Source organism: Paenibacillus sp. FSL R7-0163 (genome assembly GCF_037969975.1).
GTDB classification, from domain to species: domain Bacteria; phylum Bacillota; class Bacilli; order Paenibacillales; family Paenibacillaceae; genus Paenibacillus_AQ; species Paenibacillus_AQ odorifer.
In genome coordinates, this window is the sequence record NZ_CP150224.1 from 6,689,886 (window position 1) to 6,805,228 (window position 115,343).

Annotated in this window: 82 protein-coding genes, 3 rRNA genes and 1 riboswitch (1 of these 86 only partly in view); of the genes, 65 read left to right on the plus strand and 20 right to left on the minus strand. The window is 43.6% G+C overall.

From position 1 onward, the window contains the following. Nucleotides 1-171, minus strand: partial view of an alpha/beta hydrolase family protein gene (locus NST45_RS29350; protein ID WP_036678530.1) — the beginning only. The gene continues 618 nt to the left of window position 1, outside the view; the window shows 171 of its 789 coding nt (coding positions 1-171); it begins with the start codon at nt 169-171; its stop codon lies off the left edge, out of view. A 188-nt stretch (nt 172-359) separates the two neighbouring features. On the opposite strand from NST45_RS29350, the gene NST45_RS29355 reads away from it, so the two are divergent. From NST45_RS29355 to NST45_RS29365, 3 genes are read left to right on the plus strand one after another with little or no spacing between them, the layout of a single operon-like run. Beyond that, the gene (locus NST45_RS29355) at nt 360-908 is read left to right on the plus strand and encodes a type II secretion system protein (RefSeq protein WP_076273707.1); all 549 of its coding nucleotides are present in this window, start codon (nt 360-362) and stop codon (nt 906-908) included. Next, complete coding sequence (locus NST45_RS29360) at nt 892-1,434, plus strand: prepilin-type N-terminal cleavage/methylation domain-containing protein (protein ID WP_038573563.1); 543 nt, start codon at nt 892-894, stop codon at nt 1,432-1,434. Before NST45_RS29355 ends, NST45_RS29360 begins: the two co-directional genes overlap by 17 nt. 14 nt (nt 1,435-1,448) lie before the next feature. Then, nucleotides 1,449-3,248, plus strand: a complete 1,800-nt coding sequence (locus NST45_RS29365) for a hypothetical protein (protein WP_038573561.1) — start codon at nt 1,449-1,451, stop codon at nt 3,246-3,248. 87 nt (nt 3,249-3,335) lie between these two features. Here NST45_RS29365 and NST45_RS29370 read toward each other — a convergent pair whose 3' ends face one another. Then, on the minus strand, nt 3,336-7,937 hold the full coding sequence (locus tag NST45_RS29370; protein ID WP_339824432.1) for a DUF5057 domain-containing protein: 4,602 nt from the start codon (nt 7,935-7,937) through the stop codon (nt 3,336-3,338). Between the two features lie 364 nt (nt 7,938-8,301). On the opposite strand from NST45_RS29370, the gene NST45_RS29375 reads away from it, so the two are divergent. The 8 genes from NST45_RS29375 (at nt 8,302) to NST45_RS29410 (ending at nt 16,799) form a co-directional block, all read left to right on the plus strand. Beyond that, nucleotides 8,302-9,966, plus strand: a complete 1,665-nt coding sequence (locus NST45_RS29375) for an ATPase, T2SS/T4P/T4SS family (RefSeq protein ID WP_036678538.1) — start codon at nt 8,302-8,304, stop codon at nt 9,964-9,966. A gap of 43 nt (nt 9,967-10,009) precedes the next feature. After that, nucleotides 10,010-11,059 (plus strand): type IV pilus twitching motility protein PilT, encoded by a 1,050-nt coding sequence (locus NST45_RS29380; RefSeq protein ID WP_036678541.1) that lies wholly within the window; start codon nt 10,010-10,012, stop codon nt 11,057-11,059. Then, nucleotides 11,059-12,264 carry a type II secretion system F family protein gene (locus NST45_RS29385; protein ID WP_036678542.1) on the plus strand — a complete coding sequence of 402 codons (1,206 nt, stop codon included), beginning with the start codon at nt 11,059-11,061 and terminating at the stop codon, nt 12,262-12,264. The genes NST45_RS29380 and NST45_RS29385 overlap by 1 nt, the downstream gene beginning before the upstream one ends. A 189-nt stretch (nt 12,265-12,453) precedes the next feature. Beyond that, on the plus strand, nt 12,454-12,927 hold the full coding sequence (locus NST45_RS29390) for a type II secretion system protein (RefSeq protein ID WP_051491028.1): 474 nt from the start codon (nt 12,454-12,456) through the stop codon (nt 12,925-12,927). A gap of 117 nt (nt 12,928-13,044) precedes the next feature. Then, on the plus strand, nt 13,045-13,794 hold the full coding sequence (locus NST45_RS29395) for an A24 family peptidase (protein WP_036678545.1): 750 nt from the start codon (nt 13,045-13,047) through the stop codon (nt 13,792-13,794). Nucleotides 13,795-13,809: 15 nt separating this feature from the next. Then, nucleotides 13,810-15,411, plus strand: coding sequence for a pilus assembly protein PilM (pilM, locus tag NST45_RS29400; protein WP_036678547.1), 1,602 nt, complete (start codon nt 13,810-13,812; stop codon nt 15,409-15,411). Beyond that, nucleotides 15,395-16,000, plus strand: coding sequence for a type 4a pilus biogenesis protein PilO (pilO, locus tag NST45_RS29405; RefSeq protein ID WP_036678550.1), 606 nt, complete (start codon nt 15,395-15,397; stop codon nt 15,998-16,000). The genes pilM and pilO overlap by 17 nt, the downstream gene beginning before the upstream one ends. A gap of 196 nt (nt 16,001-16,196) precedes the next feature. Next, on the plus strand, nt 16,197-16,799 hold the full coding sequence (locus tag NST45_RS29410; protein ID WP_051491029.1) for a DL-endopeptidase inhibitor IseA family protein: 603 nt from the start codon (nt 16,197-16,199) through the stop codon (nt 16,797-16,799). A gap of 37 nt (nt 16,800-16,836) precedes the next feature. On the opposite strand, the gene NST45_RS29415 is transcribed toward NST45_RS29410, so the two are convergent. Together NST45_RS29415 and NST45_RS29420 are read right to left on the minus strand one after the other, a co-directional pair. Next, complete coding sequence (locus NST45_RS29415) at nt 16,837-17,244, minus strand: CBS domain-containing protein (protein ID WP_036678552.1); 408 nt, start codon at nt 17,242-17,244, stop codon at nt 16,837-16,839. A 153-nt stretch (nt 17,245-17,397) separates the two neighbouring features. Next, the gene (locus NST45_RS29420) at nt 17,398-18,825 is read right to left on the minus strand and encodes a VanW family protein (protein WP_036678554.1); all 1,428 of its coding nucleotides are present in this window, start codon (nt 18,823-18,825) and stop codon (nt 17,398-17,400) included. Between the two features lie 342 nt (nt 18,826-19,167). Here NST45_RS29420 and ftsE point away from each other — a divergent pair, with 342 nt between their 5' ends. From ftsE to NST45_RS29445, 5 genes are all read left to right on the plus strand, one after another. After that, nucleotides 19,168-19,854: a cell division ATP-binding protein FtsE gene (gene ftsE / locus NST45_RS29425; RefSeq protein ID WP_036678556.1), complete on the plus strand. Its 687-nt coding sequence runs from the start codon at nt 19,168-19,170 to the stop codon at nt 19,852-19,854. Continuing rightward, nucleotides 19,844-20,758 (plus strand): permease-like cell division protein FtsX, encoded by a 915-nt coding sequence (ftsX, locus tag NST45_RS29430; RefSeq protein ID WP_036678558.1) that lies wholly within the window; start codon nt 19,844-19,846, stop codon nt 20,756-20,758. The genes ftsE and ftsX overlap by 11 nt, the downstream gene beginning before the upstream one ends. 28 nt (nt 20,759-20,786) lie before the next feature. After that, nucleotides 20,787-22,085: a peptidoglycan DD-metalloendopeptidase family protein gene (locus NST45_RS29435; RefSeq protein WP_076140762.1), complete on the plus strand. Its 1,299-nt coding sequence runs from the start codon at nt 20,787-20,789 to the stop codon at nt 22,083-22,085. A 124-nt stretch (nt 22,086-22,209) separates the two neighbouring features. After that, the gene (locus tag NST45_RS29440; protein ID WP_076107072.1) at nt 22,210-23,676 is read left to right on the plus strand and encodes a S41 family peptidase; all 1,467 of its coding nucleotides are present in this window, start codon (nt 22,210-22,212) and stop codon (nt 23,674-23,676) included. A gap of 120 nt (nt 23,677-23,796) precedes the next feature. Next, the gene (locus NST45_RS29445; protein ID WP_339826266.1) at nt 23,797-25,101 is read left to right on the plus strand and encodes a PDZ domain-containing protein; all 1,305 of its coding nucleotides are present in this window, start codon (nt 23,797-23,799) and stop codon (nt 25,099-25,101) included. A gap of 456 nt (nt 25,102-25,557) precedes the next feature. On the opposite strand, the gene NST45_RS29450 is transcribed toward NST45_RS29445, so the two are convergent. After that, entirely contained in the window at nt 25,558-26,211 is a 654-nt protein-coding gene (locus tag NST45_RS29450; RefSeq protein ID WP_339824434.1) for a response regulator transcription factor, read from the minus strand. A gap of 17 nt (nt 26,212-26,228) precedes the next feature. Further along, nucleotides 26,229-27,386 carry a sensor histidine kinase gene (locus NST45_RS29455; RefSeq protein ID WP_339824436.1) on the minus strand — a complete coding sequence of 386 codons (1,158 nt, stop codon included), beginning with the start codon at nt 27,384-27,386 and terminating at the stop codon, nt 26,229-26,231. A gap of 164 nt (nt 27,387-27,550) precedes the next feature. Between NST45_RS29455 and NST45_RS29460 the strand changes: the two genes are divergently transcribed. From NST45_RS29460 to NST45_RS29485, 6 genes are all read left to right on the plus strand, one after another. Continuing rightward, a complete protein-coding gene (locus NST45_RS29460) occupies nt 27,551-28,486 on the plus strand; it encodes an ABC transporter ATP-binding protein (protein ID WP_339824438.1) in 936 nt (311 codons plus the stop codon). Nucleotides 28,487-28,503: 17 nt separating this feature from the next. Further along, the gene (locus NST45_RS29465) at nt 28,504-29,676 is read left to right on the plus strand and encodes an ABC transporter permease (RefSeq protein WP_051491030.1); all 1,173 of its coding nucleotides are present in this window, start codon (nt 28,504-28,506) and stop codon (nt 29,674-29,676) included. Beyond that, nucleotides 29,669-30,829: an ABC transporter permease gene (locus tag NST45_RS29470; RefSeq protein ID WP_339824440.1), complete on the plus strand. Its 1,161-nt coding sequence runs from the start codon at nt 29,669-29,671 to the stop codon at nt 30,827-30,829. The genes NST45_RS29465 and NST45_RS29470 overlap by 8 nt, the downstream gene beginning before the upstream one ends. Nucleotides 30,830-30,951: 122 nt before the next feature. Then, the gene (locus NST45_RS29475; protein WP_038573529.1) at nt 30,952-31,275 is read left to right on the plus strand and encodes an L-rhamnose mutarotase; all 324 of its coding nucleotides are present in this window, start codon (nt 30,952-30,954) and stop codon (nt 31,273-31,275) included. Nucleotides 31,276-31,497: 222 nt separating this feature from the next. After that, nucleotides 31,498-32,652, plus strand: coding sequence for a cation:proton antiporter (locus tag NST45_RS29480; RefSeq protein WP_036678577.1), 1,155 nt, complete (start codon nt 31,498-31,500; stop codon nt 32,650-32,652). A gap of 277 nt (nt 32,653-32,929) precedes the next feature. Further along, complete coding sequence (locus tag NST45_RS29485; protein ID WP_339824442.1) at nt 32,930-35,938, plus strand: efflux RND transporter permease subunit; 3,009 nt, start codon at nt 32,930-32,932, stop codon at nt 35,936-35,938. A 69-nt stretch (nt 35,939-36,007) separates the two neighbouring features. Here NST45_RS29485 and NST45_RS29490 read toward each other — a convergent pair whose 3' ends face one another. The 7 genes from NST45_RS29490 to NST45_RS29520 all read right to left on the minus strand — a co-directional run bounded on the left by NST45_RS29490 (nt 36,008) and on the right by NST45_RS29520 (nt 44,054). Then, nucleotides 36,008-37,195: a copper amine oxidase N-terminal domain-containing protein gene (locus tag NST45_RS29490; protein WP_038573525.1), complete on the minus strand. Its 1,188-nt coding sequence runs from the start codon at nt 37,193-37,195 to the stop codon at nt 36,008-36,010. Between the two features lie 43 nt (nt 37,196-37,238). Then, entirely contained in the window at nt 37,239-38,519 is a 1,281-nt protein-coding gene (locus tag NST45_RS29495) for a hypothetical protein (RefSeq protein WP_339824444.1), read from the minus strand. A gap of 16 nt (nt 38,520-38,535) precedes the next feature. Continuing rightward, nucleotides 38,536-40,194 carry an HlyD family efflux transporter periplasmic adaptor subunit gene (locus NST45_RS29500; protein WP_038573521.1) on the minus strand — a complete coding sequence of 553 codons (1,659 nt, stop codon included), beginning with the start codon at nt 40,192-40,194 and terminating at the stop codon, nt 38,536-38,538. Beyond that, nucleotides 40,191-42,428 (minus strand): peptidase domain-containing ABC transporter, encoded by a 2,238-nt coding sequence (locus NST45_RS29505; protein WP_244886399.1) that lies wholly within the window; start codon nt 42,426-42,428, stop codon nt 40,191-40,193. The genes NST45_RS29500 and NST45_RS29505 overlap by 4 nt, the downstream gene beginning before the upstream one ends. 199 nt (nt 42,429-42,627) lie before the next feature. Further along, nucleotides 42,628-42,876, minus strand: a complete 249-nt coding sequence (locus NST45_RS29510; RefSeq protein WP_036678593.1) for a hypothetical protein — start codon at nt 42,874-42,876, stop codon at nt 42,628-42,630. Nucleotides 42,877-42,888: 12 nt separating this feature from the next. Further along, nucleotides 42,889-43,143 (minus strand): hypothetical protein, encoded by a 255-nt coding sequence (locus tag NST45_RS29515; protein WP_036678596.1) that lies wholly within the window; start codon nt 43,141-43,143, stop codon nt 42,889-42,891. A 437-nt stretch (nt 43,144-43,580) separates the two neighbouring features. Then, nucleotides 43,581-44,054, minus strand: coding sequence for a hypothetical protein (locus NST45_RS29520; RefSeq protein ID WP_051491031.1), 474 nt, complete (start codon nt 44,052-44,054; stop codon nt 43,581-43,583). Between the two features lie 313 nt (nt 44,055-44,367). Here NST45_RS29520 and NST45_RS29525 point away from each other — a divergent pair, with 313 nt between their 5' ends. Further along, nucleotides 44,368-45,159 carry a helix-turn-helix transcriptional regulator gene (locus tag NST45_RS29525; RefSeq protein ID WP_094901222.1) on the plus strand — a complete coding sequence of 264 codons (792 nt, stop codon included), beginning with the start codon at nt 44,368-44,370 and terminating at the stop codon, nt 45,157-45,159. 118 nt (nt 45,160-45,277) lie between these two features. Here NST45_RS29525 and gcvPB read toward each other — a convergent pair whose 3' ends face one another. From gcvPB to gcvT, 3 genes are all read right to left on the minus strand, one after another. Further along, on the minus strand, nt 45,278-46,738 hold the full coding sequence (gene gcvPB / locus NST45_RS29530) for an aminomethyl-transferring glycine dehydrogenase subunit GcvPB (RefSeq protein ID WP_036678605.1): 1,461 nt from the start codon (nt 46,736-46,738) through the stop codon (nt 45,278-45,280). Then, on the minus strand, nt 46,735-48,087 hold the full coding sequence (gcvPA, locus tag NST45_RS29535) for an aminomethyl-transferring glycine dehydrogenase subunit GcvPA (protein WP_076099656.1): 1,353 nt from the start codon (nt 48,085-48,087) through the stop codon (nt 46,735-46,737). Before gcvPA ends, gcvPB begins: the two co-directional genes overlap by 4 nt. A 106-nt stretch (nt 48,088-48,193) precedes the next feature. Next, nucleotides 48,194-49,306: a glycine cleavage system aminomethyltransferase GcvT gene (gcvT, locus tag NST45_RS29540; RefSeq protein WP_076099655.1), complete on the minus strand. Its 1,113-nt coding sequence runs from the start codon at nt 49,304-49,306 to the stop codon at nt 48,194-48,196. Between the two features lie 186 nt (nt 49,307-49,492). Next, a riboswitch (glycine riboswitch) is annotated at nt 49,493-49,591 on the minus strand. A gap of 278 nt (nt 49,592-49,869) precedes the next feature. Between gcvT and gcvH the strand changes: the two genes are divergently transcribed. Further along, a complete protein-coding gene (gcvH, locus tag NST45_RS29545; RefSeq protein ID WP_036678614.1) occupies nt 49,870-50,262 on the plus strand; it encodes a glycine cleavage system protein GcvH in 393 nt (130 codons plus the stop codon). 428 nt (nt 50,263-50,690) lie between these two features. Here the strand turns inward: gcvH and NST45_RS29550 are convergent, their stop codons facing one another. Together NST45_RS29550 and NST45_RS29555 are read right to left on the minus strand one after the other, a co-directional pair. Beyond that, the gene (locus tag NST45_RS29550; RefSeq protein WP_036678617.1) at nt 50,691-51,521 is read right to left on the minus strand and encodes a flagellar motor protein MotB; all 831 of its coding nucleotides are present in this window, start codon (nt 51,519-51,521) and stop codon (nt 50,691-50,693) included. After that, entirely contained in the window at nt 51,518-52,300 is a 783-nt protein-coding gene (locus NST45_RS29555; RefSeq protein ID WP_339824446.1) for a flagellar motor protein, read from the minus strand. The genes NST45_RS29550 and NST45_RS29555 overlap by 4 nt, the downstream gene beginning before the upstream one ends. 179 nt (nt 52,301-52,479) lie before the next feature. Between NST45_RS29555 and uvrB the strand changes: the two genes are divergently transcribed. The 7 genes from uvrB to galU all read left to right on the plus strand — a co-directional run bounded on the left by uvrB (nt 52,480) and on the right by galU (nt 66,686). Beyond that, nucleotides 52,480-54,471, plus strand: coding sequence for an excinuclease ABC subunit UvrB (gene uvrB, locus NST45_RS29560; protein ID WP_036678623.1), 1,992 nt, complete (start codon nt 52,480-52,482; stop codon nt 54,469-54,471). A gap of 491 nt (nt 54,472-54,962) precedes the next feature. After that, nucleotides 54,963-57,836: an excinuclease ABC subunit UvrA gene (gene uvrA, locus NST45_RS29565; protein ID WP_076222333.1), complete on the plus strand. Its 2,874-nt coding sequence runs from the start codon at nt 54,963-54,965 to the stop codon at nt 57,834-57,836. A gap of 1,137 nt (nt 57,837-58,973) precedes the next feature. Further along, entirely contained in the window at nt 58,974-59,183 is a 210-nt protein-coding gene (locus tag NST45_RS29570; protein ID WP_036678627.1) for a DUF2759 family protein, read from the plus strand. A 215-nt stretch (nt 59,184-59,398) separates the two neighbouring features. Continuing rightward, nucleotides 59,399-60,409: a trypsin-like peptidase domain-containing protein gene (locus NST45_RS29575; protein ID WP_256716965.1), complete on the plus strand. Its 1,011-nt coding sequence runs from the start codon at nt 59,399-59,401 to the stop codon at nt 60,407-60,409. A 27-nt stretch (nt 60,410-60,436) separates the two neighbouring features. Continuing rightward, on the plus strand, nt 60,437-62,350 hold the full coding sequence (locus NST45_RS29580; RefSeq protein ID WP_076222331.1) for a stalk domain-containing protein: 1,914 nt from the start codon (nt 60,437-60,439) through the stop codon (nt 62,348-62,350). 603 nt (nt 62,351-62,953) lie between these two features. Beyond that, nucleotides 62,954-65,476, plus strand: a complete 2,523-nt coding sequence (locus tag NST45_RS29585) for a U32 family peptidase (RefSeq protein ID WP_076317151.1) — start codon at nt 62,954-62,956, stop codon at nt 65,474-65,476. A 322-nt stretch (nt 65,477-65,798) separates the two neighbouring features. Beyond that, nucleotides 65,799-66,686, plus strand: coding sequence for a UTP--glucose-1-phosphate uridylyltransferase GalU (gene galU, locus NST45_RS29590; RefSeq protein WP_036678633.1), 888 nt, complete (start codon nt 65,799-65,801; stop codon nt 66,684-66,686). Between the two features lie 74 nt (nt 66,687-66,760). Here the strand turns inward: galU and NST45_RS29595 are convergent, their stop codons facing one another. Beyond that, nucleotides 66,761-69,514 (minus strand): O-antigen ligase family protein, encoded by a 2,754-nt coding sequence (locus NST45_RS29595; RefSeq protein ID WP_339824451.1) that lies wholly within the window; start codon nt 69,512-69,514, stop codon nt 66,761-66,763. A 201-nt stretch (nt 69,515-69,715) separates the two neighbouring features. Here NST45_RS29595 and NST45_RS29600 point away from each other — a divergent pair, with 201 nt between their 5' ends. From NST45_RS29600 to NST45_RS29710, 23 genes are all read left to right on the plus strand, one after another. After that, complete coding sequence (locus tag NST45_RS29600) at nt 69,716-70,573, plus strand: ABC transporter permease (protein ID WP_081388010.1); 858 nt, start codon at nt 69,716-69,718, stop codon at nt 70,571-70,573. Then, nucleotides 70,563-71,855, plus strand: a complete 1,293-nt coding sequence (locus NST45_RS29605) for an ABC transporter ATP-binding protein (protein WP_076212529.1) — start codon at nt 70,563-70,565, stop codon at nt 71,853-71,855. Before NST45_RS29600 ends, NST45_RS29605 begins: the two co-directional genes overlap by 11 nt. Continuing rightward, entirely contained in the window at nt 71,845-74,124 is a 2,280-nt protein-coding gene (locus tag NST45_RS29610; protein ID WP_076212527.1) for a methyltransferase domain-containing protein, read from the plus strand. The genes NST45_RS29605 and NST45_RS29610 overlap by 11 nt, the downstream gene beginning before the upstream one ends. Nucleotides 74,125-74,127: 3 nt before the next feature. After that, a complete protein-coding gene (locus tag NST45_RS29615; RefSeq protein ID WP_076212525.1) occupies nt 74,128-76,173 on the plus strand; it encodes a glycosyltransferase family 4 protein in 2,046 nt (681 codons plus the stop codon). 17 nt (nt 76,174-76,190) lie between these two features. After that, a complete protein-coding gene (locus NST45_RS29620; RefSeq protein WP_076212523.1) occupies nt 76,191-77,741 on the plus strand; it encodes a glycosyltransferase family A protein in 1,551 nt (516 codons plus the stop codon). A 20-nt stretch (nt 77,742-77,761) separates the two neighbouring features. Further along, nucleotides 77,762-78,505 (plus strand): hypothetical protein, encoded by a 744-nt coding sequence (locus NST45_RS29625; RefSeq protein ID WP_339279487.1) that lies wholly within the window; start codon nt 77,762-77,764, stop codon nt 78,503-78,505. Nucleotides 78,506-78,524: 19 nt separating this feature from the next. Further along, nucleotides 78,525-79,436 (plus strand): NAD-dependent epimerase/dehydratase family protein, encoded by a 912-nt coding sequence (locus NST45_RS29630; protein ID WP_256721536.1) that lies wholly within the window; start codon nt 78,525-78,527, stop codon nt 79,434-79,436. Between the two features lie 83 nt (nt 79,437-79,519). Then, nucleotides 79,520-80,755, plus strand: coding sequence for an acyltransferase (locus NST45_RS29635; RefSeq protein WP_076215961.1), 1,236 nt, complete (start codon nt 79,520-79,522; stop codon nt 80,753-80,755). 44 nt (nt 80,756-80,799) lie between these two features. After that, on the plus strand, nt 80,800-81,543 hold the full coding sequence (locus NST45_RS29640) for a sugar phosphate nucleotidyltransferase (RefSeq protein WP_076215964.1): 744 nt from the start codon (nt 80,800-80,802) through the stop codon (nt 81,541-81,543). A 20-nt stretch (nt 81,544-81,563) separates the two neighbouring features. After that, nucleotides 81,564-82,112: a dTDP-4-dehydrorhamnose 3,5-epimerase gene (gene rfbC, locus NST45_RS29645; RefSeq protein ID WP_339824455.1), complete on the plus strand. Its 549-nt coding sequence runs from the start codon at nt 81,564-81,566 to the stop codon at nt 82,110-82,112. A gap of 54 nt (nt 82,113-82,166) precedes the next feature. After that, nucleotides 82,167-83,189 carry a dTDP-glucose 4,6-dehydratase gene (rfbB, locus tag NST45_RS29650; protein ID WP_076099637.1) on the plus strand — a complete coding sequence of 341 codons (1,023 nt, stop codon included), beginning with the start codon at nt 82,167-82,169 and terminating at the stop codon, nt 83,187-83,189. A 24-nt stretch (nt 83,190-83,213) separates the two neighbouring features. After that, the gene (gene rfbD, locus NST45_RS29655) at nt 83,214-84,077 is read left to right on the plus strand and encodes a dTDP-4-dehydrorhamnose reductase (protein WP_038573485.1); all 864 of its coding nucleotides are present in this window, start codon (nt 83,214-83,216) and stop codon (nt 84,075-84,077) included. 118 nt (nt 84,078-84,195) lie between these two features. Continuing rightward, complete coding sequence (locus NST45_RS29660) at nt 84,196-85,215, plus strand: glycosyltransferase family 2 protein (RefSeq protein ID WP_076215972.1); 1,020 nt, start codon at nt 84,196-84,198, stop codon at nt 85,213-85,215. A 108-nt stretch (nt 85,216-85,323) separates the two neighbouring features. Further along, entirely contained in the window at nt 85,324-86,277 is a 954-nt protein-coding gene (locus NST45_RS29665) for a glycosyltransferase family 2 protein (protein WP_076140807.1), read from the plus strand. Continuing rightward, nucleotides 86,274-87,680, plus strand: coding sequence for an undecaprenyl-phosphate glucose phosphotransferase (locus NST45_RS29670; RefSeq protein ID WP_076215976.1), 1,407 nt, complete (start codon nt 86,274-86,276; stop codon nt 87,678-87,680). Before NST45_RS29665 ends, NST45_RS29670 begins: the two co-directional genes overlap by 4 nt. A 108-nt stretch (nt 87,681-87,788) precedes the next feature. Continuing rightward, a complete protein-coding gene (locus NST45_RS29675) occupies nt 87,789-88,655 on the plus strand; it encodes a phosphatidylinositol-specific phospholipase C/glycerophosphodiester phosphodiesterase family protein (RefSeq protein WP_339824458.1) in 867 nt (288 codons plus the stop codon). A gap of 226 nt (nt 88,656-88,881) precedes the next feature. Beyond that, the gene (locus NST45_RS29680; protein ID WP_143763187.1) at nt 88,882-89,601 is read left to right on the plus strand and encodes a heptaprenylglyceryl phosphate synthase; all 720 of its coding nucleotides are present in this window, start codon (nt 88,882-88,884) and stop codon (nt 89,599-89,601) included. 61 nt (nt 89,602-89,662) lie between these two features. Next, a complete protein-coding gene (gene pcrA, locus NST45_RS29685) occupies nt 89,663-92,002 on the plus strand; it encodes a DNA helicase PcrA (RefSeq protein WP_076215990.1) in 2,340 nt (779 codons plus the stop codon). Nucleotides 92,003-92,079: 77 nt separating this feature from the next. Further along, on the plus strand, nt 92,080-94,092 hold the full coding sequence (gene ligA / locus NST45_RS29690) for an NAD-dependent DNA ligase LigA (RefSeq protein ID WP_076222321.1): 2,013 nt from the start codon (nt 92,080-92,082) through the stop codon (nt 94,090-94,092). A gap of 180 nt (nt 94,093-94,272) precedes the next feature. Beyond that, nucleotides 94,273-94,980 carry a response regulator transcription factor gene (locus tag NST45_RS29695; RefSeq protein WP_036678667.1) on the plus strand — a complete coding sequence of 236 codons (708 nt, stop codon included), beginning with the start codon at nt 94,273-94,275 and terminating at the stop codon, nt 94,978-94,980. 19 nt (nt 94,981-94,999) lie between these two features. Then, nucleotides 95,000-96,112, plus strand: a complete 1,113-nt coding sequence (locus NST45_RS29700) for a HAMP domain-containing sensor histidine kinase (RefSeq protein WP_076123748.1) — start codon at nt 95,000-95,002, stop codon at nt 96,110-96,112. A 62-nt stretch (nt 96,113-96,174) separates the two neighbouring features. Then, nucleotides 96,175-96,759 carry a hypothetical protein gene (locus NST45_RS29705; RefSeq protein ID WP_076123746.1) on the plus strand — a complete coding sequence of 195 codons (585 nt, stop codon included), beginning with the start codon at nt 96,175-96,177 and terminating at the stop codon, nt 96,757-96,759. Nucleotides 96,760-96,812: 53 nt separating this feature from the next. Continuing rightward, nucleotides 96,813-98,615 (plus strand): PBP1A family penicillin-binding protein, encoded by a 1,803-nt coding sequence (locus NST45_RS29710; protein ID WP_339824462.1) that lies wholly within the window; start codon nt 96,813-96,815, stop codon nt 98,613-98,615. A 4-nt stretch (nt 98,616-98,619) separates the two neighbouring features. Here NST45_RS29710 and NST45_RS29715 read toward each other — a convergent pair whose 3' ends face one another. Continuing rightward, nucleotides 98,620-99,876, minus strand: a complete 1,257-nt coding sequence (locus NST45_RS29715; protein WP_339824464.1) for an MFS transporter — start codon at nt 99,874-99,876, stop codon at nt 98,620-98,622. Between the two features lie 404 nt (nt 99,877-100,280). Here NST45_RS29715 and NST45_RS29720 point away from each other — a divergent pair. From NST45_RS29720 to pssA, 11 genes are all read left to right on the plus strand, one after another. Continuing rightward, a 16S ribosomal RNA gene (locus tag NST45_RS29720) occupies nt 100,281-101,838 on the plus strand. Nucleotides 101,839-102,100: 262 nt separating this feature from the next. Further along, nucleotides 102,101-105,026: ribosomal RNA gene (locus tag NST45_RS29725) — 23S ribosomal RNA — on the plus strand. 129 nt (nt 105,027-105,155) lie between these two features. Next, nucleotides 105,156-105,272: ribosomal RNA gene (rrf, locus tag NST45_RS29730) — 5S ribosomal RNA — on the plus strand. Together the 16S, 23S and 5S rRNA genes form the textbook arrangement of a ribosomal RNA operon. A 420-nt stretch (nt 105,273-105,692) precedes the next feature. Next, on the plus strand, nt 105,693-106,865 hold the full coding sequence (locus NST45_RS29735; RefSeq protein ID WP_076215388.1) for a GNAT family N-acetyltransferase: 1,173 nt from the start codon (nt 105,693-105,695) through the stop codon (nt 106,863-106,865). Nucleotides 106,866-107,159: 294 nt separating this feature from the next. Continuing rightward, nucleotides 107,160-107,621: a CtsR family transcriptional regulator gene (locus NST45_RS29740; protein ID WP_036680465.1), complete on the plus strand. Its 462-nt coding sequence runs from the start codon at nt 107,160-107,162 to the stop codon at nt 107,619-107,621. A gap of 30 nt (nt 107,622-107,651) precedes the next feature. After that, nucleotides 107,652-108,176, plus strand: a complete 525-nt coding sequence (locus NST45_RS29745) for a UvrB/UvrC motif-containing protein (protein WP_036680467.1) — start codon at nt 107,652-107,654, stop codon at nt 108,174-108,176. A 28-nt stretch (nt 108,177-108,204) separates the two neighbouring features. Beyond that, a complete protein-coding gene (locus NST45_RS29750) occupies nt 108,205-109,269 on the plus strand; it encodes a protein arginine kinase (RefSeq protein WP_339824466.1) in 1,065 nt (354 codons plus the stop codon). A gap of 35 nt (nt 109,270-109,304) precedes the next feature. Next, a complete protein-coding gene (gene clpC / locus NST45_RS29755; RefSeq protein WP_036680471.1) occupies nt 109,305-111,773 on the plus strand; it encodes an ATP-dependent protease ATP-binding subunit ClpC in 2,469 nt (822 codons plus the stop codon). A 186-nt stretch (nt 111,774-111,959) separates the two neighbouring features. Then, nucleotides 111,960-113,327, plus strand: coding sequence for a DNA repair protein RadA (gene radA / locus NST45_RS29760; protein ID WP_036680472.1), 1,368 nt, complete (start codon nt 111,960-111,962; stop codon nt 113,325-113,327). A 13-nt stretch (nt 113,328-113,340) separates the two neighbouring features. After that, entirely contained in the window at nt 113,341-114,417 is a 1,077-nt protein-coding gene (disA, locus tag NST45_RS29765) for a DNA integrity scanning diadenylate cyclase DisA (protein WP_036680475.1), read from the plus strand. A gap of 64 nt (nt 114,418-114,481) precedes the next feature. Then, nucleotides 114,482-115,219, plus strand: a complete 738-nt coding sequence (gene pssA / locus NST45_RS29770; protein WP_036680477.1) for a CDP-diacylglycerol--serine O-phosphatidyltransferase — start codon at nt 114,482-114,484, stop codon at nt 115,217-115,219. Nucleotides 115,220-115,343 lie beyond the last annotated feature (124 nt).

The window sequence follows — 115,343 nt, forward strand, 5'->3', positions numbered from 1 at the left end:
GATCGAATCATCGTCAGACAAGCCATGCAGTAAATACAAAGTAGGGTGAAGATCACCTCTTGTTACATTACTCATCCCGATTTGTGTAGTTGTTTTTTGCGGCAAAATTACAGTCATTGAGGTATTCAAACCTAGTACTTCAGAATAAAATTTGCACTCTATTAAAGCCATTTCATTCATCTCCTCTCTTTCCAAATCATAGCATAGACCAAAAGGGAGAGATATTGTAGAAATATCTGAATTATAAGGGTTTTGAGGATTGCTGTAGCTGGATATGAGAGAATATAATGGAAGTAGAAAATTTAGGAAAAACGTGCAAATACGAAAAGTATTTTCATAGGCGAGAGGCGGAAAGTAGGATGAAACCGGGCCTAAAGCAGGAAAAAGGATTTACATTAATCGAAGTGCTGGCAGCTATTGTAATTTTATCGATAGTTTCACTGGTGCTTACGTCTTACTTTACTAACGCCATGAGTTACTCTAAATCGAACCAGAACAAAACGATTATGGTCAATCTGGCGCGGAATGCACTGTTTTATGTGGAGAAGCAGGATTTTAAGGCGATGAAGGAATTTTTTACGCAAGGGGAAGATGCGATAGAGGCGGCGAAATGCCAAAAGGATACGGATGATTCTCTGAAATGTGAGGATTACAAGGGGCTTGTTCAGGATACAGAAATCTTAAACCAGGTTTTGAATCCTGCAATAAATGGTGTGAACTATCAGATAGATATTAAATATCAGCGTGATCTACATAACCAAAGCTTGGAATCTAGTGATCCGGAGAAACAGAAGATGGCAGTATATTTGTTGCCTGTGTTGGTCAAAGTCAGCAGAGCGGATTCTTCTGGCGGACCTCAAAGTGAACCTGTTGTGGAGGGATATATTACCGATGAGAAAATTCGTTAATCTTCTTCGCAGAGAAGGCGGCTTTACCTTAGTGGAGCTAATTGTGGCACTATCATTGTTTACAGTTGCAGCGGGAATTATTTCGGGGATAACAATGCTGGGCTTACGAAGCTATCATAAAATATCGATTGAAAACTCATTACGAGACGAAGGTGATTTGTTAATGTCCGCAATTATAACGGAGTTGTATACATTTGCTCCTGAGAAGGTCACTCCAACTATTCTCAAAAATGATGCAGGGACTATTATTGATAGCTACATTACGTTAGAACGTCAGGATGGAACTAAGTCTCAGATTCGTATTGTTAATGGTGCTCTTACAATAGCAAATCCTGATGTAGTCGATCCACCAGTAGATGCAAGAACTGAGACGATATCTAAATTAGAACAGGGTTCTGCTATAACTTTAGAGTGTCAGAATAGCATCCCTTGTGATAGCGGCTTGATATCTATAGATTTATCGCTAGTTCAGAGCTACGACGGAAGGGATTACCCATTGGAGTTGAAAAGTAAATTCGGATTCTAGGAGGAGCAGGAGGGATGAAGAATAATGAAAGAGGCTCAGCCCTAGTATTAGTTATGTTTGTTGCTCTTCTACTTACTATACTCGGAGTAGCTGTACTCGGGGCAACGATGGGTGGCGCACAACGAACGGAGACAAGGGAAAACGACGTGCAGAGCCTGCATCTGGCTCAAAAGGGGCTCGATGAAGCAGCGGCATACATACAGACGAAGTTGGACGGGCGTACGGATATTGATCCTGATCATATGGAAGATGAGATTAAAAGTATTGTTAATGAGGTGACCACCAAAGTTGTCGGCGTTAACAATGGCGTAAGTACGGGGTTATCTGGAGCTGGCGGTACGATCAAAAGCATCACCTATGAGAAGCAGGATAAGCAAAAATATTATGTCGATATTGAAGCACAAGCCACAGTTAATGGCGTCATCAGACAGCTGAGACAAAAGATAGTCATTGATACCTATCCTGATTTTCTTAAATATGCTTTTGGATCGGAAAAAGTATTAACATTAAACGGAGCACCTGGTCTCCATGGCAATATATATGCGGGTGAAGAACTAAACATCAGCGATACGGCTGTTTATACGTATAAGAAAGTGAAAGATCTTAAAGAAAAGACTCAATATCCTAAAGTAGAATTACTAAAAGACCCTGCCAGTCTAGCATCTACGGAACCTCTTCCTGAGGTGCATGTGCAATCACTTGAAAGTATTAAATATTCCGGAAATGGAATTATTAATGCAGCAGTAAATAAAAACAACGCCTCAATTATTCTTCCTAACATACTGGGAGTTAATAAAGAGCAGGTGTTTATCAAACCGCAAAAAAAGTTCGTGCAGATTAATGTGCTGGAATCGTTTCTTGATAAAGTGGAGGAAGCGACAGGGTTGACCGGGAAAAGGTCTGAACTTAAGCAAGCTATTAAGGATAATCAACTGGGTAATTATTTAAGCACAACAACATTAGATAGACTACCCGATGAGAATCCACCCTACACTGAGCCAGTACTTGAAGATAATCCGACAAAAGAAGAAAAGGATAAGTATGAACTAGAGTGCAGCCAATACGAAGAACAATTGAGAATATATCAGAACTCCTTGTTGGATAAAGATTTGAATAATTCTACGATTTATAACGGTAATCTGCTTATCGATGGAATTGATTACAAACAGTTAAAGTTTAGTGATGAAGCCAAAACAGGTAATCCTTCTAATAAGCCCAAATGGCTTATTGTTAATGGTGATCTGGAGGTAAATAACTATAGCCCAGATATAACTAAAATTTTGGAGATACAAGCTAATATTCTAGTTACAGGTAATGTTACTATTAAAGGTCAGGTGAAATTCAACTCTACTATGTTTGTTTTAGGAGAAACGAAAGTAGAGGATGCCGTGATCCAAGGTTTAAGTAGTAAGGAGTTAGTCCTCATATCTCAAGGAGATGTGCTCATTAACCGAATTGATACTTTTACTAATCCACCTAAGAAAAAAGTTGAGCAGGATTCATTTTATATGAAAGCTTTTTTTTACACGGATAGTGACGCTGATTTGTACGGAGTGGGGTCAATCTTTTGGTTAAATGGAGGCTTCTTTGCCAAAGGGAATCTTACAGTAAACGCAGTACTAGGAGGAGTAACTGAGCCCTTGGATCCGGCCCTCGGCTTTAATTTTGAAAATCAGGATGCGGATCGATATAATTTGGGTCACCGTTTTCAGATTCAATATAATCAGGATGTTTTTACTCATCAGCAGTCTAGCCTCCCGCGTGTGCAGCAGGTGAATGTAACTGTAGGCCCTCTGGAGCTTGTGAGTCATTGAGACTAGTTGAAAAAGGGGTATCTCTAAGCGAGTGCTTAGGGATACCCTATTTATCGTTGGAAGTTTGTTGTTTTTTAAACGTGAATTTTAGTAACGATCGTCATTCTGGGGTGCTACAACCTTAACTGTAATATCTGCTTCTACTGTTGCGCCTGTGCTTCCGGTATAAGTCACTGTAATGGTAGTTGATCCCTTTTTAACACCGGTAACAGTTCCTCTGGTATCAATATTGGTTCCATTATCGACACTGGCGATTGAAGAATTGTCGCTTACCCAACTCAAGTTATCTTTGATGTCTTTTATCGAGACGGAGGTTGGGAATGCCCATAAAATATTGGTTAATTGGAAAGTATGGCCCACTTCAATAGTAATAGACTGTTCTTTAAATCTTAATCCCGTTAACTCAACGATGTTAACCTCGTGTGTTGAAGTCATATCTTTGAATGAAACCTCAATCAGCAGTCCTTCTTTAGCGGTATCACCAGCCGTCAATTTAGCGGTTGAGCCATCACTAGAAGGCGTAAGAGTAGCAATATGATCATTCGTAATAGTGTCATCCGTAATATTTTTATCCGTTGATTTCACGAATCTCCATCTTAGCGTTGCTGGATCAGCATACGTAGGATTTCTACTTGCGCTTAGATCGATTTGCCCTCCTATCAATACCGTTGTTGGACCTGTAATCGACAATGAGGTTAGTGGGTTAGTAACTGTTATGGTTTTCTCTTGGGTAATTGGAACCGGGTTACTTGAATTTACAGTAAGACTTACTAGGTAAGTTCCTGACTGCGTCGCACTGAAAATCTTTTCGGTATCATCACCGGGATACTCTGGATTGGTATTAATTACAGCAGTGCTTGCCCCAGAGGTAATGTTTTTAACGGACCAGATATAGGTTATGTTGGTCTCAGGTTCTTTACTGTCTTGAACGTACGAGGCACTTAACGTAATGGATTCATAGATTTTCCCTGTTTCATATCCTTTAATTGATAGAGAACGAGAATTACGTTCTTCTACAGTTATGAATGCAGTACCAGTAACTTCGCTACCATCAAGAGCCTTAACAGTGACTTGTGCTGATCCTTTGGCCAAACCGATAATATCGCCACTGTTGGAGTCTATCTGCACAACTGAAGCATTACTAGTTGTCCAGAGGAATGCAGAATTACTTAAATCTGAAGGCGTAACTATTGGGATTAGTCGAATCTCATCTCCTACATAAATAGTTTTGTCATCCAATTGCAGGGCGTTAATCTTATATTCGGCTGTAAAAGTTAAAGTCTCAAACGAAATTGTAGTCCGCGCTAAATTAGTCGATGAAGGATCTGTTGGGATTGGAACAGGTAGCGGATAGATTTCCGCTGGTAGGCTACCGGCAAAAGGGAAATGGTATAAAGTGGCACTACTCATATTCATTGAAGCTCCAATGATTGTTCCATACACCTGTCCTCCATCAAAGTTTATAGTAGATCGTGGTGCCAGAATGGTTCCGTATACGTTGGCTTGGGAAATTAGCAAAGGCTTGGCGTTAGGGAAGTTGTATAGCACACGGCTACCGTCGCTCCCCAGTGGGAAATGTAAGAATGGTTCACTGTTACTGTCTTGTTGTACATTAACAATTACCGTTGATCCTTGCGGAACCTTAAGCTCGGAACTGTTAAGCGTATTTAACGCTGAACTAGAAATATTAACAATATTGATATCTGAGTTACCTGTGACCGTAAGTTTTCCGTATTCATGAGTCGCCGTGGCATTGGAAGGCAGCTTGGCAATAGCATCAGAGAGTCCAAGGAGATAACTCTCTTGCTTGTTGAAATCGAGAAGTTCTCCGTAATTGATGGTACCATTTTGGATAGAACCAGGACGTTGGTCTTTAACGGTGCCTTTAACCATTAGGTTTCCGTAAACTGTTCCTTCAGGAAGGGAAACATCTCCGCCCGTGACAATACCATATGGCACTTGGTCTTTAAATTGTTCATTTACTGTAATACCCGCGTTGTTGAAGTTGACTGTTCCCCCGGAAGCCAGTGGTCCCTTGATAGTTCCACCACGAAGTGAAGTGGTATGAAGGATAAGTGCATTGTATTTACCTAAGATTCCTAGCGGTGGCAATGTGGCATGAATATCGATATAACTAAGTTTGGAATCATTTAAAATATAGGTTTGGGTCTCGGTCGGTTTAACTGTGATTTGGAACGTTATAGGCTGTTCAGAGTCTGGTTTATAGATTTGGGCGCCGTTCACCGTTTTTAATGAATAGGTTATGTCATTTAGATTGCGTGTCAATCTAAATCCACTGGTTGCATTTCCAGTGACGATCGTACCGGCAGGTAATTCTCCTGAAATCTCCAGGTTAGGTGGGAGATTCTCGGTAAATACAATATCCGATATTAATTGTGTGTTAGAGGTCTGGTTGACCGTGCCGACTTTATCAAACGGTACAGATTTTGGGGTGATGGAATAACTAAGAGTGACCGGTTCTCCCTTTTCTATTTTGCCATTCACAACATTCTGAGAGAGAGATCGTGTTACACTCAAATTGGTGTTTGACGGCAGGACATTTACTCTGAGCGTTTTACTTGAGAGCGCACCATTTTGATCCCAAGCTTTAATTTCGATGTCGAGTAGACCTCCGTTTGGAAGCGGATTGTCAACTGTTCTATATATATTTTGACCGGATTTGATGTTCATCTTACTTATTTCAATCTTGGGAAAGTACGTGTTCCCTGATTTGAAACGGACTTCAGTTGTTAGATCACGATCGTTAAAGTCCAAATCAGTTACTGTATAGTCGACAAGGAGTGTTTCTTGATAAGACGGAATCGATGAATCATTAGCCGGCGTATGCACGGTAATCTCTGGAGCATGATTGGCCCCAATAAAAGCACGATACATAGTATTAACGAACAATTGTTGTTCCCAGTCCGGGAATTTCTTTAGATTGGCTGGAATATCACTTACTCCAAAAAAGTGACCTGTACCTGAGTAGGTAATATTTCCTTTGGAATATGTGTAATATTGATTCCAGCTATCCTCGGTATCACGTTGGTATTGATTATATTCTCCATTTGGTTTTATCCTCGTACCTGATGCTTCACTTTGAATGTTATACCAAGATACTACTTCAGGATCTTCCAAATTAAGTGTGAAGTACTGGTTATGTGTTGGTGCAATTTGTGGTGTGGAAATATCGATTTGCTGGTTGCTGTCGTCCCTCTTGCTTAGATAAAAAGGATATTGCATCAAAAGCCCGTCATTCACCGGCTTAACCTTGGTGGAAAGATTGATGGCATTATGGCCTAAGTTGGTCTCAGGATTCACCTGACCAGTAATCCCCATGAAATTATTGATCCAGTTCTTTTTATTTGCATCTAAATTAATGATGGTATCGTGAGTGAACAAGGCGCTTTGCTTGAAGGTACCAGTAAATTGTGTAATAGCGTTGATCGCATTAGTGTTTAAATTAGATTTTTTGTAGTATTCGTCTACAAATCCAAAGATGAGCATGTCATAAGTGCCATTTAGTCCGTAACTATGTGTTGCAGCATAGCTGTCATCAATATAGTTTTTGAATTCAGTCATCGTTTTGATTTTTATATCGAGCTTATAGTCAGATGTATCGAGAAAATTCGGATTCATATTACTAGTGTTCAGGAGGCTGCTTTCTGTTAGAGTGTCAGGCATAACCTGAAGAATATTTACTATGGTTTTCTCGCCACGGTAACGAATTACACCGCTGTCGAAGTCTTTTAATTGTGTACTGTGGTAATCATTAACTTCTAGCTTCCAGTAGAGTAACCCAGAGTATGTTTTTGGCAAAGTGTATTCAATAGTTCCGCTGGATGTACTAATCTCAGTTTCAGCAACGACCTGTTTTTCTCCCATTTTGATGGATTTATCAAGACCAACGTACAGTTTGACTGAGAGCGGAGCACTATTTTGTGTAGAGGGTGTGGTGACATTGAAATTAAAAGAAAGCTTCTCCCCAGGAACATAGATTTTGCTGTTAGTTGCATTAGGGTCATAGTTGGGAATTCTATTCGTAATTTGTAGATGAGGGCGTTTCTTCAAGTCGTTTATGTATTTGGAGTCTTGTTTTTTTAAATCGGCGAAAATATCCGCGAGTTCACTGTCATCTACAAACTTAACATTTGGGTTGGAGGTGGAAAGACGATAACTGTTAAAAGAGCTGTACAGTATACCTTGCTCAGTTTGAGGTTTTGCATCTTTGTCTTTAAAGGGCTGGCTATGAAAAAAAACATATAATCCCTTGTTGATAAATTCCTTTGTAATTTGATCAGCCTTCAGATGAGTAATGTCGTTCTTCATACTTTTGGTATTAAGGGCCTTAGCTCTATTTTCCTCAGAGGAGGGTTGTTGATTACTTACCTGTGCAGGATTGTAAGTTCCCTTCCCGATATATACTGCATCATATCTCCCGTCCAGATCATCCCGCAGCGCCACAAAGCGCTTCATACTCATCGTGTCAATGGTAAGGTTAGATATTCCCGTTTTTAGAGACGCAAGCTCACTAACCCCATTCTCCGTAACCTCCAGCATACGAATTTGGTATTCATTTGAACTGGCATCGACATTCATAAAGTGATTTTTGATCGGCAGAACAAGCAGAAGGAGAAGCAGGGTAGTTACTGTAAAAATAAAAACTTTTTTGTTGCTTTCAAGTTTCATTGTCATCTCTCCCTGATTGTTAACTATTGGCAGATATGGTCGTATTCCGTCTCGTATATGCTAGATTCCGACAGCCTTTTTCATTCCGTGTCGTTGTAAAATTATCCAATCTATGTTATATACATTCTAGGACATTCAGCATTGATAGACAACATAAATCTATTGAAATATACCTATTAAATTATAACTAAAGTCCTAGTTAGATTGAAAAATACTCAAAATTGACAAATTTATGGAAGGCGTATTTATGGTAATTATATCTTTCGTTTTTGAGCGAATTTTGCTGGGAGTTTGATTTCTATTTATATAAAAAATATCCATTATTTCAGCCGGCATAAATAACGGCATACGGAGATGAATAGACTTGGCTATCGCGAAAAAGAGACTGGGAGACTTGCTGGTAGAAAATAATATTATTTCGCAGGACCAGTTGCTTGAGGCTCTCGCGGAACAGCGTAAGAGCAAACGGAAGCTCGGCGATCTGCTAATCTCTCAAGGCTATATCACGGAGCAGCAACTGATTGAAGTGCTTGAATTTCAACTCGGCATCCCGCATGTCAGTTTATTTAAATACCAGATAGATCCCGCAATCACGCAGATAATCCCTGAAAGTATGGCTAAGCGATATCAGGTGCTTCCATTCTTAAAAGAGGGCGGCAAGCTGATGGTTGCGATGGCGGACCCGCTGGATTATTTTGCGATAGAAGATTTACGTATGAGTACTGGCTTCCGGATCGAACCCGCTATTTCTACGAGAGATGAGCTGCAGCGGGCGATTGCGCGTCACTATGGCATGCGCGATTCTATGAATCAGATGCTGGTAGAACTCCCGACACAGGAAGAAATAGAAGAGACAGAGATTACAGATGAGGACTCCCCAATCGTACGTTTAGTCAACCAGATGATTCAGCAGGCAGTTGCTCTGCGGGCGTCTGATATACATATGGATCCAGGTGAAAATAATTTAACCATCCGCTACCGCATTGACGGAACCTTACGGACAGAGCGGATTATTCCTAAGCAGATGCAGGGCTTTATCACCGCCCGTCTGAAAATAATGGCCCGCCTGAATATTGCAGAACGGCGTTTGCCGCAGGACGGGCGGATCAAAATGCAGTTCGATTACAAAATGGTAGATATTCGTGTGTCTTCATTACCAACGATGCACGGAGAGAAGATTGTGCTGCGGCTGCTAGATTTAAGCACAGGGGTCAAATCCATAGATGCTTTGGGATTCAGTGAGGGGAATGCAGAAGCTTTTAAGGAGATGATAGCTCGTCCTTATGGGATTTTGCTGATCACAGGACCTACCGGTAGCGGAAAAACAACAACTTTATATTCAGCGTTGAATCAACTTAATGTAGAAAGCGCAAATATTATCACAGTCGAAGATCCAGTGGAATACCAGCTTGAAGGAGTAAATCAGGTGCACGTAAACTCGGCTATTGGACTAACCTTTGCAGCTGGGCTGCGTTCGATTCTTCGACAAGATCCGAATATCGTAATGGTTGGTGAAATACGGGATGCGGAAACTGCAGAAATTGCTGTTCGCGCCTCATTAACGGGTCATCTAGTGTTGTCTACTTTACATACAAACGATGCGATTAGCTCCGTCTCCCGACTGCGGGATATGGGGGTAGAACCTTATTTGATCGCTTCTTCGCTGATTGGTGTGGTAGCACAGCGGCTGGTGCGCAAAATCTGCACTGACTGCAAAGAAACCTACAAACCATCTGAACAGGAAGCAATTATGCTACGTAGCTTAGGACTACCTACGGAAGAATTACAGCGTGGACGCGGCTGTGGTAGCTGTAACAATTCTGGCTATCGTGGACGAATAGCGATTCATGAAGTACTCAGTATTGATGATCACTTACGGCAGCTCATAACAAACACTGCCTCAGTAGAAGAACTGCGTGCAGCAGGTAAAGCGCGTGGGCTTGTTCAACTGATGGATGACGGACTGCTCAAGGTCAGTCAAGGAATTACAACGCTTCAAGAAGTCATGCGCGAGACGGTCTCACATTAGAGGTTAACAGGGATTTAGCATTCTGACTTAGGGGGAGCGGCTAATGCCAACGTATACGCGGGATATTAGACAACTATTACAAACGGCTTACTCCTCCAAAGCTTCTGACTTACATATTTCCGTAGGATCACCGCCGGTTATTCGGATGGATGGAAAGCTGCACTCGCTTGAGGGTGAATCCGTGGCTGCTGAAGAAGCGGCAGATATGGCCAAAACGCTACTTGGTAATGAACGTTTTGAAGCATTTCGGAATGCGGGCGAGTTAGATTTTTCATATCCGCTTGATGGTGGGGTAAGATTCCGGGTGAACGTTTATCGTCAGCGGGGCGAGGTTAGTATCGCCGCCCGGGCCATTCCTGCAGAGATTCCGAGTCTGGAACAGTTGTCGATGCCTTCGATTTTAACTACTTTATCGCTTAAGCCACAAGGTCTAATTTTGGTTACAGGACCCACAGGCAGCGGCAAATCTTCTACGCTTGCAGCTATGCTGAATTATATTAACCAGACGGAGAGCAAACATATAGTGACTCTGGAAGATCCGATAGAATTTCTACATAACCATGGAACCTGTCTAGTGGATCAACGTGAAGTGGGCTGCGATACCGCAAGTTTTGCTAATGGATTACGTGCTGCCTTACGTCAGGATCCGGATGTCATTCTCGTTGGTGAGATGCGGGATTTGGAGACCATTTCAGCAGCAGTTACGGCCGCAGAAACAGGTCATCTTGTGATGGCTACCTTACATACAACAGATGCACCACAGACGATTGACCGAATTATCGACGCTTTTCCGGGACATCAGCAGGGACAGATTCGTTCACAATTAGCATCAGTGCTGCTGGCAGTAGTCAGTCAGCGGTTGTTCCCAAGGGCTGGAGGTCGGGGGCGTTTATGCGCTACGGAAATTTTGCTCAATACACCAGCCGTAGCCAATCTTATTCGTACCGAAAAAACACATCAGATCAAAAATGTGATGCAAACGGGACGCTCACAAGGCATGCACACATTGGACATGAGCATCCGTGACTATTTATCGCAGGGGCTTATTGATCCAACAGCAGCTAAGGCGTTTATGGCGGAGGTGAGCAGCTGATGCCTCTTTTTGAATATCAGGTGAAGACATCCGCAGGCAAATCTATCAAAGGGAAACTAACGGCAACCGATAAACCTACGGCGATGGAGGAGCTACGCAAGCGGGGACTTACGGTATTTTCACTGATTGAGCGCAAAACCACGATTTTATCGATGGACATTTATATTGGTAATCCCGTTAAGCCGCTTCATTTCATCATTTATTGCAGGCAGTTTGCCACGCTTATGCGGGCGGGGGTATCGATTGTGGATGCAACGCGTATTTTGGCAGAGCAGACCGAGAGTAAGCCACTGCGCAAAGCGTTAGTAGATGTTAATTCCAGCCTGATGCGCGGGATATCGTTCTCACAAGCCGTTCAGGATCATAAAAAAATCTTCCCGCAGCTATTTGTCAGCATGATCCGTGCCGGTGAGGAATCCGGTGATATTGAGGGGACGTTGGACAGGCTGGCTATGTTTTTTGAGAAACAGCACACCACGACAGAGAAGATAAAATCAGCGCTTACGTACCCGATTACCGTAGGGGTTATGGCGATTGCCGCGGTTATCTATCTACTTTGGGCGATTGTGCCGCAGTTTGTAACGATGTTTGAATCGATGGATGCCGAGCTTCCGGCAATTACACAGATGGTCTTGGCACTTAGCAAAAGCATTCAAGGTCAATGGTATTTCTGGATACTCGGAGTACTTCTCCTAGTGATAGCTTTTCAGATTACAAAACGTACGGAAAAGGGTGCTTACGCCCTTGATTATGCCAAGTTAAAAATTCCTGTGTTCGGCAAGCTTAATCAAAAAGGCTCGATTGCTCAGTTTACGCGCACTTTTTCTTCTCTTTATGCCAGCTCTGTACCGATCCTACAGTCCTTGGTGATTGTTGAGGAGGTAGCAGGAAATAAGGTCATCGGGAAATTCATCCGTAGTGCAGGAGATTCGCTGCGACAAGGAAATCCACTATCTGAGCCGCTAAAAAAAGCCTGGGTCTTCCCGCCACTAGTTACACAGATGATCGCGATTGGCGAAGAGACAGGGGCACTCGACACAATGTTGTCCAAGGTAGCTGATTTTTATGAGATGGACGTGGAGAATACCGTCGACCGTCTGAAATCGCTGCTTGAACCATTATTGATCGCTTTTCTAGCTGCTGTTGTAGGTGTCATTGTGGCTGCCATTATGCTGCCAATGTTCAGTCTGTACGGAAATATGTGAACCTCTTGGTTCCTTGTATATTTTGAGAGGGGTGACGCCGGGGAGGCGGGGCAAGATCCACGAACTTACGCTGGCGATTAGACGACGATGGACGAGCTGTTTCCGTAAGCACAAGAAAGATGATGCTGGATTCACTGAAATAAAGGATATAGGTCTTATCATCACACACCACTTAGAGGGGGAAATCAAATGTTAGCACAAGCCATTAAGAGAAGATTAAGCAAAGAGGAAAATCAAAAGGGGTTTACGCTGATCGAGTTGCTGGCGGTTATCGTTATTTTGGGGATTATTGCGGTAATTGCAATACCGATGATTGGTGGAATAATTAATAAATCAAAAACGGATGCAGATTTAGCAACTGCTCGACAGCTTTATGATGCATCTCGTATGTATATTATGGGCGAATTAGATGGAGATTTTAAAGGTAAGACAGTAACTCTTGAAGCACTTAAGGATAAAAAATATATTGATCAGACTCTTGTTTTGCCTAGTACAAAAAAATCATTAAATGGTACAAAAACAACAATAGTATATACTTCGGACGGTGTACTTCAGAAAGTAACATTAGATCCAGTTCCTACGGGTGAGAGTGGTGAATATTCCGCTGATAAGGTGCTTAGTGCAGAGCCAGCAGCGTCACCAACGCCAGCACCAACAAATTGATCTGGTGGCTAATAGGAGTATCTAATTAATCTCTATAAATTCAAACTTACAATCTATCCTAAGGAATCGGACTTCCCGATTCCTTTTTTAAAATCCAGAAGCTAACAGAGGACAACCATGACGATATTTATCGTAAGTTACATCACATTACTGGGTCTGATTCTAGGCTCCTTCTATAACGTAGTGGCGCTACGGGTGCCGGCCAAGGAATCCTTGCTTAATCCGCCGTCACATTGCCCGAACTGCAACACGCGGCTGAAAGCGCGGGATTTGATTCCGGTGGTAAGCTACCTGCTGTCAGGAGGCAAGTGCCGATACTGTGGGACAAGGGTATCGCCATTATATCCGCTTGGAGAAGCGGCAACGGGTTTGCTTTTTCTATGGGTGTATTTGCAATTTGGCCTGACGGGTAAGGGAATCATCGGGTTCATTCTTGTAAGTTTAGCGGTTATCGTGACGGTTGCGGATTTGAAGTACATGCTGATTCCCAACAAGGTATTGTTGTTTTTTTTACCGCTGCTGCTGATTCTTGTACTGCTATTTCCGGATGGACCGATATGGCATCATCTGCTAGGAGCTGTGCTTGGGGGAGGGGTTCTTATCCCTTTTGTTCTATTAGGTGGCATGGGGGCTGGAGATGTGAAGTTATTTGCGCTGCTGGGTTTGGTGATTGGCTTTCCGAATGTGATTTTGGCTTTTTTTGTGGCTTGTTTGCTTGGGAGCGTGGTGGGCGGACTGCTGATGCTGCTCGGTGTAATCAAACGTAAACAGCCGGTACCCTTCGGCCCATGGTTAGCTATAGGAGCTTTAATTAGTTTTGGATATGGCTCACACATCATCGGCGCGTATCTCTCGCTTATCGGATAGGAGGACATTGATCACATGCTTGGATTAGGCCCCAAAGTGGCCGGACTTTCAATTGAAGCTGCCGGAATCCGTTATATTAGTTTTAAGAATAAACAGTCATGGGAAGTCCGTAAAAAACGGTTTCTCCCGCTCCTTCCAGGCATGATCATTGAGAATCAGGTGGCGGATAGCGAGGCGCTTTATGATCGGGTAAGGCAGTGGGTGAAGAAGGAAGGCTTACGGGGCAGTAAGGTTTCTTTGTCCATTCCCCCTTCACAGATCATTATCCGTAAAATGAGTATTCCTAGTACCAACGACAAACAGGTAGAACAACTGGTGAAGCTGGAAGTGGAGACGGGACTGCATTTACCTTTTGAAAATCCTGTCTATGACTATGTAACGCTCGAAGTGGATGAGGAGCAAAGTCACCTGCTCGTATTTGCTGCTCCGCGAAAATCGATTCAGGATTACGTAGAAGTTCTGGAGCGGGCGGGTCTTCGGATAAGCAGTGTCGAAATTTCGGCAACCGCCTTGGCGCGTGCTATAACCACTGGGCACGGGGAGAGCTTTGCGGAGACGATGCTGATTAATATGGAGCCATCGGTAATGGACATTTATATGTTCAGAAACGGGAATCCGGTCTTCATTCGTACGATAAACTTACTTGATCTACATAAAGGAAGAAATTTAGCGGGAATGGATCTTTTGACAGACAGTGAAACCTTGGCAGAAACAGCTGTCGCTGTAGAAGAACATTTATCACCCGAGCAAATGGTTGAAATCACTGCGGAAATCTCCCGTATGCTCAGCTTTTATCAATACAGCTTGCATGACGGTTCCACTCGTATCAACAATTTAGTGATTACGGGCACTCCCTCGATTCGTAAACAACTGGACCTAGAACTCCAGCAGTCCCTAGCTGAACTTGTAATAACACCAATAAGTCTGGAACAGATGGCTAGTGCTGCTGTTTCTGACCCTGAACTAAATGATTACCGCGTAGCTGCCGGGACCGCTCTAAAAAATAGCATCAACACGGATACGATTGATTTATTGCCGAGAGAAGATCGGGAGACGTTGCTATTTCCTTATGTCACGATGGGGCTTGTAGCGATCTGGCTGCTGGGGATGATCGGAACGGGGATTTATTTTTCGGCCAATAAGGGTCAGATTTCTAATGGTAAAGAAGAGCTGCAAGGCCTGCAGGATCGCAGTTTAATGCTCCAAGTAGAGCTCGCGAAGCTTAAAAACAGCGGACCTGGACAGCTAGATCGGAAAGCAGCCATCACAGTGCTTCAGGACAATAAGGTGATTGCAGTCCCTATCTTGGACGAATTAGTGGAGGGATTGCCTAAGGAGGCACTAATCCGTGATATTAACTATACCTACCGGACCTCTATAGATCTGACTGTAAATGTATCCACTATGGAGGATGCTTCCAACTATTTAAGACAACTTCGCCAAATGTCTTTTACGACCGATGCCTCTATTCAAAAGCTTACTGAAGGAGCCGCAGATGCCATTTCATACAATACGTATACGGCTATTTATAAAGTGAACTTAGCAGCGGCTAAGCTTCAAAACAGTGAAACGGATGCCAGCCAAGGGGAGGTGAGCAGCGATGGAACAGATCAATAAGTATCGCTCGCCGATTGTTCTGGGAGTGCTGATTTTGTTCCTGATATTGTTTGCGTTCTATATGCTGGGTGTTCAGCCGACCAATAAGGAAATTTCCGCACAGAGCAGCGAGATCGGTCAGTTGGAAAAGGAAGCAGAAGTCCTCCAAAACAAAATCTATGAGCTGAAGGGCAGCGGCACTGAGGGAGATCTAGAACAGAAGGAATTACTGGGGGAACTCCCAAAGGGCGATGACAGCGAAGGTCTGATTGTTGATTTGCGGGAGGTTAGCACGTCCTCACAAGCGCGGCTAAAGGATCTTAGTTTTGTTATGGATGAGGCTAATCCGATTCAGCAAATGACAGGTTCAGCTGAGGTGTCATTCCCGACGGTCAAACAGATCAAAATGACTGCAGTGGTGGAAGGGACATATTCGGGGATCCGGCAATGGATGGATGAACTACAAGCCTTACCTCGTATTGTGAATGTGGACTCTTTCAATTTTCAGCAATCCTACGAGGATCGTACTAAGAACAATACGGAGAGTATTTTGACTGCTAACGTAGCTTTTACAGCGTATTTTGAGGCCACCGCAGCAGCATCCGATTAGGGTTCTTGTACTACTTTATTTAACTATATTACTCCGCTTTTCCTGTGAATCAGGAGGGTGGAGTTTTTTTATATTTTCAAAAGAGTTGTAATACGTTTTCATTCCTCTGTTTATTGGGTATTTTAGCTTGCGGGGTGCATAAGCTGAAACAGTGGCGATCGCCTGTATTTTTCAGATGAAAGAGGAGGAACTTCAGATGAACAAAAAATGGATGCTTGGTTCGTTGGCCCTATCCTTAGGCCTTTTATCAGCAGGTAGCGGAGTTATGGCAGCTTCATCATCAGTGGGAAGCTCGGCAATAAAAAATGTGGCTGTGATTGGCACAGGAAAAGAAGGCCCAGCTACTATAAACAATTTGACGGTAAAAAGTGTGGTACCGCTTGTTGTACATGCCAGAGCAATCTATTTCTATACTAGCCGTGGGGGCAACTTTTTCCCGATGGAAACCTTCATGTATAAAGCGCAAGAGTACCGTTACCTTTCCAATGATATTGGGACAAAGGCGAAGCTGATGAATTACATAAAAAAAGCCTACACGCATAATGCAGCAGCTTATTATGTGCAGACTCAATTTTTGGAGCATGAAGGTAGAATGTCACAGGTGAATGCGGATCTTGGAAACTCATTAATGTTTGAAAAAGCCACCGCCCGAATGCTCTCCAAAACTGCAACAACCGCTGAATTTGACTTAACAGTTCCTTATTCGAGCGGGCAGGAAGGCAGTGAGTCGGTGTATGTGAAGCTGAAAAAGGTGAATGGATACTGGAGAATTGATACGTCACCGGATATTCTTTTTTGAGGAAGGGTTAGGGTAGAAGAGGAAGAGCAAAGAGGTTCTACGCTTGGGCGCGGATAAGGTCAGAGGTATATGCAACACCAACGAATTTACCTTTGCGAGTGATAATGACACAATCATTTTTCATAGGGTCTGGGCGGTTCATAGCGAGGCTCAATACCGTATCGAGTGGAGTGGAAATGTCAAGAATGAGCGGGGTTTTGTTCATAAGCTTCATGGCAGGTTCTCTGTAGAACAGATCTACTCCGGATCTTCCTGTAGCTTTTAAAAAGAAACGTTCGCTCATCAACAATCCGAGGGGTTCATTCATAGCATTGCAGACGACGATACATTTGGATTCTGGATGCTGAAACATGACGCGAAGAGCTTCTCTGCAAGTGCGTGAGGCAAAAATAGCGGGAGCACTGCGGACAATACCAGTAAGATCATTTACAAGAGCTGTTGTCATAGGATGTTCATCCTTTCTGATTATGGGTCTACTTCTAATGTACCCCTGAATCGTAAATTTCAAAGCCGTGTAACGTAAGCTACAGGTAAAATAGATTGCTGGCAAAAATAACCGGTCAGACCTTAGGGGCTCTGACCGGTTATTTGTTGTTAGCTATTCACTGCGGACCCCGTCCTCCACCAGCTGCTTTCGGGGGACATCGGGGATTATGGATTTGCTCACGCCTCCACGATTAATGGCGATTAATCGTTTTTGTGCGTAATATACGTCGCGGGACAGTTTATTCACCTCAGTGGATTTACCGTCAACATACTTTGTAATGTAGGTTTCTACAATATATCCGGTTTTCCCATTTTGAATAACGCGTGAGCTGCCACGAGGCAGTGAAGAATCGTTTACGTATTTATCGACTGGAGGGAGCACCTCTACTGTTTTTGAATGAACTTTGTAAGTGACATTTTGCGGAAACGTGCCGAACAGCTTTATGGTCAGTGATTTACCCTGCACAGCTGCTTTAATTATGAGATATTTGCCAGTCGTATTGCGAAAACGAAAGTTGATATAACCTTCAGCGAATGTTGCGTCCTGACCTTTGGGCAAGTAGTTGACGGGCAAGGAATGATTACGGCGTTCCACAATTTCTAGCCCTATACGCAGTGCGGCATTGTAAAGAGTGCTCGACACTTGGCAGATCCCTCCACCAACACCTGCTTGCAGCTTGCCGTTCACAATCACCGGCGCTTCACGGAAGCCGTAATTCACCTTTGCTTTTTCTATAGCTTTTCCATAATCAAAGACGGCTCCAGGCGGGAGAATGGTTCCATCCACAGCTTTGGCAGCAGCTTCTACGTTGTAGCTTCGTCCAGGTCCACTTGCACCTAGAGAGGTGCTGAATTGCATTACTTTTCGCTCGATACCTTGTTCCTTTAATTTCTTTAATGTTATGTCAGGCTGCAGGATTAACAAAGGGACTTCCATCGTGATTCCCTTCTCCAACAGGGTATTCAGATGATTGAAGCTGGTGGGGGCAGCTGCTCCTAAGGAAGTCTCCAGAGCTGTCCAATCGACCTCCAGGGAAGTTTTCTCAGAAGTATATACGATTCGGTCATCGCCTGTAATTCGCCGCGTAGCGTCCACTGGTTCACCAAAGGACTCCTTCTCCCAAGTGGGACTTAGAATTTTCTGGAATTGTGCGATTTCCAGATGCGTTTCAAGCTTCCACAGCTGAGGGAAGTTATAGCGTGCCTTTACCCGCTCCCAAAGTGTTCCTTCGGCAAGCTCTTTTAAGCCCTGCTGAAAAGCAGCGGCTTCATAACTCAACCCAGTCTTACTAAGAGTTAGGGGTAAATCTGCATTGCCCTCCACTTTTAGCACTAGAGGGACGGATTCGAGGGCACGCAGCCGCTGATCCAACTGGGAGCGGACCTCGGTGAGGGTCATGCCTCCGACCTGCCAGCCGGCAAGGGTTGTACCCTTTGGAAGCGTAGTTTTGCTGCCATATAGATGAAGCCCTCCGTAAATGCAGGAGCCGATAAGGACGAGTGCGATGACCACTATGAGGGCAGCATGGATTTTTTTCATAATTAATCTCCTTTTGGGGATTTGGATTGCGCTAAGCAGGCGCGGCCCTGTAACAAAACTTAAAGAACACTTCGTGGGATACCGATAATAACTTAGTAAGAAACAAGTAGTCTCTAATAAAGGGAGTTACGACATCTGATAACAGGCACCGTTAGGTGCTTTTTTATATGTATATGTCCAGTCACTACAAAACTTTCGAATCGTCGTGCAGTTACGGGGTACTCAATCAGTTACAGATTTGTTACAATAGATACATTGCGGAAATATTGAAGTTTATGGAAACTTGAGGTGGACAATGTCGATTCGCACAAGTGGAAAATGTCATAATTGGGAAGTGAGAAAATGATTGAAATGCAAGATGTATGGAAAACGTACCCTAACGGAACTCACGCACTGCAAGGAGTTTCAGTGAAAATCGACCGCAATGAATTCGTGTACGTTGTCGGCCCTTCCGGCGCGGGTAAATCTACTTTTATGAAATTGATTTATAGAGAAGAAGTGCCTACCAAAGGACAGATTTCGGTGGGAGGTTTCAATATAGGAAAGCTAAAACCACGCAAAATCCCTTATGTCCGCCGTAATATCGGCGTTGTATTTCAAGATTTTCGGCTTTTGCCCAGAATGACGGCATACGAGAATGTAGCTTTTGCTATGGAAGTTATTGAAGCGCCGAAAAAAGTCATCAAGAAACGTGTGAATGAGGTTCTTGATTTGGTTGGGCTGAGAAGTAAAGCGAATCGTGAGCCCTCACAGCTTTCTGGTGGTGAGCAGCAACGGATCGCTATTGCACGGGCTATCGTCAACAATCCTTCTGTTATTATTGCGGACGAGCCTACAGGTAACTTAGACCCCGAGACTTCATGGGGCATTATGCAGCTGCTTGACGAGATTAATTTTCGTGGAACAACGATTGTAATGGCTACCCATAACAGAGATATTGTGAACAAAATGCGCAAACGGGTGCTTGCGATTGAGAATGGAAACATTGTCAGAGACCAAGCGAGAGGGGAATATGGTTATGAGTTTTAAAACCTTCTTGCGACATGTGCGGGAAGGCTTTAAAAGCGTATTCCGTAATGGCTGGATGTCGATCGCCTCAATCACTTCGATTGTTGTTTCTCTTTTTGTTCTAGGTGTATTTATTCTTCTTGTCCTCAACGTAAATTCTGTAGCTGATGAGGCAGACAGTCAGGTACAGATCAAAGTGCACCTAGCTTTGAATACAGATCAGAAGATGCGCGAGACCCTGCAGACTGAAATTGGCAATATGCCGGAGGTCAGCAAGATTACGTTCATCTCCAAGGAACAGGGACTTAAAGATCTCCGCGCGGATATGGGCGAGGAGGCAGCAGAGCTTCTGGAAGGGTTCGATGAAGATAATAACCCGCTTCCAGATACCCTTCAGGTAGAGGTTATTGAACCTACAACCGTTGCTTTTGTGGCTGAGAAGATTCAAGCCCTTAACAAGACACATACCGAGCAGCCTATCTACAAAGTGAAATATGGCAAAGGCTCGATAGAAACATTGTTTAAAATCACGCGTGCCGTACGTAACATTGGCTTTATTTTTGTAGCGGGGCTGGCACTTATGTCTATGTTCCTCATCTCCAATACTATTCGGGTGACGATTCTTGCCCGGCGTAAAGAGATTGGGATTATGAAGCTGGTAGGCGCGACAAATTATTTTATTCGTTGGCCTTTCTTTATAGAAGGGGCATTAATTGGACTCATTGGATCATTGATTACTTCGGGCGTTTTATATGCCGGCTACAACGGTTTGGAATCTTCGGTACAGGGAGATCCTATGCTCGGATTGCAGTTGATCCCTTTCAGTGATATTTGGCTGCTGCTCGTGGGTCTGTTAGTTGGACTAGGCGTGCTAATCGGCGTCTGGGGAAGTACGGTTTCTATTCGTAAGTTTTTGAAAGTTTAATTTAAGAGTGAAGGATGGGGAGTGCGAGTTGAAGAAGATTGCCGCCGGACTAGCCGTAATGTTACTAGCTGTCACTATATTCCAACCCTCTGATGGATATGCCAAAAAAACAAGTGTTGCCGAGATCGATAAGCAATTAAAGCAGCTGCAACAAGAGGTGCAGGAAGCTAAGGCGCAGCAAGAGAAAGCGGAGTCCCAAACACAGGAAGCGCAGCACTATAAGAATAAGACAAATATTAATTTACAATATGTATTGCAGCAAGTGGATCAAGTTAAAGGTAAAATGACCGAAATCTCTAACAAAATTTCCGATACAGAAGAATCCCTTAACGTTACAGCAACGGAATTGGATGAAGCAGAGGCACGAGTGGCCTCAAGAGAAGAACTCTTAGGATCCCGTGTCCGGTTGATGTACACGGATGGAGCGGTGTCTTACCTAGATGTTTTGCTCTCATCGACAAGCTTCTCTGATTTTCTGGGCCGCACCGATTCGCTTAAGATGATTGTGGATCAGGATCAGGAGCTGTTAGTCCAACACAAGCTGGACAAGCAGACAGTTGTAGAGAAGAAGCAGGAGCTTGAGGGGCAATATGCTCAAGCCAAGCAGTTATACACCTCCTTGGAAAATCAGAGAAGCCTGCTGAAAGAGAAGGAAGCGGAGAAGCAGGAGCTTATCGCATTTTATGATAAGCAGCTTCAAGAAAGCGATGATCTAAGTGAAGAGCAGAACGAGAAGCTGGTTAAGCTGGCGAGCGAACGTTCTGCTTTGGAAACCCAAAAGGATAAGATTAAAGCTGAGGAAGCGGCTCGCAAAGCAGCAGCCGCCAAAGCAGAAGCAGCACGCCGGGCAGCAGCAGCGGCCAAGAAAGCTGCAGCTAGCAAGGCAAGCAGCAGTTCAAGCTCCAGCTCCTCAACCGCGTATGCTGGTGGAGATGGACCCTTCCTGCTGCCTGTAGGTTCGGCAAGAATCTCTTCCTCCTACGGACCACGGACACACCCAATTACGGGTGAGAAGGGGAAAGTACACACCGGGGTAGACTTTGCAGTTCCACAAGGAACCAATATTCATGCGGCTGATTCCGGAACGGTAATCGTAGCTGAATGGTATAGCGGCTATGGATATTGTGTAATTGTTGATCATGGCGGCGGAGTTTGGACCCTCTACGGACATATCCGTAAAGGTGGTATCAAGGTTAGCCCTGGGGATAGAGTCAATCGTGGGGATGTGATTGCTGAATCCGGTTCTACAGGTAATTCGACGGGCCCCCATCTCCATTTTGAAGTTCGGATCGACGGCAAGACAGTAAATCCGATGCCCTATCTCTAATTTTTAAGAACTTATAACTCATATTATTTGAACGTACGGCATATACTGGAAGAGATACCGTACCTTTCAGGACGGACTTATGGAGTTGTTTGCGAGATGGACAAGAAGGGACGGTGGGAACATCATGTTAAAAAAAAGCACAGCGGCGTTTATGATTATCGCCGCCCTGCTATGCGGTAGTCTGGTGACCTTGGGCGTGACGGGTTATAGTCATGTTATTGGACAAGCTGCAGGAGAAGGACTGGCCTCAGCATTGCAGGTTACTGGCCTTCAGCAGAAGGAATCCCAGAAGCTTGGAACTGCTCTCAGTCTGATTGAGAGCAATTACTACGAGACAGTAGATCGGGAGAAGCTGATAGACGGTGCTGTCAACGGTATGATGGAAGCGCTGGGCGATCCTTATTCCAACTATATGGGTAAAGAAACAGCTGAGAAATTCGAAGAAAGCATTGAGGGTTCCTTTTCAGGTATCGGTGCGGAGGTCTCTTCGGATAATGGCAAGGTAGTCGTGGTCTCTCCGATCAAGGGCTCACCTGCTGAGAAAGCTGGGATTCAGGCCAAAGATGTTATCTTGTCCGTTAACGGTGAATCGCTGGAAGGTATGGAGCTGAATGCAGCTGTTGCCAAGATTCGCGGTCCTAAGGGCAGTAAGGCCACTTTGAAAATACAACGTTCCGGCGCTGTAGAGCCGCTGGAATTTGTTCTTACCCGGGATGATGTGAAGCTCGAAACAGTCTACGCTACCATGGAAAAGGACAATGTGGGCGTAATCGAGGTTACGCAGTTCTCCTTGAATACCGCAGAACGATTCAAGGAAGAGCTGGAGAAGTTAGAGAAGCAAGGCATGAAGGGACTTGTTATTGACGTCCGCAATGATCCAGGTGGTGTTCTTCCGATTGTTATTGAAATGGCAGAGCAATTTGTTCCAGCTGGCAAATCTATAGTGCAAATAGAATACAAAGACAAAAAACGCGAAGTTAGCACCTCAAAAGGATCAAGTAAAGCTTATCCAGTGGTCGTGCTGATGAATAAAGGTAGCGCAAGTGCTTCGGAAATATTGGCGGGTGCCTTGCAGCAGTCGGCAGGAGCTAAGCTAATCGGTGACAATTCTTTCGGTAAAGGCACCGTGCAGACGAGCTTTGACAAACAGCTTGGAGACGGCAGCTTGCTGAAAGTTACCATTGCCAAATGGCTTACGCCAGACGGCACATGGATCCACGGCAAGGGAATTAAACCGGATATCGCGGTAGCGCAGCCGGATTACTTCTCGGTGGCTCCAATTAACAAAAGCGTGGCGCTGCAATATAATATGAACAACGCTGATGTGAAGAGTGCACAGACGATGCTGGACGGTTTGGGTTACAAGCCTGGACGTAAAGATGGCTATTTCGATGCTGGCACTAAGGACGCAGTGAAGAAGTTCCAAAGTACAGCAAAGCTCCAAGTCACAGGCATAATTGACGCCAAGACAGCGGAGGCGCTGGAAGCAGCGCTGATCAAGGTCATTCAAGACCCTGCTCACGACAACCAACGGAATAAAGGGATTGCTGAGATTCAGAAGGAAATTAAGGCGGCAGCGTCGAAAAAGTAAGAAGGCTGAATTCAGCCTTCTTTTTTTCTTTTAGATAAGAAAATGCCAACCGACGTAGAGGAATTAGAATATATACAAATCAGTCATCGGACGAAAAGGAGTGTGACGAACAGTTTGAATGTGATTCAGGAACTGTTAGGAAGCTTGGGCACTGCGTTCTTACACTTATTGATCCAGCCGTATTACTACATTGCTATTATATTTATTGCGTTATATTACCGTAGGCAGGTGGCATTAGAACGAAAGCTGATACATGTAAAATTACATAGCTGGGGTCAGGAAACGTGGCGGACGGTATGGAGTGGTTTAGTCATGGGTTTGGTCGTCTCTATAGCAGCCGTTCTGCTAGGAATATCGTTATCAGGTACCGCTGTAGCCTGTATTTGGGTAGTTAGTCTCGTGTTGTCGCTACTGCGTGTGCGGTATTTGTGCTTTGCGTATTCTATAGGCTTGTTAGGTATCATTCAGTTTGTAATTTCTTTCTTTCCAGATGCTTTAGATAGTGGAACGGTAGGGAATATTACCACCGCCATACGGGAGATGGATATTCCTGCTTTGCTAGTGTTAGCTGCGCTGCTGCACATGGCGGAGGCACTGCTGGCCCGCAGACAAGGGGCCAAGCTTGCAACGCCGCTCTTCCTGAAGGGAAAGCGCGGCATGGTCGTTGGCGGCTATCAGCTGCAGGCCTTCTGGCCGCTGCCGCTGTTCCTGCTGCTCCCATCGGGAGCAGGAACGGATTTGCCATGGCACTCGCTGCTCGGCGGCAGCCTTGGCATCGTCTCTTTGCCCGTCATCATCGGCTTCAGCGAGATGACACAGGGCATGCTGCCCGGGCGCAAGGCGGCCCGCACTGCAGGACGGCTGCTGATCTACAGCATCGTCCTGCTCGGCTTAAGCCTGCTTGCCGCTTGGTGGAGCCCGCTGACTCTGGTCGCGGCGCTCGCAGCCATTGTGCTGCACGAAGGGTTAAGCTGGTACAGCGCTCTGGAAGAGCGCAGCATCAGCCCCATCTTCGTGCATCCACCGCGCGGCCGCAAAGTGCTGGCCGTGCTGCCGGGCAGTCCCGGCCAGGAGCTGGGCATCCTGCCCGGCGAGATCTTACTGAAGGTCAACGGGGTCCTGTTGACCGATGCGGCGCAGCTACATGAGGCGCTGCGCATGAATCCAGCGTTCTGCAAGCTGGAGGTGCTGAACCGTGAAGGGGAGAGCAAATACCTTCAAAGCCCGATCTATGATGGGGATCACCATCAGCTCGGTATTATTTTGGTGCCGGAGACAGATGGGATGATTACCGCTGAGGCGAAGCCTTCCAGCATCTACAGCATCATCGGGATGAAGACAGGCATACGCAGTCGGAACCTTCCGGACGGCCAACTTAAACGAAAAAAGACCACTGAAGCCAAGCAGGAATCAGCGGAAGGATAACTAGAAGATGCCCCATAAGCCATGAAATGGTGAATGGGGTATCTTTGTTTTTGATTAGATGGTAATTTCGCGTGCGAGAAGTTGCTATCGGACCCAGTTGCCCCTAATCACAGCATTTTCGCTTTTTTAGAATGGTAACGGACCCCAAAGCCGCTATTGGCATCAAAAACACCCCAAATGAGCCTCTTTCTGAGGAATAACGTCGCTGGGGTCCGAAACTCTGCTCAAACGCCGATAAAATTGTAAATAGCGTCACTGGAGTCCGAACCCGCGTCCAAGGAGTAATGTCACTGGAGTCCGAACCGGCGCCCAAGGAGTAACGTCACTGGAGTCCGAACTCGCGCCCAAGAAGCAGCGTCATTGAAGTCCGTAAGCCCCCTCGGCTGATTATCAGGGGTCATACGTAAGAAAAACTAACTTTGGCAGTGGACTATTCACAGGCTATATGTTACTAGTTCAACCTTGCCTATTCTTCAAATAAAAAATTGCAATTTGCGTACGATCGCGGAGCTCTAATTTGCTTAATATATCCGTTATGTAATTTTTGACGGTACCCTCGCTTAAAAAAAGCTGTCCGGCGATTTCTTTGTTGCTATGCCCCTCAGCGATAGAAGACACTACAGCCAGCTCTGTTTTGGTCAATCCGAATGATTCCAGTGGCTGTACCTGTGGCAATTCTTGCAGTGCCGTAGGCTGCAGAAAGGTTGCCAGCTTGCGGGCGATATCAGGGTGGATAAGCATGTTCCCATCAAAAACCGTTTTAATGCCCTGGATGATCCGGTCTGGCGGTATGTTTTTGAGCAAATATCCACTAGCTCCGTTACGCAGTGCTTCAATGATATATTCATCGTCATCGAAAGTGGTCAGCATCAATATCGCAATTTGCGGAAAAGCCTGCTTAATCTTCTCCGTTCCTTCAACGCCACCGCAGCCGGGCATGCGGATATCCATCAGAGCTACATCGGTCTTTAATCCTTTTTGAAGTAATTCCAAGGCCTCGTTACCTTCACAAGCTGCTCCGACAACTTCAATACCTGGGTCCATACCTAGCAATACTTGCAGACTTTGGCGAATAAAGGGGTCGTCATCAACAATCAACACTTTAATCATTAGCATGGCTCCTTTCGTTATACAATCTCATCCTGCTTATAAATGGGCAGCCGCGTAATGACTGTAAAATGTGGTTCCTGCCTCAGTTCGAGTGTTCCACCGATTAAATGCGTTCGCTCGTACATTCCTTTCATTCCGTCCCCACCACGCCCCAATAATTTGCTGAGTTTCTCTCCTTCGGGAAGCGCTCCATTGTTGCTAACCTCCATAGTGATTCCTGCTTGCGCGTAGTCAATTTTGATCCGGATGGACGTTGCTTTTCCATGCCGCAAGGCGTTGGTTATAGCTTCACGGGCGTTTTTGTACAGGATTACTTGAATACTAGGATAGAGTGGATAAGGTATGCCCTGTACTTGGTATGAGGTCTCGATCCCCGTCTCACGTCCAATTTCTTCGAGCAGCCGGTCTAACGCATAAGCTCCCTCAAGCTTCGGAGTGTAGTTGATACGTTTAACTGCGGACCGCATATCGTCCATGCTGGCCGACAGCTGGTCACGAATCAATTCCATCATTTGCATTCCGCTCTCGGGAGAGGTGGGCAAGGTCTGGAGGGCGGCCTCCATCATCATTTTAATCCGGATTAGCCGGTGGCCGATATCGTCATGGAGCTGGCGTGAGATTCGGACGCGCTCTTTGGACTGGGCAGACTCTTCTACTTGCGTGCTGAACTCCAGCAGGCGGTTGCGAGCTTCATCGAGCTCGAAATGCTTTTTGCGCAACTCATCATATAGAAGAAGAGTGTCTTCGCGCCGCTGGCCAGCTTTTAATAATAGCTTATTTAGGTAGGCAGTGAGCAGAAATGAAAAGTTAATGTAAGTCACTACGAGCGATGGAGAATTCTGGAGTGCAACGTTCAAAGCTATCAGATGTACACCTGTGAACACGTAAGGCACTGCTTTAGGCTGGAGTCTAGAATAATAAAGCAGTGCTGATATAGCGGGGAAAATCATCATGCTGCCATATTGATAACATAACCAGGCCGTGAACAAGATTTCAATGATACTAATCAAAGCATGAATGGACCTAGGGAGCTTTGGCACCATGACCACAAGGAATAGAAGCATCAGGATATGCAGCGTGAAGATTCCATAATCGTTATATTGATAGACATAAATAGTAATAAACGCAGGGATTAAGATGAGTCCGTAACGCAATAAATTTAGCTCTCTGGGCACGCCTTAGTCATCCTTTATGTTTTTTAATAATCTTAGCATATTATCCCACTACTTCAGGAGATGACTTTAGTCACCTTCAAAAAATGACCTTTCGTACATCCGTAAAAATTCAACCTAGAATAAAATTGAAAATATAGAAGCACACACGACAGGGGAGATAAGAGATGGCAATCGCGGTGTTGACCGATGTGGTGAAACGGTATGAGAACAAATTAACGGTAGATCATGTGAATGTTACGATCCAAGCAGGAGAGATCTTTGGTCTGCTGGGCCCGAATGGGGCAGGTAAAAGTACAACTATAAGTATGATTTGCGGCCTGCTAAAGATTGATAGTGGAGACATTGTTATTGATGGGTTATCAGTCTCTTCGTATGCACTGGAGGTTAAGAAAAAAATCGGCTTAGTTCCGCAGGATTTGGCTTTGTACAATACAATGACAGCAGCTGAAAATGTAACTTTTTTCGGAAGATTGTATGGTTTGCGGGGAAAATTGCTGAAAGAGCGGGTGACGGAAGCTCTTGCTTTCACAGGACTTAGTGACCGTGCCAAAGAAAAACCAGCCACCTTCTCCGGAGGGATGAAGAGACGTTTGAATATCGCCTGTGCCATCATGCATCATCCAAAGCTGATTATTATGGATGAGCCGACCGTAGGGATTGATCCGCAGTCTCGTAATCATATCCTTGAGTCGGTCAAAGAGCTCAATCGGCTTGGCTCAACCGTCATTTACACTAGTCATTATATGGAAGAGGTTGCAGCCATTTGTGATCGGGTAGCGATTATGGATAAGGGACATATCATTGCTTGTGGTACGGAAAAGGAGCTGCGGGAACGGGTTTCTAAGGAAGAAAAAATAGTGGTCAAAGCAACGAATATCACCCCGGAGCTAATCAATGAGCTTAGTCTACACCCGCGGATCACGAGAGTGGAAAGTAAAGAGGGAACGGTAGAAATGTATCTCCCCTCCTCACAGGATGAGCTGCAGGATATCTTATTTATTTTTGCTAAACATGAAGGGGTTATTGGTTCTTTGAATATAGAGGAGCCGGATCTGGAGACATTATTCCTTAGTTTGACAGGACGGACATTGCGCGATTAAAGGAGGGAGAGAACGCTTTGAGAAATATTTGGACAATTATGATTTATGAGCTTCGCAGGCTGTTTATTTCACGCTCAATCATCATTAATATGTTTCTGCTACCGCTGCTTTTGATCTTTCTGCTGGGTGCCTCCCTTTCCAGTGTAATCGGTGATAAGGCAGCGTCTGAGATTGATCCAGTACGTGTTGGTATAGTTAATCTTTCTGGAGAAGGATATGAAAGCTCGGCGATGATAGACAGCTTTTTGAAGACGCCGGAGCTTAAGGATATCATCATTCCGGTCAAAGTAGGGAGCCGAGAGACAGCGGAAAGCGGCTTGCGTACCGGAAAATATGGTTATGCGGTTATTGTTCCTCCAGGCTTCGATAAAAAAGTACAAAGCGGTGATACTGCACAGCTAGAGTTTATTCTGGGTAAAGATCGGACAGATAATATGGTTGCGGGGACGGTATTCGATAACTTTTTGAACAATATTAACTATAAGCAGTCCGTAGCTATGACGCTGGGTCCAGAAGCTTTGACCGTTACTGCACCAAGTTCGGGGGAGCAGCCTTCTGTTAAGGTTGGGGCGCTCAGTGAAGGTGGCCGATCCTATACAGCCTCCCAATTCTATGCGGTATCCATGATGCTGATGTTTCTGCTATATAGCGGTTTGACCGTCAGTACCTCTCTTTTTAATGAAAAAGAAAATCATACCCTCTTCCGAATAACTTCAATGCCGGTAAAAGGTTCTGAGCTGTTTATTGGTAAAATGTTAGGTGTAGGGGTTGTAAGTGTAGTGCAGTGTGCAGCGATTATTATCCTGACTCACTTGTTGTTTGGCGTAAATTGGGGCAATCGTCCGGGCTTGCTGCTGCTCTTCTGTCTCTTAATGATCATTGCTTCCATGACGTTATCGATTGTCATTTCAATGTTTAGCAAAACTAAAGCAAGTGCAGGAAGTATTATTAATGTTATCACTGTGGTCATGACCTTTATTAGTGGAGGGATGGCTCCACTTCCGGAATCATGGGTGAACTCCGTCGGGGCATTTACCCTGAATCACTGGGTGCTACAAGCTGTTCTAAAAATGATGCTGCATGCAGAGGTCTCAGAGATTTTGCCGAATCTGCTGGTCATGTCGATCATCTGTCTAGTTCTATTCAGTGGAGCGGTTATCTCGTACCGGAAGGTAGGTTACCATGGATAAGATCTTAACGATTGCTTGGAATATGGTGAAAAGAACGATCGGTTCTCGGAATGGGCTGCTTACGTATATTCTTCTGCCCTGTATTGTCGTGTCGGTGATAGTAGCAATTAGTGGAAGTATGGGTGAAAGACCGGCTACTATTTTATATTCGAATATGGATGATGGTGCAGCAGGTAAACATTTGCTTACCGAGCTGGAGAATACCGGTGATTATAAGCTTGTTGAGAAGACAGATGAGGCTAATTTGAGGGAGAGTATTATCGATCAGAACGGAGAAGCCGGTGTTTTGATACCGCAAAACTTCACCTCCGCACTGCTTGCTGGAGAAGAGCCGCAAATTAGTGTGTATGAGCTTAAGGCTACCGAAACATCAATTATGGTAAAAATGAAAATCAGTGTAATTGCTGATGAAATGCGAAACACTGCTGGACTAATTGGAGCAGCTCGGGCTGAGGCTACTGGCTCGGACTCACAGTTTGCTGCCGTAATGCAGAGAGCAGAGCAACATAGTGTAGGCAGTATAAGAACAGATTATGATTTATATCCAAAAGAGGGCTTAAGCATCGTCACAGGATTTACTTTGATGTTCTTAATGGGGCTGGTTACAAGTTCAGTGTCACTTATTATGGATGATCGAAGAGAACGAACGATGAAACGTATGTTCAGTGCCCCGGTTCGTTCGTATGAGATTGCCCTCGGTAATTTTCTGGGAAGCTTCATCGTTGGGTTAATTCAAATCGTTGTAGTACTTGCCTTGGGCCGTTATGTACTGCAGTTTGACTTTGGATTACCGCTCTACTTGTATTTCTTGGTTCTTGCAGCATTTATGCTAGTTTCCATGGGTTTAGCCAGTACGGTAGCAGGTCTGATTCGCAATCCTAATAATACTGGCATGCTTAATTCGCTGATCCTGACCCCGACCTGTATGCTTGGAGGCTGCTTCTGGCCGTTATCCATTATGCCGGACTATATGCAGAAGGCAGCTAATTTTGTACCGCAAAAATGGGCGATCCAAGCGATCGATATCGCTGCTACAGGTGGGGGCTGGAATGAATTATGGCTGCCCTTTGCCATCTTGGGCCTTATGGCCGCCGTGCTGCTGGCGATTGGTTCTGCTATTCTTCGTCCGAGTGAAGCCGGAATTAACGCTTAAGAAATTTCCGGAGAATATAGATATGCATAGCTTGGACTACTCTATTCAGGTACAATAATAGGTATCAAATGTCCCTAGTTCTTAATATGTGCAAAAGAGGGGATTTCTAGGAGGATGAGCAGATGAGCAGCAATAAATTGGCTTGGACATGGCGGGTGAAGGAAGAATGTTTAGAGGAGTATGTAGCTATGCATTTAAATCCTTGGCCAGAAATTTTGGAGGAGCACAGTAAGGCTGGTATTTCTAACTATTCCATCTTTCAGAATGGCAATCAATTTTTTTACTGTTATGAGTGTGAGGATAGTAAGGCGGCTTTTGATTACATTGCCAAAAGTGATGCCTGCAACCGCTGGAATGCGATTACCTCTAAGATGGTTGAAGGGTCATTTGATTTCAATGATGAGGTGCCTATGCAGCCCTTACGTGAAGTGTTCTATCTGAAATAAGTAATTGCATTCTAGAACAAATCAAATGTGCATAATTATATTATCGGCGCATCTGGTTTACAGTTATTTTAAATATAGGTATAATATAATTTATAAAGTTAAATTGAATAATTATTTGTTTTTTGGAGGAGCCTGTCAACAAGGGCTCCTCTTTGTCTTTTTTTGGCTTGGAGAAGCTCCTGGTTGGCAGTTCTTATATACAACAAGGGAGTGGATAGAAAGATGGAGTTTGTTTTATATCTTATGCTGATCATATTGTTCACCAAAGTAGCTGGTGATCTATCTGTGCGGCTTGGGCAACCAGCTGTGCTAGGCAAGCTTATTGTGGGAATCATACTGGGGCCTGCGGTACTGGGCTGGGTTCAGGATGGAGAGTTTATTCATTATATCTCTGAGATCGGTGTTCTACTGTTAATGTTCATAGCAGGGCTTGAGACGGACCTGGATCAATTGCGCAAGAACTGGAAATCAGCTTTTGCAGTAGCCGTCGGTGGAATTATATTACCCTTTTTGGGTGGATTCGCCTTAGGAGAAATGTTTGGTTTTGCTTATCATAATGCATTGTTTATGGGCGTTATTCTTAGTGCAACATCGGTCAGCATATCGGTGCAGGTGTTAAAAGATATGAATAAGCTGAACACACGTGAAGGCTCTACAATTCTGGGGGCTGCTGTAGTAGATGATATTCTGGTTGTTATTTTGCTCGCTGTTCTGATGAGCTTTTTCGGTACAGGGGCAGACGTTTCTATTGGTCTTCTAATTGGGAAAAAGGTGTTGTTCTTTGCCGTAGCGATTGTTGCCGGCTGGTTTATTGTTCCTCGGGTCATGAAATGGATGGCTCCGCTGAAGGTGACAGAGGCAGTTATCTCAGCAGCGTTAATGATTTGTTTCGCATTCGCCTATTTTGCTGAAATCATGGGGATGGCAGGAATCATTGGTGCCTTTGCGGCTGGGATTGCTATCTCGCAAACTTCCTTTAAGCACACGGTAGAATCCAAGCTCGAGCCGATTGCTTATTCGATTTTTGTGCCAGTCTTTTTTGTAAGTATCGGACTTAGTGTTTCCTTTGAAGGGGTAGGCAGTCAAATAGGCTTCGTGATCTTGCTTACGGTGGTTGCCATTCTGACCAAGCTGTTTGGTGGCGGTCTGGGCGCGCGTCTTACAGGCTTTGATAACCACTCGTCTGCCATTATTGGGTCAGGGATGATTTCACGGGGGGAAGTTGCGTTGATCATTGCCGCCACAGGGCTGCAAAGCGGCTTGTTACAGCAACAGTATTTTACTTCGGTCATTATTGTTGTCATTGTAACTACACTTGTAACGCCGCCACTATTGAAATTTATGTTCCGTGATCCAGTACGTGCGGAAGGGAAATAAACCATAACAAAAGGGAGTCCTGTTGGCCATTTATATGGCTAACGGGGCTCTTTTTTTATGCTCACGTTCCAGTTGCCATCATCAAGAAAAAGTACGGGGATCTGTCTGCAGAAGGGGAAAGTTCCCCGTCTTAAGACTGAGTACGAAACCAGCCGTAGGGCTGTTTTGACTTCAGCCAAAAATGACTAAACTAAATCTCGGGATGGAAATTAATACATAATCAAACAGACATAAGGGGAGTGCCAGAAATCATGTGGAGTGGAAGGGGAAAAAGAAAATGAAATGGTTAACAAAATGGTCGTTCGGTAACAAGGCTGCGGTGGGGCTTTTAGTAGTCATGGCTCTTGTGGTGGGAGGGATGAGCTACACTTCGTTACCGATGGAATTTATGCCAGAGGCGGATAATCCTCAAGTGACTGTAACTGTGCTGGGTCCTGGCCAGGATACACATGCTATGGAGACTAATGTAACGAAGCCGATAGAAGCTGGAGCAGCTTTTGTGAAAGGGAAGAAGGAAATACTGTCCACTTCCGGAGACGGATATGCGCAGGTGAATATTTTTTATGATTCGAAAACGAATATGAAGGATGCTGCGCAGGAGGTCCAGAAGGTCGTCGATTCATTGAAGTTTCCGGAAGGGGTAATGGCTCCTTTTGTACTTCAGTTGAATACCTCCATGATTCCTGTATCCCAGGTTACCCTTACTTTTGAAGAAGGCCTGACTAAAGAGAATCTTAAGCTTGCGGAAGAAACTATCATTCCAGAGATGCAAAAAGCTGAAGGGGTAGCGAACGTTGCTTTATATGGTAAGGTAACTCCGCAGGTCAGTGTTAAGCTGGACCCAAAATTAATGGCTGAGAAGGGAGTCACGACTCCACAAGTATTAGGTTTACTTCAAGGACGTAATGTTTCGGCATCCCTTGGGGAGCAAACGATTGGTGGGCAAACCGGTAATGTTAACGTAGTTTCTACGATAGATAGTATGGATACTTTAAAAAAGCTTCCTGTATCTGCGGGCGTTAAGCTGCAGGATATCGCTGCTGTCGAATTGAAGCAGGATCAGGAAAGTGTCAGCCGTTCGAACGGGAAAGACGTTCTATTCGCCATTGTGACCAAAGAGGCTAATGCGAATGCAGTCAGTGTCGGAGATAACATTCAGGCTGCCGTAGATCATATTAATAAAACTATTCCTAATGCAGAAGCAGCAGTGGTATTCAGTACATCGGATATGGTAGTTACCTCGGTGAACAGTATGATGCGTGAGGTATTGCTAGGTGCATTATTTGCGACGATCGTGATTCTGTTGTTCCTGCGTAACCTGCGGGCTACTCTGATTACGGCAGTATCCATTCCGCTTTCGTTAGCGGTCACCTTATATCTGCTGAACATTTCCGGCATAAGCTTAAATATCATTACACTCGGGGGAGTCGCGGTTGCGGTAGGCCGCTTGGTCGATGATAGTATCGTGGTGATTGAGAACATTTACCGTAGGCTGCAAAAAGAACCCCTTTCCCGTGAAATGATTATTAGCGCAACTGGGGAAGTGGCTAGAGCGATTACCTCATCAACCATTGCTACTGTAGCAGTATTTCTGCCGATGGGTCTCTTGCGTGGTAGTTTGCAAGCTTTCTTACTGCCGTTTGCTTTAACAGTGACCTATTCATTGCTTACTTCACTCGTAGTAGCTTTGACGGTTGTTCCTCTGTTAAGCTCATGGCTGCTGAGAAGGACATCAATGAAAGAACATGAACCTTCTAAATGGTTTATCCGCTTTCTGGACTGGAATCTTCGCCGTAAATGGGTTAGCTTATCGTTGGGTCTCCTGCTTCTGATTGGCTCCATTGCTGCTTATGTGACTATGCCAAAAGGGGCACTCGATGCATCAGATGCCAGCTATGTTTCTGTTCAGATGAATTATCCGAAGGATGTTCCTGTCAAAGATATTTTGGAAAAGGGAAAGCAGTTAGAACAAGATTTGATGAAGCAGCCACAAGCAGAAACGGTAATCATGCAATCAGGGAATAGTGCGGACGCCGCTAAGTGGGGGAATGTTACCTCTGAAACCTTAGTGGACTATACCGTTGTTATGAAAAAAGGTGCAGATGCTCAGGCTTTTATTGATCATGTTCGTGAGGTAAAAGATTCATACACTGGAGCAACGCTTGTTGCCAACCAAATGAGCATGATGGGATCCAGCTCTACCAGCGAATATATTGATATTGTCGGAGATAATCTTACGGATATTACTAATGTAGCAACAGAAGTTACTGCTAAGCTGAAGACCGTAGAGGGGATTCAAAAAGTCAGCAGCAATATGGAGGATACCAAACCTGTATTTTCCTTTAAGGTAGATCCGGCGCAAAGCAATGCGCAGGAGATTTCGATGCAGCTGTCAGCGATGCTTAATCCGATTCCAATGGGGCAAATTGAGCTCGATGGTGACGCAGCAGGTGTAGTGTTAGATCCTATGGTTCAGCCGCAAACGGAGCAGGATTTAAAAGCACTGACGCTCATGACGGTTGAGGGGCCGAAGCCACTGTCTCAGCTCGCAACTTATGAGGTTCGGAATGAGCCTGCAATGTTGTTCCATAAAGATGGGAAGCCGTATGTACGAATTACAGCAGAGGTTGATCCGAAGAAGGTATCTGAGATCGGTGCGAATATTAAAAAAGAAACGGATAGTCTTACACTTCCGAAAGGCGTGACCTTATTTGCAGGCGGAGCGTCAGTTGATCAGTCAGAGGATTTCAACGACCTGGGTATGACGGCATTAATCTCCATCGGGTTGGTGTATCTGATCATGGTACTCACCTTTAAAACTCTTCGGGCTCCACTGGCGATTATGTTCTCCTTACCGCTCGCAGCGATTGGTGCGATTGTTGGACTTATCGTGTCCGGTGTAACGCCTGACTTCACAGCTCTATTTGGGGCGTTGATGTTAATAGGTATTGTTGTTACGAATGCCATTGTGCTCATTGACCGGATTAAGCAAAATGAAGCCACTATGAGTATCCACGAGGCTATTCTAGAAGCTGCCGGAACACGGATGCGTCCGATTCTCATGACGGCGATTGCCACCATTTGCGCCATGACACCGCTGCTGTTCGGCCATGCCGAGATGGGCAGCATCGTCTCGCAAAGCTTGGCGATTGTAGTCATTGGCGGCTTAACCGCAGCAACACTGCTTACGCTGATTGTAGTGCCGGCGATTTACGAGTTGTTCTACTTCCGTAAATCGGCAAAAGAGCGTAAAGGAGCAGAAAAAACTAATGCTCCGGCGCTTTAAATAGGCAAACGGCAAGCCTCCGGGTTAATGGGGCTTGCCGTTTTTATGTTTTGTTACAAATCCTTATAATTATGGAGTTAACTTGTCTACACTAATCGGATAGGTCTGATCCAGCATCCATTTGCCTGCTTTGGATTTCTTCAGCGTTGTGACAGAGGTGGAGCGGTTATCCTGAAACTCAGGACCCTTAAGCTTGATGCTCGTCTGAACCATATATACGGCTGTGGTATCCTGGGTATAATGAATGATTTTGGCAGATTCCAGAGTGAACTTTAGATCATAGACTGTGAAAATTTGGCTGAAGAGCTGTTTGGTTTGTTCGAGAGCAGGGGACTCAGGATCAATAGTAGATAGCACACCTTGAATATTCTCTGCATTGGTATAGTCCAAGTTGCTCTTAAGCACAGCTAATATATCCGTTTCATCCGACTTCGTCACAGCTGGCTTAGCGTTCAGCAGTTTATCTGGGAGTATATATTGTACGCCTTTAATCTGCAGGTTGTTGATTTTCCAGTCTTCAGTGCTGGCAGTACGCGTTAAGCTATAAATATATTCAGAGGTATTGTCTAAGGTGAATGGACCGCTGAGGTGTGTAGTCGTTTCAACGGCGTGAACCGTAGCCTCTGTGGGTTGAAGGCTGATAACCTCTAATTGATCAAGTGAAGTGGTCGAATCGTATTGTTCCATTTGGCTCTTAATCTGTGGCCCGATGACCACAAGAGGAGACTTGCTATCGATTAGGCTCATGAACCCTTCATAATTCTCATTGTTGGTATAGGTTACGTATTTTTCAAAAAAAGCATTGATTTCCTGCGGGTTTACCTGGTTAGTCTTGCCTGTAATGGTTACTGTCTTCGAGTGTGCATTCCAGGAGACTTCATTACCTGTAGCCTCCCCAACGAAGCGCAGCGGAATGTAAGTGGAATTATTGATGAGCTTAGGGGCAACAGAAAGTTGGGTTATTACACCATTGACACTGGCCTGCTTGCTGCCTAGTTGCAGTGTAATCGTAAGCCCTTCCTTAGTACCCGTTATGGTACCTGTGGTTTGATTCCAATCGATTGAAAGTCCTAGTTTTTCAAAAACCGGGCGAAAAGGAACGACAATTGTACCATTATCATTGAAGGGAGCCTGTCCCTTCAGTGCGAGCTGTTGCTGATTGATCTGAATGGAGATTGGCTTCTCTGCGGCATGGACAGGCCATGCGATAGCGGTAGAAAGAAGAGTTGCTGCGATTATGCTGGATATGGTTTTCATCTTGTGATTTCTCCTTTGAGTTATGAATGATAATTTAATGTTATTAGAGGATGACTCCACTAAGAGCCAGAGTAACCTTTGCTTGGAATAAAGCGTACTTTACTTTTTGCTTATCGAATTGCCGATTTAAGTTGAGTAAATCGAGCTTGTTCTGATCTGCCTGAGCCGCTGAGATTAACCCGCTATTTAGGAGAGTATCATTATCCTGGGAGACGCGTACGAGTTCCAATTGCTGCTCTTTTAGTTCTGAATATTCAAAATCAATTTCATTTGCTTCCGGCTTATAACTAGCCAGTTTTTCTTCGAGTTGTTGTTGTACTATATTTTTGTGTGCAATCTGGCTAGACCATAGGACTGAATAATAAGTGATGAGTTCAGCATCGGAAGCTTTAGCTGCGTCAAGATTATCTTTGGCGAGTGTGATACGTGCATCTTCTTCGCGTAAATCATAATTACTAGAGAGGCTAATTACTGTATTACAATTCACAGGCTCTGGTGCACTGGAGATGACATCATCCAGCAGGACTTCTGAATAGGATGATAATCCTAACTCAAGCTTAAATTGTTCTAACTGAGCTTCATAACTTCGAAGGTTACGTTCAAAAATAGATTTTTGTACTATGTTTTTACGATTAAAATCGTCCAAACTTCTCTTAGACAGAAGACCATGCTCATAGGACCGCAAGGTATCCTCAGACTGTTGAAACCAATATTGGCTTTCTTGTTTGTCATATTCAATCGTTTTTTTTAGAGAAGAGAGTTGATAATATTTCTGCACAGCGTAGTAGCGGATGAGGGCTTCTGTTTTTTGAAGTCGTAACTGATTAATTACTTTATCTGTTTCTAATGTGCGCAACTGGTCACGAAATTCCTTGAGCTGCGCTGTTTTAGTCTCTTGATTGTAACTGTTTTGGCTTTCAGTCTGAGCGCTAACCCATTGATTCAGAGATGTGTTAATCATAATTTGAATGAGAATGGATTGATTAACCCCTGCCTGTTCTTCTTTACTTAAATCAGAGTAACCAGGAATACTACTGATAAAAATATCAGGATTTACTGGCAGCAGTCTGCTAGTTATGACTACATTTTTTTGTTCCAGCTTTTTCTTTTCAGATGATACATACGAGAATTTGGAATCCGTTTCTGCAATATTCCATTGTGAGAGCTTGATATCTACATAGTTAGTTAATGCTAGCTGGATTGTTTCTTCCATGGAAAGCAATTTTGTTGCACTAGATACCTGCGTATCAGCATGAGCTGTAATGGAATGCGGCAATAGAAGTAATAAGAAGGAAAGTATCAAGAGAGCTGTTTTCTTTAACATTTAGCTGGCAACCTCACTATTCCTTTAAGTTGATTTTTTCAAGAACAAAATCAATGATCTTCTTGGAGTCGGTAATAACAGAGGCTTGCGCTATCATCCCTACACGAAGCTCTCCACGTTCACCTCTGCGATTAACAAGTGGGTCATTGGATATCGTTGCTTCCACCAAATAGTAGCTTAGACCGTCTTGCTGAACAATTGAATCTGTGCTGATAGATGTAATCGTACCTTTTTGGGAACCGAAACTTTGTTTAGGGAAGGCTGAAAAGCTGAAATCAACTTTATTGCCAATCGCTATTTTTCCTGCTTCTGCGTTAGGTACGGCGATGCTCATTTTATATTTTGACTCGTTGCTAGGAATAATGGAGATCAAGGCTTCGCCGGATTGTACCATGTCCCCGATGTTGGTTTCTTTTAAAATATTAATGGTCCCAGAAATTGGTGCTATGAGCAGTCTTTTGTTTCGTTCAAGCTCAAGTTGCTTAATAGCCTCTTGCAGCGTAATTAAGGTTCTTTTATTTTCTTCTATTGCTGAATGAATCTGTACAATACGGTCAAGTTTCAACTTTTCCAATGAGGTTTTTTCGGTTGACCGGTTAAGTTTCTCTTGATTCAGTAGATCATTTTGCTGCTCAGCCAGCTGTTTCTTTTGCATTTCTAAAGTTTTTCGTTCTGAAACTGAGGGATCATGCCCATTTATTAGCAAATCGAGGCTGACCTCTATCTCAACCAATTGTTGATTGTAATTGGTGATATTGCTTTCTGCGCTGAGCACGGCTTCGGTTTGGAATTGGTTGATTTGCAAATATGAACTTTCATATAGATGCTGTTCATCTGTAATCTGAGATTGAGGCACAAGGCGGTCCCCCAAGCTGAGCGAACGGTTGTAGATTTCTTTTTTCTCAGCAGATTGTTTAGATAGTTGCACATATTTAATTTGGTATGTATTATATTGTTCCGTCCGTTTGGTATCTGTAGATGGAAGCAGATTTTGATTCTCTTTGATGGATTGCACAAGCAATTTCTCGTTTGTAATTTCAACATTCAGCAGTTTCTTTTTTCGTTCCAGTTCAATTTTATTTTGAAGAGATTTATCCAAACTGGATTCGGCACTAAAGGCAGAAGATTCTTGCAAACCTATATTCTCGTGAATGGCAGCTGTAAGCTGATCCTGGGTTCCTTGATAGGTCTGCTGCTGCTGGCTGTATTCAAGGAGAAATTGTTCTACCATGTCATAATAGTAAACTTCGTCTGCATGTTCAGAAGAAAATTGATTGTTTAAATTGCTAATGCTTTGTTTATAAAGCTCGAGATAGTGCAGTTTCTTAGTGAGCTTATTGATTTCGGAGTTACGATTGGATAATTCTATATCGAGTTCTTTATGCTCAAAGGAAATTAACTGCTCGCCCTGCTTAATTTGCATCCCTTCATGGATATATACCTGTTCCACTTTTCCCACAGATGAAGTCTGAATGGTACTGACTTTTTCATTGGGCCTAACTACAGCAGAGGCTTTGGCGACTTCATCGATCTGGCCAAAATAGGACCAGACCAACGCAGACCCCAATAGAATAAATAAGATAAGTATGAAAATAGAAATCACAGGACTGGTCTTGGATTCCATGATTTCTCTGCTATCGGTCATTTCTGATAAGTTATGTATTTGTGCGCTCATACGAGAGACACCTCGCCTACTCCTGCAGCAGCATATTGAATGGTGTGATCTTGTTTTTGTTCAACCCCGGGGAGTTGATCTTTCCACAAGCCGTAGTACTTTCCACGGTAATCTAGAAGCTCCTGATGTGTCCCACACTCAATAATCCGCCCCTGATCCATGACATAAATTCGGTCACAACGCATGATTGTACTCAAACGGTGAGCGATAATAATCGTAGTCATGTCTTCAAAAGCATTGATCGTCTCCGATACTGCCTTCTCCGTTGTAGAATCCAGGTTACTAGTGGCTTCATCCATAATAAGAATATCCGGCTGTTTGAGCACCGCTCTGGCGATAGCCAGTCGCTGCTTCTGTCCTCCGGAAATATTGGTCGCATTCTCTTCTAACAAAGTGTTGTAGCGGAGTGGAAGCTGATTGATGAATTCGTGAGCCTGTGCGGTTTGGCAGGCGGTAACAATCAGTTCCAAATCCATATCCTGATCGACACCCAGACATAGATTTTCCCGAATTGTTCCGCTAAAAAAGAAAGTATCCTGTGAGATATATGCGATCCGCTGTCTTAAGCTATCTAAATGAATATCTTTAATGTTGTAGTTGTTAATTAAGATATCGCCTTCTTCGTGTTGGTAAAATTGCATAATTAATTTGATTAGTGTGGTTTTACCCGAGCCGCTCTCACCGACAAAGGCAATTTTCTCACCCTGTCTAAGTGTCAAATCGATATCATGAAGTACAAGGGAACGTGTACCGTATCTGAAGCTGACACGATCAAATTTAATATCACCTTTTAATGAAGCAGGTTGAATCTTCTTGTCCTCATCATTATGCTTCTCCGCTTCCAAATCAAGAATTTCTCCTAATCGGTCAGCAGCGACAATGGCCGTTTGCAAAGTGGGCTGGAGGTTGATTAAGTTCTGGATGGGTTGCAGGAAGTAAGCCAATAACGAGTTATAGGTAATCAATTGGCCCATTGTCATATTGCCTTTTATCACTTGTCTTGCTCCGACCCACAGTATGGCTACTCCTCCAACGAGTTGTACAAAACTCTTGAGGGAGGCTTGAATGTTATTGAAAAGACCAAAACTGAAGACAGATCTCAGAAATGAGATGAACTTCTGTTCAGTTTCATAGCCCACTTTCGATTCTGCATGATAGGCTTTAACTGTCTCGATACCATCTATTGATTCAACAATATAGGAGGTGAGCTGAGCATTTTTTTCCATCTGTTCGCGGTTTAAACGGTCAAATGGTTTGTGGAAGCTCCAAACCAATACCAGATACATTGGCACCATAAGTATAGTAATTCCGAATAAAAGAGCACTTTGCGAATATAGAATAATTCCACCGGCAATAACCATGATAATATCGATCATGATGGTTAGTGTTGCGCTGGAAATGGCATCTCGTACTTTCGAAGCATCCATAAGCCTTGATATTATTTCTCCTGTCTTACGTGTACCAAAAAAATTCATTGGGAGCTTTAACACATGGTGGTAATAGCCAAGTATGAGTGAAATATCGAGTTTTTGGCTCAACGTCAGTAAGATATGGCTACGAAAGGCATTTAATAATATTTGAAATATGTAGAGAATGATGACTCCAACAGATATTATGTTAAGTGTCTTTTTTAATCCAAAGGGTAGAATTTCGTCTAAAAGAAATTGGAAATAGAATGCAGCAAGTATACCTAAGATAGTGTAGAGTATAGATGTTAGAAAAATTCCTCCTAGCATTCTTTTTTGAGGAATCAGCAATCCAAAGAAACGAGCAAATAGACCTTTTGTTTGGTCCCCTTTTTTGAATTGAGGAGTGGGTACCATTAAGATAAGGACACTTGTCCAGATTTGGAAGAAATCTTCCGGTGTATATTTAACTATGCCTTGGACTGGATCCGCAACAATTATTTCCTTATTTGATATTTTATGGATTACAACATAGTGTAATAATGTCTGATCTATAATGACATGGGCAATAGCGGGAAGTGGGAAGTTTTCGAAGAAGGCTTCATGGCTTCCCTTGACTCCTTTTGCTGTAAACCCAAGTTTTTCTGCTGCTTTTATGAGTCCATATATATTGGTTCCCATTTTATCAGTTCCGGCTACTTCACGAATTTTAGTGATTGGATATTTGAGACCGTATTGTTTGGAGATAGTTGCTAGACAGGCTGCACCGCAGTCTTTAATATCAAGCTGTTTAATACAATAGTATTTCTTAAACAGAATAAACCCCACCTACTATTAGTGATTTGTACATATTCATTGGGATCAACAATATCTTATCCATGTAGAGAATGATTTCGTAACTGAAACAAAATCTTTTTGTAAATAAGCCTCACTAGAAGATTGCTTCTCTGACCTAATAGAAATCATAATAAGCTCCAAGTGAATGATATTTATTCTCTTGGAGCTACTAAATATTCAGGAAAGTGTTTTATATATTTTTATTAGCAATTCCTGCGGAAATTACAATGATACTAGATGTAGTTAAGGCAGTATAGCCAAAGGCGCATGCTGCTACTACTGGAAGACTAACTGGTGCTGTTGCCGCAACTGCTATTAAAGTGGCTCCAGCAATAACTCCACCTATACCAGTTGCAATTTGTCCCCAAAGAGCACCGCCCTGAATATCGTACAATTCAGATCCTTTTAATAATTCAAAACCACTACTTGAAATTTCCAATTCAATCCCCCCTTATCCAAATATTGCGACTCCTACGCCTGCTACTGCAGCAGCTAAACCTAATGCAGGAAGAGCTGGTACTGTGGCAATTGCTCCTAAGATTGCGCAGCTACTAGCGATTGCTGGTACTCCAGCAGCAGCAACCCCAACGCCCACTACTGAAGAGGCTACGCCGACTGCTTTAGTTAACCAGCCACCACCATTAAGATCCATCAACGAAGATAAATCAAGTTCTTCAAACGTACTATGATTAAAACTGAGTTCCATTATGTCACCTCCTTTAATCATGATTTATATTAAATCGGGAGTGAATGATCAAATGAAAATCCCTGATTTAATTCCATATTCATTTTTCGTGTTTGGCTAGAAAATTCAATCCAATTAATATGAGAGCGATAAATCCTGTGAAACAAAAGGGTATCCATATGGGACCATTAGTAATCCTATTCATTTTGGCTATCAATATAATTCCTGAGCAAATAACTGAAAAATACACCTTCCAAAGCTTAATATTTTGATTTCCCAGTCTAAGCTTATTCCATTCACTGATGATAAATAGATTCAAAATCAAAAGAGTTCCTAATACAGTAATTGTAGTATCTTGAAAGGTATCGATATAATAAATAAAACTCAAGATAGTGAAAATTAATGCGATACTAAAACAGAAAATCACTATTTTTTTTTTCATAGCCGGCTCCTCATTTTTATAAAATAGATGGATTTACACCTACATAAATGTCAATAATCATTTTTTCTAAGGAAGCTTCAGAGTTATCTGAAGTGTACACATTATAAAATGCTGTGATTTGTTGAAGTCCCTTATCTGATATGTACTTTATAATAGATTCATATGTACTTTGTACTCCAACAGGGTTCCCCATGAATCTGCAGGATAGGGCATTAACTAAGTGGAAAATTTTTTTGTGTTTATAAGTTTGATCTGATGGAAAAGGCTTATTGAGAGGAATCATAATCTCCATGTCCATTAAATATTCCCCATTAACAATCTCCGCCGAGAATGTGCTCGTAATAAGGGGTCCTGCTTTCACTGCTTGATATTTTTCTATTATTTTTGCAGTTTGAGCTATTTCTATTTGTAATTCTTCTTGATTCATCTTCTTTCTAACGGAAAGGACATTTTCAAGCAAAATTTCTTGATTTTTTTGAATTTCAAACAATTCAGCACCTCCTAAAAAAGATCATAACTATGTGAATTTTCACAAACCTATCGTAATTGTTAAACTCCCTGATGAGTGGATTAATAACTTTATAGTAACTAGAATATCTATTAAGATACATATCCCTCAGTACATATTCCCTTTTGAGTTAATCTGTGCTAAAATATATTTTTTTTACAATAAATCCACTTTATTTAACAATTTTTTATCTTTTTGATCTAACACAAACCTCACGACTTATGTCATTGTTTTCTTTTGAATGGAGTGTTATGCTCTGTTTAATTAATACCATAAGTTGGGAGAATGGTTTGTTTTGGATATTCTTGAATGTGAACGAGCTTGGTTTACGGTAGATGATTTAGATAAAAAATCTAATAATTCCTTGTGTGAATTTTGCCAACCTTGGAGTAACCTCAAAACAGAAGAATCCTTTTCTATAGAAGAGCTGGTTCCCTACGAGGTATTGGTTGAAGTACTACATTCAGAATTGGCGAAAGTAACGGAATTTCTCTTATTGCCCTTTGTTTTTTTCTTAACAGATCAAGCCGGCAATATTATTAATATTGTTACTCCTTTCGAAGCGTTTCAGAAGAAAGTAGATCATTTTGGAATTAGGAGTGGAACTAACCTTTCGAAGCAATTCTCTGGAGTAAATGCAGTTTCACTAGCGATGGAGGTTAAATCAATTGCAGTAGTGCGTGGAGAAGAGCATAGTATGCCAATGTTTAAAGAGTGGAATTGTGTATGCGCTCCTATAATGATAAATGGTTGTATATGTGGATATATCGACATTTCATTTGAAGCCGAGAGGCAAATTGGCTTTTCGATTCTCTTTATTAAACAATTATCCGAAAAGATTGTTCTGAAGTTGAAGGAACGAAGCCCAAAGTTAATTGAGTACAGATTTCAGGAAAAGTGTGATTCGTATCGATTATCGCCCAGAGAAAGGGAGGTAGCGTATCACTGGTCACTAAGAAAAGGTGCGTTGCAAATTTCCAATGACCTTAATGTGAAAGAGGGGACTGTGCGGAATATCGTTAAGAGTATTTATAGTAAGATGGATATCAGCGAGAGATGGGAATTGATAGAAATACTTAAGTTGTAAATTTTGATGATAAACATCAAAATACTCGTTTGTACATAAGATATAAAAGCCATCCTCCGAAATTAATCAACAACGGAGGATGGCTTTTATCTGTCTAGAACATTTTTTTGATAAGTACTTAACCGCAAGAACAATTCAAAACTGGCTTACGCGCAGCCTGTGTCTCATCCAAACGGCTAATCTCTGTGGTATGCGGTGCGTTGATTACAATTTCTGGTGTCTCCTGCGCTTCTTTCACAATCTGAATCATCGTATCGATGAAGCCGTCGAGCGTTTCTTTACTTTCGGTTTCCGTCGGCTCGATCATCATGCATTCCTCAACAGTCAGAGGGAAGTACACGGTTGGCGGGTGGTAGCCGAAGTCGAGCAATCGTTTAGCAACGTCTAAGGTGCGCACGCCATATTGCTTGAGGTTTTTGCCGGACATCACGAATTCATGCTTACATACACCCGGATATGGGATTTCAAAATACGGCGCCAGACGGTGCATCATATAGTTCGCATTCAGCACAGCATTTTCGGATACCTCACGCAGTCCGTCTGGACCATAGGTCCGGATATAGGCATAGGCACGAACCAGAATACCAAAGTTTCCATAAAAAGCTTTCACGCGTCCAATCGATTCAGGACCACCGAAGTGAAGTGAGAAGCTGCTATCTTCATTCTTTACCACAGTAGGTTGTGGCAAGAATGGAATGAGGATAGATTTTACGCCGACTGGTCCGGCTCCAGGGCCACCTCCGCCATGCGGGGTGCTCATTGTCTTATGCAAGTTCAGATGCACAACGTCAAAGCCCATGTCGCCAGGGCGGGTAATGCCCATAATGGCATTGGAGTTGGCTCCATCGTAATAGAGTAAGCCGCCTGCTTCATGCACGATCTCAGCAATCTCGACGATTTGGGTCTCGAACAAGCCGAGTGTGCTTGGGTTAGTCAGCATCAGTGCGGCTGTGTCACTGCCAACAGCTGCTTTGAGTGCTTCAAGATCAACCATCCCTTTATCTGTGGAAGGGATCGTGATCGTTTCAAGTCCTGCTGCTGAAGCACTAGCAGGATTGGTGCCGTGTGAGGAATCCGGCACGATAACCTTCGTGCGGGTCTCGCCGCGGCTTTCATGATAGGCGCGGATCATCATGAGGCCGGTCCATTCACCATGAGCACCTGCGGCAGGCTGTAAGGATACTGCATCCATGCCCGTCAGCGCGGACAGATCATTTTGTAGGGTATACATTAATTCCAGTGCGCCTTGAATACTTTCTTCTGGTTGGTAGGGATGAATTTTGGCGAAGCCGGAGAAGCGGGCAACATCTTCGTTAATCTTCGGATTGTATTTCATCGTGCATGAACCGAGTGGATAGAAGCCATTGTCTACACCAAAGTTGCGACGTGAAAGAGAAGTGTAGTGGCGAATGACATCCACTTCCGATACTTCTGGAAGTACGACGGGTTCGCTACGGAGTAAATCTGATGGAATTAGGGATTCCAAGGTTTCTTCCTGCGGCACATCGCATAGTGGCAAAGAATAGGCCGAACGGCCCGGACGGCTTAATTCAAAAATTAGACTTTGCTCCGGTTTCATAAACAGCCCTCCAGTGCGCTAGCGAATTGGTCGATTTCGGTTTTGCTTCTTTTTTCCGTTACGGCAACCAGCATATGTCCAGCAAGTTCAGGATAATCACGACCCAGATCATAACCCCCAAGATAACCTTCCTTCAGCAGCTTCGAATTAATAGAGGCCACACTGCTGCCTTCAGAAAGCTTCACGACAAATTCGTTAAAGAATGGGGAGGAGAAGGCAAGTTCAGCACCTGTTAGTCCGCTAAGTTTATTAGCAGCGTAATGGCTTTTGCGAATATTTAGCTCGCCTACTTCACGCATGCCTTCTTTGCCCATAACGGACAAGTAGACGGATGCGCAGAGAGCCAGCAGCGCCTGATTGGAGCAGATATTCGATGTCGCTTTTTCACGCCGAATATGTTGTTCACGCGCTTGAAGTGTAAGAACGAAGCCACGTTTACCGTTACGGTCTACCGTTTGGCCAACGATCCGGCCTGGCATGCGGCGCATCAGGTGATCAGCTACGGCAAAGAATCCGCAAGTTGGACCCCCGAGAGAAGCCGGAATACCGAGTGGCTGAGCATCACCCACTACGATGTCGGCTCCAAGTTTGCCCGGAGTTTCAAGTACACCTAGAGCTATTGGGTTCGCGCTGACTACAAGAAGACCTTTAACCGCGTGAATCAGCGGCTCAACCGAGCGAAGATCCTCGATGCTGCCGAAGAAGTTAGGCGATTGAATAAGCACTGCGGCAGTATCTCCATCGATAGCTTCAGCGAGTTTAGCTTGATCGGTAACACCGTCTTTATAGTCAATCTCCACCACCTCCAGACCCCAAGCATTAGCCGAAGTACGTAGCACTTGGCGAGCCTCAGGATGAACGGTACGGGAGACGATTAATTTTTTGCGTTTGGTAGCACCAGCCGCGAGAACCGCTGCTTCGGACAAAGCTGTAGCGCCATCATACATACTGGCATTGGCAACTTTCATACCGGTTAGTTCGCAAATGTAGGATTGGAATTCGAAGATCGCTTGCAGCTCACCTTGGCTGATCTCCGGTTGATAAGGAGTGTAGGCAGTGTAGAATTCAGAACGGGAAATGACATGGTTGATGACCACAGGGATGTGATGATCGTATAATCCGGCGCCGAGGAAGCTGGCGTGAGAATCAAAGTCGGCATTTTGGTCAGCCAAACCTTTCATGTGGCGCAGCAGGGCGTATTCATCGAGTGGTTCAGACATCGGCATAGTGCCTTGGTAACGTACCGCTTCAGGAATATCGGAGAACAGCTCATCTATAGACTGAATCCCGACGGCCTCCATCATCTCTACGCGGTCCTGTTCTGTCATGGGCAGATAACGGTGCTTCATTAAGGTTTCACTCCTTGGCTTTTTTAAAATATAAGAAAGTACAATTTTCACGCTATACTTTATCCTTCTATTTCTCGCTTAAAAGCTCACCGTCCTTATATGGACGCTAAAGGCGTTTATACTTGTAAAAAGGGGCCTTGATCACTACAGCCTTAAGCTGCTTGCCGCGTATCTCTACGTAAACCTCTGTGCCTATTTCACTGTAAGCAGCATCAATCAAAGCCAACCCCAGGTTCCGTTTCAGCGTAGGGGACTGTGTTCCGGTTGTGACCTCACCAATCTTAACCCCATCTGCCCAAACAGGATAATGGGATCGTGGAATGCCTCGATCAATCATTTCTAGGCCGACAAGGCGACGGGGAATCCCAGCTTCTTTTTGCTGTATTAGTGCATCGCGTCCGATAAAGTCTATTTTGTCCAGCTTCACGAAGAACTGTACTCCTGCTTCAAGCGGGGTGATGTCAGCGGATAGCTCCTGACCGTACAGTGGTAATTTTGCCTCAAAACGCAGGGTATCCCGTGCACCCAGTCCAGCAGGTGTTAATCCGTGAGGCGCGCCTGCAGCAAGCAGTCCGTTCCATAACGTTTCTGCACCTTCCAGCGAAGCGTAGATCTCGAAGCCATCTTCACCGGTATAACCCGTACGGGAGATAAGTACCTCTACACCGCAAACGGTGGCGCGTTCGATGAAATGGAAAGGCTTGAGTGTTGAAATAGGAGCATCAGTAACTTCCGCGAGAATGGTCTCTGCCAGAGGACCCTGCAAGGCGAGCAAAAGCGTCTCGTCAGAGACATTAGTGAGCGTGACTTCACCGAATTCAGAGCTCAGATGCTCTTGCAGCCACTGGAAGTCTTTGTCGATGTTGGAGGCATTAACGACGAGCATATAATGCCCTTCGCTTAGGCGATACACGAGTAGATCGTCGACAACTCCGCCATTTGGATAACAGAGCAGCGTATATTGCGCCGCACCATCTGTGAGGCGGCTGACATCATTGGTTGTCATTTTTTGCAAAAAGGCTTCTGCACCGCTCCCAATCACCATGAATTCACCCATATGCGAGACATCGAACAGCCCAGCCTGCTGGCGAACGGCTTCATGCTCTTTTACGATACCTGTAAACTGTACTGGCAGCTCCCAGCCACCGAAGTCAATGCATCTGGATTCCGCATAAGCGGAATAGAGATCATAAAAAGGTGTTCTTCTCAAAGCATCCATGTCGTCACTCCCCTTGATCTGATTACATACGAAAAAAGGACAGGCAGAAGCAATCATGCATAAATGCACAAATCGCTTTCTGCTCTGTCCTTTGTACCTGAGAGTTACCCTGCCGTAACTAGCTTGCAGGTTTCCCCGTTGGTGATCTGACGCATCTAGCCTTGCGTCTGATGCTCTCCAGAGATACGTCCGACAAAGGTCCTTTTGCCTGAGAGATTCACCCCTGTTAGGGCTTACTCCTTCGGCGCCGTCTTCAAGTGAGACAGTCTCTCCCTATGCCATCATCCGCAACTATATTTATTTCAAATATAAGAAAGTATATGGTTCACATTATACATTATCCTTATATTTCTCCGAGAAACGGTTATTGTCTATAAAAAGACGACAACGTCGTTTCTTCTTGTATGTCTCCATTAAACGGGTATAGTCGGGCGCTGTCAACAAGAAAACGTCGAAAAAATGACAAATTTAAATTTCCTGTTAGTAATATTGACATTGTGAGCCGGGATAACTTAGGCTATAACTAAATTTAGAACTCCAAATTGGAAATGAGGCGGCTTGAAATGAGTGAAGTATTAGACAACCTTCTTTACAGCGAAGAGCATGAATGGGCACAGCAAGTAGAAGGACGAGTAGTACGTGTTGGGATTACGGACCATGCTCAGCATTTATTAGGCGACATCGTATTTGTTGAGTTTCCTGAGGTAGGATCAACCATTTCGGCCGGTGACAGCGTAGGCAGTATCGAATCCGTTAAGACGGTATCGGAATTGTATTCGCCCGTCTCTGGGACGGTTACCAAGGTGAATGATGGATTAGAAGCTAGTCCGGAGCTTATCAATGATCAGCCATATGGCGGGGGTTGGATTTTTGAGATTGAAGTTGATGGAGAATATGCTGATGCTGTAAAAGGTCTGTTAGATGCAGCCGGTTATAGCGCGTTAGTTGCTGAATAATTGGAAATTGGGGACGGGAAATAGTCTGATCAAGTGTGATGTTTTTAGCAGCAAGTTTCTGCGATTTGGGGACTTGCTGTTTGTGTTTCTTATGTAGATTGTGCGAGTATTCGTAAACCCAATCGAGTGGTTTGAGGGTCTAGTGGAGTATGGAATTAGGGAAAACCTCCCTCATTTTAGACGATTATAGCTTGAGAGTTAGGGTTTTAGGGAATTCCTCCCTAATCATCTCGGTAAAACCACTATTTCAGACTAAAAAGAGTAATAATCAGGGAGTAATTCCCTCATTCCGCGATTGGATACGATAATAGGTGAATAATCAGGGAGGTTTTCCCTAATTAAATTAGGTGAAACCCCTTTGTTGGTCAATGTGGTAATTGCAAAGGCTCCTGCCGCCGAACTTAGCTCTGAGCGCAAACAACTATATTTTATTCCACCTCTTGAAGCTGTCGAAGTACAATGATCTCTACGCGTCGATTTTTTTGTTTGCCTGCTACCGTAGTATTATCTGCTGTTGGTCGGGTATCGGCATAACCTGCATATTGAAAAGTGTCCGGGTTCAGTCCTTCATTATCTAAGAAAAAGCGCAGCACAGAAAGCGCACGAGCACCCGATAGCTCCCAATTGTCGTTATAACGGGAAGCTGATGACACTGGTGTATTATCCGTATGTCCTTCAATGCTGATCGTTGCCCCGATATCTTTGAATAAGCCTGACAACTGCTGAAGAGCAGGAAGGGCTGGTGACTTCACATCTGCTTTACCCACATCAAAAAGAAAACGGTCGCTGAGCGTGATTTCTATGCCCTGCGGTTTGTCGGCTACAAATATTTGTTCACCGAGATTATTCTCCTCCACATAGTGGGTGATCACACCCATTAACTCAGCAAGCTTCGCCTCTTGTTCTCGAAAAGCCAACTCCCGTGCTGAAGGTGTTTCATTCTCCGTTTGTTTATCAGAACCGTCATTTGGTTTTGCAGTTGCGTTCCCATTCCCATCTGTACTCTCTGGTTTGTTGTCAGGGGTCTTTCCAGCATCTAAAATACCATCTCCGCCTTCAAGAACAGTGCTGCTCGACTTGAAAGTCTGGGATAAAGAGCCGGTTACGATATTGTATTTGTCAGTGTCCAGGCTGCTCATCGCATACAATATAACGAAAAATATAAGTAAAAGCGTAATTAGATCTGCGTAAGTAATCATCCAACGATCACGGCTTTCTCGATTCTCTACCCGCCGTTTGCGCCGGTCTCTTTGTCTCATATAAAACCTCTTGCTTCTGCACGGTCATCTGTGGTGGTGTCTGAAATGAAGGAGTTCAGTTTTTTACGCACCAGCAACGGATGATCCCCGTTTTGTAGAGAAAGAATGCCTACTAGCAGCATCTCCATGCTATGCAGCTCACTTTGGCTGCGGGATTTGATTTTGGAACCAATGGGTAAAAATATTAGATTAGCGATGGCTACTCCGTACAGTGTTGCAGTGAACGCTACTGCGATAGAGGTACCTAGATTTGATGGGTCTGTAAGGTTGCCCAGTACCCTAATGAGTCCCATAACTGTACCGATGATCCCCATCGTTGGAGCATATCCACCAGCGGCTTCAAAAATCTTGGCGTAGCTTTCATGCTTCAATTCTTTCGCATCCATTTCCAATTCCAAAATCTGTCTTACCTGCTCAGGGTCGGTGCCGTCGACGATAAGCAGCAGTCCTTCACGTGTAAAAGGATCAGGATGTACCTCCGCTTGTTTTTCGAGCATTAAAACGCCGCCGCGGCGGGCCACTGTGGCCATTGCGATGAGCTCTTCTGCCTTCTCTTCATCACGTTCAGGATTGCGACCAAAAGCCATGCGCAGAGCGGTGGGAATGGAACGTAGCTTAGCTGCCGGGAAGCTGATCATTACGGCGGCAATCGTACCTCCAAATACAATCAAAGCTGCATTAAGCTGCAGCAGTCCGGAAAGGCTTCCGCCTTCCCAGAGGTAGCCGCCGATTAGCGCAGCCAGTCCGGCCACTAGGCCGATTATTGCGGTAATATCCATGCTTCAAGCTCCTAACATTTCTGTGTATTATGGTTTGCATCGATCTAAGCAACACTGTATAATGAACGGGAACACATATTCTTATCTTCCATATTTTTTACTATCGTATGGAGAGAGAAGATTCAGACAACAATTATAATATATTAATCTAGTTTAGACGATAGAGGGGAGACGGGCAAATGAGTGATATTGTCGTCAGTACGAAGACTTTTGAATTGGAGTCCGAGTATACACCCCAGGGCGATCAGCCTCATGCCATAGATGAATTACTACAAGGCATCCGGCAGGGTAAGAAGCACCAGACGCTGCTGGGAGCGACAGGTACAGGGAAGACCTTTACTGTCGCGCAAGTTATTTCCAAATTAAATCGCCCCACGCTGGTTATTGCGCATAACAAGACACTGGCTGCCCAGCTGGCAAGTGAGTTTAAGGAGTTTTTCCCGAATAATTCGGTAGACTATTTCGTCAGCTACTACGACTATTACCAACCAGAGGCGTACATTCCCTCCTCCGATACTTATATTGAGAAAGATTCCAGCATTAACGAAGAGATTGATAAACTTCGCCACTCCGCGACAAGCTCCTTGTTCGAACGGCGTGACGTTATTATTGTAGCGAGTGTGTCTTGTATTTACGGTCTCGGTTCACCAATGGAATACGGAAGCTTGCTGTTGTCCTTGCGGGTTGGGATGGAGAAGCCGCGCAATGAGATTCTGAGCAGACTGGTGGATATTCAATACCAGCGCAATGATATCAATTTTGTACGCGGAACATTCCGTGTACGTGGTGATGTGGTTGAAATCTTCCCGGCCTCTCAGGGTGAACATGCGATTCGCGTTGAATTGTTTGGCGATGAGATTGAGCGGATCACTGAAATTGATGTTTTAACGGGTGAATTGATCGGTGAACGCGACCATGTCGCCATTTTTCCGGCTTCTCACTTTGTTACCAAGGAAGAAACGATGCGTGTAGCAATAGTCAATATTGAACGGGAGCTGGAAGAGCGGCTGACCGTGCTTCGTGACGCAGGCAAGCTCCTGGAAGCGCAACGTCTGGAACAACGGACACGTTACGATATTGAGATGATGAAGGAAGTGGGTTTCTGTTCGGGGATCGAGAACTATTCCGGGCCGCTAACCTTCAGGGAGCCAGGAGCAACTCCATATACGTTAATGGATTATTTTCCTGATGATATGTTAATCGTCGTAGATGAATCCCATGTTACCCTTCCGCAAATTCGGGCGATGTATAACGGTGACCGGGCGCGTAAGACAGTGTTGGTAGAGCATGGTTTCCGTCTGCCTTCTGCACTGGATAACCGTCCGCTTCAGTTCGAAGAGTTCGAAGATAAAGTGAACCAGATCATATACGTCTCCGCGACACCTGGACCTTATGAAATGGAACACTGTGAAACTATGGTGCAGCAGATTATCCGTCCGACTGGGCTATTGGATCCAATCATTGAGGTTCGTCCTACAGAAGGCCAGATCGATGATCTGATTAGCGAAATCCGTGACCGGGTCGAACGTGATGAACGTGTACTCGTTACCACTTTGACGAAGAAGATGTCGGAGGATCTGACAGACTACTTTAAGGAAATCGGTATTAAGGTTCGTTATATGCACTCTGACATCAAAACACTGGAACGGATGGCGATCTTGCGGGATCTTCGTCTCGGTACGTTCCATGTCCTGGTAGGGATTAACCTCCTGAGAGAAGGTCTCGACTTACCGGAGGTATCTTTAGTTGCAATTCTCGATGCCGATAAAGAAGGGTTCCTTCGTTCCGAACGTTCACTAATTCAGACGATTGGCCGTGCGGCTCGTAACTCTGAGGGTCGTGTAATCATGTATGGTGATCGGATCACTGATTCGATGGAGAAAGCGATGAGCGAAACATCGCGCCGTCGCGCCATTCAGATTGCTCATAATGAGAAACATGGCATTACCCCAACCACCATTAATAAAAAAGTGCGTGACATCATCGAGGCAACGAAGGTTGCTGAGTCTAAAGCCGATTATCTCACAGGTGTTGGTGGCAAGATGAATAAGAAAGAAAAACAAAGTCTGATCCAGCGTCTGGAAGCTGAAATGAAGGACGCTGCCAAGAACCTGCAATTCGAACGTGCGGCAGAGCTGCGTGACGCATTGCTGGAGCTTCGGGCTGAGTAACAAACCATTAATGCATCACCGATATTTAAAATAGGTTTTGAACGGTGCTGTCCTAGACCGTTCTTTTTGAATCAATAGAGGGCCGCGTATCCAGTAATGTTTATGGCACTTAAACGTATCTCGCAGGGACAGCGCCCGCAATGTACTTGGCACTTACGCGTATCCCGTAGGACAGCACCAGGCAATGTACTTGGTACTTATGCGTATCCCGCAGGGACAGCACCATGCAACGTCTATGACAGTTGCATGTACCTGTCTTTAGTTAGTGCGGTAACGTCCAAGTGGTCCGGTAGGGATAAGCGCTCTGAGCATTATAGTCACTAAGTTACGTCCCACCATACTCCTTCTCCAGAAAATGCGGGTGTCCAGAGGGTGCAACCCTTGGGGCCCTCCCTTGGAAGGGAGGGTTTGGGAGGGATCGAAAGGCTTTGAAAAGGCTTTGAGAATATTTTGAAATAAAGTTGAAATAGTTTTTTAAAGGAGAGGTTCCGTTGGCGAACGAAAATATTGTAATTAAAGGCGCGAGGGCGCACAATCTCAAAAACATCGATGTGACGATTCCACGTGACCGTTTCGTCGTGCTGACGGGACTTAGCGGCTCAGGTAAATCATCGCTTGCATTTGATACGATTTATGCTGAAGGACAACGGCGTTATGTTGAATCTTTGTCGGCTTATGCACGTCAGTTTTTGGGACAAATGGAGAAACCAGATGTGGATTCGATTGATGGTTTGTCCCCGGCGATATCTATAGATCAGAAGACAACAAGCCGGAACCCACGCTCCACGGTAGGTACAGTGACGGAGATTTATGACTATTTGCGGTTGCTCTTTGCACGTATTGGTCATCCCCATTGCCCAGAGCATGGTATTGAGATTACCTCCCAGACCGTTGAACAGATGGTAGACCGGATTATGCAGTATCCCGAGAAAACTCGGTTGCAGATCCTGGCGCCAATCATTTCAGGACGTAAAGGTGAGCATAAAGGACTCTTCACAGATATCTCTAAGCAAGGCTTCGTACGTGTGCGTGTGGACGGGGAACTAAGAGATCTGTCTGAGGATATTGAACTAGAAAAGAATAAAAAACATACAATAGAAGTTGTGGTAGACCGGATCGTTGTTAAAGACGATGTGGAGACCCGGCTGACGGATTCACTGGAGACGGCGCTTAAGCTTTCGGGCGGTAAAATCCTTGTGGATATCATCGGCCAGGAAGAGCTGCTTTTCAGCTCTAACTTTGCTTGTCCAATTTGTGGTTTTAGTATTGAAGAGTTGGCACCACGGATGTTCTCTTTCAACAGTCCGTTTGGAGCTTGTACAGAGTGTGATGGACTTGGCATGAAGATGGTGGTCGATCCAGACCTGCTTATTCCTGATGCTGAGAAATCCATCGAAGAAGGTGCTTTTTTAGCTTGGACTGGAAGTACTTCTAATTACTATCCGCAATTCCTGAAGTCGGTTTGTGAACACTTTAAAATTCCACAGAACGTTCCGGTAAGCAGTCTGACATCTGATCATATGAATAAATTACTGAACGGAACAGGCAGTGAGAAGGTCCGCTTCCGTTATGAAAATGATTTCGGTCAAAAGAAAGATGCGATGGTTGCCTTTGAAGGGATTATACCTAACCTAGAGCGGCGTTACCGTGAAACTGCTTCGGATGGTATTCGTGAATTTATCGAAGGATTTATGAGTGCTAAGCCATGTCATGTATGTAAAGGTAAACGTCTGAAAAAAGAAATATTAGCTGTGACTATCAATGATCATAATATTTCTGATGTTACGGACCTTTCAATAGGAGACTGCCAGCATTGGTTTGAAGAGATAAAATTGAGTGAAAAAGAAACAGCCATCGCCAATCTCATTCTAAAAGAGATCTGCAATCGGCTTGGATTCCTTGTGAATGTGGGCTTGGATTATTTGACGCTTAGCCGTGCGGCGGGTTCGCTTTCCGGTGGTGAGGCGCAGCGTATTCGGTTGGCTACTCAGATTGGTTCAAGTCTCATGGGTGTATTGTACATTCTGGATGAGCCAAGTATTGGCTTGCATCAACGGGACAATGATCGCCTGATCTCTACGCTTGCGCATATGCGCGATTTAGGCAACACGCTAATTGTTGTAGAGCATGATGAAGATACGATGATGGCAGCGGATTATATTATTGATATTGGTCCGGGCGCAGGTATTCATGGTGGACAAGTTATGGCTCAAGGGACGCCAGAAGAGATTATGAAAGATCCAAATTCATTAACGGGTGAATATTTAAGCGGACGTAAATTTATTCCGGTTACCGCTAAACGCCGTCCTACCGATGATCGATGGGTAGAAATACGTGGTGCTAAAGAGAATAACCTGAAAAATGTGAATGTGAAGATTCCATTAGGTGTATTTACAGCGGTGACAGGTGTATCGGGTTCCGGTAAATCCTCGCTTATCAACGAGATTCTTTACAAGAGTTTAGCACGGCAGCTGAATAAGGCTGTGAAGGTGCGTCCTGGTCAGCATAAAGAAATTCGTGGACTAGAAAATCTCGATAAGGTTATTGAAATCGATCAGTCGCCAATCGGACGGACACCGCGCTCCAACCCAGCAACTTATACAGGTGTATTCGATGACATCCGTGACCTATTCTCCAAGACAAATGAGGCTAAGGTACGTGGTTTCCAAAAGGGGCGCTTCAGCTTTAACGTAAAAGGCGGACGTTGTGAAGCTTGCCGTGGAGACGGGATCATTAAGATTGAGATGCATTTCTTGCCGGATGTATATGTCCCTTGCGAAGTATGTAAAGGCAAACGGTATAACCGCGAGACACTAGAAGTGAAATATAAAGGCAAAAACATTTCAGATGTGTTAGAGATGACGGTAGAGGACGCAACAGAGTTTTTTGTGAATATTCCGCGTATCCATCGTAAAATGCAAACACTGATGGATGTAGGACTTGGTTATATTAAGATTGGTCAACCGGGAACCACTTTATCCGGTGGTGAAGCACAGCGGGTAAAATTGGCTTCTGAGCTCTACCGTCGCAGCACGGGTAAAACACTTTATATTTTGGATGAGCCTACGACAGGCCTGCATGTAGATGACATTGGTCGTCTGCTTGAGGTATTGCATCGTTTGGTGGATTCCGGAGAATCGGTTCTTGTTATTGAACATAATCTGGATGTAATCAAGACAGCGGATTATATCATCGATATGGGACCGGAAGGTGGTAGCGGCGGTGGTACCGTCCTGGCAACAGGAACACCGGAGAAGATCATTACTGTCACAGAGTCTTACACAGGTAAATATCTGAAGCCGGTTCTGATTCGTGATACAGAGCGGACCGAAGCGCTTATGCTTGAGACGGCGGAAACCAAATAAACAGTAAGTAATATAACCTATGTATAAATAAGGCCTCGGTATCTTGCCGGGGCTTTTATTGTAGGTTGTAAGCAATAATTTCTTGAAGGGAAACATCTGACAACTAACAGCTAATAGCTAACCTCGTCCTCTAGAATGGAGTCAAAGCGACTTAAGGCGTTGTAGGATTATCTGGTAATTGTGCGAAAGATGGCTCATAGATATATGATGTGATATTTCTAGCAAAAGTTATACGAATTCTATAGAAAAAATGGATTTAATAATAGGCAAGGTAGGCATATGTAGGACATGTTCGTAGTAAGATTCAATGAGGAGTATTCTGTTGATAGGGTTAACAAGTAATTGATTAACGTTAGGGCCAAAAGTTCCTTGAAAACCGAATAATTAATCATCATATCACTCTATCAAATAACTGTTTGTTAGATTAGGGAAAACTTCCCTGAAAATCCGAGTTTTTAGATCATATAAGGTGAAATCCGGGAAAACCTCCCCAATTATCGGGTGAATTTACTCATATACCCGGTTTTCTAATGATTTTTAGGGAGGAATTCCCTGATAACCACAAAATGAACTGTTAATCGGACAATTTTAGGGAGAATTTCCCTAATTCTTTAAAAACCTAAATTTTGAGCTCAGAATGTTAAGTTCTAAGTTCTAAGTTCTAAGTTCTAAGTTCTAAGTTCTAAGTTCTAAGTTCTAAGTTCTAAGTTCTAAGTTCTAAGTTCTAAGTTCTAAGTTCTAAGTTCTAAGTTCTAAGTTCTAAGTTCTAAGTTCTAAGTTCTAAGTTCTAAGTTCTAAGTTCTAAGTTCTAAGTTCTAAGTTCTAAGTTCTAAGTTCTAAATTTCAATTCACTGCTCAATTTATCTCAACTCTAAAGCAGTTAACGGACTTTCTATTGTAACCTTCACGACGAAAGAGATGATTGGGCTCATAGCACTTTTTCACTATGTTGCACTCAATTGTCAGTGATCAATCTCATCAATATTACGGATTTTGCAGGGATAAAATATATTTTTTGCGACAAATACATAATTTTTCTACAAAACCTATTGCATCGCCCAAATGGTAGCGATAACATAGAAGGTGATATGGGGATTACTGGATCTTGCTTGACAACATTTTTGAGGAGGTAAGGTTATGTTGCTTGCAGAAGTTGCCGCGCAAGGACCGTCTAAATTTCATACCTTTGATGTGTTTATGATTTTATTTACCATCTTGATTTTGGTCGGGGTTGTTCGACTATTGAAAGCTCCCCAGAAGAACAAATTTGCCATTGGTTTTGGAGCCGTTAGCTTGCTGGTTTTTGTGATCTCTGACTATGCCATGGTGATGCATTGGTTAAGTTAATGAAAGAACTAAATTGAACAGCTTTGCACCAAAAGACTCCTTTAACGCCATGGGCGCATTGAAGGCGTCTTTTTTCAAATTATATAATGTTAAATTTATCCATTTGCAAAGAGAGGGTCTGGTGAGGAATGAGGAGTATTGGGGAGAAGCTGGTGAAGAAAGGATTAGGTCTATTACTGTGCGGCGTAGTGCTGTCGGTAGCATGGAGTCAGTCGGTGTTTGCTTTTGATAGTACTAGTAAGGTGGTTAGTAAAGTAGCGGCAGAAGATCCGATACCTGGAATTATTAAAAGTATCACTCCTTCTGTTGTGGGCATTATCGGCAAAGATGAGAGTGGCGGGAATAGTGGCCTGGATGATCGGTACAATCTGACGCATGGCTCCGGCATCATTGTGAAATCGAACGGATGGATTATAACCAATGCTCATGTAATCAAGGATCTGCAAAATGCCATAGTAGTCACTTCGGACTCCAAAACCTACAGCGTTAAAGAAACATATCTGGATGAAGTTAGTGATCTGGCGCTGATCAAAATCAATGCCACCCATTTAAAGCCCGCCAAGTTTATTCCAGCGAATAGCAAAACAGTGGTTGGGGAGAAGGTTATTGCTATCGGAACACCGATTAGCTTTTCTCTACGAAATTCAGCGACAGTAGGCGTTATAAGTGGTCTTAACCGTGAGGTAGATGCGGCTTATCGTCTTATCCAGAGTGACACAGCGATTAATCCCGGAAATAGCGGAGGGCCGCTAGTAAATATGAAAGGTGAGGTGCTGGGAATCAACAGCCTGAAATACTCAGCAGTGGGCGTGGAAAATATGGGGTTTTCGATTCCGGCGAATACTGTGCAGTATATTATGAACCAGCTTTTAAAATATGGTGAGGTGCAGCATCCGAGTCTGGGGCTAGAGCTGGAGGCAAGCTGGTCTACGATTGTGGGATTGCCAACGCTGGACCCGCTGTCCGTCACGAAGGTGGTGTCTTCAGAAGCGCTCAAGTCAGGGGTTGCTGAAGGGGACGTCTTGTATAGCATCGATGGGCATCGTGTGGTCTCACTAGTTGATATTAATGAATTGTTCAAAAGCTACCTGCCGGGAGCAACTGTGCGGCTGGTTATGCAAAGCGATGGGGATATCGTCGTCCGTAAACTCGTGCTCACTCAAGGTGATCCGTTGTTAACCGGAGATGATTATGAAACGGATGGGGACGAGCACGCGGAAGAGTGATTAGCAAACTGGAGAGGGGGACGGTAAATGGGCTTGAAAATTTTAAAACAAGGATTTTGTGCGATGCTGGCCTTATTACTGCTATTTTCTATATTACCCATACAAACAGCATTAGCTTCACAAGGAGATAAGCTACAGCTGAGTCTAAAAGTTGGCAGTACTTCAGCTACGGTGAATGGTAAGAAGGTGGTTATCGAGCGGCCTTATACGGAGAACGGAACGGTTATGGTCCCGCTTGGGGTTTTTAAAAAGACGTTTGGCAGCACTGTTTCCTTAGAGCAGAACAATGTGGTAAAAGTAACCTATGGTGCTCATTCAGGGGCGATGACGATTGGGAGCGATATCGCTTGGAAGGATGGAATCAAAGTTAAACTGGGTTCAGCGCCCCGGATGGTTTCAGATGTGCTGATGGTACCGCTTCGCTTTGTAGCTGATGTGTTAGGTGCGACACTCTCTCAAGGGAGTGGGGATGAGCTAATGGTTACCCTAGTTCCTATAGACAGCGAAGAAGATACGCCAGAGGAGACTGGGATTGACAGCGATGTTGGTAAGACTCAAATTGGAAACAGCTATTTTCAATGGACACTGAATTATCCCTCAGGGCTGATTGCTGGAAATAGCGGTGGAGATGAAAGTGTGGCTACCTTTTCAAGTGCGGACAATCTATATTATGTGGAGATTCATGTAAGTGACCAGGCGGTTGCGGTAGATGCGGATGGGCTGCTGGAACAGCTGGTTCGGGAGGTCGAGGCAGGTGGGGAGTTGATATTGGATCGGGAGTCGTTCCCCAAAGCCGCGATACCTTATGCTAGATTGATCAGTAAAGATTCCAGTGGAGCGCTCTGGGAAAGCAGACTGTTATATGCTGAAGGTCGACTCTACGAGATTTATTTGACGGATAACAAAGCAGTTAATTATAAAGATTTTGCTAAATACACAGGATTACTTAACTCTTTCCAGCCTTCTTTTGATACTAAAAACAAAAAAATCCGTGATCTTTCTACGGTGAAAAGTGGATTGCGTGACGCGTACAATGAGGACTATGGGATTTCACTACAGGTTCCCGCAGATTGGAGTAAGGACGACCAGCATCTCTATTATGAGAGTAAGCAGGGAAGTCATCTGAGTGTGGCGGTTACCTCGGCACCTGCTGGTTCTACACTAGAGAGCTGGGCTGAAGATCTGAAAACGAAAACTAAAGAAAACTTTGTAGCGGATGCTTATGTTCTGAAAGACAGCAACAAGTCGGAGATCTCCGGTGTATCTGCACAAATCAATGAGCTACAGCTAAATTACGGCAACGGTGTTACTACAGAATATCAAGCTCTCATACTCAAAAATGGGTATCGCTATTATTTTGAATATGTAACAGCTGCTGGGCAAGATGACGATAAGGCAAAATTCAAAGCCATCATATCCTCTATTGATATTGATTTTGATCTGCTGAAGGAGAACTTCGGGCGACTCGCTAGTGATGATTATAAGACGCTCAAAAATAAGACATTAACCAAAGTATCCAAAACCTACGGTTATGCCATTGATATTCCAAGTTTATGGACACCTTATCAGGATATTTTTGAGACGCAGTCGATTGAATATCGCTTCAGCGGAGGACGTCTACAGATCAACTCAAAATCCGAGGGTTCAGTGGATTATACAGTTAATGTTCTCAAAGATGCTTATCAAAATAAAAATAATGATCCCAAAGGCCCTCGTATAGAAAGTGTAGTGGAGTCTACCTTTGCGGATGTCCCTGCTACGATCATAACTGCACATCAAATCAAAAATGGCATCCCTTTTCGCAGCAAGCAGGTTGTTTTCGGCAAAAATGATGTGGTCTACACGATTACCGTTACGCTGAATGATGCCAATGCCACTGCAGAACAGCAGGCTCTATTAGACAAGACGTTACAATCGTTTCGGTTTACAGGCAGCAAGTAGTTAAAAGAGTACCAATGTCGTAGCTGACACACGAATAGAAGCGTATAATTCAATCAGACGAAGAACGTCCCAGTTGCCGATTTGGCTTGGGGCGTTCTTTTTTTGTATAAAGAGGGAAAAGGAATTCGGCCTATTATTAAAAATACATATATTTGTTACTTTGAACCGATAGAAGGGTTGTCGGAAGGGTTGTTTTAGGAGATTCGGAGCCAATGTTATCCAAGTTGGGCATAATGTGAATAACTAAAGGGTGGATTAGTGTATTCGATTTGATACAACATTCTATTGTATGTCACGATATTCCTAGTGAATTGTTGTAAATGTTGCAACTTTTTGTGCCAGTTGTCGATACTAGAGTGTGAGAATGATGCTTTATGTACAACATTTAGTTGTTGAAGCGCTGGATAAGTCGATATAGTTACATGTTCTACAACATTCACGGAGTAAAGAGCAATAAGCAAGAAGTCAGCTTCCTGACAGCATTATGACTTTTATTCTATATAAATGTTGGTAAACGCATGGCGCTCAAGTGTGATATTTGATACAATTATCAAGTTAATCAACTAGAAATGACCCGTCAAATGGCGGTTTGGGAGGATATAAATGAAAGAGCAACAAATACGCAGAGAAGACGTGGAGCTATTGGCACCCGCAGGTGATTGGGACTGCATGCGTGCAGCGGTAGCAAACGGAGCGGATGCTATCTTTTTTGGCGTAGAGAAGTTTAATGCACGGGCCAGAGCGAACAACTTTCGCATGGACGAGCTGTCGGAAATTATGGCGTTTTTGCATAGCTATGGTGTGAAGGGCTTTTTGACCTTTAATATACTGGTTTTTGAAAATGAATTGTCTGATGCAAAAGAACTGATTGATGCATGCGTGGATGCTGGCGTGGACGCAGTAATTGTACAAGATTTAGGTTTGGTCAAAATGATCCGCGAAATCTCACCGGATTTCCCGATTCACGGATCGACACAGATGACCATTACTTCGCCGGAAGCGGTCGAGTTTACTAAACCTTTCAGTTTGGAACGTGTGGTATTAGGTCGTGAGAACAATCTGAAACAAATTCGTACGATCGGGGAGCAAGCCCGCCTGCCGATGGAAGTATTCGTACACGGTGCTTTGTGTGTTTCCTACTCCGGTCAATGTCTGACCTCTGAAATGTGGGGCGGACGTTCTGCCAACCGCGGTGAATGTGCGCAGGCTTGCCGCCTGCCTTATGATCTGATGGTGGATGGTGAGGTAAAACCTATGGGAGACGTAACTTATTTGCTCTCTCCTAAGGACCTGGCAGCAATTGATCTAATGCCTGAGCTGATCGAGGCGGGTGTGACTTCTTTTAAAATCGAAGGTCGCCTCAAAAGCCCGGAATATGTAGCGAATGTAGTTAGTAAGTATCGTAAAGCGATTGATCGGTATTTTGAAGGCGATCTGTCTAAACCTTCGAAGGAGGAGGTGCGTGAGCTGCAACAAAGCTTCTCCCGCGGGTTTACACATGGTTTCCTGGATGGAACGAACAATAAGAAACTGGTAGACGGGACTTTCCCAAAAAGCCGTGGTGTATATTTGGGGACTGTTGAGCAAATTCTGCGTGACGGAGTGGTCTGCCGTATTCATGCACCGCTTAAGCGTGGGGACGGAATTGTTTTTGACGCTGGGGATCCGACGAAAAAAGAAGAAGGCGGTCGTGTCTACGACCTTCGTCGTAAAGGTGTGAAGCTGGAAGGCGAAGCCGGAGAAGGCTGGATCATCGACATCGTAGCCGGTCGTAATGATGTGGATCTTCGTCGTCTAAATGTCGGTGACCGCATTTGGAAGACAAATGACCCTGCGTTAGATAAGGCGCTGCGCCAGACTTATGAAACTGAAAAGCCGTACCGGGTATTTCCGGTACATGTTAGAGTGCAAGGCTGCGTCGGCGAGAAGCTGACGACTTGGTGGACGGACGTTCAGAAGAACGTTACCGTCCGTGTGGATTCGGAGCTCGCGCTGGAAGCCGCGCAAAAGCGTCCGATGGATACCGCGCTGCTGGAAGAACAATTCGGCCGCCTGGGCGGGACCGTGTTCCAGCTTGACGCGTTGGAGTCGCATCTGCAAGGCGACGTCATCGTCCCTATGCGCGAGCTGAACAGCATCCGCCGCCAAGCGGTGGAGCTGCTTGCGGGCGAGCGCCCGAAACCGCCCGTCTACGTGAAACGGGCGATCGAGGTTTACGGCGACGCCACCCGCAGGGGTGTCGCTCCGCAGTGCGCTGGTGAAGCGGAGCTCACCGCGCTGTGCCGCAGCCTGCCGCAGGTGCAGGCTGCGCTCGAGGCCGGCGTGAGAAACATCTACGCCGACTTCGAGTTTATCAAGCAGTTCCCGGCAGCGGTAGATGCGGTACGGGCTGCAGGGGCCAGCATAGCGCTGGCCACGCCGCGCATTCATATGCCGGGCGAGAACGGCTACCACGCGAATATTCTTCGCTTGCAGCCGGATGCTGTGCTCGTGCGTAATACAGGCGCGTTGTATTATTATCTGCGCCGCCGCCAGGAGCAACCGGATGCTGTGCATCCACGCCTGATTGGCGATTTCTCATTGAATATCGCCAATCATAAAGCAGTGGATTTGTTCCTTGAGGCAGGCTGTGACATAGTAACGCCATCCTATGACTTGAACATTCAACAGATGGTCGATCTGCTTGAGCACAGCGATACTTCCCGGATGGAGGTCGTTATCCATCAGCATTTGCCGATGTTCCATACTGAACACTGTGTGTACTGTACCTTTATGAGTGAAGGCACGGACTTTACGAACTGTGGTCGTCCTTGTGAAGAACACCGTGCTTCTTTGCAAGACCGTATTGGAATGTCACATCCAGTTCGTGTGGATGAAGGCTGCCGTAATACCGTCTATAACGCTGTTGAGCAGTCTGGTGCGGAGTATTTGAACAATTTCCGTGACCTAGGAGTATCTTCATACCGTGTGGAGTTCTTGGAAGAGACGCCAGAGCAAGTGGCTGAGGTAATCAGCCTCTACAGCCGCGCTCTGCGTGGTGAAATCTCTGGTACGCAGGTATGGAAGAGCCTAAAGGCTACTAACCAACTTGGCGTAACGCGTGGGCAATTGGTGAACGCGAAGTAATAAGAGTTAAGAGTTAAAGAAAAAGGGCTAAGTAACTACCAGGTAGATGCTGGTATTGCTTAGCCCATTTTATTAGATTTGATCTCGTCCTCACCCTAATTTGCATATACTAAATAATAGTATATTATGGGGGCAGCAAAGTATTTAAAATAGCAATTTGATTATAATTCCTGCCCTCTTATTTCATTGGAATAGATATACAAATATAACAAACACTCTGACATAAATGTGCTGTAACTGCTATAATTGAAAGAAATATGCCATTTTAGGGTACTTACAGATATGTAATTGAAAAGAGTATATGATAGAAGGAGTTAATGTGATGAAGATCCGTAAAGCGATTATTCCCGCCGCAGGTCTCGGCACTCGTTTTTTACCTGCAACTAAAGCAATGCCTAAAGAAATGCTACCGATTGTAGATAAACCGACGATCCAATATATTGTTGAAGAAGCTGTTGCTTCCGGGATCGAGGATATTATTATTGTAACAGGGAAAGGTAAACGTGCGATTGAAGACCACTTTGATAACTCTTTTGAACTGGAATTTAACTTAGCAGAGAAGCAGAAGTGGGAGCTGCTTGAATCCGTTCGTAAATCTTCCGAAATGGCAGATATCCACTACATTCGTCAAAAAGAACCAAGAGGTCTCGGACATGCAATTTGGTGTGCACGTAAATTCATAGGAAACGAACCGTTTGCTGTCCTGCTAGGCGATGATATTGTTGAAGCGAATAAACCTTGTCTTAAACAGATGATAGATGTTTATGACGAGTATAAATCTTCTATCGTGGGTGTTCAGCCTGTTCCATGGGAAGAAGTATCACGGTATGGTGTTGTAGATGCTTCGCCTTTGGCAGAACGGGTATATAAAGCTAATCGTCTAGTAGAAAAGCCAAAGAGAGAAGAGGCTCCTTCTAATCTAGCAATTTTAGGACGATACATCTTAACTCCACGTATCTTCGATATGCTAGGTGAGCAGCAGGTAGGTGTAGGTGGAGAGATTCAACTTACTGATGCGATAGCACGTCTAAGCGAGGTTGAACGAATTATTGCCTATGACTTTGAAGGTAAACGTCATGATGTGGGTGAGAAAATGGGCTTTATCCAGACCACCATTCATTATGCACTTCAACACGAGGAACTTAAAGATGACTTGCTTCGTTATATGAAAGAGCTTGTCGAGAGCGAAGCAGCTAAGGTCGGGCTATAAGTAAATCTCGTATAATCGAATAAAGGCGCGCCGCTGTTATTACAGTGGCGCGCCTTTATGGTTTCTTTCTTTTATTAAAATTGTGAATTTGTAATGGCCTCAACTTGTGCTGCTTCCGCAGGATCAGCTGCGATCAGCGAATCGTATAGTGCCTGATCCTCGCCACCAGTTTTCGCCAGTGCAGCAAGGTACCAACGAGCAATCTCACGATTGGTTGCATCAGCGAAATCTTGGCTTAAGGCTGTTTTTAAGATGGAGGCTGCAATTTGTATCTTTCCAGACATATATTGCATTTTCCCTACCTTCAGTGTCACATCCGGAGTAAATGCCTTCGAGGGATCATTATCCGCAAGTACATGATTGTAGGCCAAAAGCCCAATAACAAAGCCAGCTTTCATGTTGTCTATTCTATCTGGATTATCTTGTTGTGCATAAGCTGCCTGCCCCAAATCAAATGAACGGCTGATGAGTGAACTATACCAATTTATATCCCATGGAGTTTCACTGTTCATAATATCCGTGTAATTAGCATCTGAATTAAGCTTGAGAGTGGTCTTCGCCGCATCCTCTTGTCCGGATAAAAGTTGCATTTTGCCAACGTTTAAAGCAATAGTTGGCGTTACTGAGAAAGGACGCCCTTGCAGTTGTTCTGGTGGAAGAGTCTTCAAATGTTCTATTCCAGCAAGAACGTGATTATATGCTTCTTGCGCTTCATTGAAATACTCTTGTTTCTTTGTCTCATCCTTTTGATTAAGTGCTTGCTGACCTAAGGCAAAGGAACGGCTGATGAGAGTATCATACCAACTAATATCCCAATTGAACTTATCAGCATTGTCACGGTAAATACCCAAGGCGACGTCGCTTTGACCATTCAGATCGTAGTAGCTCACTAATTGGAGCAGAAGATTTTTGTTGTATGGCTCATCTTTGAGTGCGCGAGTTAATACACTGTATGCCTCGTCAAGGAACTGTTCCTGTTGTGTTTGACTAAATACCTGCTGATCCAAGGCCGATAGATAAATTGTCGATTCTGGATGACTTGGACGTTTGTTCAAAGTCTCAATCAATGGGGCTCTAAGCTCTTCGTAGGAAGTGCTATAACTTCTCAATTGTTTAGCTTTCAAAGCAGAGTTACTGGAGCCAATATAGCTGATTGACAAGAACACTAGGAACAAGGTTCCTAAAGAAAGCACAGCGAGGTATCCAAAACGGATGCCCGCTTTATTCCAATTTTTCCGCAGTGGCTTGCTATCCATAACGGAGGCCATTCCGGCAAGGCCAATAAAAACTAGTATGCCCATAAAGGCATAACTCATGTTGAAATCAAGTAGACTGTGCACAAGAATAGAGAGAGCAATAATTAGATAGAAGAAACCATTCTCAAATTCGTTTTTATCCCGTTTTACATATCCACGAATATATTTATAGAAGATATACAGAATGAAGCTCATAAATATGATAAATCCAACAATACCTACTTCAATGAGAAATTGTAAGAAGAAGTTATGCACCTGCCGGCTTGTATAAGGGTTGTTCTGATAATGCTCATACAGTGAGGCCCAGCCTCCTCCACCAGCACCGAGGACCGGATAATCCTTAACCACCTTCACGGCATCCTTATAAAAAGTAATCCGCTCGAGTACGCTATGTTGCTGGAAATTGATGTTCTCGAGGCGAGTCTCCATATTGTCAGGTAAGATGCTTTTTGCACTCGTACCGATAAGCAGGAAAGCTACAATAGCAACTAGAGCGACAGATCCGAGCGGAATCCAAAGACCTGTCCGTTTACGTGACGACCAATTCTCTAGTTTTGCATACAACCATGGTGCGACAAAACGCTGAATGACCCAAGAAAGGCCAGCCACAACTATTGAGGCTCCTAATAGATACGCCCAACCTTTTAAAGCTGAAGAAGAAGTGAAATTAGCATTTAACTCTATTCCTAGGTTAGTAACGGGTGTCGTAATGAGCAAAGCTACAATACCAGCAATTCCTAGATGCAGAATCCAAAGGATTTGCTGTGCAGGTTTTAGGAATAGAAGTAGGAGTATGAATACTACAGGTAGCAGGACTAAGCCGCCACGAGATAAGGTTAACAAGATCGACACAATGATGGGAACTAACATAAAGCCATGCGTCAACGTTCCATACCACTTTTTAGAGCGAATAAGCGCGAATATTGCTACAAATAGAAAAGCCATCAAGAAGGCTGCGTACGTATTTGCGTACTGAAAGATCGAAGTCAGACGAAGTCCGTTAGAGTCAGTCATAACTGCATCTAAGTAGACATCATTTCGGACGGTGTTTGAGAACCAGCCCACAAGAGCTCCTGCTAATTTACTGCTGCCTAACCAATTTAAAAGTCCAAAACCCACTATAAAATATGCAATCGCTAATATAGCATTTTGAATGACAACATTTACTTGCTTTTGCTTCATGAGATAAAAGGCTATAATGAAAACTGCGGCATATGTACACTGAATAAATAGCATATTCATCGCCGTGTAATGCGAAACTGCGACAAACAGTGACAGAGCATAGGTCACAGGGAGCAATAATGCTGCCCAAGCTACTAAATCACTCTGCCCTTCAAGCTTGAACTTTTTGTAATACAAGCCAACACAGGCCAGCAGCATCAGTGCGCTTAATAGTGCTGATACATATATTGGCTTCTCGTAATCAACTAGTGATCCATTAAACAATCCCACTTGAAATGGGGTCCAACACAAAAATAAAATAAAACCAACAACTAATGCCCATATCGGACTTGCTATCTTTTCAACATTTCTCGACTGAGCGGCGTTTTTACCGTATACTGGTTTCGACACGTTATAATCTCCTTTTCCTGTAGGTACGTGGATATTTTAACATATAGTACAATATGAGAGCTAGTTGCTTGGACAATTTACGCCACCATATTATAATGTTTCTCTTGATAGAGACCTTGAGAAGATGGATTTATATTTGGTGCGCATTTAGAGGTGATATACAACGTAGGACTTATTGAATATTTCCTGAAGTGTGTTTTAATGTTCGGACAAATAAACAAAGATAAGGCGATGAAAATGGATTTTTATAGACGGATACAGAATTACCTAAAAAGTATATATAAATCGAAAGATTTGCTCTTTGAGCTTACTAAGAGAGATTTTCAACAAAGATATAAAGGTTCACTTCTTGGTGTAATATGGGCTCTATTATCTCCTTTATTAATGCTTGGAGTGTATAGTTTCATATTTGTTAGCGTATTTAAATCAAAATGGGGCGACTCATCTATTCAAGATGGAAATATGCTTTACACAATGATGATTTTCGCAGGACTTATTCCATTCCAAATTTTTTCGGAGTCCGTTAATCGTTCTGTGAGCCTATTGGGGCAAAGCGCGAATTATATAAAAAAAGTGGTTATACCAATTGAAATACTTCCTTCTAGCATAGTACTCTCCACGATAATTAATAGTTTTTTTTCTGTAGCGCTCTTAATAGTTGGTAAAATATTTTTTCTGAACACACCAAATTGGACTCTTGTATTTGTTCCTTTAGTATTAGTTCCTAGCATGCTTCTTTCTCTTGGATTTGCACTAATCGTTGCAGCATTTGGGATTTACTTAAGGGATTTGGTTTATATAGTGGGTCTTTTAGTAAATATTCTATTTTACATGTCTCCAATATTTTACTCTTCCGAAGCGCTTCCGGAAAAATTTAGGTTTTTAATTAATTTGAACCCCATAGCTCCGATAATTACTCAATTTAGAGATATTTTTGTGAATGGGCAGTTATTCTCGATTTCAAGTTATTTAATATCGTTATCTATTTCATTTGTTATTTTTATTCTAGGATTATCAATCTTTAATTATTTAAGGAAGGGATTTGCAGATGTCATTTGATGAGGTAGCAATAAAAGTGAGCGGTGTATCTAAAATATATAAAATGTATAATACACCTGCGGATAGACTAAAGGATCTTTTTAATGTTTCTAAAACTAAAAAAAGGCATCAAACATTTTCTGCTCTTAATTCTATAACGTTCGAAGTGAAAAAAGGAGATACGGTTGGGATTGTTGGGAAGAATGGTTCAGGCAAGTCTACTTTACTACAAATAATTGCTGGTACAGTAACCCCGACTAGTGGCAAGGTTGAAGTGTTTGGAAAAGTTGTTGCACTTTTAGAACTTGGATCGGGTTTTAATCCAGAATTCACAGGACGTGAGAATGTTTATTTAAATGCTACTATGTTTGGAATTAGCAGAGAATCTATAGAAAGTAAATTTTCTGAGATAGAAAGCTTTGCTGACATTGGTGAGCATATCGATCAACCTGTTAAGACGTACTCTAGCGGTATGTTCGCTAGATTAGCGTTTTCCGTTGCTATTCATATGGAACCAGACATTTTGATTATAGATGAAATTCTAGCAGTTGGGGATGCAGCTTTTCAAGCGAAATGTGTCTCGAAAATGCGCCAACTTAAAGATGGCGGCGTTAGCTTGTTATTCGTAAGCCATTCCGTAGATGCAATAAAGTCAATGTGTCATTCGGCAATACTAATATCACATGGAAATCTAGTTGATCAAGGAAGTTCGGAGAAAATAACAAATCATTATCTGGCTATGATCCGCGACGAAATGAATCAATACAATAGTGATGACTCAATTCAAAACGATGAAACTATAGAAGAAATAACAAGTATTGATACTAGCTCTAGTTTTAGATACGGTTCAGGACTTGTTTCATTCAGAGATGTGCATATGGCTAATGAAAATGGAGAACCTACCAAGGCATATGAATTTGGTGAACAAGCTTCAATAATCTGCACTTTGTATTCTAAGGAAAAGGTAACGGATATAAATGTATCTTTTTTAGTTAGAGATATTACAGGAATAGATTTATTTGGAACAACTATGTTCGATGAAGATATAACTCTAGTTTCCTTAGAAAAACAAGAGAAAAGAACTATAAGATTCAATTTTCCGATTTGGCTTAGACAAGGGAGTTACTCTGTATCGGTTGCTGTTAATCGAGTGACAGATCGCGATTATTCTGATGTTTTTTTATATGAACAAATTGATGGAGCCAGTGCCTTTGAGGTTATAAGGAAAATTGATCGACCCGTCCATTACAAGGTTCATTTTCCAATTAGAATAGAAACAGAAGGTGGTCTATATGACAAATAATATATACGAAAATGAAGCATGGTGGCAACAAAATGGAATGGGGTGGGCAGATGAGGTTGAGAAAAGAAGATCGCTGCAACCTCTTTACGGAATTCAGGAAGTCATTTTAACACATATATTTTCCAAGTTGCCTAAAGAATCTAAAGTTTTGGAGTTTGGAGTGGGATTTGGGAGACATGTGGATTATTTGAGTGATATACCTAATATAGAAGTTTATGGCGTTGATCAAAGTCCTACAATGTTAGAAAGCTTAAGGAATCGTCTCTCCCATAAGCCGGATTTAATAAAAAACATTATCCTTATAGAGCCACGAACGCAACTCCCTTACCCTGATAATTATTTTGATTTTGTGTATACAGTATCTGTACTTATTCACATCAATCCTGCAGATATGGAGGGAATATTAAAGGAACTGGTCCGCGTCTCTAAACATGGTATTATTCATTTTGAAAATAATTTTTCTGAAAATACGGAATTGAAATTTATGGATCATAATGGATGTTGGCAGCATTCAATAGTCCATGATTATTTGAAATTGGATTTGCCTTGCTCTGTATTGTCAAAAGTGGCCTCGGAACAGGATATATATTATACAAAGTTATCAGATAGTTGGAGTGTAGAAGATTTAGAAAATAAAGTTATGTTCTCTCGTCTTCATTTAATGGATGATAAGATTAGACCGACTATAACAAAATTTGAAGGGGAGATAGGCTGGAGAGCTGAAGAGCTAAAGGAACGTATAGAGAAAGAATTCAAGATGCAAGATGATATGAACTCTTTAAATCAGGAATTGTCAGATGTGAGAAATGAAAATGAAAGAAATAAGACAATGATAGCAGAACAAACAGCAGAAATCGCCATTCTTACTGATGACAAGAGTAAACTCAGTAGCAAATATACCGATCTAAATAAACTTTATCAAGCACTTTCGTTAAGCTTTAATTCACTCGAAGAACAGATAGAAGAACTGGAAAAATATAGTGGGAATCTATCGCATGAGGTATCACAGTTGACCTCCAATAAAGTACTCTTAGAATCGCGGTTATATGATATAGAAACATCTCTTGCTTGGAGAGTCATTACTAAGATGCGCAGTCTAGATCGTGCTTATAGACTCTCAAAGCCTGTTAGAAAGCTTTTAAATACTATCCGCAATTATCGTCTGAAGTCTAAAGAACAACAAAAACAACACAATAGTTATGAAAATAGCAACAACGAATTGAGTCAACTTGTTAATAATAAGCAAAGTGAAAGAAAAAATAACAAGTATAGTTGGCTTGAGATAAAACTTGCGCTAATTCCTGAACAATCAAGTATTGCTATTCATCAACCTGAATGGCTAGGTGTCTCGCATTCAACCCAAGAATTATTTCCGTTTACACTTCCCATTAAGGAATTATTTGATACTAACGAAATTATGCGTGTAGGTAAATTGATTGCTGAAAGCAAACCAAAAGCAATTGTTTTTAGTGGCTTTGCTATTGGTTATTATGAATTAGCGAAATTTATTAAAAGTGTAGATTCTAAAATAGCAATAAAAATTTATTGGCATGGAAATACAACACATATGTATGAAGACTACTCATGGAGTCGGTATCAGGAAATCATTCAACTCTGCAACGAAGGCATAGTAGATAGTTGGGGGTTTGCTAAGGAAAGTATGGCTGAACTGTATAAGGAGAATGGATTCCCAAGTTTCTTTGTGAAAAATACTGTGAAGAATGAAAGTCTCGAATTCCTGGAAAATAAAGATCTAAAACATAATGAATCTGTGAAAATAGGTATTTATGCATCAGGTAACACTTGGAATAAAAATGCATACACTCAGATTGCAGCAGTAAGTCTAATAGAGAATGCTAGTATAAATGCCATTCCCTACAATAATAGAATGAAGTCATTTGCTCAACAATTAAATTTGAACATGGAGGGCTCTGAAAAGGCAGTTCCTCGTGAAGAACTTTTAGTTACTTTGGCATCTAACGACCTCAATTTGTATGTTACTTTCTCAGAATGCGCCCCGCTACTCCCATTGGAAAGTATGAACATGGGTGTACCTTGTTTGACAGGGCCAAACCATCATTATTTTGATGGAAGTCCTTTGAAAGACTATCTAATTATTAATAGTCCGGATGATCCAGTGGAAATTGCCAAGAAAGCCAAGTATGCAATGGAAAATAGAAAAGAAATCTTGGATTTATATAATATATGGAAAAAAGAAAATGACATCGCATCAGAGTTAAGTATTCAAAGATTTCTTGAGGAGAATTAATATATGGTTAGAACATATGTCTTTACTTCGTATGAGCTTTACCCTATTAACGCCGGCGGGTGCGGTGTGTTTATTTATAATGCTATGCAGCAGTTGCTTCAGAATGCAAATAACCGCGTGATTTTATTATTAGATATGCCGAAACATGAGTGTGAATCATATATTAAAGACTTTCAGCCAAAGCTTCCGAATAGTAAGAACTTAGAGGTAATATGTTTGTCTGAATGGATACAAGAAGAACCTTATGGGCAAAAATTTTCCAATGTGTTCCTGCAAAAAAGCTATCGTTTTTATAAGGGGCTTCATAAATTAACTCTTCTTCAGCAAGTAGATTATATTGAATTTTTTGATTATGTAGGTATAGGCTATTTTTCAGTTAAAGCAAAACGATTTGAAGGACAGTTTTCCAAAACTGTCCTTGCTGTGAGAGCACATTGTACAATTGAGTTGATGGATCTTGAACAAGTACCTAATAGCTTTGATTTATACAAGCTTGAAATGTACCAAATGGAAAAAGAAGTTATACAAGATGTAGATATTTTGCTCGTTCCTTCTAATGCTTGGGGGGAGATTTACACTCATCGTTATGGAGTGAAAAACGATAGAGTTATAGTTTCTCCTCCTCCTGTAGAAGTATGGAATGATGTTTCTTATAGCCTTAATGAGAGCCAGCAGAATGTTATATTTTACGGTCGAATATTTCAATTAAAGGGAGTAGATCTTTTCGTTGATGCTGCAATAGCATTGATGATAAAACGGCCTGAAAATAATAGTATTTTTTATCTTGTAGGATATGATGGTTTAGACTTAAATGGTCAACCTTATAAGGAGCAACTTTTGCTTCGAATACCCGATCATCTAAAGGAAAGATTCATATTCACTGGTCAGCTCAATCATCAGGAATTAGAGCAATTGTTAACAAATATTCGATTTGCAGTCTTTCCAAATTATGTAGAGTCTTTTTGTTATAGTATTCACGAATTGTATAATACGGGGATTCCAATCATTGCGAATGATATTCCAGCGTTTAGAGATTATTTTAAACATCAAGAAAATGCTTTGTTATATCATGGTACATCTAGTGACCTTGTTACACAAATGGAATGTATGTTTGACAATGATGAGATGCGTCATCGTATGAGCAGACCATATGGAGTGACAAAAAATCAAGAGTTCAATGATATTTATGAAAGTTTAATTAATTCTATTCAGCCAGAGACTAATACGTCATATTCAATTAATAGGGTTCTAGAGAAGAATAAGTTATCTCTGATTATTTTGGATGAAGGTATCTCAAGTGATACTGGGCCTATATCATTAGTGAATCTTTCGGAAATAGATAAAGACAGAAGTTATATTCTTAAGAATCAATCTCCGGGAACACCAGTTCATTATCTTGGAAAATTAAGATATGCTTCTAAGATTGATGGGAGTTTCGACGATTTGCTCCCAGTCAATAAGTTCCTTTTAACTTGTTATGCTAATGATAATTTTGATTGTGATTATATTACAAATTCTTTGAATATTTTAGCGGCTAATGATTCCATTCGATATGTGGGTGCACAATTTAGAAATAAGGATCACTATGAGCAGTATAACTTACTAGAACCCAATACTTATCGGGATTATACTAGTTTAACAAGAGCTATCTATAAACTGGATGATTATAGTAAATCACTTAGAGATATTTATGATATTAGGTTGAAGGAACTAGGTGAGAAAAAATTTCTTCAAATGACAGGATATATTCTACCAAAGGAATATATTACATTAGGTGAAACAAAGATTCTTGATATTAAAGAAGAATACTATATTTACAGTACTCATTATTCTACCCGTAATAATGAATGGACTCCCTTTGTGCTATATCCCTACTTAATGAATTCTAGTTCTTCAAATGATCTAACTGTTAGTCAACAAAATAATTATAGAGCGAAGAAAATATATCATCGCCTAAAACATAAAGTTGATGCAGTTGGTGGAAAAAAAGGAAAGTTTTTAGTTAGAGTAGTAGACGTTTTGCATAGAGAATTTAAAAAACGATTCTAATACATGGCGGTGTTTAAATGGAGATCTGGTATATTGAAAGTATATTGAGCCAAAAGTTACCACAACCATTTGAAGACTGGCTGTGTGAGCATGTTCATAAGATAATTTTGCAAAGTGGAGTACCAGTTAGACCTTGGTTTGAATCTAAAAACATTGTTAGGTATTCTGATTCTATCCCATCGGAAATAGAACTAAATGGAGATTTTTCGTATTCTCTGAATTTGTCAAATACTTTAGTTGAACAACGGAAATTAAATAGGGAACCAATATGTATATTCATTAATAATAATAATAGGGCACTCCCATATTATCTGCTGCAAAATTTATGGTGTAAAAATCCTGCATTTAATGAAGTGTCAATAATCACCATACAAAACTCTGTATTTACTCCCCACCACGATGCAAGTGCGTTTCGATTTCCAGAGTATTGGTTGAAAAAGAAAAATCAATTTTCGCTTGATGCATCACATTTTATTTTAACGTGGGATAAAACAGTACGTGATACTTGGCAGAATAAAACGGATGTTCTTTACATTGAAGCAGACAAGGATGTACAACTAGATCTTAATCATCTCCACGAGAAAAATATGAATAACCAGAATGAAAAATATCCTATCAGTTCGAGTATTCCATATTTAAATAAGAAGGACTTTGTACAGAAAGAGGGTAGCTTACTCTCGGTAATAATTCCATTCTATAATATGGGATCGATGATACTAGAGACTATTCAGAGTGTTATTGACAGTACTTACCCTGAGATTGAAATTATAATTGTAGATGATGGTAGTGATGAGTTAGAGAGTAAAGAGATTTTACGGAAAATAGAGTTGTCAATGCCTTTTATACAAATTATAACCATTAAAAATGGGGGGTTGTCAAATGCTCGCAATGTAGGGGCTTATGCGTCAAAAGGAGTGTTTATAACTTTTTTAGATTCGGATGATTTAGTAGCGCCTGAATATTATCAAAGATGTATTGAAATTCTTGAAAGTTATATAAATGTTTCTTTTGTTTACTCATGGGTGCGTTTTTTTGGTTTACGAGAAGATGTGTGGGTTACTTTTGATACAGAATTTCCTCTGCTTTTGTTATCCAACATGCTGAGTGCTTTTGCGGTAATCAGAAAAGATCATTTTTTGGAGTATGGAATTAACAAAGTGGAAATGAAAAAGGGAATGGAAGATCATGAATCATGGATAAATATGTGTGAGAATGGATGCGCGGGTGTCAGTATTCCCGAAGCACTCGTTTATTATCGCATTCGTGGTAATTCAATGTCTAGGCAATTCAACCGAGAAATTGTAAACGATCTTTATTATAAGATTAGTCAGTTTCATAAAGAACTTTATAAACGGTTCGGAGACGAAATATTTAATCTAATATACATGAATGGCCCAGGGTATATGTGGAATAACCCTGCGGTGTCATATCCTGAATTAGGTTATTTGCAAGATCATGAAATAGATAATAACCTCAAATATGAATTAATGAGGATTTTTAACACGAAAAAAGGGAAATGGCTTATTAAATTATTCATAAAATTAAATTTGAATAAATGGTTTAAATAAAAAATGGAGTTGTTAAAAGAATGCGAGCAAAAATAAAACAATTAATAGCTATATTGTTAGCTATTCTTTTTTTCTTTTCTTTCAGCGAGATATTTATACCGATCCATAATAAAGGTAAGGTATATATTATTTTTGTTTATATGTATCTTTTTGCTCTAGGTTTCTTTACTTTTAGATACTTAATAAAAAAAAGTATTGGCTTGTTGAGAAATAATTCATTAACTAAAAAAGTACTGAAGCTATTTCTAGTTTTTTTTATAAGTCTTTTTATTTCATTTGTATTTATTCCGAAAAATTACTTCGAACCAATGAACTATACAAATATAATATTGACGCCAATTAGTGAGGCTTCTAACTCAAATAGAACAGAGGTTTGGTTGAACGAGATTATAATAGATCAGAGTAAACTGGATCTCAAGAGTATAGATATTTCTAGTGGCTGGGTGTATAAGGATGGAGCAATAGTATCAATGAGCGGTAACATCAATCCCCAAAAACTAAATGTGTCATCTAAAAGCAGTATTGAACTAGTTTTTGGAAAGCATGCTTGGTCTGGTAAGGTGGAAATATATAATGGAAGTACTCAAATAATTAATTTGCATTCTGAAAATCCTTCAGAGAAAAGTGTCAGGATAGCAGAATCAAGTAGATCAAATGATAATTTTATTAAGTTGGCGGCATATTCAGTATGTGTATCTGTTCTATCCATGATTTTATTAATAATATTTTCTTTTTTTAAAAAAATATTATTAAAACGTAAATAATATAAAAAGTAGGTGGGTTATGATGAAAATATTAGTAACTGGTGGGTGTGGATTCATTGGATCACATATTGTTGACGAACTATTAGCTAATGGGCATGATGTCTTAGTAATTGATAATTTATCTAGCGGTTATATTAGGAATTTAAATAAATCGGCTCGCTTTTACAAAATGGATTTTATGTCATTGGAGGCGGAAAGGATAATAAAGGAATTTACACCTGAAGTTGTGATTCATCATGCGGCTCAAGTAAGTGTGCAAAAATCGATGATCAATCCAGTAGAGGATGCTACAACAAATATAATAGGCACAATAAAACTTCTTGATTACTGCAACAAAGCAGGGGTTCGAAAAATAATTTATGCGTCGTCAGCTGCAGTATACGGAAATCCAGATTATCTACCTATCAATGAAGATCATCAAATACATCCAATATCATATTACGGAATATCAAAATATACTCCTGAACAATATATTAGGACTTTTTGCAGTAATAATGAGCTTAATTACACAATATTACGTTATGCTAATGTATTTGGAGAAAGACAGGATGCTAAGGGAGAAGGTGGTGTGGTAGCAATATTTTTGGATCGTCTACTTAACCATGAACCTCCGAGTCTTTATGGTGATGGTGAACAAACCAGAGATTTTATTTATGTAAAAGATATTGTTAGCGCAAATTTATTTGTAATGGATAAAGGCAATAATGATTTGTTTAACGTAAGTACTGGTGAAGGGGTTTCATTAAATAATCTCTATGACTTAATGAATAGTGGATTAAAGAAAAATATCACTCCTATTTTTGAAAGTCCAAGAAAAGGGGATATTCTACATAGCTATTTAGATAATGCAAAATTGAAAGCATTAGGATGGGCACCGAAGTTCAATATTGAAAGTGGATTGAGAGATGTTTTTAAAAATCTTAACAATTGAAAAAAGGAACAAATATAAGGAAGTGGCTAAGTTCTATTACTTTATTAGTCTGAGTTTGAGTAATCGAAAAGTTGGAGGCTGAAATGTCTGATAGAAAAATGCTTCATTTAAATGGTCTTCGTGGTGTTGCAGCATTAATGGTTGTACTATCTCATTATACTTTAAGTTTTTATCCGGCACTGCATACAGGGAATCCTAGTGATGTTTATAACTCGTTTGAACTATTTGTTTCAGCTTCGCCATTAAATGTGCTATATAACGGGAGCTTCGCTGTTTTTATTTTTTTTATATTAAGTGGTTTTGTTTTAAGTTATAAATACTGGAGATTAGAGCACTATACGTTCAATGATTATCTAGGGAATATAATAAAAAGGTATATTCGTTTAAATATTCCCATTGCAGTATCAATAATTTTAGCGTTTACTTTGCTTGCTCTTGGATTATTTTATAATACAAATGCAAATGAAATAGCTAACTCACTGGGGTGGCTAAAAGGAATATATAACTTCTCCTCAGATTCTTTAGAAGCATTAAAAGAAGCTTTTTATGGAGTTGTTTTTCAAGGAAAGCAAAATTATAACCTGATTTTATGGACTTTAAAATATGAATTTTATGGATCAGTCATGATTTATTCATTTATGCTCGTACTTAGAAAGACTAATATACGTTATGCAATATATCCTCTGATATTTGTTCTTTTATGGAATAGCTACTATTTAGCATTTTTTCTGGGTTTATTATTAAGTGATCTCCACTCTAAGGATTTATTGAAAATTAAAAATAGAATAGCTTTGTTTTTAATATTTTTATTAGCTTTATTTTTCGGGTCTTACCCTTGGCGTGAACAATTCGGAGCACCTACTAGATTATATGGCTTTTTAAAGTTGGATTTCTTAGGGGTGAATTCTTACTACGAGTTCTATCATACTGTTGGTGCATTTCTTCTACTAATTTGTGCTTTGAACTCATCGTATCTAAAGAGACTACTTAGTAGTCGAATTTGTTTGTTTTTAGGAGAAATATCTTTCTCATTATATCTCTTACATTTGCTTATGCTTTGTTCATTATCCAGTCTTATGATGCACTATTTAACTGGTCAATTATCATATAATATTAGTTTTGTTTTGATGTTTACTATTTCTATGTTCCTATTGTTTTTGATCAGTTATCTATATTATAGATTTGTTGATCTACTAGGTATTAAGTCGGCAAGCATAGTAGTTAAGAGATTTGAGAATCTTATAAATAAAGAAGACATCGCTTCTACACTGCCATATCAATCGAGAAGACTTGATAATACAAAGAATTTAAAATTGTGAAATAAGCTGTGTTTTTGAAAAACATGTATTGGAGGGAGAATAAAATGAAAGGAATTATACTAGCCGGAGGCACAGGCTCACGCCTTTACCCTCTAACAAAAGTGACCAACAAACATCTTCTTCCAGTAGGCAAATATCCAATGATTTTCCACTCAATCTATAAGCTCAAACAGGCTGGTATCAAGGATATCTTAATTGTTACTGGTAAAGAGCATATGGGTGATGTGGTAAATCTGCTGGGGAGTGGAAACTCTATGGGTGCTTCTTTTACCTATAAAGTTCAGGATGAAGCTGGCGGTATAGCACAAGCGCTCGGTCTTGCAGAACAATTTGTTGGAGATGACCAAAGTGTTGTTATTCTTGGAGACAACGTATTTGAAGAGGATATTTCTCAATATATTGAAAACTTTAAAGCTCAAGGAACTGGAGCTAAGATTCTGATTCAAAAGGTTTCCGATCCACAGCGCTTCGGTGTTCCTGAACTCCAGGGCGATAATATCATATCTATTGAGGAAAAGCCTACTGCTCCAAAAAGTGGATATGCCGTCACTGGGATTTACATGTTCGATAGTAAGGTTTTCGAAATTATTAAGAAGCTTACTCCTTCAAATCGTGGAGAACTTGAAATAACGGATGTAAATAATGCATATATTAAAAGAAATAAACTAACATATGATGTTCTAGGCGGTTGGTGGACTGATGCGGGCACGCATTCATCACTAGCGAGAGCCAATGAATTGGCCAAGGAAATTCTATTTGATGAAGAATTCGGCAAATTAAAACTATAGAAACGAGGAGGAGCTCCAACATGAATGTCACTCCTTTAAGGTTACAAGGCGCAAGCCTACTAGAACCGGTTGTCCATGGCGACAACCGGGGTTTTTTTATGGAAAGCTATAACGAAGAAATAATGCATAAACTCGGAGTTAACTATCAATTTATTCAAGATAACCAGTCCCTTTCCGGAGAGGTTGGAGTGTTACGTGGCCTGCATTACCAGTTGAACCCTAAGGCGCAAACAAAGTTAATCCGCGTCTTATCCGGTGCTATTTATGATGTTATCGTCGATATCCGTCGTAATTCACCTACATTTGGTCAATGGGTCGGAGTAATTCTTAGTGAATATAATAAACGTCAACTACTGGTGCCTAAAGGCTTCGCTCATGGTTTCTGTACTTTGGTACCTAACACCCAAGTGTTATATAAGGTGGACGAATATTATTCCCCTGAAAATGATCGTGGCATATTATGGAATGATCCAGCCTTAGATATTGATTGGCCGACTTCTAGTCCGATATTGTCGGATAAGGATCAACGTCATCCATTACTAAAAGATGCGGAAATAAACTTTGATTAACAGTGGTAAGCAAAAATTTAAATATAATCTCAAAGAACAAAAGGTGGGCTATAAATGAAACTGCTAGTTACCGGCGGGGCTGGGTTTATCGGCAGCAACTTTGTGCTGTACATGTTACAACAACACCCTGATTACGAAATTGTTAATGTAGATGCATTAACGTATGCAGGCAATCTAGAGAATCTGAAAGCAATTGAGAATAATCCTAATTACACTTTCGTGAAGGCCGACATTACAGATGTTACTGCGATGGATGAACTGATTAGCCAGGGTGTGGATGTCGTTGTCAATTTCGCGGCGGAGTCGCATGTGGATCGGAGTATTTTAGAGCCGGAAGTGTTTGTGAAGACGAATGTACTTGGAACACAAGTGCTTTTGGATGCGGCGAAAAAATACAGTATCACTAAGTTTGTTCAAGTATCTACGGATGAGGTATATGGATCACTGGGAGCGACAGGATTATTCACCGAAGAAACTCCTCTGGCTCCTAACAGTCCATATTCAGCAAGTAAAGCAGGCGGAGACTTGCTAGTACGTGCGTATCACGAAACGTTTGGACTGCCAGTGAATATTACCCGCTGCTCAAACAATTATGGCCCGTACCAATTCCCGGAAAAGCTTATTCCGCTGATGATTTCCCGTGCACTTGCTGATCAAGCGTTGCCTGTTTATGGCGATGGAATGAATATCCGCGATTGGTTGTATGTTGAGGATCATTGCAGCGCGATTGATTTGGTTATTCATGAGGGTGTGAACGGCGAAGTCTACAACATTGGTGGCAATAATGAACGTACGAATGTGCATATTGTAAACACGGTATTGCAGGAACTAGGCAAGCCTGATTCTTTGATTACTTATGTTCAAGACCGTCCTGGTCATGATCGCCGTTATGGGATTGATCCAACTAAGATTATGAATGAACTGGGATGGAAGCCGAAACATACGTTTGAAACAGGTATTAAAGAAACTATCCAATGGTATCTCAATAACCGCGAGTGGTGGACCCGTATTCAATCTGGGGAATACCAAAAATATGCTGAACAGCAATATGGTGATCGTTTAGGTGACTCATTGTAATTTTGATACGGGGGTAAAATAGCTATGAAGGTACTTGTTACAGGTGCGGCCGGACAACTAGGTCAGGACGTAGTTTTACTGCTCCAGCATCAAGGTCACGAAGTGTTGGCTTGCGATCGTCAGGAGATGGATATTACTGATCTGGATCAGTGCATCCAAGTTATTGGCGGGTTTGGACCGGATGCGGTTATTCATTGTGCTGCTCATACGGCAGTAGATGCGGCAGAAAGTGATATTGATGCAGCTTATTTAATTAATGCTACTGGCAGCCGAAATGTAGCGCTTGCTTCTGAAAAAGCTGGAGCCAAGCTGGTGTATATTAGCACGGATTATGTATTTGATGGTATGGGTGCACAGCCTTACCATGAATATGATAATACAGACCCTAAGAGTATATACGGCAAATCGAAACGTGCGGGTGAGGTACTCGTTCAATCCCTCTCCTCTAAGTATTTCATCGTACGAACGTCATGGGTGTACGGCAAATACGGAAATAACTTTGTCAAAACAATGCTAAAGCTTGGTCAAGAAAAGCCAATGCTTCAAGTTGTCGATGACCAAAAAGGTTCGCCTACTTACACAGTCGATTTAGCTCGATTCTTGCTTGAGCTTGTTCAAACTGAGAAGTATGGTGTATACCATGCGTCAAATAGCGACTCTTGTACCTGGTTTGAATTTACACAGGCGATCTTTGTAGAGGCCGAGGATATTTTGGGTTTCAAATTCACTGCTACGCTTGAACCGTGTGCTACGGAACAGTTTCCGAGACCTGCACCACGTCCTCGGAATTCGGTGATGGAGCATCTGTCGATACGTACGAATGGTTTTGAGGACATTCGACCTTGGCGTGAAGGCTTGAGAGATTTCCTCTTAGAGCTAAAAGAATAGAATAACACCAATTGAAACTCCTAAATCGTTTATAACGATGCGGGAGTTTTTTGTGTTCTTTCGTTATAATAAGAAGGAAGCAGGTAGTTAATTAGAAATTACAAAGTCGAGGATACTCATGAATAACAAAACAGTTAGTGTACATATCGTCACCTACAACAGTGCGGATGACATTATAGATTGCTTAGAGGCAGTAATGGCACAGGATTATCCTATTGAGAAAATTGTTGTTGTGGACAATGCGTCTTCGGACGATTGTGCAGAGAAAGTGAATATATTCTTTAACGCGATCGATAAAGGGGCTTTTTCAAGTAATTCACTAGAGGATTTAGAACCGTTCAATTCACAAGCTAACAAAGAAGCGTCTACGAGCCTGCTACTCATCCAAAACCCAAAAAACACAGGCTTCGCCCCAGCTCATAACCAAGCTATAGCTACTACAGAAACAGATTATGTGCTCGTTCTCAATCCGGATTTGACGCTGGCACCAGACTATATCTCTAGACTAATCGCACTAATGGAAGCCAACCCGCAGATCGGCAGCGCCACAGGTAAGCTTTTGCTAAAGGCTGATCACGGATCAGTGGATAGCACTGGTCTTCAGATGAACAAGGCACGGCGTGCGTTTGACCGTGGTGCGGGGGATCCAGCAGAACTATGGACACAGTCGGGGACAGTATTTGGTGTATCTGGGGCGGCGGCGATGTATTCTCGACGGATGATTGAAGACGTTAGTGTTGATGGGGAGTTTTTTGATGCAGATTTTTTTGCATATAAGGAAGATGTGGATGTGGCTTGGAGAGCCCAGCTATTTGGCTGGCAGGGGTATTATGATGCTGAGGCAATTGGGTATCATGAACGTGGGTGGAAAACGTCTGGCCGTAGTACCAAACCAATGTTCATCCGGCGAATATCTTACATTAATCGCTACAAAATGATCTACAAGAATGAATCGGCTCGAACTATGCTGAAGACAATCTTGATTTCCCTTCCCTATGAAATTGCCGCTCATGGTTATATGCTTCTGAGAGAGCCGAAGTTAATCGTAGCGTGGAAATCCTTTTTCACTCAGCTCCCAGCGTTAAAAAAGAAACGAAAATATATACAGACCATCGTAAAAGAGCGAAAGAACACGTAAATCAAACAGTATCTGGAAAAACCTCCCTGAAAGGTCACCTCCTCTCAGGGAGGTTTTATGTTATAATAATTGTCGGTAGATTACTATATTTGTCAGGAGCGTTACGCAGTGAATGTAGATGTAAGCATACTTATTGTCAATTACAACACGTGTCGCCTGACGATGGACTGTATCAGGTCGGTATATGACTCAGAAACGAACTATTCCTATGAAATTATTTTGATAGACAACAATTCCCATGATGATTCGGTAGAGATGATTGGTAGAGAGTTTCCAAGTGTCATGTTGATCGCAAATAACGACAATGTCGGTTTTGCCCGTGCAAATAATCAGGGGATGGAAGCTTCATCCGGACGGTATGTACTATTGCTCAATTCAGATACGGTGGTACGCAGGGATACGCTGGAGACGATGATCTCCTTTATGGATGGTCGGCCCGATGTTGGGGCGTCAGGATGTAAGATTATTTTGCCAGATGGGTCGCTGGATAAAGCGTGTAAGCGAGGATTTCCTACGCCATCCGCTTCCTTCTATTATGCTTTTGGTTTCAGTAAGTTGTTTCCGGATCGACCGAAGTTTAACGGTTACCAGTTAGGTTATCTGGACCCTGATCTTGATTACCCGATAGATTGTCTGGTGGGTGCGTTTATGCTGCTGCGGCGGGAGACGATTGATCAGGTCGGCGGATTAGATGAAGAGTTTTTTATGTACGGTGAGGATTTAGACTGGTGCTATCGTATTAAAGAGGCTGGTTGGGAGATTTATTATTATCCGAAGACCTCCATCGTACATCTCAAAGGCGGCAGTGCCAGACGTAGACCGTTCAAGATTGTCTATGAATTTCACAGGGCAATGATTTTATTTCATCGTAAGCATTATAGTAGGAAGTACAACAGTATTATAAATGGAACAGTATATGCTGGTGTTGGTATGAAGTTTGCTCTGTCCCTTTTGCGGAATGCCCTAATCTTTCCTAAAGCAGTTCCATCACCTGCACAGAGTCTTAGCTCTGCCCCTGAAACAGGCACTCGTAACGATAAGAATACTGAGGTGAGATTATGATTCGGCGGAATCAGAAATTTTTGACACAGCTCTATATGGTTGCTGATTTCATTGTCATTCAGCTGTCTTTTTTGGCGGCTTGGTGGCTTAAGTTTAAGAGTGGATGGATGGAATTTTACAATCCTCTACCCGTAGAGTCGTACGCTTATTGGAGTATGATCTATGGCGGAGTAGCTGTCTTAATCGGTATCCTTTTATCGCTTTATTTGCCTAAGCGTAAGAAACGTTTTGTCGATGAATTTATTAAGATTTTCCAAGTGCATATCATGAGCATCTTCATCCTGCTCGGTCTAATGTTTTTCGTGAAAGAAATTGATATCTCCCGTACATATCTGGCTATTTATATGGGATTTAATGTTCTTTCCATTATGCTTTACCGTTATGTGTTGAAGAAGATGCTTAAATCTTTTCGAGAAAAGGGATTCAACCGCCAGTTCGTGCTTATTATCGGCGCTGGTACACTCGGCAAAAGATTCTACAACAATTTGGAGCAATATCCAGAGCTCGGATATGAAGCTATTGGTTTCTTAGACGACTATCATACTTGGGATGGAATTGAAGAACAGCGCTATAAACCGATTTTAGGTACGGTTGATCAGTTATCCGGAATGCTGGAGATGCTGCCTGTGGACGAGGTTATTCTAGCCTTGCCGCTCGATGCGCATTCTAAATATCCTTCCATTATTGCGGCCTGTGAAAAAGCAGGGGTACGCACATTGATTATTCCGGATTTCTTTGATTATTTACCAGCTCGACCTTACTTTGATAACTTTGCAGGTATGCCAATGATTAATGTTCGTGATATTCCACTGGATATGACGGGGAATAAGATGGCAAAACGTTTGTTTGATATCGTGTTCTCTCTATTCGCTATTATTATGATATCTCCCGTGATGCTGATCGTAGCTCTCGGCGTACGTCTTACCTCACCGGGACCGATTATATTCCGGCAGGAACGGGTGGGACTTAATCGGCGTAATTTTATGATGTATAAGTTTCGTTCAATGAAGATGCAGCAGGACGGGGAAGAGGATACAGGTTGGAGTACGCGGGAAGATCCTCGTAGAACTCGATTTGGAACCTTTATCCGTAAGACAAGTCTGGATGAGCTTCCGCAATTTTTTAATGTATTACTCGGTCATATGAGTGTAGTTGGCCCACGGCCAGAACGACCATTTTATGTAGAACAATTCCGTGATGAAATTCCGAAGTATATGGTGAAGCACCATGTGCGTCCAGGAATTACGGGCTGGGCACAGAGCAACGGGCTGCGCGGGGATACTTCAATTGAGGAACGGATTAAGCACGATATTTTCTATATCGAGAACTGGTCCTTACTGTTCGATATTCGAATTATTTTCAAAACGATTCGCAACGGCTTCGTTAACAAAAACGCATATTGAGACCTGCACTTATTTAGATTTGTGAAATTTTAATAATACCCCGTTTTGCCACAGGCAGAGCGGGGTATTAATTTTCTAATCTAAACTTTGTAAAGGAAACTCACAACTATGAATAAGAAAAAGATTATTGCAACCGTAGTAATGATTGTCGCACTAATAATGATTCTTGTAATAACGTTGAACAAAGAGGAAGAGCAACCCGCGAGCGGTTTTGAAGCGCACAGAATCGTTGCACATGCCATGGGGGGAATTAACGGCTATACGTATACCAATGCTTGGGAGGCCTTTGTCGCTAACTATGAACGGGGAACTCGCGTATTTGAAGTTGATTTTTTGTTATCGAAGGATGATCAGTTGGTTGCTCGGCATGAATGGACAGGCAATATGAGCAAGCTTTTAGGTCAGTTGGAGGTTCTCCCTGCTAATAAACAGGGTGTGGCACTAGATTACGAGGAATTTATGGACAGCCCCATCCTGAATATATACTCTCCGCTTGATATTGAGAAGGTGCTTGATCTAATGCAGAATTATCCAGATGCTTATATCGTTACGGATACCAAAGAAATCCAACCGGAACTTATAGAGAAGCAATTTACATTGCTGACCGAAGCGGCGCAGCGTCGGGATCCAGCGTTGTTGGAGCGGATAGTTCCACAGATCTACAATCAGCCGATGCTTGATGAGATCAATAAGGTGTATTCTTTTCCAGAAGTGCTTTACACCCTGTACCAATCTAAGGATACGGATGAACAAGTTATTGAGTTTGTTAAAAAAACAGGTGTGGATATTACGATGCCAGTTAGCCGGGCCACCAAGAGTTTTGTCAAACAGTTAAAAAATATTGGAGCTCGTGTATACGTTCATACAGTGGATGAAGAGGATGAGATTAGAGCGTTATCTCGTATGGGTGTAGACGGATTTTATAGTGATTTTGTGCCTGAAAATGATTTGAATAACCTCAAAGGTATACGCTGAAATCTTTCTCCACTCATTACCACTAATATATCCCCACAAAGTGATGCTTTCCTCAGATGCGTATTCAGGTACTTTGCAGGGACCCCAAATTTATATACGAAAAAATGTTCGTATTTTTGTTCGCTTTAAATTGACACACCTCCTGTGCTGGCATAGACTAGATCTATATCTTTTGCGGCGGCAGGAGTGTTTTGTCTTGCCCAAATGACAATTAAGGATGATTCTCATGAAATCAGTACAGCAAATGATCAAACCTTGGCGGCATGTGTTTAAGTTGGACCCGGATCGTATGATTTCTGATGAGGATTTGGAGGCCGTTTGCTTGTCCGGCACGGATGCCCTATTGATAGGGGGCTCTACAGGAGTAACCTATGAGAATACAGTAGATCTCTTATCAAGAGTAAGACGTTTTGAACTGCCCTGTGCACTCGAGGTATCCGAACTTGAAGCTGCTGTACCCGGATTTGATCTTTATATGATTCCTATGGTGCTAAATACACCCGATCCAGCTTGGATTGTAGGTCATCATCGTCGAGCTATAGAGCGTTATGGATTTATGATCCCATGGGATCAGCTGCTAACGGAAGGTTACGTCGTTTTGAACAGTGATTCTTCAGTTGCGCGGATTACAGGGGCCGAGACAACCATTAATGCTGAAGAGGCGGCTGCGTATGCCCAGGTTGCGGACAAGCTGATGTCTCTGCCAATAGTATATCTTGAATATAGCGGTAGATTTGGGGATATGGAGACAGTACGTATAGTGCGTGAGATGGTGGAGCAAGCCCAACTATTTTATGGAGGCGGCATTACTTGTGAGGCGGAGGCCGAGCAGGCAGCAGCTCTATGTGATACAGTAGTTGTCGGCAATATTATTTATCGGGATGTAGAGCAGGCAATTCGTACGGTATTAGCTGTTAAAAAGACGGTGCAAGAGCAGTTCGAGTAGCGGCTAGCTTATGGACTACTTATGATTTGTAATTTCATTTTTGGAAAGGAGCATGTTACACATGCAACTTATTAACATACAAGACGCGGTCAGCCGATTGAATCCTCCACAAAGGCAGGCTGTCGAAACTACTGAAGGACCCCTTTTGATTATGGCTGGTGCGGGCAGTGGGAAGACGAGAGTGCTGACTCACAGAATTGCCTGGCTGATTGCTAATCGAAAGGCGCCGCCTTGGGCGATTTTGGCGATTACATTTACGAATAAAGCTGCGAGGGAAATGCAGGAACGTGTATCTAAGCTCGTTGGACCTGAGGGAAGAGATATTTGGGTATCTACCTTTCACTCCATGTGTGTTCGGATCTTGCGGAAGGATATTGAGCGGATTGGATTTACCTCCAACTTCTCGATTCTGGACTCTACAGATCAGTTATCAGTTATTCGTAATTGCATGAAGGAACTGAATATTGATACGAAAAAATTCGAACCGAAAGCTGTACAAGCCATAATTAGCGCATCTAAGAATGAGTTGATAACTCCGGCGCAGTATGAGCAAAAAGTCGGTGATTATTTCGAAGGTTTAGTTGCTAAGGTTTATAAAATGTATCAAAGACGTTTGAGAAGCAATAACTCGCTTGATTTTGATGATTTGATTATGAAGACTATCGAATTATTTAAGGAAGTTCCCGAGGTTCTGGATTTTTACCAAAAGAAATTCAAATACATCCATGTGGATGAGTATCAGGATACGAACAGAGCACAATACATGTTGTGCCGCATGCTGGCAGACAGCCACCACCGCATTTGTGTGGTAGGGGATAGTGACCAGTCGATCTATCGCTGGCGTGGTGCGGATATTACGAATATTCTTAATTTTGAAGAGGATTATCCGGAAGCGAAGACGATTCTGCTAGAACAGAATTACCGTTCAACCGCTAATATCCTGAATGCAGCCAATTGGGTAATCGCGCTTAATAGTGGCCGTAAACCGAAAAAGCTGTGGACCGATTCCGAGGAAGGCGCCAAGATTAAGGTGTACCGGGCGGATTCCGAGCATGACGAAGGATATTTTGTAACCGGAGAAATCAGCAAAAATGTGAAACAAGGTCAAGCCTACCAGAATCACGCGATTTTGTATCGGACGAATGCTCAGTCACGGGTAATAGAGGAAATTCTGATCAAATCAGATATTCCATATCAAATCGTTGGCGGGATCAAGTTCTATGATCGTAAGGAAATCAAGGATCTGCTGGCGTATCTACGTTTATTGTCTAACCCTGATGATGATATCAGCCTGACGCGTATTATTAATGTTCCTAAGCGTGGATTAGGAGATACAACGGTTGGTAAGCTGGCAGCTGCGGCTGGTGAACGTGGTGTTTCTATTTTCCGCGTTCTGCAAACGGTCGATGATTTGGGCTTTGCTGGACGGACGCGGAATATGCTAGTAGAGTTCTACGATATGATTGAAGCTCTGCATCGTATGGTGGAGTTCTTGTCTGTAACCGAATTGACGGAAAAAATACTGGAGATGTCGCAGTACCGTTTGGAGCTGCAAAATGAAAATACACTCGAATCACGTTCGCGGCTAGAGAATATCGATGAGTTCTTATCGGTGACGATGGAGTTTGAAAAGAACAATGAAGACAAGTCGCTGGTCTCCTTCCTCACGGATCTTGCACTTATCGCAGATATCGATAGTGTGAACGATGATGAAGAGGATCGTAGTGATGCGGTTGTGTTAATGACGATGCACAGCGCCAAAGGTCTGGAGTTCCCGACGGTATTTATCGTCGGAATGGAAGAAGGCGTGTTCCCACACAGCCGTGCCTTCCAGGACAACGACGAGCTGGAGGAGGAACGCCGGCTTGCGTATGTGGGGATCACCCGCGCGGAGAAACAACTGTTTCTCTCTTGTGCGCGGATGCGTACGCTCTTTGGCCGGACGACGGCGAACCAACCGTCCCGCTTCTTAGAGGAGATTCCGGAGGAACTGAAGGAAGATACCGTTAAGACTCAAGACCGCTTCCAGCGCGGAGGCGCGGAGGCAGGCGGTGCTTACGGCGGACGCGGTTTCGGCAGCGGTGGCCGTGGGAACTTTGGCGGCCGAGGCGGAGCCGTCGGAGCTACGCCGGCAGGCGGCGGAAGCACGGCGTCAGCGGCGGCAAGCAAGAGCAGCGTGACCGTGACCTCCGGAGGCGCACAGCGTGCTACCGGAGCAGGGGCTGCAGCAGCTGGCGATTACAAAGCGGGTGACAAGGTCTCCCACGGCAAATGGGGCACCGGCACCGTTGTATCTGTTAAAGGCAGCGGGAATGACACGGAGCTGCAGATTGCTTTTCCGGCACCAGTGGGTGTCAAACGTCTGCTTGCGGGGTTTGCGCCGATTACCAAAGTGGAATAATAGCAGACAACGATTAACGAACGGATATTTAGACCACGCTAACTTTAGGAAACTTATTGACGGAGGGATGTACCTGCATGGATGCTATGCATGTGATGGAAGAGCTTGTTGCGGAATTAAATAATTATAATTACCACTACTACACGCTGGATGCACCGCTAGTCAGCGATAAGGAATACGATGTTTTATACGACAAGCTTGTAGCACTGGAGGCTGAGAGTGGCTTCGTGCTACCAGATTCGCCTACACAACGTGTAGGTGGAGAGCTGCTTAAGGGCTTCACGCCGCATCGGCATCTGGCACCGCTTTGGAGTCTGGATAAAGCACAGAATATTGAACAGCTGCGCAGCTGGAATACCCGGGTGCTCCGGTTAGTGAATGAATACAATCTTAAGAATCCAGACAACCCTCTTCCTGATCCTTGTTATGCAGTAGAACTGAAGTTCGATGGCTTAACGCTGAATTTAACCTATCGTAATGGTGTTCTCGAACAGGCATCGACGCGTGGCAATGGTGTAGTTGGCGAAGGAATACTTGCACAGGTGAAGACCATCAAATCCGTTCCATTGACGATTCCCTTCAAGGATGGGGTCATTGAGGTTCAGGGTGAAGGGATTATGAATCTGTCTGTGCTGGCTGATTATAATACAAGGGCTGCAGAGCCGCTGAAGAATGCGCGTAATGCAGCAGCAGGTGCACTGCGTAATCTTAATCCGAAGACTACTGCGGACCGCCGTTTGAACGCTTTTTTCTATAATGTAGGCTTTGCAGAAGGCGCGGAGTTCGCTGACCATCAGGAAATGATGGATTTTCTGCGGAATAACAAATTTAAAGTGAACCCATACCTGACCTACTGCAATGATTTTGATGATGTAACTGAGCAGCTCGCTGGAATCGAGGAAAGTCGTTCGAGTCTTGATTACCTCATTGATGGGGCTGTAATTAAGGTCACGGATTTCCGGATCCGTGAGGTGCTTGGCTACACTGACAAGTTCCCGCGTTGGGCAGTTGCTTATAAATTTGAAGCCGAAGAAACGACGACCGTGCTGGAGTCTGTTAGCTGGAATGTAGGTCGTACAGGTAAAGTGACTCCGCTGGCTCGGGTTGAGGCTGTAGAGCTTGCCGGAGTTACCGTTCAGAACTGCACCCTGAATAATGTGGGTGATATTGAGCGCAAAAACTTGAAATTCGCCTTAGGTTCGCGGGTCTTTATTCGCCGTTCCAATGATGTTATCCCAGAAATTCTCGGCAAGGTAACAGAGGAGAATGACGGTGGAGAGATTATTTTCCCTGAGGACTGTCCAGCTTGTGGATATCCGTTAGAAATGCGCGGAGCACATCTTTTCTGTAACAATAAACTGAATTGTAGGCCGCAGATTATCAGTCGGATCACCCACTTTGCTTCGCGTGATGCGATGGATATCGAGACGTTTAGTGAGAAGACGGCGGGTCAGCTCTATGATGAGCTTAATGTACATGACTCTGCGGATCTGTATGAACTGAACTTTGAGCAGCTTGTACAGCTGAACCGTTTTGGTGAGAAAAAAGCACAGAATTTGCTGCAAGCTTTAGAAGATAGCAAAGGTAGAGATCTTGCTTCATTTCTCTTTGCGTTAGGGATCCCTAACACAGGTAAAGCAACGACGAAGATGTTGGCTGATCATTTCCGCGATCTGGATGCTGTGATGCAAGCCAAAGCCGAGGAGCTCGCTGAGTTACCAGACATTGGTGGGATTGTCGCCGAGAGCATTGTCAGCTTCTTCGCAGACCCAGTTGTAGTAGCTAATGTTTCCCGCTTGCGGACGTTGGGTGTGGAAGCAAAGGCTCCTGAGGCGCCACGTCCTGTTAGTACCGATTCCTTCTTTAGTGGCAAAACGGTCGTATTGACCGGTTCCTTGCAAAAGCTTACCCGAGATGAAGCAGCTGAACGTCTGGAAGCACTCGGAGCAAAGGTGTCGGGAAGTGTGTCGAAGAAGACGGATTTAGTTATTGCTGGTGAAAAAGCTGGCAGTAAGCTGGCTAAAGCGCAGCAGTTAGGCATTCAGGTCATTGAGGATGAAGATGAGCTAATTCGCTTGTTGGATATGTAAGTAACAAACTATATTCGATTCCAAAAGGTTCCCGGTTCCATTTCGTTTAAGTACGAGAGGAGCAGGGGCCTTTTTTGCGTGGATTACAACTAAACGTTTCATTTTTAGAAAAAAATTCGGATGATCTGCTAATATATAGCTATAGATATTTATTACTATATTTGAAAGGAAACCCTTCCTGTGAAGAGAGAAACGATATTGTTAGTAGACGATGAGAAGGAAATTGTAGAACTGTTAACGATTTATCTCTGTAATGAAGGCTATAGACTGCTAAAGGCTTATGATGGAATGGAAGCGCTGGAATGTCTGCAGAAAGAGGAAGTTGATCTAATTATTCTTGATGTCATGATGCCTAAAATGGACGGGCTAGCTGCATGTATGAAGATCCGTGAAGAGCGGAAAATGCCAATTATCATACTATCAGCCAAAAATACAGATATGGACAAGATCTCCGGCCTGAGCCTCGGGGCAGATGACTACGTGGGCAAGCCGTTTAATCCTTTGGAGATTGTGGCACGAGTAAAATCACAGTTGCGCCGTTATCACGGATTTAATAAGGATAGTAATACGTTGGGAAACGACAGCAAACTAAGCTTTGAGGATCTGACTATAGATACGTCTAAGCATGAGGTGTATGTAGACCAGCAGAAGATTAAACTGACTCCGCGGGAATTCTCTATTCTAGAGCTTTTAGCGAGACACCAAGGTCAAGTGCTTAGCTTGGAGCAAATTTACAATAAGGTATGGAATGAACCCTTTTTAGATGGCGGTAACACAGTGATGGTACATATTCGTAATCTCCGAGACAAAATCGAAATCGATTCGAAACGCCCACGTTATATACAAACCGTCTGGGGAGTTGGCTATAAATTAGACGGACCTTCCTGAAAGGATTAGGTGAGGCTTCTTGAATTCTAAATATATAACGACGATTCGCTGGAAGTTTATGTTTGCTTTTTTGCTGAGTGTGCTTTCGGGCGCTTTGCTGCTCATGGCAGGGTACCAACTCGTCAACTTTATGATCTATCTAAATCCGGCTTCAGAGTCGGCTCCCTATTCACGCATACTGCGCTGGATTATTAATCATATTGGCTCTATGCCACTAATGACAGCAGCGGGTATTATCAGCTTTTTATTATTCTTTTTTATCTACACTCGTAAAGTTGTGCTGTATCTGGAAGAGATCACAAAAGGGATTCGAGAAATTACAAGCTCCGGGATGTCCCATAGAATTGAAGTCAGAACCACAGATGAGCTGGGTGTGCTGGCTGAGAATATTAATGAAATGGCTGAGCGTTTGCAGCACTCCATAGAGGAGGAACGTAAAGCTGTAAATGCGAAAAATGACTTGATCACAGGTGTTTCCCATGATTTACGCACCCCGCTTACCTCTGTCTTGGGCTTTCTGGAATACATTGAACAAGATCGATGTCAGGAAGAAGCGGAAATCCGGTATTACGTGGATATAGCCTACAACAAATCCCTGGTGCTGCGTAAACTGATCGATGATCTTTTTGAATACACACGTGTAAATAGTGGAGAGTACCCTTTGGTTATGCAGAGATTGGATTTGAAGGCTTTCATACGGCAGCTGGCGGAGGAGTCAGTTCCTGAACTAACAAAGGCGGATATGATCTATGAAATCGAGGACGTTGCTGATGAGTTATGGATAGAGGCTTCGCCTAAAGAATTAGTACGTGCTTATGAAAATTTGATTACTAACGCGATCCGTTACGGCAGAAGCGGCGGGAAATTGGAGATAGGTTTCAGTAAAAAGGAAAATGATGCTGTGGTCCGTATTAGCAACTTCGGAGAGAGGATTGCGGAAAGTGATATCCCTTTTATTTTTGAACGATTCTATCGGGCAGAAAAGTCGCGTTCACAGCATACAGGCGGCTCAGGGCTTGGACTTGCGATTGCCAAAAGTATCATCGAACGCCACAATGGCGTTATTTATGTAGAAAGTATATCTCTTCGCACGGATTTTATTACCCGTTTCCCATTCTTCATAGAATCTTAAGAAAACTATGGCGGGTTCTTAAGATTTGGAAGTTATCCTTGTGGCACAAGGAGGGAACTACCATGCCAAAACTTCGGACGGTTCGTATCAGCTATTTATATATTTTTATGGGTTGCGCTCTTTTGAGTGCTGCCTTTCTTTTTGTTGTCCAGCGAGCTGTCGCTTTGCTGTATTCTCATTATTCGGGTCAATCAGGAGCCTTTTTTGTCCGGCTTATTCATTGGGTTATTAATCATATGGGTCAAACCCCTAGTGCCATCCTTCTATTTATTCTAGTCTTCGGTGGGCTGTATGTTCTTCGTTCACAGAAAATGGCTGATGATTTGCGCTCGCTAGTGGTGGGAACCTCGGAGCTGGCAGATAAAGGAGTCGCCCAGAACATCAAGGTTCTCTCTGGAGGAGAAATAGGTGAAATTGCTGCTAACCTCAATCGAATGCAAAGAATAGAAGTTCCAGAAAGAGGTGCAAGCTCAAAGCGGATAGAGGACACACCAGCAGTAGCTTTATTAATAAGGACTAGGGCGATACTTCGCACTCTCCGTGAGGTTGAAGAGGATGAGGCGGAAGTACATACACTTCTTGCAGCAGCGAATGATGAAGTGCGGAGTATGGAGCGGTTCCTGGAGAACCTGATTATCGAATCATGAGCAGATGGAATGCACGCACCCGGATATTGCGAGTAGGGTACCTATTATTTGATGTGAGTGTTATTAGTACGGTATTGGTGCTTTTGATTTTGTTCTATGTATACCAGTATGGGGGGATTGTACTTAACCGGCATGAGGATAGGCTGCAATTGCCAGAATCAAGCCTCATCACAGCTTCAGATGGAACAGTTATACGAATGACTCCGCTACCGAGCTCGGGTTATAGGCTTACAGCAGAGCTTGAGGAGATGCCGGCTTTATTAATAGATACCTTTTTAACAGTAGAAGACCGCCGTTTTTATAGCCATCAAGGGGTCGATTATAAAGGGATATCACGCGCGTTCTTAAAAAATATCTTGGACATGAGTTTATCAGAAGGTGGCAGTAGTATTACTCAACAGCTTGCTCGCAATCTTTATTTGAACAGAGATAAGAATATGCTGCGCAAGTTAAATGAAACCGCTATTGCTTTTGCCTTGGAGCAGCGACTGACGAAACGTGAGATTTTGCAGCTGTACCTCAATCAGATTTATATGGGGAGGGGACAATCTGGAGTAAAAGCAGCAGCGAAGCGTTACTTCGGCGTGTCTGATCTGAAAAAATTGGAGATCTGGCAAATAGCCACTCTGGCGGGAATCCCTAAAGGCCCCTCTATTTATAACCCAGTAGACAATAGTGCATTATCCAAAACGAGAAGAAATCTAGTGCTAAAGATGATGTTCAATCAGCGACTAATCACGAATGGGCAAATGCAGGAAGCTATGAATAAACAATATCAGCCTCCAGCTGCGGTCGAAAATGGGGTTGCCGGAGTGTACTATGTGGATGCCGCCCTTAAGGAAGCGGCTCAGATCACAGGGAAATCCGTAGAGGAGCTTCGTACAGGCGGCTACACTATAGTTACAGGTTTGAACATCAAAGCACAGCAGGCACTTGAGCAGGCCGTTCTCAAAGAGGCTTCATTTCCACCTGACGGAAAAGATCAGCAGGTAGAAGCAGCTATGACCATAATGGATCATCGTACAGGAGAAGTAGTGGCATTGATTGGTGGGCGAGATCAAAACGAGGGCAATTTGAACAGAGCTATTATTGATGCACGTCAGCCGGGTTCTAGCTTTAAGCCGATCATTGATTATGGACCTGCACTGGAGAGCGGGAAATTCAACCCGAATAGTATGCTGTCCGACCGTAGAGTTGCTTATGGCAGCTACAAACCTGAGAACTTGAACGGTATATACCAAGGTCAGGTCACAATGAACACAGCTTTGCAAAAATCCATCAATGCACCAGCCGTATGGGTATTGAAGCAGGTTGGAATCTCTTCTGCGCGGCAATTTGCCGCCAAATTAGGAATTGTACTGACGGAGGAGGACAATCATTTATCAATAGCTTTGGGGGGGCTTCATAATGGGGTTTCTCCACTAAAAATGGCCCAGGCCTACAGTGTCTTTGCTAGTGGAGGCAAATTTAATGCGGCTCATATGGTGCGCTCCATAACGGATTCAAAAGGGAAGGTCTTGTATACTCATCCCTCTGAATCACGTCAGGTAATCTCGCCGCGTACCGCAGAAGCGATGACGGCTATGTTACGCAATGTTGTTAATGAAGGAACAGGGAAAAAAGCGCAGATGAACAGACCAGTAGCGGGAAAGACCGGTACGACCCAATTGGACTTGGCTGGCGTGAGCAAGAAAGCTAATCGGGATCTTTGGTTTGTAGGCTATACTTCGGAGTGGACAGCTGCGGTATGGATGGGTTTTGATCGTACGAATCAGGATAATTATATGACTGAAGGCAGCGGGAAGGCTGCCGCTCTATTTTCTACAGTAATGAGTAAAGCCTTAAGTGATCATTGAGAAGTTATTGCGCCGCCCATTCTTCTAATTTCTCATCTCTAGGAAGCAGCAAGGCAAGAAACCCAAGCAGCGGGAGGAAGCCGCAAGTGATGAACACTTTAGCAATCCCGATACTATCAATGAGGTTGCCGAGGACTAATGAGCCGATCCCGCCGAGTCCAAAAGCAAGTCCCGTGATCAGACCTGAAACTGTGCCAATGTTGCCCGGATATAGCATTTGAGCATAAATGACGGTAACAGAGAAGCTGGACAGAAGTATGAAACCGCCAATCAGCAGCAATACAGCCGCCCATAATGGACCTACAAAGGGTAGAGCAAGCGCAAAGGGAACGGTTCCGACCATTGACAGTAAGATGAGATTACGCCGTCCAAAACGGTCAGCCAGCGGACCCCCAAAAAATGTACCCACTGCGCCAGCAGCCAAATACATAAAAATATAGATTTGGGCTTTATCCAGTGTCATTTGATATTTGTCCATTAGATAGAAGGCGTAGTAGCTGCCGATAGAAGCGCCATACCAAGACCTAACAAAGACTAGGAATACAAGAATAATCGTTGCTGTTCGTATGCTTTTTCGGCGGGCAGGGTCGATTGCCCGTGCTGTTGATTTTTTATGAAAGGTATAACCGGCATCTAGCATTTCTCTATACCAGCGAGCTACATAGGTCTGAACAGCGATTCCGGCAGCCGCGACGATCGTGAAGCCTAGGGCACCAATCTGGCCAAAGGGGATGAATACCCATTTCGTAAGCATTGGACCCAGGGACTGTCCAGCATTGCCGCCCACTTGAAAAATAGATTGCGACAATCCCTTTCGCTGACCTGCGGCCATATGAGCAACACGCATACCCTCTGGGTGGAAGGTGGCTGAACCGAATCCGATCAGGATAACCGAGAATAAGACCAGAAAATAGCTATTGGCATAAGCCAATAGAAGTACACCTAGAAATGTGCTGCACATACCCAGTGGTAATAATATAGGACGGGGTTTACGGTCTGCAGCATATCCAATGACGGGTTGGATTACTGATGACGTCATATTTAAAGCGAATGAGATCCATCCAATCTGGGCGAAAGAGAGCAGAAGATTATCTTTGAGAATAGGGAAGATTGCTGGAATGACTGCCTGTATAGAATCATTAAATAAATGAACAAAACTGACAGCTAACAAAATTTTATAAATCGTTGCCTGCTGCAGATTACGCTGCTCCTTGTCCTTGCTGTCTACCGTGGACGCAGCGTCTGTAGGTTTGGTCTTCATTTTGACTCCTCTCTGTACTGATAGTTAGAAGGTAAGATTGGCGAATACGATAAATTCTATTTAGCCACAAATAATGGATGAATGGTATCAATTTGTGTTGTATGGAAGTTATTTATACGAATGATTTTTTTATTTCAAAAAAAGCTTGCAAACTCAATGACAGCATGGTATATTATCTCTTGTGCTTACGACGCATCGCACATACGAAACACAAGCGATGAAAAAATAAGTTGACAAGATAGAAACAAACATGATATACTCTAATTCCTGTGCAAGAGACATTGAATGTCAAAATGCTAGGAGTAAGTTCTTTGAAAACTGAACAAATGGAACACGTTAATTTTTAAAAAGATTCATTTAATGAATCGTCAGTTTCAAAATGAGCATATCGCTCTTTTCAATACTAATTGGAGAGTTTGATCCTGGCTCAGGACGAACGCTGGCGGCGTGCCTAATACATGCAAGTCGAGCGGAGTTATTTTGAAAGCTTGCTTTCAAAATAACTTAGCGGCGGACGGGTGAGTAACACGTAGGCAACCTGCCCTTCAGACTGGGATAACTACCGGAAACGGTAGCTAATACCGGATAATTTCTTTTTTCTCCTGAGAGAAGAATGAAAGACGGAGCAATCTGTCACTGAGGGATGGGCCTGCGGCGCATTAGCTAGTTGGTGGGGTAACGGCCCACCAAGGCGACGATGCGTAGCCGACCTGAGAGGGTGAACGGCCACACTGGGACTGAGACACGGCCCAGACTCCTACGGGAGGCAGCAGTAGGGAATCTTCCGCAATGGGCGAAAGCCTGACGGAGCAACGCCGCGTGAGTGATGAAGGTTTTCGGATCGTAAAGCTCTGTTGCCAGGGAAGAACGTCCGGTAGAGTAACTGCTACCGGAGTGACGGTACCTGAGAAGAAAGCCCCGGCTAACTACGTGCCAGCAGCCGCGGTAATACGTAGGGGGCAAGCGTTGTCCGGAATTATTGGGCGTAAAGCGCGCGCAGGCGGCTATTTAAGTCTGGTGTTTAAACCTTGGGCTCAACCTGAGGTCGCACTGGAAACTGGGTGGCTTGAGTACAGAAGAGGAAAGTGGAATTCCACGTGTAGCGGTGAAATGCGTAGATATGTGGAGGAACACCAGTGGCGAAGGCGACTTTCTGGGCTGTAACTGACGCTGAGGCGCGAAAGCGTGGGGAGCAAACAGGATTAGATACCCTGGTAGTCCACGCCGTAAACGATGAGTGCTAGGTGTTAGGGGTTTCGATACCCTTGGTGCCGAAGTTAACACAGTAAGCACTCCGCCTGGGGAGTACGGTCGCAAGACTGAAACTCAAAGGAATTGACGGGGACCCGCACAAGCAGTGGAGTATGTGGTTTAATTCGAAGCAACGCGAAGAACCTTACCAGGTCTTGACATCCCTCTGAATCTGCTAGAGATAGCAGCGGCCTTCGGGACAGAGGAGACAGGTGGTGCATGGTTGTCGTCAGCTCGTGTCGTGAGATGTTGGGTTAAGTCCCGCAACGAGCGCAACCCTTAACTTTAGTTGCCAGCAGGTAATGCTGGGCACTCTAGAGTGACTGCCGGTGACAAACCGGAGGAAGGTGGGGATGACGTCAAATCATCATGCCCCTTATGACCTGGGCTACACACGTACTACAATGGCCGGTACAACGGGAAGCGAAGCCGCGAGGTGGAGCCAATCCCATCAAAGCCGGTCTCAGTTCGGATTGCAGGCTGCAACTCGCCTGCATGAAGTCGGAATTGCTAGTAATCGCGGATCAGCATGCCGCGGTGAATACGTTCCCGGGTCTTGTACACACCGCCCGTCACACCACGAGAGTTTACAACACCCGAAGTCGGTGGGGTAACCCGCAAGGGAGCCAGCCGCCGAAGGTGGGGTAGATGATTGGGGTGAAGTCGTAACAAGGTAGCCGTATCGGAAGGTGCGGCTGGATCACCTCCTTTCTATGGAGAATCGTTCTCTGCAATGAGAACATTCAAATCGGAAGCTCAGCTTCCAAAACTCAGGTTTAGGCCTGTTACTCACTCGTTGCTCAGTTTTGAGAGTTTAAGCTCTCAAGTAAGACTTGATCCTTGAAAACTGGATACCGAAACGAATTTGCGTTTTAGAACATCTTTTAGCAACTTGTGTAAACAAGTAAATGTTATTAGTGAGATGATTCCAAAGAGAATATCATCGTATGATATTTTCCTACGGAAAAATCGAGGTTAAGCTAATAAGAGCACACGGAGGATGCCTAGGCGCCAGGAGCCGACGAAGGACGTGGCGAACAACGAAACTGCCTCGGGGAGCTGTAAGCAAGCTTTGATCCGGGGGTGTCCGAATGGGGAAACCCAGCTGTGGTAATTCGCAGTTACTCATTTCTGAATACATAGGAAATGTAGAGGCAGACCAGGGGAACTGAAACATCTAAGTACCCTGAGGAAGAGAAAACAATAGTGATTCCGTCAGTAGCGGCGAGCGAACGCGGAACAGCCTAAACCTAAGAGCTTGCTCTTAGGGGTTGTGGGACGTCTCACATGGAGTTACAAAGGAATATGGTAGGTGAAGAGGTCTGGAAAGGCCCGCGATAGAGGTAAAAGCCCTGTAACCTAAACTGTATTCTCTCCGAGACGGATCCCGAGTAGTGCGGGGCACGTGAAACCCCGTATGAATCCAGCAGGACCATCTGCTAAGGCTAAATACTACCTGGCGACCGATAGTGAAACAGTACCGTGAGGGAAAGGTGAAAAGCACCCCGGAAGGGGAGTGAAATAGAACCTGAAACCGTGTGCTTACAAAAAGTCAGAGCCCGATCTATGGGTGATGGCGTGCCTTTTGTAGAATGAACCGGCGAGTTACGTTTAACATGCAAGGTTAAGCCGAGAAGGTGGAGCCGCAGCGAAAGCGAGTCTGAATAGGGCGACTTAGTATGTGGACGTAGACCCGAAACCGTGTGATCTACCCCTGTCCAGGGTGAAGGTGCGGTAACACGCACTGGAGGCCCGAACCCACGTACGTTGAAAAGTGCGGGGATGAGGTGGGGGTAGCGGAGAAATTCCAATCGAACTCGGAGATAGCTGGTTCTCCCCGAAATAGCTTTAGGGCTAGCCTCGGTATAAGAGTAGTGGAGGTAGAGCACTGATTGGGTGCGGGGTCCGCAAGGATTACCAAGCTCAGTCAAACTCCGAATGCCATATACTTATTGCCGGGAGTCAGACAGTGAGTGCTAAGATCCATTGTCAAAAGGGAAACAGCCCAGACCATCAGCTAAGGTCCCCAAGTGTGTGTTAAGTGGGAAAGGATGTGGAGTTGCACAGACAACCAGGATGTTGGCTTAGAAGCAGCCACCATTGAAAGAGTGCGTAATAGCTCACTGGTCGAGTGACTCTGCGCCGAAAATGTAACGGGGCTAAACACACCACCGAAGCTATGGCTAGATACTATGTATCTGGGGTAGGGGAGCGTTGTGTAGGGGTTGAAGGTGTACTGAAAAGAGCGCTGGACACTACACAAGTGAGAATGCCGGTATGAGTAACGAAAAGATCAGTGAGAATCTGATCCGCCGAAAGCCCAAGGTTTCCTGAGGAAGGCTCGTCCGCTCAGGGTAAGTCGGGACCTAAGGCGAGGCCGAAAGGCGTAGTCGAAGGACAACAGTTTGAAATTACTGTACCACCGTAATCCGCTATGAGCGATGGGGTGACGCAGGAGGGTAGTGACGCGGACTGATGGATGTCCGTCTAAGCAGTGAGGCTGATGTGTAGGCAAATCCGCACATCGATAAGGCTGGGCTGTGATGGGGAGCGAAAATTATAGTAGCGAAGGTCATGATCTCACACTGCCAAGAAAAGCCTCTAGCCAGGAGAAGGTGCCCGTACCGCAAACCGACACAGGTAGGCGAGAAGAGAATTCTAAGGCGCGCGGAAGAACTCTCGTTAAGGAACTCGGCAAAATGACCCCGTAACTTCGGGAGAAGGGGTGCCCCGGTAGTGTGAATAGCACGAGGGGGCCGCAGTGAAAAGGCCCAAGCGACTGTTTAGCAAAAACACAGGTCTGTGCGAAGCCGCAAGGCGAAGTATACGGGCTGACGCCTGCCCGGTGCTGGAAGGTTAAGGGGAGTGGTTAGGGGTAACCCGAAGCTATGAACCGAAGCCCCAGTAAACGGCGGCCGTAACTATAACGGTCCTAAGGTAGCGAAATTCCTTGTCAGGTAAATTCTGACCCGCACGAATGGCGTAACGACTTGGGCGCTGTCTCAACGAGAGATCCGGTGAAATTTTAATACCTGTGAAGATGCAGGTTACCCGCGACAAGACGGAAAGACCCCATGGAGCTTTACTGCAGCTTGATATTGAATTTGGGTACGATCTGTACAGGATAGGTGGGAGCCGTAGAAATCGGAGCGCAAGCTTCGGTGGAGGCGCCGTTGGGATACCACCCTGATCGTATCTAGGTTCTAACCTAGTACCCTTACCGGGTACGGGGACCGTGTCAGGCGGGCAGTTTGACTGGGGCGGTCGCCTCCTAAAGAGTAACGGAGGCGTTCCAAGGTTCCCTCAGAATGGTTGGAAATCATTCGCAGAGTGCAAAGGCATAAGGGAGCTTGACTGCGAGACCTACAAGTCGAGCAGGGACGAAAGTCGGACTTAGTGATCCGGTGGTACCGCATGGAAGGGCCATCGCTCAACGGATAAAAGCTACCCTGGGGATAACAGGCTTATCTCCCCCAAGAGTCCACATCGACGGGGAGGTTTGGCACCTCGATGTCGGCTCATCGCATCCTGGGGCTGAAGTAGGTCCCAAGGGTTGGGCTGTTCGCCCATTAAAGCGGTACGCGAGCTGGGTTCAGAACGTCGTGAGACAGTTCGGTCCCTATCTGTCGTGGGCGCAGGAAATTTGAGAGGAGCTGTCCTTAGTACGAGAGGACCGGGATGGACGTACCGCTGGTGCACCAGTTGTTCCGCCAGGAGCATGGCTGGGTAGCTACGTACGGACGGGATAAGCGCTGAAAGCATCTAAGCGTGAAGCCCCCCTCAAGATGAGATTTCCCAATTAGTAAGACCCCTTGAAGACGACGAGGTAGATAGGTTGGAGGTGGAAGTGCAGCAATGCATGGAGCTGACCAATACTAATCGGTCGAGGGCTTATCCTATACTTAGAATGCAGATTCGTTTCGGATTCAGTTTTCAGGCGATTAAGCCTGTAACACGCTTAGAAATTCATTCTCACTTCTGGTGATGAACCGAATTTCACGCGGCAGCGTCTGTTTCACAGACGCATGTTTGGTGGCGATAGCGGAGGGGTTCCACGCGTACCCATCCCGAACACGACCGTTAAGCCCTCCAGCGCCGATGGTACTTGGACCGAAGGGTCCTGGGAGAGTAGGACGTTGCCAAGCACACAAGACCACTGTTGAGTAATCGACAGTGGCTTTTTTGCGTCTATTATAGATTGTGGAAAACTTGTGGATAATTCATTGGAATTTGCAGAAAACTTACGCACATGTGGATAGATAATTAAAAGGCAAAAAATCACCGAATGGTGTGGATTAAGTACATATTTATGTAGATCTGTCAACAGAAAACCTAAGTAATACACGGGTTGCTGTGGATATAGTCAGATTTATGTGGATAGAGGGATTGATAAGTGGATAATTATTTTAACTTGAATAGGACAAGATTACAAGACTATTTTTGAAACTCCTTAAAGCTGTGGATAACTAAAAAAAGTTCGAAAAATATCCTTATAATTCGCACACAATACACTCTCTTGTTATACTAACCATAAAAGTAAATTCATAAATGGTGAGGTGAGTTTTGTGGATATCAGACAGTTGCACTCAGAAGAGTTTGATCTAAGCATGGATTTATCTGAATATGCTTTTCAATACAAGCTGCCTAGTGAGAAAAGGGCTAATGCTAAGGAAAGATTTAAAGCAGAACGCGTATGGGGTGCTTTTGAAGAAGGTACTTTGGAAGCCAAACTTACTCTTCTTCCATTCCAAGTGTACATACAAGGTAGATTAGTACCTATGGGAGGGCTCGCTGGGGTAGCGACATGGCCGGAGAATCGCAGACAGGGTCATGTGGCAAAGCTCCTAGCGCATACGCTGCAAACGATGAATGAGGCGGGGCAGACATTATCTTTTCTGCATCCGTTCTTGATCCCCTTTTATCGCAAATTTGGTTGGGAAGTTTATTGTGAATATAAGAAATACTCCATTCCTGTTGCCAAGTTTCCCAAGAAGGTTGAAGTTGAGGGCAAGGTAAGACGCGGTGTTAAAGATATCGTAGTATTGGACAACTTATACAATCGTTTTGCAGTTAGATATAACGGAACACTTAAGCGTGATTTGGACTGGTGGGAGAACTCTGTTCTGGATGATGAAGGTCAGACTGCGGTATTTTATTCACAGCTTGGGGAACCTGAAGGATACGTATTATATAAGATAGAAAATAGAGAACTGGTCATTGATGAATTTGTGTTTTTGAACGAACAGGCCCGGCAGGGGCTGTGGACATTTCTTGCGAATCACGATTCAATGGTGACCGGTGCATCGCTAAAACTGGTGCCATCCGATGATATGTTACCCTTTTTGCTGCCTGATCCGCGTATAGAGCAGGAGAACTATCCTTATTTTATGGCGCGTATTGTGAATGCTAAAGTATTTGTGGAGAGTTATTCTTTTAAGCGTCACAGCAGTCAGAAGAAACAGGTTATTTATATTGAAGATAAATATGCACCATGGAATGACGGGTTGTGGGAATGGACGGTCTCCGAAGAGGGAGCAGCAGCTTTCTTGCGTATAGAGGGTGAACGGGATGCAGCTGACTTAAGCTGTGATATTGGCACGCTGACGATTCTAATGTTTGGATATAAACGCCCTGCAGAGCTGGCTCGTTATGGACTTGTGACTGGTAGTCCGACGGCTCTGGAATGGCTCGAAGAAATCATACCGCAAGCTGAAACCGCACTTTTTGATCATTTTTAGAAAATAATTAGGCTCTCCCCTTCGAAAGATGCTGGGAGAGTTCTTTATTTCCGAATACATTCGCTGAAAAAAGTGAAAAATAAGAGAATCCTCTTGGAATTAGCACAGAATATGTTATAATATTAAAAAGTCAAAGAAAGTCAAAGTCAACGCACCTGATGACATACAGTGCGATCCTCTGAATTCGTGAAGTTTTCTTCAGACTTATATGAATGAAGTTCACTAATGAATGTCATTAAGGATGCGGGCCGCAACCGATATTATGAAGCTTTAAAGAGCACTGGAGGATGAGTGATGCGCAATATCTCTGATATTATTGAACAATATCTGAAGAATATTTTGCATGAAAGTCCCGAAGGTACGGTGGAAATCCAGCGAAATGACCTGGCGGACCAGTTCTCATGCGTACCGTCACAGATCAATTATGTTATTAGTACACGCTTTACACTGGAAAAAGGCTATGTGGTGGAAAGTAAGCGTGGTGGCGGGGGATATATTCGTATTCAACGTTTTGAATTGCCGCCCAACGTGGCACTGCATGCCCATTTAAACCATACTATAGGTGGCGGGATAGATCAGAACGCTGCCGAAGGGTTGATTTATCAACTGGAGGAAGCTGGTTTTCTAAGCAAGCGTGAGGCGTGTCTTATGCGCGCTGCTGTTTCTCGGGATTGCCTAACGGTTAAGATTCCATATCGGGATGAGATTCGGGCCAAGATTATGAAGGCGATGTTAATCTCTTTGTTAGGCAAATAATTGTCAATCATAAGGGAGGGGCTTTCGCTTATGCAATGTCAGGAATGTGGCGTCAAGCCAGCAACACTCCATTTCACCAAGATCGTGAATGGAGAGAAGACAGAATTTCATATCTGCGAGAGCTGTGCGCGGGAGAAGGGTGAACTGATCCCGGGAACTGCTGGAGGATTCTCCATTCACAGCTTGCTGTCCGGTCTGCTTGATCTTGAAGGGGCCGGTAAGGAAAAGACGGCTGCTACGAAGACTACGCAGAGTCTGCAATGTGAGAATTGTGGGATGACGTACTCGCAGTTTAGCAAATTGGGTCGTTTTGGCTGCAGCTCCTGTTATAAATATTTTAACAGTGCACTGGACCCGCTCTTTAAACGGGTGCATGGCAGCACTTCGCATGTAGGCAAGATTCCCAAACGTGCTGGAGCACAGATTGTGTTCAAACGGCAAATTGATGAATTGAAGCTGGAATTACAGCAAAGTATCGCACAGGAGGAATTCGAAACTGCGGCAGAGCTGCGGGATCAAATTCGCCAACTTGAAAAAGAAATGGCACAAGAGTAAAGTCTTTGATATATAGGGGGGATATGACATGTCAAGTCTCCGATTTACTGAACAAGCGCTTAGTGATTGGATGCGCTCGGGAGGCAGTCACTCCGAGATTGTAATTAGCAGCCGTATGCGGATTGCACGTAACTTAGAGCATCTTCCATTCCCTATGCTTGCTTCCTTAGAGCAATCGGAAGAAGTATTAGAGCTGCTGGCCCCTGTGTTTCATGGGGAAACTGCTGCCGAATCCGGATCTTTTCAACTGATAAAGCTTGCTGAAGTGAATGAACTGGACAAAAAGGTATTGGTCGAGAAACATCTCATCAGTCCTAATCTGGCTAATGATTCACGTGGTGCAGCTGTGATATTAAATGAAGATGAGTCGGTCAGCATCATGATTAACGAAGAAGACCATCTGCGGATCCAATGTCTGTTCCCGGGTCTTCAGGTAAGAGAAGCATGGGAACGTGCGACAGCCATCGATGATATCTTCGAATCGGCTGTTAATTACGCTTTTGATGATAAAAGAGGATACTTGACCAGTTGTCCCACCAATGTGGGTACAGGGCTGCGTGCCTCAGTAATGCTGCATTTGCCAGCACTAGTAATGACCCAACAGATCAATCGCATATTGTCAGCAGTGAATCAAGTGGGATTGACTGTAAGAGGAATTTATGGTGAGGGCAGCGAAGCAGTAGGGAACATCTTTCAAATTTCCAATCAGATTACTCTCGGTCAAACGGAAAGTGAAATCATCGAGAACCTTCACAGTGTAGTCACCCAGATTATAGAGCATGAACGAAATGCCCGTGAAAGGCTGCTTGTAGATTCCGCTTTAAGAATTACAGACCGAGTGAAAAGATCTTATGGGATTTTGTGTTATGCAGCTCTAATGGAGCTTAAAGAATCCGCACAACGGCTGTCTGATGTGAGACTTGGGGTCGACCTTGGCATACTGGAAGGCCCTTCGATTTCCGTGCTTAATGAGCTTAACGTTAAGACACAGCCAGGATTTCTGCAAAAAATGTTCGGTGACGAGATGAACGCTACTGAACGGGATATGTATCGGGCGAAACTGCTCCGAGAAACACTGGGAACACAACATTAATATAGATATTTATTATTCATGGAGGTGCAGGAGATATGATGTTTGGAAGATTTACGGAACGCGCACAAAAAGTGCTAGCGCTAGCGCAGGAAGAAGCTGTTCGTTTAGGACACAACAATATTGGCACAGAACATATTTTGCTAGGACTTATTCGTGAAGGAGACGGCATTGCTGCTAAAGCATTAATCGCTTTGGGTCTGGGTCTTGAGAAAATCCAGGACGAAGTGGAGACACTGATTGGCAGAGGCCAAGAACAACCTACGAACATTGCTTATACTCCTCGCGCCAAAAAAGTAATCGAGTTGTCGATGGACGAAGCCCGCAAGCTGGGACATACGTATGTCGGCACTGAGCATATTCTGCTAGGACTTATTCGTGAAGGAGAAGGTGTCGCGGCTCGTGTGCTTAATAACCTCGGCATCAGCTTGAACAAAGCTCGTCAGCAAGTGCTTCAGCTTCTGGGAAGCAGCGAGGCTGCATCCAGTCATAGCGGAACACCTGCTAATGTCAGCACACCGACTCTAGACGGCCTAGCACGCGATTTGACGGCTTATGCCAAGGATGGCAACCTGGATCCGGTTATCGGTCGTAGCAAGGAAATTGAACGTGTTATTCAGGTACTGAGCCGCCGGACGAAGAACAACCCCGTGTTGATAGGTGAACCTGGGGTTGGTAAAACAGCTATTGCTGAAGGCCTGGCCCAAAAGATCATTAATAATGAAATTCCAGAAACACTGCGCGACAAACGCGTAATGACGCTCGATATGGGTTCTGTAGTGGCTGGTACTAAATATCGCGGTGAGTTTGAAGACCGCCTCAAGAAAATCATGGATGAGATTCGCCAAGCGGGGAATATCGTACTCTTTATCGATGAGCTTCATACGCTGATCGGTGCTGGTGGCGCAGAAGGTGCTATTGATGCATCTAACATTCTTAAGCCGGCTTTAGCCCGCGGAGAACTTCAGTGCATCGGTGCGACGACGCTGGATGAATATCGTAAATATATTGAAAAAGATGCAGCTTTGGAGCGCCGTTTCCAACCGATTACGGTGGATCAGCCATCTCCAGAAGAAGCGGTACAAATTCTATTTGGACTTCGCGATCGTTATGAAGCACATCACCGTGTGAAAATTACGGATGAAGCTATCGTGGAAGCTGTAAAGCTGTCTGATCGTTACATTCCGGATCGTTTCCTGCCGGATAAAGCCATTGACCTTATCGATGAAGCAGGGTCTAAAGTAAGGCTTCACTCTTACACTATCCCGCCAAATCTGAAGGAACTAGAAATGCGCTTGGATGATATCCGCAAGGAGAAGGATTCCGCTGTTCAGAGCCAAGAGTTTGAGAAAGCGGCTGCCCTGCGTGATACGGAGCAAAAAATCCGTGAAGAGCTTGATACGACTAAGAACCAGTGGAAAGAAAAACAAGGACGCACGGATTCTGAAGTTACTCCTGAAGATATCGCACAGGTTGTAGCAAGCTGGACGGGGATCCCTGTAAGCAAGCTGAAGGAAGAAGAGACCGACCGTCTGCTTAACATGGAGGCTCTGCTGCATGAACGAGTGATTGGTCAGGACGAAGCTGTTAAGGCTGTCAGCCGGGCATTGCGCCGGGCGCGTGCGGGTCTTAAAGATCCGAAACGTCCAATGGGCTCGTTTATCTTCCTCGGTCCTACGGGTGTAGGTAAAACTGAGTTGGCACGTGCGCTTGCTGAAGCTATGTTCGGCGATGAAAATGCGGTCATTCGTATTGATATGTCGGAATACATGGAGAAGCACTCCACGTCCCGTTTAGTTGGTGCCCCTCCTGGATATGTCGGCTATGAAGAAGGCGGCCAATTAACAGAGAAGGTACGTCGTAAACCATACTCTGTAGTACTGCTTGATGAAATTGAAAAAGCGCATCCGGAAGTATTCAACATTTTGCTGCAAGTGCTTGAAGATGGTCGTCTTACCGACTCTAAAGGCCGGGTAGTTGACTTCCGTAATACACTTATCATTCTGACCTCTAACGTAGGCGCACAGGCAATCAAGAAGAATTCGACGCTTGGATTCACGGCTGTGCAAGATGCAGGAGCAGAATACGGCAATATGAAGGGCAAGGTTATGGAAGAGCTTAAGAAGAGCTTCCGTCCAGAGTTCTTGAACCGGATCGACGAAATCATCGTCTTCCACTCACTCGATGAGAAACATATCGCTGAGATCGTTACGTTGATGTCTGATGAGCTCCGCAAGCGCCTGCGTGAATATGATGTTGATTTCGTACTCACGGATGCAGCGAAGGCCTTCTTGGCTAAAGAAGGTTATGACCCAGCCTTCGGTGCGCGTCCATTGCGTCGGGCAATTCAGAAGCATATTGAGGACCGCCTTTCTGAGGAATTGTTGAGAGGAAATATCCAAAAGGGTGATTCCCTCAATATTGATGAGGTGGGCGGAGAGCTTGTGGTGACTAAAGTGGACGCTCCAGTAGCGCCAGCGCTTGAAAAAGAAGTAGAATCCGAATAAAATAAACATGGCTTTCGCTCCTTATTTATAGAGGAGCGGAAGCTTTTTTTATTGGAAATAGATCAATTTAAAATATACATTTAATGCAAATACCGAATGACCTTTCGTTAAAGGGGTAGAAATGGTAAACTTTCATTAGAAGAAAATGATCCGAATTGTAAACAGTTCGGACCGTAAGGAGAACAAATGGCTAAAGCAAAAACAAAATTTTTTTGCACCGACTGTGGATACGAATCGCCAAAATGGTTCGGGAAATGCCCAGGGTGCCAGGCTTGGAACTCCATGGTGGAGGAAACGGAAAGCGTAGTCAAAACACAGGGAATGAATGCCCCTATTTTTCATAGTAAAGAAAAGGCACAGTCGATCATAAGTATAGAAAGTGACAAGGAACCGCGCATACTGACAGGTATAGGTGAGCTTAACCGTGTTCTCGGTGGGGGGATCGTACCAGGATCGCTGGTACTAGTAGGGGGAGACCCAGGAATCGGTAAATCTACGCTCTTATTACAGACCTCGCACGCCCTTACAACACAGGGATTGCGAGTACTGTATATCTCGGGCGAAGAATCGGTAAGGCAAACTAAGCTGCGCGCGGATCGCCTCGATGCGTTGTCAACGGAGCTTTATGTACTATGTGAGACAAATATGGAAAGCATAGAAGAAGCGATCGAACAAATCCAGCCACAATTTCTTGTCATCGATTCTATTCAGACCGTATTTATGCCAGAAGTAACGAGTGCGCCAGGCAGCGTGACCCAGGTTCGGGAGTGTACGACAAGATTTATGCGTATCGCTAAGATTCGTGGAATTGCAACAGTTCTCGTTGGTCATGTTACCAAGGAAGGGGCTATTGCTGGACCACGGATGCTTGAACATATGGTGGACTGCGTGCTGTATTTTGAGGGTGAGCGGCATCATACGTATAGACTTTTGCGGGCTGTAAAAAACCGCTTTGGCTCTACGAATGAAATCGGCATTTTCGAAATGGGTGAAGCGGGGCTTACCGAAGTAGAGAATCCATCGGAGCTCTTTTTATCGGAACGTCCGCTTGGCGTGGCTGGTTCTACTGTGGTGGCCAGTATGGAGGGAACTAGACCTGTGCTTGTAGAACTTCAGGCACTTGTTGCTGCCACCCACTTCCCTTCTCCACGGCGAATGTGCACAGGCATGGATCACCAGCGGATGGCACTTATTATCGCTGTACTCGAGAAACGGATGGGCATGTTCCTGCAGAATCAGGATGCATACCTGAATGTTGCCGGGGGAGTAAAGCTGGATGAACCGGCGATTGATCTAGCTGTAGCTATTAGTATCGCCTCCAGTTTTCGTGATATTTCAACAAAACCTTACGACGTTTTCTTCGGAGAAGTAGGACTTACCGGTGAGGTAAGAGGCGTTTCGCGCGCGGAAATGCGCGTTAAGGAGGCCGCAAAGCTTGGCTTCCGGCGGGTGATTATGCCTGAGAAGAGCATGAAGGGATGGAAGCACCCGCAAGATATCCAGATTATTGGCGTCAGTACCGTAGCAGATGCACTATCGGTCGCGTTAGATTAGGGGGCACAGGGATATGAAAGAATATAACCAATTAGAGAATATGAATGATCTGCTCAGACTGGCGGCACCGGGTACACCTTTTCGGGAAGGTTTGGAGAATGTGCTGCGCGCTAAGACAGGGGCACTTATTGTCGTAGGGTACAGTCCTGAGGTGATGGACGTAGTGGATGGCGGATTCTCCATTAACTGCGATTTTTCGCCCAATTATTTATATGAGCTAGCTAAAATGGACGGAGCTATTATTCTAAGCGAGGATTTAAAGCGTATATTGTATGCTAATACACAACTTATACCGGATTCCTCTATCTCATCCATCGAGACGGGGATCCGTCACCGGACCGCGGAGCGGGTAGCGAAGCAAACGGGTAAGCTGGTGGTTTCCATTTCACAACGCCGCAATATCATCACGCTTTATCAAGGCTCGATACGTTATGCACTCAAAGAGATCGGCGCTATTTTGGCAAAGGCTAACCAAGCGATTCAGACACTCGAGAAGTATAAAGCAGTGCTCACGCAAGGACTGACGAATTTGTCAGCTTCAGAATATGAGGGCATTGTTACCGTTGCTGAAGTAGTGGGTGTTATCCAGCGTGTAGAGATGGTTCTGCGCATAAAAATGGAGATCAAACGTTATATCAACGAATTGGGCAACGAAGGACGCTTGATCAGCATGCAGATGGAAGAACTGGTTGGAAATACAGAGGAAGAAGCATGGCTTCTATACAGAGACTATGCTAAGGAAGAGCAGGAGGATAAAATCCGTGAAATTATCGCCGGTCTCAAACGGATAAGCGATGATGATCTGATGGATGACAACCATATTGCCCGTATACTGGGTTATTCTTCTACGGCAATTACCTCTGAAGAAGTGGTGACTCCACGTGGTTATCGCCTGCTTAACAAAATTCCGCGGCTTCCGAATGTGATCATTCACAATCTGGTGGAGCGGTTTGAAATGCTGCCTAATTTGATGTCCGCAAGCATTGCTGAATTGGATGAAGTGGACGGAATTGGGGAGGTGCGGGCCCGTAATATTCAGGATGGGCTCAAACGTTTACAGAAGCAAGTTCTTATTGACAGGCAAATGTAAATAACATACAATCACGTAATATTGGGGACGTTAAAGGCCAAAGTTAGAAAATTGAGGTGAAGAAATGATACAAAAATCAATTCCGAGTCTTTTTACGATAGGTAATTTGATGCTCGGAATGTTTGGTATCATGATGGCGTTTGACGGTAAGATTAGCATGGCCGCTATCATGGTTATTATTGCTATGCTGTTAGACGGCTTAGATGGTCGAGTAGCTCGCGCTCTAAAATGCGAAAGCGAATTTGGCAAGGAGCTGGACTCCTTATCTGATGTCGTTTCTTTCGGAGTCGCACCGGCCGTTATTTTGTACGTCTCAAGCCTGCAGGATTTGAACTCTGCATTAGGCTGGACAGTAACTGCGATTTTTCCGGTGTTTGGTGCTTTGCGCTTAGCCCGTTTTAATGTTCGTCCGGGGGTTCCGGGTTATTTTATCGGTTTGCCAATTCCTGCTGCAGGTGGTGTACTGGCCACATTAGCTCTTTTTAATAAAGATGTTTCGGCTCCGTTTATGATCGTTGCTACACTCCTCTTATCCTATTTGATGGTCAGCACTGTTAAATATCCTAATTTCAAAAAGATTGGATTGCCGAAAAAAGCGGTGGTTGGAGCGCCAGTGGTTATTGTTGTTGCAGTGGCTGTAGCTGTTGTGTTCCCAGAGCAAATCGCTAAGCTGATCTTTGTCTTACTTGGAATTTACGCATTATACGGCTTTAAGCAAAATATTGATCGATTGACAGCCAGACGCCGTCATCGTCGTCGTAGCCGTTCAGAGGATAAAGTGTATCACTCCAAGAACGGTTAATCGGTCCATAAGGTAAGGTAACTGAATAAATTATGACCAAAGGTTTTGTCTTCCCTAAGGGATGGCAAAGCCTTTTTGCATTTCCAGCGCTACCCCAAGTTTATCGTTTTGAAAATTGGAACAT

Coding starts and splice junctions, on each gene's coding strand:
- NST45_RS29675 (WP_339824458.1), top strand. CDS start 87,789: ATGAATAAGAAAAAGATTATTGCAACCGTAGTAATGATTGTCGCACTA.
- NST45_RS29615 (WP_076212525.1), top strand. CDS start 74,128: ATGGTTAGAACATATGTCTTTACTTCGTATGAGCTTTACCCTATTAAC.
- gcvH (WP_036678614.1), top strand. CDS start 49,870: ATGAGTGAAGTATTAGACAACCTTCTTTACAGCGAAGAGCATGAATGG.
- NST45_RS29580 (WP_076222331.1), top strand. CDS start 60,437: ATGGGCTTGAAAATTTTAAAACAAGGATTTTGTGCGATGCTGGCCTTA.
- NST45_RS29365 (WP_038573561.1), top strand. CDS start 1,449: ATGAAGAATAATGAAAGAGGCTCAGCCCTAGTATTAGTTATGTTTGTT.
- NST45_RS29470 (WP_339824440.1), top strand. CDS start 29,669: ATGGATAAGATCTTAACGATTGCTTGGAATATGGTGAAAAGAACGATC.
- disA (WP_036680475.1), top strand. CDS start 113,341: ATGAAAGAATATAACCAATTAGAGAATATGAATGATCTGCTCAGACTG.
- NST45_RS29485 (WP_339824442.1), top strand. CDS start 32,930: ATGAAATGGTTAACAAAATGGTCGTTCGGTAACAAGGCTGCGGTGGGG.
- NST45_RS29620 (WP_076212523.1), top strand. CDS start 76,191: ATGGAGATCTGGTATATTGAAAGTATATTGAGCCAAAAGTTACCACAA.
- NST45_RS29670 (WP_076215976.1), top strand. CDS start 86,274: ATGATTCGGCGGAATCAGAAATTTTTGACACAGCTCTATATGGTTGCT.
- NST45_RS29420 (WP_036678554.1), bottom strand. CDS start 18,825: ATGAAAAAAATCCATGCTGCCCTCATAGTGGTCATCGCACTCGTCCTT.
- pssA (WP_036680477.1), top strand. CDS start 114,482: ATGATACAAAAATCAATTCCGAGTCTTTTTACGATAGGTAATTTGATG.
- pilO (WP_036678550.1), top strand. CDS start 15,395: ATGGAACAGATCAATAAGTATCGCTCGCCGATTGTTCTGGGAGTGCTG.
- rfbB (WP_076099637.1), top strand. CDS start 82,167: ATGAAACTGCTAGTTACCGGCGGGGCTGGGTTTATCGGCAGCAACTTT.
- NST45_RS29450 (WP_339824434.1), bottom strand. CDS start 26,211: ATGATTAAAGTGTTGATTGTTGATGACGACCCCTTTATTCGCCAAAGT.
- pilM (WP_036678547.1), top strand. CDS start 13,810: ATGCTTGGATTAGGCCCCAAAGTGGCCGGACTTTCAATTGAAGCTGCC.
- NST45_RS29440 (WP_076107072.1), top strand. CDS start 22,210: ATGTTAAAAAAAAGCACAGCGGCGTTTATGATTATCGCCGCCCTGCTA.
- ftsE (WP_036678556.1), top strand. CDS start 19,168: ATGATTGAAATGCAAGATGTATGGAAAACGTACCCTAACGGAACTCAC.
- NST45_RS29390 (WP_051491028.1), top strand. CDS start 12,454: ATGTTAGCACAAGCCATTAAGAGAAGATTAAGCAAAGAGGAAAATCAA.
- NST45_RS29490 (WP_038573525.1), bottom strand. CDS start 37,195: ATGAAAACCATATCCAGCATAATCGCAGCAACTCTTCTTTCTACCGCT.
- ligA (WP_076222321.1), top strand. CDS start 92,080: ATGGATGCTATGCATGTGATGGAAGAGCTTGTTGCGGAATTAAATAAT.
- gcvPA (WP_076099656.1), bottom strand. CDS start 48,087: ATGAAGCACCGTTATCTGCCCATGACAGAACAGGACCGCGTAGAGATG.
- NST45_RS29500 (WP_038573521.1), bottom strand. CDS start 40,194: ATGAGCGCACAAATACATAACTTATCAGAAATGACCGATAGCAGAGAA.
- NST45_RS29635 (WP_076215961.1), top strand. CDS start 79,520: ATGTCTGATAGAAAAATGCTTCATTTAAATGGTCTTCGTGGTGTTGCA.
- NST45_RS29380 (WP_036678541.1), top strand. CDS start 10,010: ATGCCAACGTATACGCGGGATATTAGACAACTATTACAAACGGCTTAC.
- NST45_RS29385 (WP_036678542.1), top strand. CDS start 11,059: ATGCCTCTTTTTGAATATCAGGTGAAGACATCCGCAGGCAAATCTATC.
- NST45_RS29570 (WP_036678627.1), top strand. CDS start 58,974: ATGTTGCTTGCAGAAGTTGCCGCGCAAGGACCGTCTAAATTTCATACC.
- NST45_RS29550 (WP_036678617.1), bottom strand. CDS start 51,521: ATGAGACAAAGAGACCGGCGCAAACGGCGGGTAGAGAATCGAGAAAGC.
- NST45_RS29360 (WP_038573563.1), top strand. CDS start 892: ATGAGAAAATTCGTTAATCTTCTTCGCAGAGAAGGCGGCTTTACCTTA.
- NST45_RS29410 (WP_051491029.1), top strand. CDS start 16,197: ATGAACAAAAAATGGATGCTTGGTTCGTTGGCCCTATCCTTAGGCCTT.
- NST45_RS29610 (WP_076212527.1), top strand. CDS start 71,845: ATGACAAATAATATATACGAAAATGAAGCATGGTGGCAACAAAATGGA.
- NST45_RS29355 (WP_076273707.1), top strand. CDS start 360: ATGAAACCGGGCCTAAAGCAGGAAAAAGGATTTACATTAATCGAAGTG.
- rfbC (WP_339824455.1), top strand. CDS start 81,564: ATGAATGTCACTCCTTTAAGGTTACAAGGCGCAAGCCTACTAGAACCG.
- NST45_RS29475 (WP_038573529.1), top strand. CDS start 30,952: ATGAGCAGCAATAAATTGGCTTGGACATGGCGGGTGAAGGAAGAATGT.
- gcvPB (WP_036678605.1), bottom strand. CDS start 46,738: ATGAAACCGGAGCAAAGTCTAATTTTTGAATTAAGCCGTCCGGGCCGT.
- NST45_RS29605 (WP_076212529.1), top strand. CDS start 70,563: ATGTCATTTGATGAGGTAGCAATAAAAGTGAGCGGTGTATCTAAAATA.
- gcvT (WP_076099655.1), bottom strand. CDS start 49,306: ATGGATGCTTTGAGAAGAACACCTTTTTATGATCTCTATTCCGCTTAT.
- NST45_RS29370 (WP_339824432.1), bottom strand. CDS start 7,937: ATGAAACTTGAAAGCAACAAAAAAGTTTTTATTTTTACAGTAACTACC.
- NST45_RS29745 (WP_036680467.1), top strand. CDS start 107,652: ATGCAATGTCAGGAATGTGGCGTCAAGCCAGCAACACTCCATTTCACC.
- NST45_RS29555 (WP_339824446.1), bottom strand. CDS start 52,300: ATGGATATTACCGCAATAATCGGCCTAGTGGCCGGACTGGCTGCGCTA.
- NST45_RS29515 (WP_036678596.1), bottom strand. CDS start 43,143: ATGGAACTCAGTTTTAATCATAGTACGTTTGAAGAACTTGATTTATCT.
- pcrA (WP_076215990.1), top strand. CDS start 89,663: ATGCAACTTATTAACATACAAGACGCGGTCAGCCGATTGAATCCTCCA.
- galU (WP_036678633.1), top strand. CDS start 65,799: ATGAAGATCCGTAAAGCGATTATTCCCGCCGCAGGTCTCGGCACTCGT.
- NST45_RS29480 (WP_036678577.1), top strand. CDS start 31,498: ATGGAGTTTGTTTTATATCTTATGCTGATCATATTGTTCACCAAAGTA.
- NST45_RS29740 (WP_036680465.1), top strand. CDS start 107,160: ATGCGCAATATCTCTGATATTATTGAACAATATCTGAAGAATATTTTG.
- NST45_RS29630 (WP_256721536.1), top strand. CDS start 78,525: ATGATGAAAATATTAGTAACTGGTGGGTGTGGATTCATTGGATCACAT.
- NST45_RS29640 (WP_076215964.1), top strand. CDS start 80,800: ATGAAAGGAATTATACTAGCCGGAGGCACAGGCTCACGCCTTTACCCT.
- NST45_RS29625 (WP_339279487.1), top strand. CDS start 77,762: ATGCGAGCAAAAATAAAACAATTAATAGCTATATTGTTAGCTATTCTT.
- NST45_RS29495 (WP_339824444.1), bottom strand. CDS start 38,519: ATGTTAAAGAAAACAGCTCTCTTGATACTTTCCTTCTTATTACTTCTA.
- NST45_RS29715 (WP_339824464.1), bottom strand. CDS start 99,876: ATGAAGACCAAACCTACAGACGCTGCGTCCACGGTAGACAGCAAGGAC.
- NST45_RS29600 (WP_081388010.1), top strand. CDS start 69,716: ATGTTCGGACAAATAAACAAAGATAAGGCGATGAAAATGGATTTTTAT.
- clpC (WP_036680471.1), top strand. CDS start 109,305: ATGATGTTTGGAAGATTTACGGAACGCGCACAAAAAGTGCTAGCGCTA.
- NST45_RS29750 (WP_339824466.1), top strand. CDS start 108,205: ATGTCAAGTCTCCGATTTACTGAACAAGCGCTTAGTGATTGGATGCGC.
- NST45_RS29585 (WP_076317151.1), top strand. CDS start 62,954: ATGAAAGAGCAACAAATACGCAGAGAAGACGTGGAGCTATTGGCACCC.
- NST45_RS29460 (WP_339824438.1), top strand. CDS start 27,551: ATGGCAATCGCGGTGTTGACCGATGTGGTGAAACGGTATGAGAACAAA.
- NST45_RS29395 (WP_036678545.1), top strand. CDS start 13,045: ATGACGATATTTATCGTAAGTTACATCACATTACTGGGTCTGATTCTA.
- NST45_RS29415 (WP_036678552.1), bottom strand. CDS start 17,244: ATGACAACAGCTCTTGTAAATGATCTTACTGGTATTGTCCGCAGTGCT.
- radA (WP_036680472.1), top strand. CDS start 111,960: ATGGCTAAAGCAAAAACAAAATTTTTTTGCACCGACTGTGGATACGAA.
- NST45_RS29705 (WP_076123746.1), top strand. CDS start 96,175: ATGCCAAAACTTCGGACGGTTCGTATCAGCTATTTATATATTTTTATG.
- uvrB (WP_036678623.1), top strand. CDS start 52,480: ATGAGTGATATTGTCGTCAGTACGAAGACTTTTGAATTGGAGTCCGAG.
- NST45_RS29680 (WP_143763187.1), top strand. CDS start 88,882: ATGAAATCAGTACAGCAAATGATCAAACCTTGGCGGCATGTGTTTAAG.
- NST45_RS29660 (WP_076215972.1), top strand. CDS start 84,196: ATGAATAACAAAACAGTTAGTGTACATATCGTCACCTACAACAGTGCG.
- rfbD (WP_038573485.1), top strand. CDS start 83,214: ATGAAGGTACTTGTTACAGGTGCGGCCGGACAACTAGGTCAGGACGTA.
- ftsX (WP_036678558.1), top strand. CDS start 19,844: ATGAGTTTTAAAACCTTCTTGCGACATGTGCGGGAAGGCTTTAAAAGC.